Below are 115,343 nucleotides of genomic sequence, written 5' to 3'. Positions count from 1 at the left end.
CATTCACCGCAAGAGGCGGGGCGCTACGGCACCACCAACGGTGCGGCGATGCGCATTACGCCGGTGGGGATCGCGGCGAATGTTGCCGATCCGCAGCGTTTCATTGCAGCGGTGGTGCAGGCCTGCCAGGTCACCCACAACACCACGCTGGGGATTTCCAGTGCGGCGGCGGTGGCGGCGGTGGTGTCCGCCGGGATCAACGGCATGGACCTGGGCGAAGCGTTGAACCTCGGTCAGCACATCGCCCAGCAAGCCGAAACCCATGGCCACTGGGTCGCCGGTGGGCGCATTGCGTCGCGCATCAGTTGGGCGCGGACTATCAGCGTCGACAGCGACAAGGCATTACTGGCCGACTTGATGTACGACGTGATCGGCACGTCGGTGGCTTCGCAGGAGTCGGTGGTGGTGTCGTTTGCCCTGGCCCAGCAAGTGGCCATCGGTGAAATGAATGCCTTCGAGGCGCTCTGCATGGCGGCGAGCCTGGGTGGCGATACTGACACCATCGCAGCAATCCTGGGCGCGATGCTCGGGGCTTGCCTGGGTCTTGAGAGTTGGCCGGTGGAGATGATCGACCAGGTCAAGGTGGTCAATGGCCTGGCGCTTGAGCCGTTGGTGCAGGGGCTTTTGGCTTTGCGTTGACCTGACTGACGCCATCGCGGGCAAGCCCGCTCCAGCGTGTACCTTCAGGCTCGCAGTGACCCTGTGGGAGCGGGCTTGCCCGCGATGGGCGCACCGCCGAATCAATGTGATAACCCGCAATGGAGCGCATCAACAAGGCCAGGACGGCCGCAATGTTGTGCCTATTTCCCTCATTGCCCACAACCACAAAAATGGCAACAGGAGCATTTTTCATGAGTTCATCAAACGCCGGGCAAAGTGCCGGGCAACTGGAAACCCGCGGCATCGAGCCGGTGCCGGAATCCGAGTGCAACGGCCATCCGCTGCAACTGTTCTGGGTCTGGTTCGCCGCCAACATTTCCATCCTCGGCCTGCCCCTGGGCGCGACCCTCGTGGCCTTTCGCGGGCTGGCGATCTGGCAGGCAGTCATCGTCGCAATCCTCGGCGCCGCCGGTTCCTTCGCGGTGGTCGGGATCATCTCCATTGCCGGTCGTCGTGGCCGTGCGCCGAGCCTGACCCTGTCACGGGCGATCTTCGGCGTACGTGGCAATATCGGTCCGACCCTGGTGTCGCTGATGTCGCGTCTGGGCTGGGAAACCGTCAACACCACCACCGCGGCATTCGTGCTGCTGTCGCTGTGTTCGATCCTGTTCGGCTCGCCGGTGGAAGCGAAAAGCGCACCGCTGCTGACCCTGCTGTTCATCGCGATTTTCGTACTGTTGACGTTGTCGGTGTCCGGCCTGGGGCACGCCACATTGCTGGTGATCCAGAAATGGGCAACCTACGTGTTCGGTGCGCTGAACATTCTGGTCGGCGGGTTCCTCTGCGCCACCATCGACTGGAGCGCGGTATTCAACGCCACGCCTGCACCGATGAGCGCGATGATCATCGGCATCGGTACCATGGCGGCCGGCACCGGGATTGGTTGGGCCAACGCCGGCGCGGACATGTCGCGCTATCAGCACCGCAGCGTCAAGGCCGTGCGCCTGGTGGCGTCGGCGGCTTTCGGTGCGGGGATTCCGCTGGTGCTGCTGATCACCCTCGGGGGGCTGCTGTCGGTGGGCAACAACGACCTGGCCCAGGCCACTGACCCGATCATCGCGATCCGCGACATGTTGCCGACGTGGATGGCCGTGCCGTACCTGATCACCGCCTTCGGGGGCCTGCTGCTGTCGAACAACCTGTCGGTGTACTCCGCCGGTTTGACCACGCTGACACTCGGTCTCAAGGTCAAGCGCGTCTACGCGGTGGTGGTCGACATCGTCGCGATTTTTGCCGGTTCGATCTATTTCATGCTGATCGCCGACAGTTTCTACGGCCCGTTCATCACCTTCATTTCCCTGCTGGCCGTGCCGATCACGGCGTGGGTCGGGATCTTCGTGGTCGACTTGATTCACCGTCACTACTACAGCCCCAACGATCTGTTGGACGTCAGCCAGAGCAGCGCCTATTGGTATCGCGGCGGCGTGGAGTGGCGTGCCTTCGGTGCATGGGCCATCGCCATTGTGTTGGGTTTCAGCTTCACCACCATCGGCACCACGGCAGAGAACGTCTGGTTCAAGGGCTTCCTCTCTGACTCGTGGCTGGGCCATAACGGCCTCGGCTGGATCGTGACTTTTGTGGTAGCCGGCGGGATCTACTTTGTACTCGGTGGGGCGAAGGACCGTCGCGCTGGGTTGACCGAGAATGCTCATGCCTAAGATGTTGCACACCGGCCAGGTCATCATCGACCTGGTCATGGCCGTGGATAAACTGCCGCAAGCCGGGGGCGATGTGCTGGCGCAATCCGCCAGTTTCGAAGCCGGCGGCGGCTTCAATGTGATGGCCGCCGCGCAGCGCAACGGGTTGCCGGTGGTCTATCTCGGCCGCCACGGCAGCGGGCGTTTTGGTGATCTGGCCCGCGACGCGATGAACAAGCAAGGTATTCACATCGGCATCGCAGAACCTGCCGAGCGTGATACCGGTTTGTGCGTTGCAATCACCGATGCCTCAGCTGAGCGTAGCTTCGTCTCCTACATCGGCGCCGAGGGTGAATCAAGCGCAGAGGATCTGGTCAGCGTCCCGGCCGAGGCGGGCGACTATGTCTACGTCAGCGGCTATAGCCTGCTGCACGTGGGCAAGGCGCAACCGTTGGTGGACTGGGTACTGGCGCTGCCGGCAGGCGTCAACGTGGTGTTCGATCCGGGCCCTCTGGTGGATTCACCGGATGCGCCGGTGATGCAGGCGCTGCTGCCGCGCATCGACGTGTGGACCAGCAACAGCGTCGAGGCGTTGAAGTTCACCGGCGCGACGGACATCGCTCAGGCATTGGATCGACTGGTCGGCTACCTGCCGCGCGATGTGCTGATGGTGGTGCGTGACGGGCCGCAAGGTTGCTGGATCAGCCAGGGTTCAGAGCGCAGTCACGTGCCGGGATTCAAGGTTGAGGCTGTGGACAGTAACGGGGCCGGTGATGCCCATGCGGGCGTATTCGTCGCGGGGCTGGCGCAGGGCCTGTCGGCGTTTGACGCGGCGCGTCGGGCCAATGCGGCAGCGGCGCTGGCGGTGACTCGCTGGGGCCCGGCGACTTCGCCGGGGACTGCCGAGGTGGATGCGTTGATGGGTAAGACTTTCGGCGACTGATCCGCCGCTATCGCTAGCAAGTTAGCTCCTACAGTGGTTCTGTGTACCACACAAATTCCTTGTGGGAGCGAACCTGCTCGCGATAGGTCTATCAGCTTCAACACAAATCCCGGACTCATGCCCGGGAATGTCTGTCGCCCTCAGGCATCCAGCTTGCGTGCCGCCTCAACCCCGGCGGCGCTGAGCTTGATGGGCAGCTTCAACGAGTGCTCGCCGGCTTCATTGCACTGCACGTTGCCGTGCTGTATCAAACCGCGCTCCTGCAATGTGGCGAGGGTGCTGGCCACGACTTTCTCCCCCCGGTAATTGTCCAGCACCTCCTTACCCAATCCATTCGGGTGGGCGTGCAGCAGGCGGGTCAGGACTTCTTTTTCCAGGTTTTTATCGACGTTCATGGTTACCTCTTCATGGTGATGAACTTCATGATGATGGATAGGTACTGCGGCGAATTACTGGCTGGCACCACCTTCTGAGCCCGAACCACCGGTCGTGGTTTTCGAGCCCATGCCTGGGCCGGCGTTGTCCGGCGTCTTGGTGTCTGGCACGTTCAGGCCGCCCTGGCGGCCCATGTCGTTTCCTTGAGTTCGCGGGTCGGTGCCGGTGGACGGCGGCAGGCTATTGTCGACGCCCGTGCCGTTGGTGTTCATGCCGGGCGCGCTCTGGATGGCGGGGGACTTGGGGGCTTCGACCGGATTGGTCGGGCCAGTGCCGGACGCGGTGGTCGCAGCGATGGCAAGCGGGGAAAGCAGGGCAGCAAAGGCGAGGGTGGTCAACCGGGTCGAGATCATGGTGGTGTCTCCATTGATTTAGAGTCCTTACCTGATGTTGGTCCGCCCCTGTTTTGAATTGGTGCCTGATCTACGACGAACGGTCTAGACCTGTTGCAACGCTCTGGTCGTGCTAACCCGGCGCCAGATCAACCGGCCCACGGTGATCAGCCAGTTGAGCAGCGCGATTGCCATTACGGTGAGCAGCAGCGTCGTCATACCCTGTTCGACGATGATTTTCCCGGCGAGCAATGGAAAGCCAAACACGCCGATAAAGTACGACAAACTGAACAGCAGCAAGGATTGCGCGGTGGTACCGGTCGGCGCTTCATTGGCGGCCTGACCGTTGATCACGGAGTAAGTCAGGCCGTAGCCGATCCCGAGCATTACCGCCGCGATCACATAGCTGATGCCATCCTTGACCTCGAAGCCGAACATCAGGATCGAACCCAGCATCAAACCCGACAACACGCAGGACGCGCGCAATGGATCGCGCTTGACCACGAAACCGGCGATCAACAGGCGACTGCTGATCGCCGCGCTCATGAAACCCAGGAAGAACAGCGAATAATCAAGCGAGCGCGCCGCTGCGTAACTGGTCTGGAAACTCGACAGACCACCGAAAACGCATCCGCCGAGGCCGACCATGACGATCGGAAACAGCGCTTTGGACGACAGCACCTGGACGGTTGCACGCCATGAAATCCGCGACACGGCAGTCGATTGCCGCGAAGCATTTTTCAGCTGTCGATCAAGGCGCCAGAACAGCAGCACACCCACCAGGCTGGCCAGCGCGGCGAGATAAAACGCTGCCGTCAGCGGATAGCCGAGGGCGCTTGCAGCACGGCCGAGCAAGGGACCGCTGCCGATCCCGGTCATCATGCTGCCCGACAGCAGCGCGAAGTATTTGGTCCGTTGCGCGGGCGTCACCAGGCTCGCAACGATGATCGGCCCGAGCGTGTAGAAAACACCCCAACCTAACCCCAGCAACAGCCCGAAAAACAGCAGCCAAGGGCCGATATTCGGCGTCATGGCGAAGCCCAGGCTGGCCGCCACCAGCAAAATGCCGAACAGCGCCACCGAACGCGCGGCACCGAGCAAATCGGACAAGTGGCCGGACACAATCACGGCTGCAAAAGTGCTGAGCATCGCCGCCGAAATCACGCTGCCAGCATCGTGTTCATTGCCCCCGCGTGAGCCGATCAGCAGCGACAGCAAAAACGTCGAGCCGTAGGACAACGACAACAAATAACTGGCGAGACAAAACAGGCCAAACAGTTTGCTGGACACTGGAGGTGTTGCAGAGGACATGACGCGGTTCCTTGACCCGATAGACACGCAATGCCTCTATCTATCATGCAAGGCGTGTGAGTTAGGTCTGATCTTCGTGATGCCAGGGTTAGTGTTGAGCGGAGTAAAGGCTTGGTCACTTCTGCCTTTGAAGGGCTTTTGTGGCAAGGGAGCTTGCTCCCGCTGGACTGCGAAGCCGTCCCAATAGATATCGAACGCGCGGCGACTTAGTATGGCGTTTTCAACCTCTGACAAGGCATGTCCATGACGATCGAAATCCGCCCGGCAACCCCCAGTGATGCCCCGCAAATTCTCGCGTTCATCACGGAACTGGCCGACTACGAACGTGCCCGCCATGAAGTCATCGCCAGCGTCACCGACATCGAGCGCAGCCTGTTCAGCGAAGGCGCCACCGCCCATGGCCTGATCTGCCTGCGCGAGGGTTTGCCGATCGGCTTCGCGGTGTTCTTTTTCAGTTACTCGACATGGCTGGGCAGCAACTGTCTGTACCTCGAAGATCTGTACATCACTCCGGAACAACGCGGCGGCGGTGCCGGTAAAACCTTGCTGCGGCACCTGGCGAAAATCGCCTGCGCCAATGATTGCGGGCGGTTTGAGTGGAGCGTGCTGGAGTGGAACACACCGGCCATCGATTTTTATAAATCCCTGGGCGCGCAACCGCAGGAAGAGTGGGTTCGCTATCGCATGGACGGCAAGATACTTCGCGAGTTCGCAGACGGAAATTGAACCGTGACAGTTCACTGTAAACCCATACTGTAGGAGCTGGCTTGCCAGCGATGGCTGACTCGAAAGCACCGTAGCGCTTTAGGGCTGGCTCCTACCGTTGCTTTATCAATATCGCAGAAATCGACCTCTGCGATTTTTTTTGCCTGAAATAGCCAAATCCCATTATATGGGAGTGATATTTATATATTGAGATTTTGTTGCGCGAAGGTTTATAGTCCAGCTCACTCACTGCCAAAAAACAAAACAGGTGAAGCGATGCTGGCGCAATTGATCGCGCTCGATTGGGGGACAACCTCATTACGTGCTTACAAACTTGCCGAAGGTGGCCGGGTTCTCGAACAGCGTTCGCTGTCGTCGGGGATCATGCAGTTGCCCAAGGCGCCACGAATCATCAACGGTCGTGAATGCACCGACGGTTTTGAGCTGGCTTTCGACGAGGCCTGCGCAGACTGGCTCGATGCTCAGCCCGATTTGCCGGTGATCGCCTGCGGCATGGTCGGCAGCGCCCAGGGCTGGCGCGAAGCGGCCTACCGCGATACGCCGGCCAACGTTGCCAATCTCGGAACCTCCCTGCAAACCGTGCGCAGTCTGCGTGGCGTCGATGTGCATATCGTGCCGGGTGTGATTCAACGTTCGCACCTGCCGAACGTGATGCGCGGCGAAGAGACCCAAGTCCTCGGTGTTTTGCAAACCCTCGCGGGCGAGGCGGGCGCTGACCTGTTGATCGGGCTGCCGGGCAGCCATTCGAAATGGGTGGAAGTGAGCGATGGCTGCATCGTGCATTTCGATACCTTCATGACCGGCGAAGTCTTCGCCGTGCTCAGCGAACACAGCATTCTGGGGCGCACCCAGCAGCGCGGCGGTTCGTTCGATGGCGATGCGTTTGATCGCGGTGTCCAGGTCGCGCTGTCGGCGGACGGTGACATCGGCGTGCTGTCGACCCTGTTCAGCGCCCGCAGCCTCGGATTGACCGGCGAACTGAGCGCTGCCGCGCAACCGGATTACCTGTCCGGCCTGCTGATCGGCCATGAGCTGTCGGCACTGGCGAAGGTTCAGCGTCGTCGGCGCAACAGCGTTCATCTGCCGTCGATCATCCTCATCGGCAATTCCCAACTCTGCACCCGATACAGCCGTGCCCTCGATGCTTGCGGCTTTACCAAGGTGTCTCTGGCCGAGCAGGCCACTGAACGCGGGTTGTGGCAACTGGCGCTGGCTGCCGGCCTGATCCGGCCCCACCCCATCCGTTAAACCTGACTGGAGTCCTGACATGCTCAAACAAGCACTGGCGCAAAACGGTCTGATCGCGATCCTGCGCGGCTTGCATCCGCAAGAAGCGGCGGCCATCGGGGAAGTCCTGTACGCCGCCGGTTTTCGCGTTATCGAAGTCCCGCTCAACTCCCCCGTGCCGTACGAAAGCATTCGCATCCTGCGCGATACCTTGCCCGCCGATTGCCTGATCGGCGCGGGCACGGTGCTGAGCCCGGCACAGGTCGAACAGGTGAAAGCGGCGGGCGGCCAGGTGATCGTCATGCCCCACAGCGACCCGAAAGTCCTGCGCGCAGCGAAAGCAGCCGGGTTGTTCCTGTCACCGGGCGTGGCTACACCGACCGAAGCGTTCGCGGCACTGGCTGAAGGCGCCGATGTGCTGAAGATGTTCCCGGCCGAGCAGATGGGGCCGGCAGTCGTCAAAGCCTGGCTCGCGGTGCTGCCGGCGGGAACCGTTCTGGTACCTGTCGGCGGGATCACCCCGGACAACATGCAGGCGTTTATCGACGCCGGCGTCAAAGGTTTCGGCCTCGGTTCGGGCCTGTTCAAACCGGGCATGACAGCCGAGCAAGTGGCGGCCAATGCCAAGGCCTACGTCGCTGCCTGGAAGGCCCTTCGCTAAGACTTTTTTGGCGCTGCGAGCGCTGCATCCAATAAGAGAGACAAACAGATGAAAATCACCAAACTGACCACTTTCATCGTTCCGCCACGCTGGTGCTTCCTCAAGGTTGAAACCGACGAAGGCGTAACCGGTTGGGGCGAGCCCGTCGTCGAAGGCCGCGCCCACACCGTGGCTGCTGCCGTAGAAGAATTGTCCGACTACCTGATCGGCAAGGACCCGCGCAACATCGAAGACATCTGGACCGTGCTCTATCGCGGCGGCTTCTACCGTGGCGGTGCGATCCACATGAGCGCCTTGGCCGGTATCGACCAGGCCTTGTGGGACATCAAGGGCAAGGCGCTGGGCGTGTCGGTCAGCGACCTGCTCGGTGGTCAGGTGCGGGACAAGATTCGTGTCTATTCGTGGATCGGCGGCGACCGTCCGGCGGACACCGCGCGGGCGGCGAAAGAAGCCGTCAGCCGTGGTTTCACAGCCGTAAAAATGAACGGCACCGAAGAGCTGCAGTTCCTCGATACCTTCGACAAGGTCGACCTGGCCCTGGCCAACGTTGCCGCCGTGCGTGACGCGGTCGGCCCGAATGTCGGCATTGGTGTCGACTTCCATGGCCGGGTGCACAAGCCGATGGCCAAGGTGCTGATGAAGGAACTCGACCCGTACAAACTGATGTTCATCGAAGAGCCGGTGCTCAGCGAAAACTATGAAGCGCTGAAAGAACTGGCACCGCTGACCAGCACGCCGATTGCCCTCGGTGAGCGCCTGTTTTCGCGCTGGGATTTCAAGCGCGTGCTCAGCGAAGGCTACGTCGACATCATCCAGCCGGATGCGTCCCACGCGGGTGGCATCACCGAAACCCGCAAGATCGCCAACATGGCCGAAGCCTACGACGTGGCGCTGGCGCTGCATTGCCCGCTGGGTCCGATTGCCCTGGCGGCGTGCCTGCAACTGGACGCGGTTTGCTACAACGCGTTCATTCAGGAGCAGAGCCTGGGCATCCATTACAACGAGAGCAACGACCTGCTCGACTACGTCAAAGATCCAAGGGTGTTCGACTACGACAAAGGCTTCGTGAAGATCCCGAACGGCCCGGGCCTGGGCATCGAGATCAACGAGGAATACGTGATCGAACGCGCCGCCGTCGGCCACCGCTGGCGCAACCCGATCTGGCGCCATGCCGATGGCAGCTTTGCCGAGTGGTGAGAGCTTCCTGATCGCAATTCCCCTGTAGGAGCCGGCTTGCTGGCGATAGCGTCACATCATTCAACATTGAGGGTGTCTGACACACCGCTATCGCCAGTAACCCGGCTCCTGCAGGGTTAGCGTCAGTCTTTAGAACGACCTCAATAAACATAAAAAGAGGCACTCCCCATGCAACCGCAAACCCTTACCGGGCAGGCGTCATTGGCGGCGCCCAGCCGCAAGCGTTTTTTCATCATGGTGCTGCTGTTCATCACGGTGGTGATCAACTATCTGGACCGCAGCAACCTGTCGATCGCCGCCCCGGCGCTGACCAGCGACCTGGGTATCGACCCGATCCACGTCGGGCTGATTTTCTCCGCATTCGGCTGGACCTATGCCGCCATGCAAATCCCCGGCGGCTGGCTGGTGGACCGCGTTCCGCCGCGCATCCTCTACACCGCTGCATTGCTGCTGTGGTCGATCGCCACGGTGATGCTCGGGTTCGCCGGCAGCTTCATTGCGCTGTTCGTCCTGCGCATGGCCGTCGGTGCCCTCGAAGCCCCGGCCTATCCGATCAACAGCCGCGTAGTCACCACCTGGTTCCCGGAACGTGAACGCGCCACGGCCATCGGTTTCTACACCTCCGGGCAGTTTGTCGGCCTCGCGTTCCTGACGCCGGTACTGGCCTGGCTGCAGCATGAATTCGGCTGGCACATGGTGTTCGTCGCCACCGGTGCGGTGGGCATTCTCTGGGCGGTGATCTGGTACGCGGTGTACCGCGAACCGCGTGATTTCAAAGGCGCCAACGAAGCTGAAATCGAACTGATCCGCGAAGGCGGCGGGCTGGTGGATATCCAGGTCGAACAAGCCAAGGTCAAGGCCAAATTCAGCTGGACCGACCTCGGTATTGTCCTGAGCAAACGCAAACTCTGGGGCATCTACCTCGGCCAGTTCTGCCTCAACTCGACGTTGTGGTTCTTCCTGACGTGGTTCCCGACCTATCTGGTGAAATACCGCGGCATGGACTTTATCAAGTCCGGCCTGTTGGCATCGCTGCCGTTTCTGGCGGCGTTCGTCGGCGTGCTGTGTTCCGGCTTCTTCTCGGACTTCCTGATCCGTCGCGGTTACTCGGTAGGGTTCGCCCGCAAGTTACCGATCATCAGCGGCTTGCTGATTTCCACCTCGATCATCGGTGCCAACTTCGTCGAGTCCACGCCGCTGGTGATTGCCTTCCTGGCGTTGGCCTTCTTCGGCAATGGCCTGGCGTCGATCACCTGGTCGCTGGTGTCGACGCTGGCTCCGGCGCGATTGCTGGGATTGACCGGTGGGGTGTTCAATTTCATCGGCAACCTGTCGGCCATCGCCACGCCGATCGTCATTGGTTTCCTCGCCAGCGGTGATTCCTTTGCCCCGGCGATCACCTATATCTCGGTTCTGGCGTTGATCGGTGCACTTTCCTACATCTTGCTGGTGGGCAAGGTCGAGCGTATCAAGTTGTAGTCGTGGCATCCGGGCGACCATAATGCCGCCCGCTCACTCGCTCAACGGTAAAGGCTGGATATGCAGGAAGACGCCCCAAAAATCGCCAAGGACGCCGCACCGACCGGCACTCAGACACTGCTTCGCGGTTTGGGTGTGGTCCAGGCTGTGGCCAGCGGTGCCCGCGATCTCAAGGAAATCGCCCGGCTGATCGGCACCACGCGCAGCACCACCCATCGTCTGGCCAGTTGCCTGGTGGACGAGCGTTATCTGCGAGTGGTGCCGCAAGTGGGTTACCTGTTGGGGCCGAAGCTGATCGAACTGGGATTCCAGGCGCGTGAAGAGGTGCCATTGGTGACCCTCGCCGGGCCGTATCTGGATGAGTTGTCGGCATTGACCGGCGACACCATTCATCTGGCGATACGTGAAGGCGACGAGGTGCTGTACCTGCACAAGAATCCGGGGCGCAATGGCCCGGAGATGCGTTCGCGGGTCGGCCATCGCATGCCTTTGGCGCGCACCGGGATCGGCAAGGCGCTGATGCTCGATGACACACCGCAAGAGTGGCAGCGGCTGTACGAAGTCAGCCTGCCGGCGGGTGGGAAAAATCAGTTCTGGCCGCAGCACCCGGAGCAGTCCTGGGAGCAATTTCAGCAGCGCATGATTGAGTACGTCGCCGGCGGTTATGCCTTCGACCTGGAAGACAACGAACCGTCGATCCGCTGCGTGGCGGCGCCGATCCGCGACGCCAGCAAACGCATCGTCGCCGCTATCAGCATCGCCAGCACCGTGCCCTATATGCCGCTGGAAAAAATGGCCGAGCTGATTCCCCTGATCAAAGGGGTCACAGCCCGGCTGTCGGCGGAGCTTGGCCTCAAGGTTTAAACCTTGAGGGTCGCCATGTCGATGACGAAGCGGTACTTCACGTCACCGGCGATCATGCGCGTGTAAGCCTCGTTGATCTGGCGGATGTCGAGCATCTCGATGTCGCAGGTGATGTTGTGTTCGGCACAGAAATCCAGCACTTCCTGGGTTTCGGCGATGCCGCCAATCAAGGAGCCGGCCAGTACGCGGCGGCTCATCACCAGTTTGCCAGCGTGTACCGGTGGCTCTACCGGCTCGATCAGCCCCACCAGAATGTGCACGCCGTCGAAGCGCAGCGTATCGAGGTAGGGATTGAGGTCGTGCTGCACCGGAATGGTGTCGAGCAGGAAGTCGAAATGGCCCGCGGCTGCCTTCATCTGTTCGGCATCAGTGGAGACGATGACGTGGTCCGCACCCTGACGGCGAGCCTCTTCAGCCTTGCTTGCCGATCGGGTGAACAGCGTCACTTCAGCGCCCATCGCCTTGGCGAACTTGATGCCCATATGGCCCAGGCCACCCATGCCGAGAATCCCGACTTTGTCACCGGCCTTCACGCCGTAGTGCTTGAGCGGCGAGTAGGTGGTGATGCCGGCGCACAGGATCGGCGCGGCACTGGCCGGATCGAGTTTCTCGGGGATGCGCACCACGAAGTGCTCGCTGACCACGATGCTGTCGGAGTAACCGCCCATGGTGTTGCTGCCATCCACGCGGTCCGGAGTGGCGTAAGTCATGGTCGGGCCTTCGAGGCAGTATTGCTCGAGGTTGGCCTGGCAGGCTTCGCAGCTACGGCAGGAATCGACCATGCAGCCAACGCCAACCAAATCGCCGACTTTGTGCTGGGTGACATTCGCACCCACGGCGGTAACTTTTCCGACGATTTCGTGGCCAGGCATCAGCGGATAAACGGCAATGCCCCATTCGTTGCGTGCCTGATGGATGTCAGAGTGGCAGACGCCGCAGTAGAGAATCTCGATGGCCACGTCGTCGGCCCGTGGGCTGCGGCGTTCGAATTTCACTGGGGCGAGGGGGGTGGTGGCCGATTGGGCGGCATATCCGATGGCGGTGTACATGGTGAACCTCGCAAAAGCTTTGACAGGTGAGGTGGCGCATTCTGGGCGCCGAAACCTGTGTCGCAAATGACGATTCCTCCGGGTGTCATGCCTAATCCTCCGGCATGCGGGGGGCAGCCGTCGTATTGGCTAGCGGATCTGCGATGATGCTTTCATCCCTTTTTCCGTGACTTTTTTTGCGAAGAACTTCGATGCTGTTAACCCGTCATCTTGATGCCAACGCCGCGCTGGTTTCGTTGATCGAACCTTTGTCGACCCGCGACGGCTTCGTCCCGACTGCACTCCCGGGCGTACAGGTTTTGCGTGCCACCTGTGACGTGGCCCGTGGACCGCAGATTTATGAGCCGAGCCTGGTGATCATCGCCCAAGGCAGCAAACTGGCGTATCTCGGGCCTCGTACCCTGGAATATGGCGCCGGGCACTATTTGATTCAGGCACTGCCAGTGCCGTTCGAGTGTGAAACCTTTGCCGCACCGAACGGGCCGATGTTGGGCGTTTCCGTCGCCATCGACCGGGTGATGCTGGGCGAGTTGGTGATGGCGATGGGGTTAGTGCCGGGGCGGCATATTCCGGCGCAAACACCTGAGTCCATGACCTCGGCTGTGCTCGATGATGCCATGCGGGGTTGTGTTGAGCGGCTACTGCGTTGCCTGCACGATCCGCTGGAATGCCAGATCATGGGACAAGCGCGGTTACGCGAATTGTTGTTCGTCGCCTTGCGCGGTCCTCAAGCCGATGTGTTGCGGGCACTGGTGGAGCAGCAGGGGCAATTCGCACGGATCGCGGCATCGCTCAGTCATTTGCATGCGCATTACACCGAACCCTTGAATGTCGAGACTTTGGCCAGTTGCGCGAATATGAGTGCGTCGACGTTTCATGAGCATTTCAAGCGCAGTACGTTGCTGTCACCGGTGCAGTATTTGAAACGTTTGCGGTTGCTTCGGGCACAGCAGTTGCTTGTGAGCGAGGGGTTGGGTGTGGCGCAAGTGGCGCACAGGGTGGGGTATCAGAGCACGTCGCAGTTCAGTCGCGAGTACAAACGCTACTTCGAGCGCAGCCCCGGAGAAGAACGCGCCGCTTGATCCCGAAACGAAGCCCTGTGGCAGGGGTTTAAATGCAGGCAACAAAAAGGCCCCCATCCGGGAGCCTTGATGTTCAGCGGTTCGGCTTACATGTTCGGGTAAGTCGGGCCGCCAGCGCCTTCCGGCGTCACCCAGGTGATGTTCTGTGCAGGATCCTTGATATCGCAGGTCTTGCAGTGAACGCAGTTCTGGGCGTTGATCTGGAAGCGCTTTTCGCCGTCTTCCTTGGTGATCACTTCGTACACGCCAGCCGGGCAATAACGCTGGGCAGGTTCATCGTACAGCGGCAGGTTCTTGCTGATCGGGATGCTCGGATCGGTCAGCTTAAGGTGGCACGGCTGCTCTTCTTCATGGTTGGTACCGGAGATGAACACCGAGCTCAGTTTGTCGAAGCTGATCTTGCCGTCCGGTTTCGGGTAGTCGATCTTCTTGCAGTCGGCGGCCAGCTTCAGGCAAGCGTAATCCGGCTTGGTGTCGTGCAGGGTGAACGGCAGTTTGCCGCCGAAGATGTTCTGGTCGAGCCAGTTGAAACCACCACCCACGATCGCGCCGAACTTGTGGATCGCCGGGCCGAAGTTGCGGCTGGCGAACAGTTCTTCGTGCAGCCAGCTGTTCTTGAACGCGTCGACGTAGCTGGTCAGCTCTTCGCTGCCGTCCTTGTCAGCGAACAGCGCGTCCGCCACGGATTCCGCCGCGAGCATGCCGGACTTCATTGCCGTGTGGCTGCCTTTGATCTTGGCGAAGTTCAGGGTACCGAGGTCGCAACCGATCAGCGCGCCGCCCTTGAAGACCATTTTCGGCAGCGAGTTCAGGCCGCCCTTGCAGATGGCACGTGCGCCGTAGCTGATGCGCTTGCCGCCTTCCAGATACTGCTTGAGCACCGGGTGATGCTTGAGGCGCTGAAACTCGTCGAACGGCGACAGGTAGGTGTTGCTGTAGGAAAGGTCAACGATCAGGCCCACTACGACCTGGTTGTTTTCCAGGTGATAGAGGAACGAGCCACCGGTGTTCTCGGTGCCCATGATGTCCATCGGCCAACCGGCGGTGTGGACTACCAGGCCTGGCTGGTGCTTGGCCGGGTCGACTTCCCAGATTTCTTTCAGACCGATGCCGTAGTGCTGGGCATCGGCGTCGGTGTCCAGGTTGAAGCGCTTGATCAGTTGCTTGCCGATGTGGCCACGGCAGCCTTCGGCGAACAGCGTGTATTTGCCACGCAGTTCCATGCCCGGGGTGTACAGGCCTTCTTTCGGATTGCCTTCGCGGTCAACGCCCAGATCACCGGTGATGATCCCGCGAACGATGCCGTTTTCGTCGAACAGCGCTTCCTGGGCGGCGAAGCCCGGGTAGATTTCTACGCCCAGGTTCTCGGCCTGCTGGGCCAGCCAGCGGCACAGGTTACCCAGGGAAATGATGTAGTTGCCTTCGTTGTGCATGGTCTTGGGCACAAAGAAGTCAGGAATCTTCTGCGCGCTTTCGGCGTTCTTGAGCACGAAGATGTCATCGCGGGTGACGGGCGTGTTCAGCGGCGCGCCGAGTTCCTTCCAGTCCGGGAACAGTTCGTTCAGGGCGCGTGGTTCAAACACGGCACCGGACAAGATGTGAGCACCGACTTCGGAGCCTTTTTCGACCACGCAGACGCTGATTTCCTTACCGGCTTCAGCAGCCTTCTGCTTCAAGCGGCAGGCGGCGGAAAGACCAGCGGGGCCGGCACCGACGATGACCACGTCGAATTCCATGTATTCGCGTTCCACAGGCTATCTCCTACTCAAGGCTCAACAGTTTTTTTCTAATTTTGGAGGTTAGGTGTCGCATCCTTGAATCCCGGCGCAAGGTCGGGAGAGGACAATCGAGTGACCACCTTTCTCTTTGGGTGGCGCATTATATCTACACCACTCTCAGGGTCCAATACAAACGTTTGTTTGAATTGGCTCAAAGCCAGAGAAATCAAAGTCACGCGGCTTATGAACGGCTATTTTGCCGTATTGACCGGAATAGGTGTTCCGGTCAAGATACGGGCGGTTTTGCGCTCGCCGTAGGCTGACTGTTGGTTTCAAGAGCACCTCTAAAGACAGGGCAATGGCAGAAGCAAGTGATGCGCCACGACGATTTGGCGCGCAGTTTACACGCCGCGATATTGAATGACTCGTCAGTCACTCCTGACGAACGGTCATCAACATCGTGAGCGAAGCTCACTTGACACGTTTGCCGGCGTTTTTGGAGGTGCCCTTGCGCCCGATGAGCATCAACCGCCAGGTTCGCCTAGGCGACTTTCTTTTCACCGGAGAGTAACGAGGAATCCATGAAGGTTCTTGTAGCTGTCAAACGCGTTGTGGATTACAACGTCAAGGTCCGCGTCAAGGCGGACAATTCCGGCGTCGATCTTGCCAACGTCAAGATGTCGATGAACCCGTTCTGCGAGATCGCAGTGGAAGAAGCCGTACGCCTGAAAGAGAAAGGTGTTGCGACTGAAATCGTCGTCGTCTCCATCGGCCCGACCACCGCTCAAGAGCAACTGCGCACCGCGCTGGCTCTGGGTGCCGATCGCGCCATCCTCGTCGAATCCGCCGAAGATCTGACTTCCCTGGCTGTTGCCAAACTGTTGAAAGCTGTTGTCGACAAGGAACAGCCACAGCTGGTGATCCTTGGCAAACAAGCCATCGACAGCGACAACAACCAGACTGGCCAGATGCTCGCTGCATTGAGCGGCTACGGTCAGGGCACGTTCGCTTCGAAAGTCGAAATCAGCGGCGACAGCGTTGCTGTCACCCGCGAAATCGACGGCGGCGCGCAGACGGTTTCCCTGAAACTGCCGGCCATCGTCACCACCGACCTGCGTTTGAACGAGCCACGCTACGCGTCTCTGCCAAACATCATGAAAGCCAAGAAGAAGCCTCTCGAAGTGCTGACTCCGGACGCTTTGGGCGTTTCCACCGCCTCCACCAACAAGACCGTAAAAGTCGAAGCGCCTGCTGCACGCAGCGCGGGTATCAAGGTCAAGTCGGTGGCTGAACTGGTCGAGAAACTGAAAAACGAAGCGAAGGTAATCTAAATGACTATCTTGGTTATTGCTGAACACGACAACAAAGTGCTGGCTCCGGCCACGCTGAACACCGTGGCTGCTGCTGCCAAAATCGGCGGTGACATCCACGTTCTGGTTGCAGGCCAGGGCGCTGGCGCCGTGGCTGAAGCCGCTGCGAAAGTGGCTGGCGTGGCTAAAGTGCTGGTAGCCGACAACGCTGCCTACGCTCACCAGCTGCCGGAAAACGTTGCTCCTCTGGTCGCTGAACTGGGCAAGGGCTACAGCCACATCCTGGCTGCCGCTACTTCCAACGGCAAAAACATCCTGCCGCGCGTTGCCGCTGCACTGGACGTTGACCAGATCTCCGAGATCATCTCGGTAGAAAGCGCCGACACTTTCAAGCGTCCGATCTACGCCGGTAACGCCATTGCTACCGTTCAGTCGAACGCTGCCGTGAAAGTGATCACCGTGCGTGCCACCGGTTTTGACCCGGTAGCTGCAGAAGGTGGTTCGGCTGCTGTTGAAGCCGTTGCTGCTGCCCACGACGCTGGCATCTCCAGCTTCGTCGGCGAAGAACTGGCCAAGTCCGATCGTCCGGAACTGACCGCTGCCAAGATCGTCGTTTCCGGCGGCCGCGGCATGCAGAACGGCGACAACTTCAAACACCTGTACGCCCTGGCTGACAAGCTGGGCGCTGCCGTCGGTGCTTCCCGCGCCGCGGTCGACGCAGGTTTTGTTCCGAACGACATGCAGGTCGGTCAGACCGGCAAGATCGTTGCTCCACAGCTGTACATCGCCGTCGGTATCTCCGGCGCGATCCAGCACCTGGCCGGCATGAAAGACTCCAAAGTGATCGTTGCGATCAACAAGGACGAAGAAGCGCCGATCTTCCAGGTGGCCGATTACGGCCTGGTGGCGGACCTGTTCGAAGCCATCCCTGAGCTGGAGAAGCTGGTCTAATCCGGCTGCTTCACTTATAAAGAGCCCGACCTTTTGGTCGGGCTTTTTTTTGCTTGTCTGTAGGAGCCGGCAAGCCGGCTCCTACAGGTGGAAATATCGGGGTTTGAGTGGGGTGTATCGGCATGGATTTGCGTGTTGTGTGGAGTTTGCTGGGGTTGACGCTGTTACCGGGGCTTTGCGCCGCCGCAGGCAAGTGCGAGCGCCTTGTCGTGACCGGCAGCCCCGACGCGCCGCCATATCTGTGGCAAGACCCGCAAAATCCCAAGCACCTGATCGGTGCCAGTGCCGATTTGTTGCAGCAAGTGGCAGGGCAGTTGGGAATCAAGGTCGAACTGCTTTACGCCGGCAAACGCGCTCAGGCTCTGGACGAAGTGCGCAGCGGACGCATGGACATGCTGGCCGACGCGCCCTTGACGGTCAGTGAGCTCGAGTCCCTGGATTACATTCATCCACCGTTGCTGGAAAACGATTATCTGGTCTGGACCCGTAAAGACTCGCCACTGGTTTACAACGATGTGCAGGATCTGCAGGGTCACCCCGGCGCATTGTCGGAAAAGTCTCAATTAACCTCGGCATTCGGCACCTATGCCGAACAGAACTTGACCCTCACCCGTACACCCAATCTGACCCAGGCCTTTCAGAAATTGCTCTTGGGCGAGGTGGAATTTGTCCTCGCCGGACGCTACTCCGGCATGGCGATGGCGCAGACACTGGGCATGGCCAACGACTTGATAGCCCGTGTGCAACCGTTCGACAGGCCGGGGTTGTTTCTGGCGGTTTCCCATAACTCGGCATGCAACGATCCCTGGTTGCGCGGACAGCTGGCCAAAAAGATGACAGAATTGCCCGCGTCCGGACTGACGGAGGCTGTGCTGCAACGCAATATCGAGCGTTGGAATGCGCAACAGAAAGAACCTGTCAGTGCCCCAAAACAGTAGGGATTTTTAGTGAGTATTCGACCTCTTTTCGCTGCCCTGGCCGTTCTGGCTCTGGCGGGTTGTGCAGCCGATCCGGCGCCGAATGAACAAATGCGCCTGACCGAACAGGCACTCGAACAAGCCAAGGCTGTTGGCGCCACTGCCGATGAAGTGCCGGAAATGAAACTGGCCGAAGACAAGTTCAAGCGGGCCAAGGGCAGCATGGCCGACCAGTCTTACAAGAATGCGCGGATGCGGGCCGAGCAGGCCGAGCTGGACGCGCGTCTGGCTGAAGCCCGGGTCCTGACCCTCAAGAGCGAGGAACAGTTGAACGTTCTCAACACCCGCATCGCCCGTCTGCGCAAGCAGTTGGGAGATGCCCAATGAATCTCGGGTCCAAAGTGCTCGGTGGTTTGATCCTGGCCGGTTGCGCCAGCCTCTATGGTTGCGCCGGCCAACACAGCGAGGCGGCGTTGCAGCAGGCAAGTGCCGACTTCCAGAAGGTCAAGGAAGATTCCAATGTGCTGCGTATCGCGCCCAAGGATGTGATTCGTGCCGGTGAGTCCCTCGCTCGGGCCGACCGCTTGTCCACTTACTGGGGCAGTGGTTCGGACGTGTTGCAGTACGCCTATCTGAGCCAGCGCTACAGCGAGATCGCTCGGGAGCACACCAATCAGGTGCTCAACGAAGAGCGCGCAGCCAAGCTCGAACTCGAGCGTCAGCGCCTGCAACTGGCCTTGCGCGAATCCAAGCTGCTCAGCGTGCAGCAACAGGGCAAATGGCTCGAAGAGCAGATCGTGGCGTTGGCGACGACGCAGACTGATCGCGGCTTGGTGATGACCTTGGGCGATGTGCTGTTCGATACCGGTGAAGCGGAGTTGAAAAGCTCGGCCAACCGCGTGGTATTGAAGATCGTGCAGTTCCTGCAGCTCAACCCCAAGCGCGTGGTGCGAATCGAAGGCTACGCCGACAGCACCGGCGGCAAGCAGGAAAACCTCAAACTGTCCCGTGACCGTGCGCAATCGGTGGCGGACGTACTGATGGACCTGGGCATCGAAGACAAACGTATTCAGGTCGAAGGTTATGGCGACGAATACCCGGTGGACGCCAACGCTTCCGAGCGTGGACGTGCGCAGAACCGCCGCGTGGAAATCGTATTCTCCGACGAAAAAGGCCAGCTCGGCGCAGCCCGTTAAGGGCGCTTTCCGCTGAAACTCTGCACTCTTACAAAACCCGGCCTGCCAGACAGCGCCGGGTTTTTTTGTGCCTGCCGAATACCCAGCAAAAACAGTACAGTTTTTGCTGACACTGCACTGTACTGTCGACTATTGTGACAACTGTCCCAGTACACTTCCAAACTGTTCCGGTATTGTTTCACACAAGAATAAAACGCCCGTGAAATCGAGTGCTGCGTCATGACCAATCTCTTGCTTTATCAACGTATTGCTCAGCAACTGGCCGAAGACATCCGTCGTGGTGTCTATCAACCGGGCGAGCGCGTGCCTTCGGTGCGCAAGATGAGTTCGCAGCTCAATGTCAGCCATGCCACGGTTCTGCAGGCGTATGCCAACCTGGAAGATCAGGGCCTGATCCGCGCCCGGCCGCAGTCCGGTTATTACGTGCACCAGACGCCGGCCCTGACAGCGCCGACGCCGGACATCGCCAGGGTCGAGCGTCCGGGCCTGGTCACCCGCAGCAGCATCATCCAGCAGGTGCTGGTCGAGTCGCGCCGCGAAGGTGTGTTCCCGTTAGGGGCTGCCGTGCCAAGTGTCGACTATTTGCCGGTGCGGGCGCTGCATCAGCAATTGGCCAAAGTCACCCGTTTCCATAGTCCCCGTGCGTTCAGCTACATGTTCAGCCCCGGTTTCGAACCGCTGCGCCGGCAAGTGGCGATCCGCATGCGCGATGCCGGTGTCGTGGTCGATCCTTCGGAAGTGGTCATCACCCACGGCTGTGTCGACGCCTTGCAGATGTCGCTGCGGGTGCTGACCCGGCCTGGCGATCTGATCGCCGCCGAGTCGCCGACTTACTACGGTTTGCTGCAACTGGCCGATTTGCTGGGCCTCAAAGTCATCGAAATCCCTAGTGACCCGTCCACCGGCATGAGCCTCGAAGCGCTGCAACTGGCGGCCAACCAATGGTCGATCAAGGCACTGGTGCTGACCACTCGCTTGAGTAATCCGTTGGGCGGCACCATGCCCGAAGAGCGGCAAAAGCAGTTGCTTCGCCTGGCATCGGACTTCGACATTCAGATCGTCGAGGATGATATTTACGGCGAGTTGATGTTCGAGCAGGGGCGCACCAAATCACTCAAGGCCTATGACCGGCTGGATCGGGTTATCTACTGTTCGAGTTTCTCCAAGACCCTGTCACCGGGGGTTCGCATTGGCTGGATGATCGCTGGCAAGTTCCAGCAGGAAATTCAGCGGCTACAGACCTTCAGTACCCATTCAGCCTGCAGCGTCACGCAGATGGGCATTGCCGCCTATCTGGAAAACGGCGGTTACGACCGGCACCTGCGCTACATCCGTCAGGAGTATCGCAAGAACCTCAGTGCCTTCCAGCTCGCGGTGCAACAGTACTTCCCCGAAGGCACGCAGATGACGCGGCCGACGGGCGGTTTCATTTTGTGGGTGAGTCTGCCAGGGCGGGTCAACACCCAGGAATTGCATGTGCGGGCGCTGCAGCAAGGCATCAGTATCGCGCCGGGGCTGATTTTCAGTAACACCGAGCAATTCAATCACTGTATCCGGCTCAACTGCGGTATCCCGTGGAACCGCGAAGCAGAGCGCGCGTTGATGACGCTGGGCATGCTCGCGACCCAGCTCTGCCAGGAGATGGCCGGGGGCCTGTAACGGGGATATGGCGTGACTGAGCGGGCTTGTCTTGTTGGTTGCAACAAGCGAGCATAGGCGTCTCTGCCGTTTGCGCCGTTGGGTCCATGAAACCGAATTTTCCTGCTGCCTGGCTTTTGGTCTGCCTGTTGATCAGCGCTCAGCCGGGATTTGTGATGGCCGCCTCCGCTCAGGAGAAACCCGCGGCAAGCACGCCTTCGAAAAAAAAACCAGCCACCCAACAAACGGTGCCGGCTAAAAAGAAACCTGCTGCGGTTAAAAAGCGTCCGCCCATCGCCTCCAAATCGAAACCGGCCAGTGAAGTGGCGAAAACCCAATTGCCTTCCACCCACCTGGATTTGAGCTTGCCCAAGGACATGGTTGAAGAACTTGATCCGGTCGGCACTGTGCCATTGCCCAAGCGCGAACCTGTGTTGCCGCAAATGTTCGGTGACAAAAGCAGTCAGTTTCAACTCAACGGTCGCTTGATCAGTAACGAAATGCAGCTACAGCTACGCAATGAAGAGCGCCACGAAGTCGAAGGTGCGGCGCTGGAGTTTGAGTTCAAGCGATAAGTCGACGCCATTCGCAACCCCTTCGGCAGACGCCTTGTCGGAGACTGGGCAGTCACGCCGCCGTTCAGGTAAAAACCCATGGCCGGGTAATTTAAAACAACTGTTTTAGCGGTTACTCTGTGCCCCGTCCTTTAATACATTGCTCGTCGTGAGGTGCTTGTCGTCATGAAATGCCGTGAGGGCTGTGGCGCTTGTTGCATTGCCCCTTCCATCAGTTCGCCGATTCCCGGAATGCCCCAGGGCAAAGCTGCCGGTGAACGCTGCCTGCAATTGTCTGCCGATAATCTGTGCAATATTTTCGGCCAACCGGAGCGTCCAGCCGTGTGTTCGGCATTCGAGGCGGATGTTGAGGTGTGTGGCAGCAGCAGTGAAGAAGCCATCAGGCTGATTGGCTGGTGGGAGCAAATGACGGCGGCGTAATGTGTCAACGAACGGAACTTCAACAATAAGGAATAACATGATGGGTTCGCTGCATCGTATCGCTGTGTTGTGTGGTTTGACGGCTGTATTGGCCACTTCGGTTGCACAGGCCGAAGACTGGAAAGTCGCCAAGAACGAAGACGGCATCAAGGTCTCCCTGAGTGAAGTGGCGGGTTCGGACTACAAGGCCTATCAGGGTGTGACCCTGATGAAAACCACCATGGCCAAGCTGCGCGCGCTGCAGGAAGACGTATCCGGTGCCTGCGCCTGGATCCACGAGTGCAAGAGCCAGAAGTTGCTCAAGCACGAAGGTGACCAGAGCTGGACATACACTCAATTCAATACGCCATGGCCGGTCACCCCGCGTGACTCGGTGTTGCACATCACCACCGTTGAAGGTGCCGACGGCAGCCTGACCCGCAAGCTTGAAGGCGTGCCCACGTACATTCCCGAAGAAAAGGGGTTTGTGCGGGTGACCAAGATTGAAGGCTTCTGGAAGTTCGTGCCCAAGGGCGATCAGATTGAAGTGACTTATCAGGTTCACACCGAGCCGGGTGGCAGTATTCCTTCGATGGTTGCCAACAAGTTTGTGGTAGATGCGCCGTTCAATACGCTGAAAAATCTGAAGACTCGCGCCGAGAAGTGATGATGTTGCTGGTACTGCGCCCTGACTTGCTCGGGGCGTTTTGTTTGCAGCCTACCCGGCGTACCTGGTGTGTACGTCCCCGACGTCCAGACGTGTTTCTTTTGTTTCCAAATATGCTTTGCACATAATTTTCACAATGCCTCCAAGACAATTCGCCCGCGTTTGCTTCGACGACAGTAATCAATGGCAATGCCGCCGTTGATCGTGCAACATTTGCGCACCGCGCAAGCCCCGGGGCCGGGTATTGGCCAATAGAGGGCAAGGCGCCGCTGTATTTGAAACTTCAACTTCCAATGGGTCCTACAACGACATGGCAATTCCGGACGCCCTGAGTCAGCAGCGAGCTTCGAGTCGCCTGCTGCAACCGACCGTCAAATCGCATCTGGCCTACACGCTGCTGTGTGCCTTGGTGATGATGGTGATGTTTTCCGCGCTGCGCCTTGCGCTGCTGGTCTACAACCGCGAAATGATCCTCGATACACCGGCCTCGACCTTTTTCGAAGCGTTTGCCAACGGCCTGCGTTTCGACCTGCGTCTGGTGGTCTACCTCAGCATCCCGTTGATCCTGGCACTGTTCAGCGCCCGGGCCATGGCCGCGCGCGGGTTCTTTCGCTTCTGGCTGACCATTGCGTCCAGCATCGCGTTGTTCCTGGGCTTGATGGAGATGGACTTCTACCGTGAATTCCACCAGCGCCTCAACGGACTGGTGTTCCAGTATGTGAAAGAAGATCCGAAAACCGTGATGAGCATGCTCTGGTACGGTTTTCCGGTGGTCCGCTACCTGCTGGCCTGGGCCGTTGGTACCTGGCTCCTGAGCCTGGCGTTCAAGGGCGCAGACCGAGCGACCCGTCCTCGTGGTCCGTTCAGCGGCGGCAGCATCAGTACCCGCCAGGTTGCACCGTGGTACGCACGCATCATGGTCTTTGTGGTCTGCCTGCTGATTTGTGTGGTCGCCGCTCGTGGCACCTTGCGCCAGGGCCCGCCAATGCGTTGGGGTGATGTCTACACCACCGATTCCAACTTCGCCAACCAACTGGGCCTGAACGGCACGCTTTCTCTGGTCGCCGCGGCGAAGAGCCGGATGTCCGAAGATCGCGACAACATCTGGAAAGCCACGTTGCCGCAACCGATGGCGCAGCAGACCGTGCGCGACATGCTGGTGATGAAGGACGACAAACTGGTGGATGGCGAAACCGCCGCAGTACGTCGTGACTACACGCCGCCTGCCGACAAGACCCTGCCGATCAAGAACGTCGTCGTGATCCTGATGGAAAGCATGGCCGGTCACTCGGTCGGTGCGTTGGGCGCCTCGGGAAATATCACGCCATACCTCGACAAGCTGTCGAAGGAAGGCCTGCTGTTCGACCGTTTCTTCTCTAACGGTACCCACACCCACCAGGGCATGTTCGCCACCATGGCGTGCTTCCCGAACCTGCCGGGCTTCGAGTACCTGATGCAGACCCCGGAAGGCAGCCACAAATTGTCCGGCCTGCCCCAGTTGCTCAGCGCCCGTGACTACGACGACGTTTACGTCTACAACGGTGACTTCGCCTGGGACAATCAGTCGGGTTTCTTCAGCAACCAGGGCATGACCAACTTCATCGGGCGTAACGACTTCGTTAACCCGGTGTTCTCCGATCCGACGTGGGGCGTGTCCGACCAGGACATGTTCGACCGTGGTCTGGTTGAACTGAAGGCCCGTGACGGCAAGGACAAGAAACCGTTCTATGCCTTGCTGCAAACCCTGTCCAACCACACCCCTTACGCCTTGCCGACGCCATTGCCGGTCGAGCGCGTGACCGATCGTGGCAGTCTGAACGAGCACTTGACGGCCATGCGTTACTCGGACTGGGCGTTGGGGCAGTTCTTCGAGAAAGCCCGCAAGGAGCCGTACTTCAAGGAGACCCTGTTTGTGGTGGTCGGCGACCACGGTTTCGGCAACGAGCGGCAGATCACCGAAATGGACCTGGGTCGTTTCAACGTGCCGATGCTGCTGATCGCACCAGGCATCCAGGAAAAATTCGGCACACTGAACCACACCGTGGGTACGCAGATCGACATCGTACCGACCATCATGGGGCGTCTCGGTGGTGAAGTGCGTCATCAGTGCTGGGGGCGTGACCTGCTCAACCTGCCTGAAGGCGATACCGGTTTTGGTGTGATCAAGCCATCGGGCAGCGAACAGACCACGGCCATCGTCACGGCAGACCAGATTCTGGTTCTGCCACGGGACAAGGACATGGCGCCGAAAATGTACCAGTACGAACTGGGTGCCAAGCCGCACGCCGAGGTTGTACCGGATGCACCGCGCACCGCCGAATTGAAAACCAAGCTTGAAGCGTTCCTGCAAACAGCGACCAAGAGCTTGATCGATAACACTGCCGGTGTTGTCGACGGCACGCCGGACTAAACGGTGACGCAATAAAAAAGAGGCCCTTGAACAGGGCCTCTTTTTTTTGCTTTTTAAACCGTCATATTTTGCCGAGTAACAACAGAATCAGTATCACCACCAACACCACGCCAATGATACCGGACGGGCCATAACCCCAACTTCTGGAGTGCGGGAAGACCGGCAGACCACCGATCAGTAACAAAATCAGAATGACGAGAAGAATTGTGCCCATGTCTATTTCCTTGCTGTAAGAGTTCAGGAATGACGTTGCCGTTATCAGTCAGCGGGAATGTCATTAATTCGAGCTGCTTAAAACTTCCGACCCTCGCGCTCGAAAAATAATTCCAAGTTTTTTTGCTGTTTTTCGAACCAAAGCCCATTCCAGTTCTTGTTGTATTAGTTGGTTCAGCCGTTCCGCCGGTTTGCTCGGGCCATTCAGCAATCTGATGGAGCGTGGGTCGGGCAATATCCTTCGCTACACTCGACGCATCTTCCCCGGAACAACAAGGCTGTTTGCTATGCAAAATCGCATGATGATCACTGGCGCAGGCTCTGGCCTGGGTCGCGAAATCGCGCTGCGCTGGGCGCGTGAGGGCTGGCAACTGGCCTTGTCGGACGTCAGTGAGCCCGGCCTGCAGGAAACCCTCAAATTGGTGCGCGAAGCGGGCGGCGACGGTTTTATCCAGCGTTGTGATGTCCGCGATTACAGCCAGCTGACCGCGTTCGCCCAGGCTTGCGAAGTGAAGCTCGGTGGCATCGATGTCATCGTCAATAACGCCGGCGTGGCGTCGGGTGGGTTCTTCAGTGAATTGTCCCTGGAAGACTGGGACTGGCAGATCGCGATTAACCTGATGGGCGTGGTCAAGGGCTGCAAGGCCTTCCTGCCGCTGCTGGAAAAGAGCAAAGGCAAGATCATCAACATCGCATCGATGGCAGCGTTGATGCAGGGCCCGGCCATGAGTAACTACAACGTGGCCAAGGCTGGCGTGGTGGCTTTGTCCGAAAGCCTGCTGATCGAACTGGCTCAACAGGAAGTCGGCGTGCATGTGGTATGCCCGTCTTTCTTCCAGACCAACTTGCTGGACTCTTTCCGTGGCCCGACCCCGGCGATGAAAGCCCAGGTCGGCAAGTTGCTGGAAAGTTCGCCGATCAGCGCCGCTGACATCGCCGACTACATCTATCAGCAGGTCGCTGCCGGCGAGTTCATGATTTTGCCCCACGAGCAGGGCCGCATGGCGTGGGCACTGAAACAGAAGAACCCGCAATTGCTCTACAACGAAATGACGATCATGGCTGACAAGATGCGCGCCAAGGCCAAACAAAACGCAAGCTGAACTTGCCCGCGCGCGACGGCATCGTTAGGGTGGCCGCCATCGGCCACTCTTACGAGACGTTCGCATGCTCAACTACCTGTGGTTCTTCCTGGCCGCGCTGTTCGAAATCGCCGGTTGCTTCGCGTTCTGGATGTGGTTGCGCCAGGGTAAAAGCGCCTGGTGGATTGTGCCGGCGCTGCTTAGCCTGACCTTGTTCGCACTGTTGCTGACCCGCATCGAGTCGACTTATGCCGGTCGCGCCTATGCCGCCTATGGTGGCATTTACATCATTGCTTCGATTGGCTGGCTGGCGGTGGTCGAACGGATTCGTCCGCTGGGCTCGGACTGGATCGGCGTGGCGTTGTGCGTGATCGGCGCCAGCATCATCTTGTTCGGCCCACGCTTTTCCGCCTCCTGAAAACGGGCGGTACTTTCTACAAGCTTTGTCAGACGTTTCCGTCAGCACCTTGGTCGCAGGCTGTAAGTTCAGTCTGGATTACCGTTGCTGCCTTGAAGGCCCGACCTGCGCCGGGCATCTTCTGGGTTCGGTAATCCTCAAAGGACCAAGGCCATGCTTGTACTCAGTCGCGTTGTGGGCGAAAAGATTTCCATCGGTGACGACATTTCCATCCGCGTTGTCGCCGTCAATGGCAACAACGTGCGTTTCGGCATCGATGCGCCGAAGACCGTCAGTGTGCATCGTTCGGAGATTTACGATCGCATCAAGCGCAAGCTGCCCCGACCGAAAGAATCAGTCGAATAGATGCTTGGGCACGTCGTGCTTGAGCATCAGCTGGCACTGTTCGCTTTCCGGGTCGAAGACGATCAATGCCTGGCCCTTGGTCAATGCCTGGCGCACCCTAAGAACACGGGTTTCCAGCGGCGTGTCGTCGCCATTGTCGGTGCCGTCGCGGGTCACGAAATCCTCGATCAGGCGGGTGAGGGTGTCGACTTCAAGTTGGTCGTGGGGGATGAGCATAGGCACCTCGGGTGAACAATGTGGCGATGCTACGGCGAATGGGTGAGTGCGGCTAGATCTGACGCCTCGGTTGACGCCAGATCAGTCAACAAAAATGCAGTGATCAACTATCCGACCGCTGCCCTACGAGGCTGTCCACCGATGGCACCCGCGTATCGCTTTCCATCTGGGTATCGTGCTCGATCTGGTGGCTGAACCGGTCCAGTGATCCCGTGGCAGGTTGGGCGTCGCTGGCGAAGACCGGCGGGCTGAGGATGTAGGCGCCGAGCAGGCGGCTCAGGGCTGCAAGGCTGTCGATGTGGGTACGTTCGTAGCCATGGGTCGCGTCGCAGCCGAAAGCGAGCAGGGCGGTGCGGATGTCATGGCCGGCGGTGACCGCCGAGTGCGCATCGCTGAAGTAGTAGCGGAACAGATCGCGGCGCACGGGCAAGTCGTTATCGCTGGCCAGGCGCAGCAAATGTCGCGACAGGTGGTAGTCGTAAGGTCCGCCCGAGTCCTGCATCGCGATGCTCACTGCGTGTTCGCTGGAGTGCTGGCCCGGGGCGACTGGCGCGATGTCGATGCCGACGAATTCGCTGACGTCCCACGGCAATGCCGCCGCGGCGCCGCTGCCGGTTTCCTCGGTGATGGTGAACAGGGGATGACAGTCGATCAGCAGCTCCTCCCCACTGTCGACGATTGCTTTCAGCGCCGCCAGCAGTGCCGCGACCCCGGCCTTGTCGTCGAGGTGACGGGCACTGATGTGACCGCTTTCGGTGAATTCCGGCAGCGGGTCGAAGGCGACGAAATCGCCGACGCTGATGCCCAGCGAATCGCAATCGGCGCGCGTCGCGCAGTAGGCATCCAGACGCAGTTCGATGTGGTCCCAACTGATCGGCATTTCATCCACGGCCGTGTTGAAGGCATGCCCGGACGCCATCAACGGCAACACGCTGCCACGGATCACACCATTGTCGGTGAACAGGCTCACCCGGCTGCCCTCGGCAAAGCGGCTGGACCAGCAACCTACCGGGGCCAGGGTCAGGCGACCGTTATCCTTGATGGCCCGCACGGCTGCACCGATGGTGTCCAAGTGGGCGGAAACGGCGCGGTCGGGGCTGTTCTTCTTGCCCTTGAGGGTGGCGCGGATGGTGCCGCGACGGGTCATTTCAAAGGGAATGCCCAGCTCTTCCAGGCGTTCGGCGACGTAGCGCACGATGGTGTCGGTGAACCCGGTAGGGCTGGGAATGGCGAGCATTTCCAGCAGGACTTTTTGCAGATAAGCGAGGTCGGGTTCCGGGTATTGAATAGTCATGGAAACTCCTGATGAGTGAAGAGCATCGATGGTTTCGATGAGTGAGAACGTTGTCGTCGTTGAGCGGCCATCGCGAGCAGGCTCGCTCCTGCATTGGAACGCGTCACCCTGTAGGAGCGGGCTTGCCGATCAGGCTCTACATCAATAGGAAGCTGCTGGCTGGCTATGCGGAAACAACAAATCCACAAAACGCTCAGCCGTCGGTTGCGGCTCGTGGTTGGCCAGCCCGGCGCGTTCATTGGCTTCGATAAACACATACTCCGGCTGATCGGCGGCAGTCACCATCAGATCGAGGCCCACCATCGGGATATCCAGCGCGCGGGCGGCTCGAACGGCAGCGTCCACCAGGGTCGGGTGCAGGATCGCGGTGACGTCCTCGAGAACGCCGCCGGTATGCAGATTCGCCGTACGCCGCACGAACAGATGCTCGCCCGCCGGCAGGATGCTGTTGTAGTCGTAACCGGCCGCGAGCAAGGTGCGCTGGGTTTCATGGTCCAGGGGGATTTTGCTTTCGCCGTCGGTGGCCGCCTGGCGACGCCGGCTCTGGGCTTCGATCAGCGCGCCGACCGAATGCTGACCATCACCCACCACTTCCGCCGGCCTGCGAATGGCCGCCGCCACCACTTCAAAGCCGATCACCAGAATGCGCAGATCGAGGCCTTCATGGAAGCTTTCCAGCAACACACGACTGTCGAACTGGCGGGCTGACTCGATGGCCTGCTGGACCTCTTCGATGCTCTGCAAATCCACCGCCACGCCCTGGCCTTGTTCACCGTCCAGCGGTTTGACCACCACACGTTGGTATTCGTCGAGGAACGCCAGGTTGTCATCGGCATTTGCGGCCAGTTGTTGCGCAGGCAAGTTCAAGCCGGCGGCCTTGAGCACTTTGTGGGTCAGGCTTTTGTCCTGGCACAGGCTCATGCTGATGGCACTGGTCAGGTCGCTGAGCGATTCACGGCAGCGAACACGTCGCCCGCCGTGACTGAGGGTGAACATGCCGGCCTCGGCGTCATCGACATGCACATCGATGCCGCGTCGATGCGCTTCTTCGACGATGATCCGCGCGTATGGATTGAACTCGGCTTCGGGGCCCGGACCGAGAAACAACGGCTGATTGATGCCGTTCTTGCGCTTGATGGCGAATGTCGACAGGTTGCGAAAGCCAAGCTTGGCGTAAAGGTTTTTCGCCTGGCGATTGTCGTGCAACACCGACAAGTCGAGGTAACTCAGCCCGCGGCTCATGAAATGTTCGATCAAATGCCGCACCAGCACTTCACCGACGCCAGGCCGCGAACAATGCGGGTCGACCGCCAGGCACCAGAGGCTGCTGCCGTTCTCCGGATCGTTGAATGCCTTGTGATGATTGAGGCCCATGACGCTGCCGATGACCGCGCCGCTGTCCTCGCCTTCGGCCAGCCAGTACACCGGGCCGCCGAGGTGTCGCGGGGTCAGCAAAGTAGCGTCGATCGGCAGCATGCCGCGTGCCTGGTACAACTGATTGATCGCACTCCAGTCCGCGTCGCTCTGGGCGCGGCGAATGCGAAAGCCGCGAAACACCCGAGTGGCCTGGCGGTAGTCGCTGAACCACAGGCGCAAGGTGTCGGAGGGGTCGAGAAACAACTGGGTCGGTTCCAGCCCCAGCACTTGCTGGGGGGCGGCGACGTACAGCGCAATATCGCGTTCGCCGGGTTGCTCGTTGAGCAGCTCCTTGGCGAGGCTGGCCGGATCGGCAAAGGTATGGCCGATCAGCAGGCGGCCCCAGCCGCAATGCAGGGCAATCGGCTCGCCGCCCAGTGCGCTGCCGTCTTCGGCCAGACGCGCCTGCAAGCGTTCGTAGGAGGGCGCCTGACCGCGTAACAAGCGTTGGCTGAACGCCGTGGCGTGAGGTTTCATCGATCAGATTCCTTGTTCACTGAGCCACAGGTTCAGGGCCGCCAGTTGCCACAGCTTGGAGCCGCGCAGCGGGGTCAGTTGCCCTTGCGGGTCAGTCAGCAGCCGGTCGAGCATGGCCGGGTTGAACAGGCCGCGATCCTGGCTAGGGTCGAGCAACAACTCGCGCACCCAGTTCAGCGTGTCACCCTGCAAATGCTTGAGACCCGGCACCGGGAAGTAGCCTTTCTTGCGGTCGATCACTTCACTCGGGATCACCCGTCGCGCGGCTTCCTTGAGCACCTGTTTGCCACCGTCCGGCAGTTTGAATTTACCCGGCACTCGGGCCGACAACTCCACCAGGCGATAGTCGAGAAACGGTGTGCGTGCTTCCAGGCCCCAGGCCATGGTCATGTTGTCGACGCGTTTGACCGGGTCGTCCACCAGCATCACCGTACTGTCCAGGCGCAGGGCTTTGTCTACCGCTGCATCGGCACCCGGTTGTGCGAAATGGGTTTTGACGAAGTCACCGGCGGCGTCATTGTCGGTCAGCCACTTCGGCTGCACGGTGGCGGCGTAGTCGTCGTAGCTGCGGTCGAAAAACGCTTCGCGATAGGCCGCATACGGATCGCTGGCGCCGTCCACCTGCGGGTACCAGTGGTAACCGGCAAACAGTTCGTCGGCGCCCTGGCCGCTTTGCACCACTTTGCAATGCTTGGCCACCTCCCGGGACAGCAGATAGAAGGCGATGCAATCGTGGCTGACCATCGGCTCGCTCATCGCGCGGAACGCGGCGGGCAGTTGCTCGATGATCTCTTTTTCATCGATGCGCAGTTGATGGTGTTGGGTGCCGTAGTGTTTGGCGATCAGGTCCGAATACTGGAACTCGTCGCCACGCTCGCCACCGGCATCCTGGAAGCCGATGGAAAACGTCGACAGGTGTTCAACACCGACTTCACGCAACAAGCCCACCAGCATGCTCGAATCGACACCGCCGGAAAGCAGCACGCCAACATCGACCGCTGCCCGTTGGCGAATCGCTACGGCCTCGCGGGTGCTGTCGAGCACACGGTCGCACCAGTCTTCGAGTGTCAGATTCATCTCATCGGCGCGTGGGCCGTAGGGCAGGGTCCACCAGGTTTTTTGCTCGGTACGGCCATCCGCTTCGATGCGCATCCAGGTCGCGGGCGGCAGTTTTTCGATGCCGGCCAGCAAGGTGCGTGGCGCCGGGACCACGGCATGAAAGTTCAGATAATGATTGAGCGCCACCGGGTCGAGGATCGGGTTGATGTCGCCACCCTTGAGCAGCGCCGGCAACGCCGAGGCAAAGCGCAGGCGCTGGCCGGTGCGCGACAGGTACAGCGGTTTTACACCGAGACGGTCGCGGGCAATGAACAGGCGTTGCGCATCACGCTCCCAAATGGCGAAGGCGAACATGCCGTTGAGTTTCGGCAGCAGCGCTTCACCCCAGGCGTGGAAGCCTTTGAGCAGCACTTCGGTGTCGCCACCGGAATAGAAGGCATAACCGAGCGCTTCCAGCTCGGCACGCAATTCGGGGTAGTTGTAGATGGCGCCGTTGAAGGCCAGGGACAAGCCCAGTTGGTTGTCGATCATCGGCTGCGCCGAGCCGTCCGACAGGTCCATGATTTTCAGGCGTCTGTGGCCCAGGGCAATCGGCCCCTGGCTGTGAAAACCCCAGGCATCGGGGCCGCGTGGTGCCAGGTGATGGGTAATTCGTTCAACCGCCGCGAGGTCTGCAGGTTGATGATCAAAACGTAACTCGCCAGCTAATCCGCACATAAATTCCTTACCGGTTTTTCCGTTGGGGAGGGGCAATCGATACCGCGCCAAAACGGCGGGTACTCAGAAACTGACCCGGCTCAATCCCCGGAGTTTTAGACCGATAAGTTATAAAGAGCGCTAGCCCTCCCGGTTGGGCGACGGTCACCCAACCTGTAGGCGTCGGCTTGCTGGCGATGGCGTCCATGGATTTGGCGCTGGGTTTGAGGCCCTGTCGCCAGCAAGCCGGCTCCTGCAAGGGGCGCGTCAGGCGTGGGTGCGGCGGATCAGGTTGCGCAGTGCAAACCGGTTCGGGTGACAGGCTTCGGCCACGCTTCTGGGCAGGGGCAAGGGTTCATCATCCAGCCAGGCGGCCAACAGTTCTCCGGACAGCGGTGCGGTGATCAAGCCGCGTGAGCCATGACCACTGTTGACGTACAAACCGTCGAGCCACGGGCATTCGATATCCGGCACCTGCCGGGCGTCCTTGCTCAGGGCGGCGTAAGCCTGGGTAAATGCCTGGCTGTCAGCCAGCGGTCCGACGATTGGCAGGTAGTCGGGGCTGGTGCAGCGAAATGCGGCGCGCCCCTGGAGGCTTTCAGGGGCCAGTTCGGCGATGCGTAATCGGCTGACCAGATCCTCGGAAATCTCTTCGAGCATGGCCAGGTTGCCCAGGTGTTCAGCGGTGGTCGGGGTCAGGTCATCGCTCTTGAAGTCGAAACTCGCGCCCAGTGTGTGCTCGCCCAGACGCGCCGGGGCGACATAGCCCTCGGCGCAGACCACCGTGCTTAACGCCTGACTTTGCGGGGTTTGCATCAGGCGGGTGATTTGCCCGCGAATGCGTTTGAGCGGCAGCCCGGCGCTTTGCGCAAAGCGCTGGATCTCGGCGGCACCGGCCAGCACCACCACCGCAGCGCTGCCGAGCAAGCGTTCGCCGTCCCAGGCTTGCCACTGGCCATCGACCTTGCGCAATTGCACGGCATCGTGATGCGTCAGTAATTGAATGTCGGGGTGCGCGGCCTGCCATTGGCACAACGCCGGAGGATGCACCCAGCCACCTTCGGGATAGTACAAACCACCGTGCGTCAGGCCGATCCCCGCCAGCGCTTGGGCCTGGGGCTGCTCGACCAGGTGCAGCAGGTCCGCAGGAAACGCCTCGGCCAGTTGCGCCTGACGCTCGCCTTCCTTGGCGTTGAACGCCAGTTGCAGCACGCCGCAATCGTCCCAATCAGTGCCGCGTTGCAGGTGTTCGAGTTGGCGTCGGGTGTAACCGAAACCGCTGACGATCATTTGCGACAGCGCGGTGCCGTGAGCGGATAACTTGAGGTAAAGCACGCCTTGCGGATTACCGGAGGCTTCCTGGGCAATGTTGGCGTGGCGCTCGAGCACGGTCACCTGCCAGCCCCGCGCCGCGAGGCTGGCCGCGCTGGCACAACCGGCCAGTCCGGCGCCGATCACCAGTGCGCGGCGTTCACCGGCCAGCGGTGCAGGTCGGGCGAACCAGGGTTTGGCTGGCAAAGGCGCGGGAACCTCCTGCGGCCAACCCAGAAACTCACCGCGCAGGATCTCCCATTTATGGCCGATGCCCGGCGTGCGTTTCATCTTGAAACCGGCGGCGTTGAGTAGTCGCCGGACCCAACCGGTGCTGGTGAACGTGCTGATGGTCGAGCCTGGGGCGGCCAGTCGCGCCAGTTCGACGAACAGTTCGGCGGTCCACATGTCAGGATTTTTCGCCGGGGCAAACCCGTCGAGAAACCAGGCGTCGATTTGTGCGTCCAGTTGCGGCAGTTGCTCCAGCGCATCACCGATCAGCAAGGTCAGGGTTACCCGACCGTTGGCCAGCGTCAGCCGCTGAAAGCCTTGATGGATGGCCACGTATTGCGCCAGCAATTGATCGGCCAACACGTTGAGTTCGGGCCACAGCGCCAGGGCGCGTTGCAGGTCGGCGGGGCTCAACGGGTACTTTTCGACACTGACAAAATGCAGCCGCGCACCGGCCGGCGCGTGTTGCTCGAACACCTGCCACGCACACAGAAAATTCAGCCCGGTACCAAACCCTGTCTCGCCGATAACCAGCCGGCCACCTTGCGGCAACGCGGCAAACCGTTCAGCCAGGCGGTTCTGCTCGATGAACACGTAGCGGGTTTCGTCCAGCCCCGACTTATCGGAGAAATACACATCGTCGAACAGGCGCGAATAGGGACGACCCTGGTCGTCCCAGTCGAGCTGGGCGTGGGGCAATTCAGGTTTCATGGCGGGCTCGGTCACGGCAAGGTGGCCATTCTAGCTGATCGCGGGGCCGTGCTTGATCCGCTTTTGTGGCGAGGGAGCTTGCGCCTGCAAAAATTGGATTTCTTCCACGTGACACCGGTCAATCCGCTAGTCTTGCTCACATCTGGAAGGGAGCCATCCATGTTCGAATCCGCTGAAATCGATCACGCCATCGACAAAGAAACCTACGACGCCGAAGTACCCGCGCTGCGCGAAGCTTTGCTGGAAGCGCAATTTGAGCTGCAGCAGCAGCACCGGTTTCCGGTGATCATCCTGATCAACGGCATCGAAGGCGCCGGCAAGGGCGAGACGGTGAAATTGCTCAACGAGTGGATGGACCCACGCTTGATCGAGGTCCGCACGTTCGATCAGCAAACCGATGAAGAGCTGGCGCGGCCGCCGGCCTGGCGTTACTGGCGGATGCTGCCGGCCAAGGGGCGCATGGGCGTTTTCTTCGGTAATTGGTACAGCCAGATGCTGCAGGGCAGGGTGCATGGCGAATTCAAGGACCCGCGTCTCGATCAAGCCATCAACGGTGCCGAGCGCCTGGAAAAGATGCTGTGCGATGAAGGCGCGCTGATCGTCAAATTCTGGTTCCACCTTTCCAAGAAACAGATGAAGGCGCGCCTCAAGGCGTTGGCTGACGATCCATTGCACAGCTGGCGCATCAGCCCGCTGGACTGGCAGCAATCGCAGACCTACGACCGCTTCGTGAAGTTCGGCGAGCGGGTTTTGCGTCGCACCAGTCGTGACTATGCGCCGTGGCACGTCATCGCCGGGATGGACGCGCGGTATCGCAGCCTGGTGGTGGGCAAGATTTTGCTCGACAGCCTGAACGGTGCGTTGAAGCGGCCGAAGATCCATCCGGAAAAAGTCAGCGCCGCACCGGTGTTCCCCAGCGTCGATCATGTCAACCTGCTCGACAGCCTGGACCTGAGCCTGCACCTGGAAAAAGACGATTACGAGGAACAGTTGGTGACCGAGCAGGCACGGCTTTCCGGGTTGATGCGTGACAAACGCATGCGCCGTCACGCGCTGGTGGCGGTGTTCGAAGGCAATGACGCCGCGGGCAAGGGCGGGGCGATTCGGCGAGTGGCGGCGGCGCTTGACCCACGGCAATACAACATCGTGCCGATTGCCGCGCCCACTGAAGAAGAGCGCGCGCAGCCGTACCTGTGGCGCTTCTGGCGACACCTGCCGGCGCGGGGCAAGTTCACCGTGTTCGACCGCTCCTGGTATGGCCGGGTGCTGGTGGAGCGTATCGAGGGCTTTTGCAGCCCCGCGGACTGGTTGCGCGCCTACAGTGAAATCAATGACTTCGAAGAGCAGATCGCCGATGCCGGGGTGGTCGTGGTCAAGTTCTGGCTGGCCATCGACAAACAGACGCAACTGGAACGCTTCCAGGAGCGCGAAAACATCCCCTTCAAGCGCTTCAAGATCACCGAGGATGACTGGCGCAATCGGGACAAGTGGGACGACTATCGCGCCGCTGTCGGCGACATGGTCGACCGCACCAGCACTGAAATCTCGCCGTGGACATTGATTGAAGCCAACGACAAGCGCTGGGCGCGGGTCAAGGTCTTGCGCACCATCAATCAGGCACTGGAAGACGCCTTCGAGAAGTCCGACAAGCGCGCCAGCAAGGAAAACAAAAGCAAGAAGTGAGGCGATGTTTGCGCATACGCGGGGTGAATGATTGTCGCGGTCGGTAATTGGGTGGGCTTATGCTCGGTCCATTCTCAACCGACAACAACAATGAGGTATGCCATGCGTGAAGTGGTGATCGTCGACAGCGTGCGGACCGGCCTGGCCAAATCCTTTCGCGGCAAGTTCAACCAGACCCGTCCGGATGACATGGCCGCGCATTGCGTCAACGCCTTGCTGGCGCGCACCGGTATCGACCCGGCCAGCGTCGAGGACTGCATCGTCGGCGCCGGCTCCAATGAAGGCGCCCAGGGCTACAACATCGGTCGCAACGTCGCGGTGCTGTCGCGTTTGGGCATCGGCACCGCCGGCATGACCCTCAACCGCTTCTGCTCGTCTGGCCTGCAGGCGATAGCCATCGCCGCCAACCAGATCGCTTCGGGTTGCAGCGACATCATTGTCGCCGGTGGTGTCGAGTCGATCAGCCTGACCATGAAAAGCGTCAACACCGATCACCTGATCAACCCGCTGCTCAAGGAGCAGGTGCCGGGTATTTATTTCCCGATGGGCCAGACCGCCGAAATCGTCGCTCGCCGCTACAGCGTCAGTCGCGAAGAACAGGATCTGTACGCCCTGCAAAGTCAGCAACGCACCGCCCAGGCGCAGGCTGCCGGGCTGTTCGACGATGAAATCGTGCCGATGGCGGTGAAGTACCGCGTTGAGGACAAGGCCACCGGTCAGGTTCAGATCCTCGACGCAATCGTTGATCGCGATGACTGCAACCGCCCGGACACCACGCTGCAAAGCCTGGCCGGATTGAATCCGGTGTTCGCCGAGGATGGTTCGGTCACGGCGGGCAACTCGTCGCAGTTGTCGGACGGTGCTTCGATGACCTTGGTGATGAGCCTGGAAAAAGCCCTGGCGCTGGGCTTGAAGCCGAAAGCGTTTTTCCGTGGATTCACCGTGGCAGGTTGCGAACCGGATGAAATGGGCATCGGCCCGGTGTTCTCGGTGCCGAAACTGCTCAAGGCCAAGGGGTTGCAGATTGGCGATATCGATCTGTGGGAACTCAACGAAGCGTTCGCCTCGCAGTGCCTGTACGCGCGTAATCGGCTGGAGATCGATAACGACAAGTACAACGTCAACGGCGGCTCGATCTCCATCGGCCACCCGTTCGGCATGACCGGTTCGCGTCAGGTCGGGCACATTGTTCGCGAGTTGCAGCGGCGTAATCTGCGCTACGGCATCGTGACGATGTGTGTGGGTGGCGGGATGGGCGCTAGCGGATTGTTTGAGGCGGTGCGGTAAACGCGTCGGATTTTGTTGGTGACTGTTATATAGCTATCGCTAGCAGGCTAGCTGCCCACACTGGATCTGTGTCGCCTATCAGACCCCTGTGGGAGCTAGCTGCCTGCTAGCGATAAAGGCGACTCGGTTTATCTATTTGCCGCCATATTCTGCATCCGCTCAATGTAAGCCTGAACCTCCCGCGCAGCCGCCTCGGCACTCTCAAACGGCCCCTCCAGGGTGTTTTCCCGGGTGCTGAAAAACAACTCTCCATTGACCCGACACAACCGGTCGCTGCGAAAGTGCAGGGCGGGGGCGTTGTCCTGGGCACGCATGCCGTACATGGCGAACTCCTGATGGATTCCTGGTGTGGATCCAATCAGCTTATGCAAGAACCACTTGCGGCGCCTGGCGATCCGATCGACGGCAGATCGCCAATTTAGCGTTGCGACCTGCACAGTTTCATTCGCGGCCAGGCCCTAACTGTCCCTGTGTAGCGCGGGCCAGTGCGCCTAGAATGCGGTGACTTGTCATTGGGTTTCGGGGTTTGCATGCACATTTCATCGGGTCGCTGGGTTTACGGTTTGTTTCTGGCCCTGCTGACCGCGCTGCTGTGGGGAATCCTGCCCATCAAACTCAAGCAGGTCTTGCTGGTGATGGACCCGGTCACGGTCACCTGGTTTCGCCTGATGGTGTCCGGCAGCTGTCTGTTCTTTTATCTGGCCGCGACCCGACGTCTGCCGAGCCGTAAAGTGCTCGGCCCGCGGGGCGGCTGGCTGGTAGCGATGGCGGTGCTGGGGCTGGTGGGCAATTACGTGCTGTACCTGATGGGGCTCAACCTGCTCAGCCCCGGAACTGCGCAACTGGTGGTGCAGATGGGGCCGATCATGCTGCTGATCGCCAGCCTGTTTGTATTCAAGGAGCGTTTCAGCGTGGGGCAGGGCATTGGCCTGCTGGTGCTGCTGATCGGATTCGCGCTGTTTTTCAATCAGCGACTGATCGAGTTATTGACGTCGTTGAGCGATTACACCGCCGGTGTGTTGCTGGTGTTGTTGGCGTCCACGGTCTGGACCTTCTATGCCTTGGGGCAGAAGCAACTGCTGACGGTGTGGAATTCGTTGCAGGTGATGATGGTGATCTATCTGTTCTGCGGGCTGTTGCTGACGCCGTGGGTGCATCCGCTTGAGGCGCTGGAGTTGAGCCCGTTGCAAGGCTGGTTATTGCTGGCGTGTTGCATGAACACCCTGATCGCCTACGGCGCGTTTGCTGAAGCGCTGGCCCATTGGGAAGCTTCGCGAGTCAGTGCGACGCTGGCGATCACGCCATTGGTGACCTTTGGCGCTGTCGCCATCGCCGCCTGGATGTGGCCGGACTATGTGCATGCCGAGACCATCAATGGCCTGGGGTATGGCGGCGCGGTGCTGGTGGTACTGGGTTCGGCACTGGTCGCGTTGGGGCCTTCGCTGATCGCCGGGCTCAGGGCGCGCAAGATGCGGATGGCGGCTAACTAGACCGCGTCATCGTTCATCGCAGGCAAGCCACGCTCCCACAAGGACTGTGTCGGTCACAAATATTGCAATCGACACAAAACCTGTGGGAGCGTGGCTTGCCCGCGATGACGGACTATCCGGCGCTAGAGATCTCAGCCCTTGGCCCCAGCCTCCAGCATATTCTCCGGCCGCACCCATTCATCAAACTCTTCATCAGTCAGATACCCCAACTGAAGAGCAGCCTCACGCAAGGTCAGTCCCTCGGCGTAGGCCTTCTTGGCAATCTCCGCCGATTTGTCATAGCCGATGTGCGGGTTCAGCGCCGTCACCAGCATCAAGCCTTGCTCCAGGTGCTCAGCCATTTTCCCGGCATCCGGTTCCAGGCCGGCAATGCAATGCTGCTGGAAGTTGCTGCAGCCATCGCCCAGCAGGCGAATCGATTGCAGCAGGTTGTGGATGATCACCGGTTTGAACACGTTCAGTTGCAGGTGACCCTGACTCGCGGCGAAACCGATGGCGACGTCGTTGCCCAACACCTGACAGGCGAGCATCGACAGCGCTTCGCACTGGGTCGGGTTGACCTTGCCGGGCATGATCGAACTGCCGGGTTCGTTGGCCGGCAGTTTCACTTCGGCGAAACCGGCACGTGGCCCGGAGCCCAGCAAACGCAAGTCGTTGGCGATTTTCATCAGCGTCACGGCGAGGGTTTTCAGGGCGCCGGACAGCGTCGTCAGCGGCTCGTGCCCGGCCAATGCCGCGAACTTGTTCGGCGCGGTAATGAACGGCAGGCCGGAAAGCGCGGCCAGTTCGGCGGCGATGGCTTCACCGAAACCGTGGGGTGAATTCAGCCCGGTGCCGACCGCGGTACCGCCCTGGGCGAGTTCACACACCGCCGGCAGGGCGCTGCGAATGGCCCGCTCGGCGTAATCGAGTTGCGCTATGAAGGCTGATATTTCCTGGCCGAAAGTGATCGGCGTGGCGTCCATCATGTGCGTGCGGCCGGTTTTCACCAGTTTCATGTGACGCGCCGACAACTCGGCCAGACCGCCCGACAGTTCGCTGATCGCCGGCAGCAAATGGTGCTGCACGGCCTGCACGGTGGCGATGTGCATGGCGGTGGGGAAGCAATCGTTGGAACTCTGGGAGCGGTTGACGTGATCGTTGGGGTGCACCGGCGACTTGCCGCCACGCGGGTTGCCGGCCAGTTCGTTGGCACGGCCGGCAATCACTTCGTTGACGTTCATGTTGCTCTGGGTACCGCTGCCGGTTTGCCAGACCACCAGCGGGAATTGATCGTCGTGCTGACCGTCGAGCACTTCATCCGCCGCTTGTTCGATCAGCCGGGCGATGTCGGCGGGCAGGTCGCCGTTGCGGTCGTTGACCCGGGCCGCCGCTTTCTTGATCAGCGCCAGGCCGTGAAGCACGGCCAGCGGCATGTGTTCGTTGCCAATGGCAAAGTTGACCAGCGAGCGTTGCGTCTGAGCGCCCCAGTAAGCTTCGTCCGGGACTTCAACCTGGCCCAGGCTGTCTGTTTCAATACGGCTCATCGGTCACACTCCTGTAGGTCTGATTGCGCAGTTTAGGCCGTGATCACCGGCCGGGGTTCCATCTGTCTCGATTCTGCCCATTGAAGCCCTCTAAATCACGCGCCACAAGGCTTGGGGTTGAGCGACACACTTTTTTAGGCGCAGAATGGTCGTCCTTGGGGTTTTACCTCGCCTGCTAGAAAAGGAAACTCGATGACTCGTCTTCGTGCCATCTGTACCGCGGTTGCATTGGTTTGTGCCAGCGGCCAGGTTTTTGCCGATACCGCCAGCCACAACGCCAGTGCCGAGGCTTTCCTGACTCTGGCGCATGCTGACAAATTGGGCACTCCGGTGTACATGCAGGTCCAGCAGATGTTCGCCCAGCGCTTCCAGCAAACCAAAGCCCCGGAATCGAAAAAAGCCGTACTCGAAACCTATCAGGCCAAGGCTAACGCCGCCCTGGACCAGGCCATTGGCTGGAACAAGCTGAAACCGGACATGGTCAAGCTCTACACCACCAACTTCACGGAATCCGAGCTCAAGGACCTGGTGGCGTTCTACAAGTCGCCACTGGGCAAGAAAGTCCTGGAAAAAATGCCGCAGCTGACCCAGCAATCGGCACAGATGACCCAGGCCAAGCTGGAAAGCGCGGTGCCTGTGGTCAACAAACTGCTGGCTGACATGACGGCCGAGCTGGAGCCGAAAGGCGCCGCCGAGCCAGCCAAGAAAAAGCCTTAAACGGAGTTCGGTATGACCATGCAACAACGCATCGAATCGACGCTGGGCCTGCTTCAGCCTCAGCATCTGCAGGTGCTTGATGAAAGCCATATGCACAGTCGCGGGTTGCAGACCCACTTCAAGGCTGTGGTGGTCAGTCAGCAGTTCGAAGGCCTGAACCGGGTCAAGCGCCACCAGAAAGTCTACGGCACGCTCGGCGAGCTGATGGGCGAGTTCCATGCGTTGGCGCTGCATACCTACACGCCTGAAGAATGGGCACAGATCGACGCGGCTCCGGCTTCGCCGACCTGCGCCGGTGGTAGCAAACACTAAAGATCACCCCCTGTAGGAGCCGGATTGCTGGCGATGGAGTGACAGTCGACTGCATCGTAGCTGGCTCACCATCGCCAGCAAGCCGGCTCCTACAGGGATGGCTTTTTTGGTAGAATGCCCAACGCGCCGCTCACCCGGCGCGTTTTTTTTCGCATCCGGTTCACCCCTTACGAGGGTAGCCACCTGGAGATTTACCCATGACACAACAGATTGTCGTGGCGGCACTGTATAAGTTCGTCACCCTGGAAGATTACGTTGACCTGCGCGAGCCACTGCTCAAGGCGATGGTCGACAACGGCATCAAAGGCACCTTGCTGATCGCCGAAGAAGGCATCAACGGGACCGTGTCCGGTAGCCGCGAAGGCATCGACGGGTTGATGGCCTGGCTCAAGAACGATCCGCGCATGGACGACATCGACCACAAAGAGTCGTACTGCGACGAACAGCCGTTCTACCGCACCAAAGTCAAACTCAAGAAAGAAATCGTCACCCTCGGCGTCGAAGGCGTGGACCCGAACAAAAAGGTCGGCACCTACGTTGATCCGCAGGACTGGAACGCGCTGATCAGCGATCCGGAAGTGCTGCTCATCGATACTCGTAACGATTACGAAGTCTCGATCGGCACCTTCGAAGGTGCGATCGACCCGAAAACCACCAGTTTTCGTGAATTCCCCGACTACATCAAAGCCAACTTCGACCCGGCCGTGCACAAGAAGGTCGCGATGTTCTGCACCGGCGGCATTCGCTGCGAAAAGGCATCGAGCTACATGCTCAGCGAAGGCTACGGTGAGGTCTATCACCTCAAGGGCGGCATTCTGAAGTACCTCGAAGAGGTGCCGCAGGAAGAAACCAAGTGGCAGGGCGACTGCTTTGTGTTCGATAACCGCGTGACCGTTCGCCACGACTTGAGCGAAGGCGATTACGATCAATGTCACGCCTGCCGCACGCCGGTCAGCGTCGAGGGTCGCGCTTCGGAGCACTACGTGGCCGGCATCAGTTGCCCGCATTGCTGGGACAAACTGAGCGAGAAAACCCGCCGCAGCGCCATCGATCGGCAAAAGCAGATCGAACTGGCCAAGGCCCGCAACATGCCTCACCCGATCGGCTACAACTACAAGCAAGCATCATCTACCGAGGCCTGAACCATGACTGCGCGCCTGCTCTATGTGATGGACCCGATGTGTTCCTGGTGCTGGGGCTTTGCTCCGGTTGCAAACGCATTGGTAGAGCAGGCGGCGGCCGCCGGAGTAGACGTGCATCTGGTGGTGGGCGGTTTGCGCACCGGCAGTGGCGCCGCGCTCGAACCGACCACCCGGCGCTACATTCTCGAGCACTGGCAGGCGGTCACCGAGGCTACCGGCCAGCCGTTCAAGCGCGAAGGCGCATTGCCTGACGGTTTTGTCTACGACACCGAACCTGCCTGCCGAGCACTGGTGACGGCACGTAACCTGGCGCCGGATTGTGCGTGGAAACTGCTCGGGCTGATTCAGCACGCCTTTTACGCTGAAGGTCGCGATGTCACCCGGGCCAGTGTTCTGGTGGAGCTGGCAGAGCAGGCCGGTCTGCCGCGAATTGAATTTGCCGCCGCGTTCGACCGTGCCGATACGCACGCTGCAACATCGGCCGACTTCACCTGGGTCCAGGACCTGGGCATCGCCGGTTTCCCTACGCTGCTGGCTGAGCGAAACGGCCAATTGGCGTTGTTGACCAATGGCTATCAGCCTTTGCGCGAATTATCCCCGTTGCTCGGCCGCTGGCTGGAGCGCGCTGCCTGTGCATGATCTGCCCGACGAAGCCGTACCCGCTAAACGTGTCGACCGCTTGAGCTGGGCGGAAATCCGTCGCCTGGCCCTCCATCACAAGAAATCCCTCTGGATCGCCAACGGCGTGGCCGTACTGGCGACGCTGTGCAGCGTACCGATCCCGTTGCTGTTGCCGTTGCTGGTGGACGAAGTGTTGCTGGGGCACGGCGATGCTGCGCTGAAAATCATGAACCTCGCGCTGCCTGACGTTTGGCAAAAAGCCGCGGGTTACATCGGCCTGATGCTGGTGGTGACCCTGGCCCTGCGTTGTGCCGCATTGCTGTTCAACGTACTTCAGGCGCGATTGTTCGCCGCGCTGGCCAAAGACATCGTCTACCGCATTCGCATCCGCCTGATCGAACGCCTCAAACGCATCTCGCTGGGCGAGTACGAGAGCCTGGGCAGCGGCACGGTGACCACGCATTTGGTCACTGACCTCGACACGCTGGACAAATTTGTCGGCGAAACCCTCAGCCGTTTCCTCGTCGCCATGCTGACCCTGGTCGGCACCGCCGGGATTCTGATGTGGATGCACTGGCAACTGGCGCTGTTGATTCTGCTGTTCAATCCGCTGGTGATCTACGCCACGGTGCAGTTGGGCAAGCGGGTCAAGCACCTGAAGAAACTCGAGAACGACAGCACCTCGCGCTTCACCCAGGCACTGACCGAAACCCTGGACGCGATCCAGGAGGTGCGCGCCGGCAACCGCCAGGGTTTTTTCCTCGGTCGTTTGGGGCTGCGGGCCAGGGAAGTTCGCGATTACGCGGTTAACTCACAATGGAAAACCGACGCCTCGAACCGTGCCAGCGGTTTGCTGTTCCAGTTTGGCATCGATATCTTCCGTGCTGCCGCCATGCTCACCGTGCTGTTCTCCGACCTGTCCATCGGCCAGATGCTCGCGGTGTTCAGCTACTTGTGGTTCATGATCGGTCCGGTCGAACAACTGCTGAACCTGCAATACGCCTTCTACGCCGCCGGTGGTGCGCTGTCGCGGATCAACGAGTTGCTGTCGCGCGCCGACGAGCCGCAATACCCCAAGGGCGTGGACCCGTTCACCGGGCGCGATACCGTGGGTATCGAGGTGCAAGGCTTGAGCTTCGGTTACGGCGACGAACTGGTGTTGAGCCAGATGAACATGTCCATTGCCCCCGGTGAAAAGGTTGCGATTGTCGGTGCCAGTGGTGGCGGCAAGAGCACGCTGGTGCAGTTACTGCTGGGCTTGTACACACCGTTGGCCGGGACCATCCGCTTCGGCGGCTCGACCCAGCAGGAGATTGGCCTGGAAACGGTGCGGGAAAATGTCGCCGTGGTCCTGCAGCATCCGGCGCTGTTCAATGACACCGTACGCGCCAACCTGACCATGGGCCGCGAACGCAGCGACGAGGCTTGCTGGCAGGCACTGGAAATCGCCCAATTGCACGCCACCATCCGCGATTTGCCCAATGGCCTGGACAGCATCGTCGGGCGCTCCGGCGTGCGTTTGTCCGGCGGGCAGCGCCAGCGTCTGGCGATTGCGCGAATGGTATTGGCAGAACCGAAAGTGGTGATTCTCGACGAAGCCACCTCGGCGCTGGACGCCGCCACCGAATACAACTTGCATCAGGCACTGGCACGGTTCCTGAGCAACCGCACCACGCTGATCATTGCCCATCGACTTTCGGCAGTGAAACAGGCCGACCGTGTATTGGTGTTCGATGGCGGGCAGATTGCCGAAGATGGCGATCACCAACAGTTGATCGCCGACGGCGGCTTATACGCCAAGCTGTATGGCCATCTACAACAAATGTAATTTTTGAGGCCGAGTGAATGAACGCTGTTTGAAACTTGTCTGAAGCCCGAAAACAAGAACATCGTCACCGGTCCAACGGCTGTCCAGCCCCTCTCGGGCGAGGCTCGCCGCTTGCCGGGAGCGTAATCGCCACCTAGTCTAGCTGGAGCGATTTCGTCCGGATGACGATCAAGCAGTGCTAATGCAAGGGACCTCATGAATCAAACGCGGACTCTCGGAACGCCACGGTTGTTGGGCATCGTCTGGCCATTTATTGCCGTTGTGCTGTTTCAAGCTTTGTTGGGTGGCGTTAGCCTTTATATGCTGTCGGCGGTTCGCGGCTATGTGGCCGGCGAAAGCCTCTGGTCCAAGGGCCAGAAAGATGCGATCTATTACCTCAATCTCTATGCCGACAGCGGCGATGAAGGGATATTTCGCAAGTACCAGCACGCCATCTCCGTACCTGAGGGCGGGCATGAGTTGCGCGTGGCACTGGATCAGCAACCGCCTGATATAGAAGCGGCACGGCTGGCGATTCTCAAGGGCGGTAACCACCCGGACGACGTCAACAGCCTGATCTGGCTGTACCTTAATTTCCGCCATTTCAGTTACCTGGAAAAAGCCATCGATCTGTGGACGGTCGGTGACGCCTATCTGGTCAAGCTCGACGACGTTGCGCGGGACATGCACCAGCAGATCACCGCCAACCCGGCTTCCGAGGCGGATATCCGGCGCTGGAAAGAGCAGATTTTCGCGATCAATGATGAGGTGACGCCAGCGGCGAAAGCCTTCAGTGATGCACTGGGGGAAGGCTCGCGGGTCATTCTTCGTCTGTTGCTGCTGACCAACCTCGCCACCGCCCTTGGCTTGATCGCGCTGGCGTTGATGCGCACCCACAAGCTGCTCAAGCAGCGCCATGCTTTCGCCGACGCCTTGCAGTTGGAAAAAGATCGCGCGCAGATCACCCTGCAATCGATCGGCGATGGAGTGATTACCACGGATGTCGCTGGCGCCATTGCCTACATGAATCCAGCGGCGGAGGCGTTGACTCACTGGAAGGCCGAGCAGGCAGCGGGGCTGCCGCTCGCGGCATTGTTCAATCTGCTGGATGAAAACGCCCAGGCCGATGGGTTTACCTTGATCGAACGCATTCTGAGCGGGCAGCTCAGCGGTGGCAGCGAGCATTCCAAACTGATTCAACGCCTGGATGGCAGCACCGTTTCGGTGACATTGGTGGGAGCACCGATCAGCAACGCCGGCAAGGTCAGCGGCACGGTGCTGGTGTTGCACGACATGACCCAGGAGCGGCAATACATCGCCAATCTGTCGTGGCAGGCTACCCATGACGCCTTGACCGGCCTGGCCAATCGCCGCGAATTCGAGTATCGCCTGGAACAGGCGCTGCACAACCTGACGCGGCAGCCGGGGCGGCATGCCTTGATGTTTCTCGACCTGGACCAGTTCAAGCTGGTCAACGATACCTGCGGTCATGCCGCGGGCGACGAGTTGCTGCGACACATCTGCGCGCTGCTGCAATCCGGTTTGCGCGAAGGCGATACCCTGGCCCGGCTGGGCGGTGACGAGTTCGGCATCCTCCTGGAAAACTGCGGGCCCGAGGCCGCGGAGAAAATCGCCGAGTCGCTGCGCCAGACCGTGCAGAACCTGCACTTTGTCTGGAAGGGCCGGCCATTCGTGACCACCGTGAGTCTCGGCCTGGTGCATGTTTCACAAGCGCCGACCACCCTTGAAGCCTCGCTTCGCGCTGCCGACATGGCGTGCTACATGGCCAAGGAGAAGGGGCGCAACCGGGTTCAGGTCTATCACCCCGACGATTCGGAGCTGTCCCTGCGCTTTGGCGAAATGGCCTGGGTGCAGCGCTTGCACATGGCGCTGGAAGAGGACCGCTTCTGTCTGTACGCGCAGGAAATCGCGCCGCTGGGGATCGACGCGGAGGGCGGGCATATCGAAATTCTGCTGCGCCTGCATGATGAAGCCGGGCGGATGATCCTGCCTGACAGTTTCATTCCGGCTGCCGAGCGTTATGGCCTGATGAGTACCATCGATCGCTGGGTCGTGAAGAACGTGTTCAAGATCATTGCCCAATGCCGCGCCGAGCGCCCTGGCGAGCCACTGGCCATGTGTGCGATCAATCTGTCAGGCACCACCATCGGTGACGAGGCATTTCTCGACTTCCTGCGTGAACAGTTCGTAACGTATTCAATTCCGGCTGAAATGATTTGTTTTGAAATCACAGAAACCAGCGCGATTGCCAATCTGGGCAGCGCAATTAGATTCATTAATGAACTCAAAGGCTTAGGTTGCCTGTTTTCGCTGGACGACTTTTGCGCCGGGATGTCCTCATTCGCGTACCTGAAACATTTGCCTGTAGACTTCCTGAAGATCGACGGGAGTTTCGTAAAGGATATGCTGGACGACCCGATTAACCGCGCCATGGTCGAAGTGATCAACCATATCGGCCATGTCATGGGTAAGCGCACGATTGCCGAGTTTGTCGAAACAACTCAGATCGAGCAGGCATTGCTGGAAATCGGGGTGGATTACGCTCAAGGATATGTTATTGAACGTCCGCAACCGTTTACCTGCGATAGCCTCCAAAGTCGTCCTGCCAGGCCCCAGCCGTTGTTGTTCAAGGCGCCTGGCACATTCCGTTGAAAACTCTCGATGATCTAACAATCACAATCAAAAGGAGCTCGACAGTGATCGACACATTCAACAGAACCGGACCGCTCATGGAAGCTGCAAGTTATCCTGCCTGGGCCCAGCGCCTGATCCAGGATTGCAGCGAGAGCAAGCGCCGGGTTGTGGAACACGAACTGTATCAGCGCATGCGAGATAACAAACTCAGTGCAAAAACCATGCGTCAGTACCTGATAGGTGGCTGGCCGGTGGTTGAACAGTTCGCGTTGTACATGGCACAAAACCTGACCAAGACCCGTTTCGCCCGCCACCCTGGCGAGGACATGGCGCGTCGCTGGCTGATGCGCAATATTCGAGTCGAATTGAACCATGCCGACTACTGGCTGAACTGGAGCCGTGCACACGGCGTCAGCCTCGAAGATCTGCAGGCACAACAGGTTGCCCCTGAACTTCACGCCCTGAGCCATTGGTGCTGGCACACCAGTTCGGCGGATTCGCTGATCGTCGCCATTGCCGCCACCAACTACGCCATTGAAGGCGCGACGGGCGAGTGGTCGGCGGTGGTCTGTTCCAATGGCGTGTACGCCGCCTCGTTCCCCGAGGAAGAGCGCAAGCGTGCGATGAAGTGGCTGAAGATGCATGCCCAGTACGACGATGCCCATCCTTGGGAAGCGCTGGAAATCATCTGCACCCTGGCGGGCACCAACCCGAGCAAAGCCCTGCAAGTGGAGCTGCGTCAGGCGGTGTGCAAGAGCTATGACTACATGTACCTGTTCCTTGAGCGGTGCATGCAGCTGGAGCATTCAGAGAAGGCGCCGGTAGTTCGGGAACGATTGGAGTTGGCTGAAAGCTGATTCCGAAATACGCAATAAAAACTGTGGGAGCGTGTTTGCTCGCAATCAGGCCGTGTCAGTCAGCAATCATGTTGAATGACACACCGCTATCGCGAGCAGGCTCGCTCCCACATTGATTTGGGTCGTGGCTGAAAATCAGCCGGCCATCGTCAACCGGTTACGCCCCTCGCGCTTGGCGACATACAGCGCATTATCGGCCCGTCGCACCAGGCTCTCGGCGGACTCGCCGGGCAGCAGGGTCGAGCAACCGAGGCTGATCGTCAGCTCGATCGAGCGTCCATCGGCGATGTATTCCTCGGCCTGCGCGGCAAATCGCAGGCGTTCACCCACCAGGGCAGCGGCTTCGCGACTGGTGTTCGACAGCAGAATCAAAAACTCCTCGCCGCCGAAACGAAACACCATGTCGACATTGCGCAGCTGATTTTTGATCGAGGCAGCAACCGCCTTGAGCACGTCATCGCCGGCGCTGTGGCCATGGGTATCGTTGATCCGCTTGAAGTGGTCGATGTCCAGCATCAGCAACGACAACGGTTGCAGATGACGCCGTGACAGCTCGATTTCCCGTTGCAGCGTCTGATCCATCGCGATGCGGTTGCCGGTGTCGGTCAATGGGTCGCGCAAGGCACTTTGGGTGGCGGCGCGGTACAGCAGGGTATTGCGCATCGGGTACAGCAGCGTCGCCAGCAGCGACTCAAGGTTGCCCTGTTCCTGCTCGCTGAAACGCTGGTTGCGGCGAAACACCAACTCACCCAAATGTTCACCCTCGTGGCTGAGGCTGTAGCTGATCGAGTGGTGACCCCGTTGGCCGAATTCCAGTCGCAGGTCGCTGCTCTTGTGCTCGTAACTCAAGGCATCCAGCGGAACCAGGCGCTGAACCTCGCGGAAGAACAAACCGAGAATGCGTTGCGGCTCAAGACTGGTTTGCAGCTGCATGCTCATTTGCTGGCGCAGTTTCGCAAGGCTGACCGGCCTTTCCAGAGAGGGTTGCTGCTGACCAAAGCCCAGGCGTTGCAATTTGGCGCTATCGAAGTCAATTGCGTTGGTCTGGGAAGGTGATTTCATATGGCGTGCGCCCTTGAGCAGTAAGGCTGTCTTACAAGCTGGGTGAGAGCGGCTTTGGGCTGCGCGTCAGTACTGATCCGTCAGTCCCGTAGGACATTTCGTACAAGTTTAATCTGCTTTGTAGAAGTTGAGCATGCTCAAATGCCGCGACGGGAAGTCGACGCGGCACAAAAGCGACGTACGGCATTACTGCGCGTTGAAAGCCTGGCCGTTGATGCCCTTGCTGTCCGGGCCCATCAAGTACAGATACACCGGCATGATCTCTTCCGGGGTCGGATTGTTGAGCGGGTTTTCTCCCGGGTAAGCCTGGGCGCGCATGCTTGTGCGGGTGGCGCCCGGGTTGATGCTGTTGGAGCGCACAGGCGCTACGGTGTCGACTTCGTCAGCCAGGGTTTGCATCAGGCCTTCGGTGGCAAACTTGGAAACGCCATAAGCGCCCCAGTACGCGCGGCCCTTGCGGCCGACGCTGCTGGAGGTGAACACCACCGAGGCGTCCTGGGACAACTTGAGCAGCGGCAACAGCGTGCTGGTGAGCATGAACATGGCGTTGACGTTGACTTGCATGACACGCATGAAGTTTTCGCCCGACAGCTGTTCGATCGGCGTGCGCGGACCAATGATCGAGGCGTTGTGCAGCAAGCCGTCCAGGTGACCGAATTCAGTTTCAATCATCGCGGCCAGCTCATCGTATTGATGGGGCAGGGCGGTCTCCAGATTGAACGGAATCACCGCCGGTTGCGGATGGCCCGCGGCTTCGATTTCGTCGTAGACCTGAGTGAGGTTGGCTTCGGTCTTGCCCAGCAACAGCACGGTCGCGCCGTGGGCTGCATAGGTTTTAGCGGCGGCAGCGCCGATGCCACGACCAGCGCCGGTGACCAGAATGACCCGATCCTTGAGCAAGTCGGGGCGGGCGGAATAATCAAACATAAAAACCTCTACACAATTATGCGGGCACCGAACTGTGGCGAGGGAGCTTGCTCCCGCTCGGCTGCGAAGCAGTCGTAAAACCATTCAATGCGGTGTGCCCGAGATACGGTGGTGGTAGATAGAGGGGCGCTTCGCACCCCGGCGGGAGCAAGCTCCCTCGCCACAAAATCCGGTTCGGCTCAGCAGCTGCACAGGGCGCTATCGAGCACCTTGCGCAGCTCCAGTGGATGATCAACCACCACATCCGCACCCCAATGCCGCGGATTGTCATCCGGGTGGATGTAGCCGAAGGTCACGGCCGCAGTCTTGGTGCCGGCATCACGCCCCGACTCGATATCGCGCAAGTCATCGCCCACGAACAGCACGCTGGCCGGATCCAGGTCGAGCATCTTGCAGGCAAGGATCAACGGTTCCGGGTCCGGTTTGCTGTTCTTCACGTGGTCCGGGCAGATCAGCAGGGCCGAGCGTTCGGCCAGCCCCAGTTGCTGCATGATCGGTTCGGCGAAGCGCAGCGGTTTGTTGGTGACCACGCCCCAGATCAGGTTGGCCTTTTCGATGTCCGCCAGCAGTTCGCCCATGCCGTCGAACAGTTTGCTGTGGACCGCGCAGCCGACGAGGTAGCGCTCCAGAAACTCCAGGCGCAGTTCCTCGAAGCCCGGCGATTCCGGGTCCATGGAGAAGGTCACTGCGACCATCGCCTTGGCGCCGCCGGAGATCTCGTCGCGGATGTGTTTATCGTTGATCGGTGGCAAGCCACGGTCGGCACGCATCGCCTGGCAGATCGCAATGAAGTCCGGCGCGGTGTCGAGCAGGGTGCCGTCCATGTCGAAAAGAACTGCTCTGATACGCATCGGCTTACTCCTCGCGCAGGGTCTGGATCATGTAATTGACGTCCACGTCGGCCGCCAGTTTGTAATGCTTGGTCAGCGGGTTGTACGTCAGGCCGATGATGTCCTTGACGGTCAGCCCGGCCATGCGGCTCCAGGCGCCCAGTTCGGAAGGGCGGATGAATTTCTTGAAGTCGTGGGTGCCGCGCGGCAGCAGCTTCATGATGTATTCGGCACCGACGATGGCGAACAGGTAAGCCTTCGGGTTGCGGTTGATGGTGGAGAAGAACACCTGGCCGCCCGGCTTGACCATGCGGAAGCAGGCGCGGATCACCGAGGACGGGTCCGGCACGTGCTCGAGCATCTCAAGGCACGTGACCACATCGAACTGTTCCGGCATTTCTTCGGCCAGGGCTTCGGCGGTGATCTGCCGGTATTCGACGCTCACGCCGGATTCCAGTTGATGCAGCTGCGCGACCGCCAACGGCGCTTCGCCCATGTCGATGCCCATCACGGTCGCGCCGCGCTGAGCCATGGCTTCGCTGAGGATGCCGCCGCCGCAACCGACGTCGAGGACTTTCTTGCCGGCCAGGCTGACGCGTTCGTCAATCCAGTTGACCCGCAGCGGGTTGATGTCGTGCAGGGGTTTGAATTCGCTTTCACGGTCCCACCAGCGATGGGCCAGGGCTTCGAATTTGGCGATTTCGGCGTAGTCGACGTTGCTCATGGTTTAAGTCCTCTAAAACTTGAAAAATCCTGTTGCCCCGGGGTTGAGTCCGGGGTGCTTACGATTCGGTACGGCCGCTGATGCGCTGGCCCCAGGCCTTGGCGGTGGCGACCAGTTGCTGTTCATCCAGGTGCGTCAGGCGACGGTCGTCGAGCAGTTGCTTGCCGGCGACCCAAACATGTTTCACGCAGTCCCGGCCGGAGGCATATATAAGCTGCGAAACCGGGTCGTAGATCGGTTGCTGGGCCAGGCCGGAGAGATCGAAGGCAACGATGTCGGCGGCTTTGCCGACTTCCAGCGAGCCGGTTTCGGTTTCGATCCCCAAGGCGCGGGCGCCGTTCAACGTGGCCATGCGCAGTGCGCGATGGGCGTCCAGTGCGGTGGCCGAGCCGGCGACGGCTTTGGCCAGCAGCGCGGCGGTGCGGGTTTCGCCCAGCAGGTCCAGGTCATTATTGCTGGCGGCGCCGTCGGTGCCCACGGCAACGTTGACCCCGGCCTGCCACAAGCGCTCCACCGGGCAGAAGCCGCTGGCCAGTTTCAGGTTCGACTCCGGGCAATGAATCACATGGGTGTTGCTTTCTACCAGCAGCGCCAGGTCTTCTTCGCTGATCTGGGTCATGTGAACGGCCTGGAAACGCGGTCCCAGCAAACCCAGCCGAGCGAGGCGGGCCAGGGGCCGTTCGCCGCGCTGTTCGACCGCTTGCTGCACTTCGAAGGCGGTTTCATGCACGTGCATGTGGATCGACGCGTCCAGCTCTTCGGCGATCACGCGGATTTTTTCCAGGTTTTCATCGCCCACGGTGTAGGGTGCATGGGGGCCGAAGGTGATCTTGATGCGTTCGTGATGCTTGAGATCACCAAACAACTCGATGCCCTGACGAATGGCTTCGTCCGCGCTGCTGGCGCCGGGGATCGGGAAATCGAGGATCGGGATCGCAATTTGGGCGCGAATGCCACTGTTGTGCACGCGCTCGCTGGCAACCTTCGGGAAGAAGTACATGTCTGAGAAACAGGTGATGCCACCTTTGAGCTGCTCAGCGATAGCCAGGTCAGTGCCATCACGCACGAACGCTTCATCGACCCATTTCGCTTCGGCGGGCCAGATGTGGTTTTCCAGCCAGGTCATCAATGGCAGATCATCGGCCAACCCGCGGAACAAGGTCATGGCCGCATGCCCGTGGGCATTGATAAGGCCCGGACTGAGCAGCATGTCCGGCAAGTCGCGGACTTCGCTGGCGTCAAGCTTCAGTGCGGCAGTCCGTGGCCCGATAAAAACGATGCGTCCGTCGCGGATGCCCAGGGCATGATCCTTGAGGACAACGCCGGCAGGTTCGACGGGTACCAGCCAGGTCGGCAGTAATAGCAGGTCGAGCGCAGCGGCAGTGTTCGGCATCGAGGGTCCAGTGCTTTTGTAAAGGATGGCGAAGTATACCCGAGCGTCTTCGCGGGGGGATCGCTATAATCGGCGGCTTTTGTTCATGAGTGCGGGGTGTGGGATGCGCGATCGACTGTTGGCTGCGGAGAAGGTGAAGGCCATCGATTGGCGTGATGACGCCCTCTATCTGCTGGATCAGCGAGTTTTGCCGTTCGAGGAAACCTGGATCCCTTACACCAGCGCCGCCGGCGTGGCCGAAGCCATTCGTTCGATGGTGGTGCGCGGTGCGCCGGCCATCGGCATCAGCGCCGCCTATGGCATCGTGTTGGCAGCCCGCACCCGGATTGCCGAAGGTGGCGACTGGTATGCGGCACTCGAAGAGGATTTCGCGCTGCTGTCCGATGCACGTCCCACGGCGGTCAACCTGTTCTGGGCACTGGGCCGCATGCACGACCGGCTCGATCGCCTGAAAGACAATGTCGACCCGTTGGTGGCGCTGGAGGCCGAAGCCGTCGCCATTCATGAAAGTGACCGCGAAGCCAACCTGACCATGGCGCAACTGGGCGTGGACCTGATCCGCAAGCATCAGGGCAATGCCCAGACGATCCTGACCCACTGCAACACCGGCGCGCTGGCGACCGGTGGTTTCGGCACGGCGCTGGGGGTGATTCGCGGTGCGTTCATCGAAGGCATGGTCGAGCGCGTGTATGCCAACGAAACCCGTCCCTGGCTGCAAGGTTCGCGGTTGACCGCGTGGGAACTGGCCAACGAGGGCATTCCCGTGACCCTCAACGCAGACTCTGCTGCCGCCCACATCATGAAGACCAAAGGCATCACCTGGGTCATCGTCGGCGCTGACCGGATCACCGCCAATGGCGACGTGGCGAACAAGATCGGCACCTATCAACTGGCGGTCAACGCCATGCACCACGGCGTGCGTTTCATGGTGGTGGCGCCGAGTTCGACGATTGACATGCACTTGGCCAGTGGCGACGACATTCCGATTGAGGAACGTGACGGCCGCGAGTTGCTGGAAATGGGCGGCGAGCGGGTCGGGGCGGATGTCGATGCCTTCAACCCGGTATTCGACGTGACCCCGGCGGACCTGATCGATGTGATCGTCACCGAAAAAGGCATCGTCGAACGCCCCGATACCGCGAAAATGGCCCAGCTGATGTGCCGCAAGCGCCTGCATTAAAGGATTGTTGTGCCTGAAAGGTCGCCATCGCTGGCAAGCCAGCTCCCACGGGGTTTGCGCCCGCCAATAATCGTGTGGGAGCTGGCTTGCCAGCGATGGGGCCTTAAAAGTCAATAAACAACCGCAAGCCAGGCCTCAAATCTGCATACAAAGAAGCTCTAAGCCTCTCTCGTCCCCTTCAAGCCTGTCACCGGTCAACTAACTATGCTCCATGCGCATCAGGGGGATAGGTGCGTGGCGGCTCTTGTGATAACATCCGGCGGTTTCCAAGGTTGCCCCGCGGGGCGATCTTTACTGCGCAGATCCATGGCATAACTCGTTGATTTGTCGTAAGTCGGTGCATGGCACTCAGCCTGCAGCGGCGAGCTTCGTTGGTCCCATATGGATGTGACGAAGTTTCACCAGAAAAAGGAATCAGGCTTCTCATGGGCGAACTGGCCAAAGAAATCCTCCCGGTCAATATCGAAGACGAGCTGAAGCAGTCCTACCTCGACTACGCGATGAGCGTAATTGTCGGGCGGGCACTGCCGGATGCGCGCGATGGCTTGAAGCCCGTGCACCGGCGTGTGCTGTTCGCGATGAGCGAGCTGGGCAACGACTTCAACAAGCCGTACAAGAAATCTGCCCGTGTTGTCGGTGACGTGATCGGTAAGTATCACCCGCACGGTGATACCGCGGTGTACGACACCATCGTTCGGATGGCGCAGCCATTCTCCCTGCGCTACCTGCTGGTAGACGGTCAGGGCAACTTCGGTTCGGTGGACGGCGACAACGCCGCGGCCATGCGATACACCGAAGTGCGCATGACCAAGCTGGCGCACGAACTGCTGGCTGACCTGCACAAAGAAACCGTGGACTGGGTGCCGAACTACGACGGCACCGAAATGATCCCGGCGGTCATGCCGACCCGTATTCCCAACCTGTTGGTCAACGGCTCCAGCGGTATCGCCGTGGGCATGGCGACCAACATCCCGCCGCACAACCTCGGTGAAGTCATCGACGGTTGCCTGGCACTCATCGACAACCCTGAGCTGACCGTCGACGAGTTGATGCAATACATCCCGGGTCCGGACTTCCCGACCGCTGCGATCATCAACGGTCGTGCCGGCATCATCGAAGCCTACCGCACCGGTCGCGGCCGCATTTACATGCGCGCCCGCTCGATGATCGAAGACATCGACAAGGTCGGTGGCCGTCAGCAGATCGTCATCACCGAACTTCCTTACCAGTTGAACAAGGCGCGTCTGATCGAGAAGATCGCCGAGCTGGTTAAAGAGAAGAAGCTTGAAGGCATCACCGAACTGCGCGACGAGTCCGACAAGGACGGTATGCGCGTCGTGATCGAGCTGCGTCGCGGCGAAGTGCCTGAGGTGATCCTCAACAACCTCTACGCCCAGACCCAGTTGCAAGCGGTGTTCGGTATCAACATCGTTGCGTTGATCGACGGTCGCCCACGGATCCTGAACCTCAAGGATCTGCTGGAAGCCTTCGTTCGTCACCGTCGCGAAGTGGTCACCCGTCGTACCGTGTTCGAACTGCGCAAGGCGCGTGAGCGTGGTCATATCCTTGAAGGTCAAGCGGTCGCCCTGTCGAACATCGACCCGGTCATCGCCCTGATCAAGGCCTCGCCAACCCCGTCGGAAGCCAAGGAAGCGCTGGTCAGCACCCCTTGGGAATCCTCCGCTGTGGTGGCGATGGTCGAGCGTGCCGGCGCCGATTCGTGCCGTCCGGAAAACCTCGATCCGCAATACGGCCTGCGCGACGGCAAGTACTTCCTGTCGCCAGAGCAGGCGCAAGCCATTCTGGAACTGCGTCTGCACCGCCTGACCGGTCTGGAACACGAAAAGCTGCTGGCCGAGTATCAAGAGATCCTCAACCAGATCGGCGAGCTGATCCGCATCCTCAACAGCGCCACGCGCTTGATGGAAGTGATCCGCGAAGAGCTGGAAGTGATCCGCGCCGAATACGGCGACGTGCGTCGCACCGAGATCCTCGATGCCCGTCTCGACCTGACCCTGGGTGACATGATCCCGGAAGAAGAGCGCGTCGTGACCATTTCCCACGGTGGCTACGCCAAGACCCAGCCTCTGGCTGCGTACCAGGCCCAGCGTCGTGGCGGTAAAGGCAAATCGGCGACCGGCGTCAAGGATGAGGACTACATCGCTCACCTGCTGGTTGCCAACAGCCACACCACGCTGCTGCTGTTCTCCAGCAAGGGCAAGGTGTACTGGCTGAAAACCTACGAAATCCCGGAAGCGTCCCGCGCTGCCCGTGGTCGTCCGCTGGTCAACCTGCTGCCGCTGGATGACGGTGAATACATCACCACCATGCTGCCGGTCGAGGAATACACCGAAGGTCACTTCATCTTCATGGCCACCGCCAACGGCACCGTGAAGAAGACCCCGCTGGAATCCTTCAGCCGTCAGCGCAGCGTCGGTTTGATCGCGCTGGAGCTGGACGAAGGCGACGTATTGATCAGCGCGGCCATCACCGATGGCGAGCGCGAAGTCATGCTGTTCTCCGACGGCGGCAAGGTGACTCGCTTCAAGGAATCCGACGTTCGCGCCATGGGCCGTACCGCTCGCGGTGTGCGCGGCATGCGTCTGCCGGAAGGCCAGAAGCTGATTTCCATGCTGATTCCGGAAGAAGGCAGCCAGATCCTCACCGCTTCGGCGCGTGGCTACGGCAAGCGCACGGCGATCACCGAGTTCCCTGAGTACAAGCGTGGCGGTCAGGGCGTTATCGCCATGGTCAGCAACGAACGTAACGGCCGTCTGGTCGGTGCCGTGCAGGTGCTCGACGGCGAGGAGATCATGCTGATTTCCGACCAGGGCACCCTGGTTCGTACCCGTGTCGACGAAGTCTCCAGCCTGGGTCGTAATACCCAGGGCGTGACCCTGATCAAACTGGCCAATGACGAAACACTGGTCGGCCTGGAACGGGTTCAGGAGCCTTCGGAAGTCGAGGGAGAAGAGCTCGAAGGTGAAGAGGGAGCAGTGTTCGAGGGTGACGTCGTCATTGATGATGTTGCCGAAGACCAGCAGCTCGACGCCGCCGCTGACGAAGAACCACAGGAATAAGCGGGTAAACAGGGGGCGGATGAAAATTCGCCCCCTTGTTGTTTGTCCGTACTGAAATATCGACACCTCTGGAGATCCCACAAATCCCTGTGTCAGCAGGGGACCGGTGTCGGCTGTTAATGTGATTTATTGCGTGATACCACCAGATCAGAGCGAGATTGGATGTGAGCAAGAGAGCCTATAACTTCTGTGCCGGTCCTGCGGCGCTTCCCGAAGCTGTCCTGCAGCGCGCCCAGGGTGAACTTCTCGACTGGCACGGCAAGGGCCTGTCGGTCATGGAAATGAGCCATCGCAGCGATGAGTTCGTGTCCATTGCCACCAAGGCAGAGCAGGATCTGCGTGATCTGCTCAATATCCCGTCGAACTATAAAGTGCTGTTTCTGCAAGGCGGCGCCAGCCAGCAATTTGCCCAGATTCCGCTGAACCTGCTGCCGGAAAACGGCTCTGCCGACTATATCGACACCGGTATCTGGTCGCAGAAAGCCATCGAAGAAGCTTCGCGTTACGGCCACGTCAACGTTGCCGCGACCGCCAAGCCTTACGACTATTTCGCCATTCCCGGCCAGAACGAATGGAAGCTGTCGAAAGACGCGGCCTACGTTCACTACGCGCCGAACGAAACCATCGGCGGCCTGGAATTCCAGTGGATTCCTGAAACCGGTGATGTGCCGCTGGTGGCCGACATGTCCTCGGACATCCTGTCGCGCCCGGTGGATGTTTCCCGTTTCGGCATGATCTACGCCGGCGCGCAGAAAAACATCGGCCCGAGCGGCATCGTGGTCAACATCGTGCGCGAAGACCTGCTGGGTCACGCCCGTTCGCTGTGCCCGACCATGCTCAACTACAAGGTCGCCGCCGATAACGGCTCGATGTACAACACGCCGCCGACCCTGGCCTGGTACCTGTCCGGCCTGGTGTTCGAGTGGCTCAAGGAGCAGGGCGGTGTCGAAGCCATCGGCAAGCTCAATGAAGTGAAGCAGCGCACGCTGTACGACTTCATCGACGCCAGCGGCCTGTACAGCAACCCGATCAACAAGTCGGACCGCTCGTGGATGAACGTGCCGTTCCGTCTGGCTGACGATCGCCTGGACAAGCCGTTCCTGGCCGGTGCCGACGAACGTGGCCTGCTGAACCTCAAGGGTCACCGTTCCGTGGGCGGCATGCGCGCCTCCATCTATAACGCCGTCGATATCGTTGCGGTCAACGCACTGGTTTCGTACATGGCAGAGTTCGAGAAGGAACACGGCTAATGTCTGAGCAAGAACTCAAGGCACTGCGCGTTCGCATTGATGCGCTGGACACCAAAGTCCTGGAGCTGATCAGTGAGCGTGCGCGTTGCGCCCAGGAAGTCGCGCGAGTAAAGATGGCCTCGCTGGCCGAAGGCGAAGTGCCGGTGTTCTATCGTCCTGAGCGCGAAGCTCAGGTGCTCAAGCGTGTGATGGAACGTAACCAGGGGCCGCTGGGCAACGAAGAGATGGCGCGGCTGTTCCGCGAAATCATGTCTTCGTGCCTGGCGCTGGAGCAGCCGCTGAAAGTGGCTTACCTCGGCCCTGAGGGCACCTTCACCCAGGCGGCGGCCATGAAGCACTTCGGTCACGCCGTGATCAGCAAGCCGATGGCGGCGATCGACGAAGTGTTCCGTGAAGTGGCGGCCGGTGCGGTGAATTTTGGCGTGGTCCCGGTGGAGAACTCCACCGAAGGCGCGGTCAACCACACCCTCGACAGCTTCCTCGAACACGACATGGTGATCTGTGGCGAAGTCGAGCTGCGCATCCACCATCACCTGTTGGTCGGTGAAAACACCAAGACCGACAGCATCAGCCGCATCTATTCCCACGCCCAGTCCCTGGCCCAGTGCCGCAAGTGGCTGGACGCCCATTACCCGAATGTCGAGCGCGTGGCGGTGTCCAGCAACGCCGAAGCGGCCAAGCGGGTCAAGGGTGAGTGGAACTCGGCGGCGATTGCCGGCGACATGGCGGCCAGCCTGTACGGGCTGACCCGCCTGGCCGAGAAGATCGAGGACCGTCCGGACAACTCCACGCGCTTCCTCATGATCGGTAATCAGGAAGTGCCGCCGACCGGCGACGACAAAACCTCGATCATCGTTTCCATGAGCAACAAGCCGGGCGCGCTGCACGAATTGCTGGTGCCGTTCCACGATAACGGCATCGATCTGACGCGCATCGAAACCCGTCCTTCGCGCAGCGGTAAATGGACCTACGTGTTCTTCATCGACTTCGTTGGCCACCATCGCGATCCATTGATCAAAGGTGTGCTGGAAAAGATCAGTCAGGAAGCAGTAGCACTCAAAGTGCTGGGTTCCTACCCGAAAGCAGTTCTCTAAGGGGCGGTAGCAAATGAGTGGTAATTTCCTCGCTCTGGCACAGCCGGGCGTGCAACAACTTTCGCCTTACGTTCCGGGCAAGCCCGTGGACGAACTGGCGCGTGAGCTGGATCTCGATCCGGCCAGCATCGTCAAACTGGCGAGCAACGAAAACCCGCTGGGTGCCAGCCCCAAGGCGCTGGCAGCCATCCGCGACGCACTGGCCGAGCTGACCCGTTATCCGGACGGCAACGGTTTCGCGCTCAAATCCCTGTTGGCCGGGCAATGCCGCGTCGAGCTGAACCAGGTCACGCTGGGCAACGGTTCCAACGACATTCTCGAGCTGGTGGCGCGCGCCTACCTGGCGCCGGGCCTCAACGCCGTGTTCAGCGAACACGCGTTCGCGGTTTACCCGATTGCGACCCAGGCGGTCGGCGCCCAGGCCAAGGTCGTTCCGGCCAGGGAATGGGGGCATGACCTGCCGGCCATGCTCGCTGCCATCGACGCCAATACCCGCGTGGTGTTCATCGCCAACCCGAACAACCCGACCGGGACCTGGTTCGATACCGAGGCGCTGGACGAATTCCTGCAGGATGTTCCCGAGCACGTACTGGTCGTGCTGGACGAGGCCTACATCGAGTACGCCGAAGGCAGCGACCTGCCGGATGGTCTGGATTTCCTCGCGGCTTATCCGAACCTGCTGGTCTCGCGTACGTTCTCCAAGGCCTACGGCCTGGCGTCGTTGCGCGTCGGTTATGGCTTGTCCACCGCGGTAGTGGCCGATGTGCTGAACCGTGTACGCCAGCCATTCAACGTCAACAGCCTGGCCCTGGCCGCTGCTTGCGCGGCGTTGAAAGACGAAGAGTACCTGGCAGAAAGCCGTCGCCTGAACGAGGCGGGCATGCAGCAACTGGAAGCGGGTTTCCGCGAACTGGGGCTGGGCTGGATTCCGTCCAAAGGCAACTTTATCTGCGTCGATCTCGGTCAGGTCGCGGCTCCGGTGTTCCAGGGCTTGCTGCGTGAAGGCGTGATCGTGCGTCCGGTGGCCAACTACGGCATGCCGAACCACCTGCGCGTGACCATCGGTCTGCCGGCAGAGAACAGCCGCTTCCTTGAGGCGCTGACCAAGGTTCTGGCTCGTGGTTGATGTCACTGCTCTGCAATCTGCTGAACCTATGATCGGGCGCCTGGTGGTGGTCGGTCTGGGATTGATCGGCGGTTCGTTTGCCAAGGGTTTGCGCGAAAGTGGCTTGTGTCGCGAAGTGGTCGGGGTCGATCTCGACCCGCAGTCGCGCAAGCTGGCGGTTGAATTGGGTGTGGTGGATCGCTGCGAAGAAGACCTGGCGGTTGCTTGCCAGGGCGCCGACGTGATCCAGCTGGCTGTGCCGATCCTCGCCATGGAGAAAATGCTCGGCCGTTTGGCGGGCATGGATCTGGGGCAGGCGGTTCTGACCGATGTCGGCAGCGCCAAGGGCAATGTCGTGCGTGCGGCTACTGAAGCGTTTGGTGGTATGCCGCCGCGTTTCGTGCCGGGGCACCCGATTGCCGGTTCCGAGCAGAGCGGGGTGGAAGCCTCCAACTCTGAGCTGTTCCGTCGCCATAAGGTGATCCTGACGCCGCTGGAACAGACCGATCCGCAAGCCCTGGCCGTGGTCGATCGCCTGTGGCGCGAACTGGGCGCCGATGTCGAGCACATGCAGGTCGAGCGTCACGACGAAGTGTTGGCGGCCACCAGCCACCTTCCGCACCTGTTGGCGTTCGGTTTGGTCGATTCGTTGGCCAAGCGCAATGAAAATCTTGAGATCTTCCGTTACGCTGCGGGCGGTTTCCGCGATTTCACAAGAATCGCCGGAAGCGACCCGGTCATGTGGCACGACATCTTCCTCGCCAACCGCGAAGCTGTCCTGCGCACACTCGATACATTTCGCAGCGACCTCGACGCCTTGCGCGACGCGGTCGATGCAGGGGATGGGCACCAATTATTGGGCGTTTTCACTCGCGCCCGGGTTGCCCGCGAGCATTTCAGTAAAATCCTGGCCCGTCGGGCCTATGTGGACGCTATGAATTCCAACGATCTGATTTTCCTGGCTCAACCTGGTGGCCGCCTGTCCGGTCGGATTCGCGTACCAGGTGACAAATCGATTTCCCACCGTTCGATCATGCTCGGCTCCCTGGCCGAAGGTGTCACCGAAGTCGAAGGCTTCCTCGAGGGCGAAGACGCCCTGGCGACCTTGCAGGCGTTCCGTGACATGGGCGTGGTCATTGAAGGCCCGCACCATGGTCGCGTGACCATTCATGGTGTCGGCCTGCATGGCCTGAAACCTGCGCCGGGCCCGATCTATCTGGGCAACTCCGGTACTTCGATGCGCCTACTTTCCGGCCTGCTGGCCGCGCAGGACTTCGACAGCACCCTGACCGGTGACGCTTCGCTGTCCAAGCGCCCGATGAATCGCGTGGCCAACCCACTGCGTGAAATGGGCGCCGTGATCGAAACCGCCGCCGAAGGCCGTCCGCCGATGGTCATCCGCGGTGGCAACAAGCTCAAAGGCCTGACTTACACCATGCCGATGGCCAGTGCCCAGGTTAAATCCTGCCTGCTGCTGGCGGGTCTTTATGCCGAAGGCAAGACCACCGTTACCGAGCCGGCACCGACCCGCGACCACACCGAGCGCATGTTGCGCGGCTTCGGTTACCCGGTTTCCGTCAATGGCGCGACCGCCTCCGTCGAGTCCGGCGGCAAGCTGGCGGCGACCCACATTGAAGTGCCGGGCGATATCTCGTCGTCGGCGTTCTTCCTGGTGGCCGCTTCGATCGCTGAAGGTTCGGAGCTGGTGCTCGAGCACGTCGGCATCAACCCGACCCGTACCGGTGTCATCGACATCCTGCGTCTGATGAGCGCCGACATCACCCTGGAAAACCAGCGTGAAGTGGGCGGCGAGCCAGTCGCTGACCTGCGCGTACGTGCGGCTAAACTCAAAGGTATCGAGATTCCGCAAGCGCTGGTGCCATTGGCAATCGACGAATTCCCGGTGCTGTTCGTGGCGGCGGCCTGCGCTGAAGGGCGCACCGTGCTGACCGGCGCCGAAGAGCTGCGGGTCAAGGAGTCGGACCGTATCCAGGTCATGGCCGATGGTCTGCTCGCCCTGGGCGTCAAGTGCGAACCCACTCCGGACGGCATCATTATCGACGGCGGCCAGATTGGCGGCGGCGAAGTGCACGGTCACGGCGACCACCGGATCGCCATGGCATTCAGCGTAGCTTCGCTGCGTGCGACCGCGCCGATCCGCATCCATGATTGCGCCAACGTCGCGACGTCGTTCCCGAACTTCCTGGCGTTGTGCGCACAGGTCGGCATCCGCGTTGCCCAAGAGGCTCAGTCGTGATCAGCATTGCACCGGTCATCACCATCGATGGGCCTAGTGGCTCCGGCAAAGGCACGGTAGCCGGGATTCTGGCCAAGCGTCTGGGCTGGAACCTGCTGGATTCCGGTGCGCTTTATCGGCTGCTGGCATTTGCCGCGCATAACCACGGCGTTGATCTGACCAACGAAGAGCTGCTGAAAAAACTTGCCGCTCATCTGGATGTTCAGTTCATCGCGGCGACCGAGGGGCAGCTGCAGCGCATCATTCTGGAAGGCGACGAAGTCAGTGATGTGATCCGTACGGAAAGCGTCGGCTCGGGTGCCTCCCAAGTGGCTGCATTGCCCGCCGTACGCGAGGCGCTGCTGCAGCGCCAGCGAGCATTCCAGGAAGCGCCGGGCCTGGTGGCCGACGGTCGTGACATGGGCACGGTGGTTTTTCCGGACGCGCCGCTGAAGATTTTCCTGACCGCCAGTGCCGAGGAGCGTGCGCGCCGTCGATACTTGCAGTTGAAGGGCAAAGTCGATGGTGTTAGTCTGTCGAGTCTGCTAGATGAGATACGTGCACGCGATGAGCGTGACACCCAGCGAGCGGTAGCCCCGCTCAAGCCGGCGGCTGACGCCATACAGCTGGATTCCACGGAATTATCCATCGATCAGGTGCTGCAACGCATCATGAGCGAGATCGCCATTCGCGATATCGCCGGGTGACCAAGAAGGCCGCAGGGGACCAGTCATAGTTCTGCGACGCTTCTTTTAAATGAAACTAACCCACACCGTCTGGGGTGTGGAGATGGGCGTATTCTTCGCCCTCATCTACAGGAATTAAAATGAGCGAAAGCTTTGCGGAACTCTTTGAAGAAAGCCTAAAAACCCTGAACCTTCAGGCAGGCTCCATCATCACCGGTGTTATCGTTGATATCGATTACCAAGCTCGCTGGGTAACCGTTCACGCTGGCCTGAAGTCTGAAGCACTCATCCCGCTTGAGCAGTTCTACAACGACGCTGGCGATCTGACTATCAATGTCGGTGACGAAGTTCACGTTGCTCTGGACTCGGTTGAAGACGGCTTTGGTGAAACCAAGCTGTCCCGTGAAAAAGCCAAGCGCGCTGAATGCTGGATTGTTCTGGAAGCAGCCTTCGCAGCCGAAGAAGTGGTCAAGGGCGTTATCAACGGTAAGGTTAAAGGCGGCTTCACTGTCGACGTTAACGGCATCCGTGCGTTCCTGCCAGGTTCTCTGGTTGACGTCCGTCCAGTGCGCGACACCACGCACCTGGAAGGCAAAGAGCTGGAATTCAAGGTCATCAAGCTGGACCAGAAGCGCAACAACGTTGTCGTTTCCCGTCGTAGCGTCCTGGAAGCCGAGAACTCCGCCGAGCGCGAAGCTCTGCTGGAATCCCTGCAGGAAGGCCAACAAGTCAAAGGTATCGTCAAGAACCTCACCGATTACGGCGCATTCGTCGATCTGGGTGGCGTCGATGGCCTGCTGCACATTACCGACATGGCTTGGAAGCGTATCAAGCATCCTTCCGAAATCGTCAACGTTGGCGACGAGATCGATGTCAAGGTTCTGAAGTACGATCGTGAGCGCAATCGTGTTTCCCTGGGCCTGAAGCAACTGGGCGAAGATCCATGGGTTGCTATCAAAGCCCGTTACCCAGAAAGCACTCGCGTTACCGCTCGTGTAACCAACCTGACCGACTACGGCTGCTTCGCTGAGCTGGAAGAAGGCGTTGAAGGTCTGGTACACGTTTCCGAAATGGACTGGACCAACAAGAACATCCACCCTTCGAAAGTCGTACAAGTCGGCGACGAAGTGGAAGTTATGGTTCTGGACATCGACGAAGAGCGTCGTCGTATCTCCCTGGGCATCAAGCAGTGCAAATCTAACCCATGGGAAGATTTCTCTGGCCAGTTCAACAAGGGCGATAAAATCTCCGGCACCATCAAGTCGATCACCGATTTCGGTATCTTCATTGGTCTGGACGGCGGCATCGACGGCCTGGTTCACCTGTCCGACATCTCCTGGAACGAAGTGGGCGAAGAAGCCGTACGCCGTTTCAAGAAGGGCGACGAGCTGGACACCGTTATCCTGTCGGTTGACCCAGAGCGTGAGCGCATCTCCCTGGGCATCAAGCAACTGGAAAGCGATCCGTTCTCCGAGTACGTTCAAGAGAACGACAAAGGCGCAATCGTTAAGGGCATCGTGAAAGAAGTTGACGCTAAAGGCGCCATCATCACTCTGGCCGACGATATCGAAGCGACTCTGAAAGCCTCCGAAATCAGCCGTGACCGCGTTGAAGACGCGCGCAACGTTCTGAAAGAAGGCGAAGAAGTAGAAGCCAAGATCATCAGCGTTGATCGCAAGAGCCGCGTAATCCAGCTCTCGATCAAGTCGAAAGACGTTGAAGACGAGAAAGAAGCCATCCAGAGCCTGCGCGACAAGCCAGTAGCTGGTGACGCTCCAGTAGCCACCACCCTGGGTGACCTGCTGCGTGCTGCACAAGCGGAAAAACAGAACTAAGTTCTGACTTTCTGTAAAAAAGGGCGACTTCGGTCGCCCTTTTTTTTGCCTGGAATTTGTTGTTTCAGTGACCTGCAATAGGTGCGTAGCAACAGCGTGAAACAAATCCCTCTTTCGAGATGTCTCTTTCCTTAACAGGATCAATCGTTTATTTGCAGCTAGTCTTATTCAGAAGCGAACGACGCTCGGCAGGGTGCCTGGCATAAGGAAGTGAATGAACAAGCTCATTGTCGCAATAGCATTACTGACACTGGCGGGTTGCACCACAACTGCCAAGACCCATGCGGTACGTGGAGTCAGCGGTATAGAGGTTGATTGCTCCGGGCTGGGCTCGGGCTGGGAGAAGTGTCACAAGCGCGCAGCGAAGGAGTGCAAGGGGGCTGGCTATAAAGTCGTCACCAGGTCGGATGATGCAAAGGAAGAGGACGAGTTCCCGTTCGGCTTCAATCCCGCGGGCTACCTGACACGAACCATGCTGGTGATTTGCAGGTGAGGCGGCGATTGGTGGTGGAACCGACATTGTGTGATGCGTGAAAAGATGTCAAAACCCGGGCTGTTCAAAATCGTGCGGGCATGCTAAAACCTCTGGAGCGATTTTCCTAGCTGCTTGAAAAAGAAGGGAAAAATATGACGAAGTCGGAGTTGATCGAACGAATTGTCACCCATCAAGGGCTGCTCTCATCAAAAGATGTGGAGCTGGCCATCAAGACCATGCTTGAGCAAATGTCCCAATGTCTGGCCACCGGCGATCGCATCGAGATCCGTGGTTTTGGCAGCTTCTCCCTGCACTACCGCGCACCGCGCGTAGGCCGCAATCCAAAAACAGGTCAGTCCGTCAGCCTTGACGGTAAATTCGTTCCGCATTTTAAGCCAGGCAAAGAACTGCGCGATCGTGTGAACGAGGAAGAGGAAGAAGGCCTTTGACACCCTCTGTGATTCAAGGAGCTGCTGATGCGTAACCTCAAGCGAATAGTGCTCGCGGTATTCATCCTGCTGCTGGTGCTGGTGATCCTGGCGTTCGTGCTTGAGAATCAGCAGTCGGTTTCTTTGCTCTTTCTGGGGCTGGCCGGTCCGCAAATGCCCGTATCCTTGTTGATGGTGCTGGCGCTGTTGGTGGGGATGTTGATTGGTCCTTTACTGGGGTGGTTCGTGGGGCGATCGTCCAGAGTTGCACGCAAGCGTCTTGTTTGATAGTGACGCTGCCACCGAGAGTTGCACTGTACTTTGTTCACAGCTTGTCTATATCCATTAGTAAAACCGTCATTAAGCTGTAAAATGCTGCGCTTCTCCGATAGTGGCATATTCCTATATCGGTAAGACTGTCTCTGTCAGAAGCTTCAACTGGTTAGATGGTTTTCGCATTCATGGATCAGGCAGTGCGCGGTAGGCGGCCCTGTCAGCAACGCAAGGGTATGGTTTCGCGTGAAAATTCTAGTAACCGGTGGCGCCGGGTTTATTGGGTCGGCGGTCATCCGTCATATCATTTCCAAGACAGACGACACCGTCATTAACGTCGATAAGTTGACCTATGCCGGCAACCTTGAGTCGCTGTCTCAGGTCAGCCAGAGTTCGCGTTATGTTTTCGAGCATGTCGACATTTGTGATCGCGATCAAATCGATCGCATCCTGCGTGAACATCAACCGGATGCGATCATGCATCTGGCTGCAGAGTCACATGTTGATCGGTCGATTTCCGGGCCATCCGAGTTCATCCAGACCAATATCATCGGGACTTACACCCTGCTGGAGGCTGCCCGCCATTATTGGGCAACGCTGGATGATGCGCGCAAATCCGCCTTCCGCTTCCATCATATTTCCACTGATGAAGTTTACGGTGACCTCGAAGGTCCGGAAGACCTCTTCACCGAAACCACACCGTATCAGCCGAGTTCACCGTATTCCGCCAGCAAGGCCAGTTCCGATCACCTGGTTCGCGCCTGGAGTCGTACCTATGGCCTGCCGACCCTTGTCACTAACTGCTCAAACAACTATGGTCCTTATCACTTTCCCGAGAAATTGATCCCGTTGATCATTCTCAATGCGCTGGAAGGCAAGCCACTGCCGGTCTACGGTAAAGGCAATCAGGTTCGTGACTGGCTCTACGTTGAAGACCACGCTCGTGCTTTGTACAAGGTAGTGACCGAAGGTGTTATCGGCGAGACATACAACATTGGCGGCCATAACGAAAAGCAAAACATTGAAGTGGTACACACCCTTTGCGCGCTGCTGGATGAACTACGTCCGGACTCCGCTCATCGTCCGCATGCCAGTCTGATCACCTACGTTCAGGACCGTCCGGGCCACGACCAGCGTTACGCAATTGATGCCAACAAAATCCAGAGGGAGCTGGGTTGGGTGCCGGAAGAAACGTTTGAGACGGGTATTCGTAAAACCGTCGAGTGGTACCTCGAAAATTCCGAGTGGGTTGCTCATGTAAAAAGCGGTGCCTACCAGCAGTGGATCGACCAGAACTACGCAGGTCGTTCGGGCAAGGCATGAGAATCCTCCTGCTGGGGAAGAATGGTCAGTTGGGGTGGGAGCTGCAGCGTTCCCTGTCTCCGCTGGGCGAATTGATTGCTGTGGACCGGCATGTCAGCGATGGTTTATGTGTCGATTTGACGGATCTGGAGGTTTTGCGCGCCACGATCAAGCGAATCAAACCCGACTTCATCGTCAATGCTGCCGCTTACACGGCAGTTGATAATGCCGAGACCGAGACTAAGTTGGCTGACTGTGTGAATGGGCAGGCCTGTCAGGTCATGGCCGAAGAGGCCTTGGCACTAGGGGGGTGGCTGATCCACTATTCGACAGATTATGTCTTCAATGGTCAAGGTTCGACGCCTTGGCGGGAGGCCGATGTCGTTGGCCCCTTGAATCACTATGGTGTCAGCAAGTTAGCCGGCGAGCAGGCAATTATCGCGTCTGGCTGCAAACACTTGCTGTTCCGTACCAGTTGGGGATATGGCACTCGTGGCAAGAATTTCGCCAAGACCATGTTACGCCTGGCTAGAAAGCACGAAACCTTGCGCGTTGTTTCAGATCAGGTTGGCGCGCCCACCGGGGCCGACCTGATAGCTGATGTGACATCGTTGGCCATTCGGCAAGTGCAGCTACGCCCTGAGCTTGCGGGGTTGTACCACTTGGCTGCGAGTGGCGAAGTGTCCTGGCACGACTATGCCCGTTATGTTATCGATTTCGCCCAGGCCAATGGTGAGCAGCTCGCCGTAAAGACGATCCAACCGGTTGAAACGATTGCATACCCAACACCCGCGCGTCGGCCTCTGAACTCGCGTTTGAATACGCAGAAGCTGCGTGACAATTTTTCTTTACACTTGCCGGATTGGCAAAGTGGTGTAACTCGAATGCTTAGGGAAGTTCTGAATAAATGAGCACAGTCAATCGTAAAGGCATCATCCTTGCTGGCGGTTCGGGCACGCGTCTGCACCCGTTAACCCTCGGTGTGTCCAAGCAAATGCTGCCGATCTACGACAAACCGATGATTTTTTATCCGCTGTCGGTGCTGATGCTTGCGGGTATACGCGAAATTTTGATCATCTCAACACCCGAAGATCTTCCGAATTTCCGCAAGCTGCTGGGAGACGGCAGTCTTTACGGTATCAATCTGTCCTATGCTGAGCAGCCTAGCCCTGACGGCTTAGCACAAGCCTTCATTATTGGGGAAGAGTTCATTGGTGAAGACCCTTGCTGCCTGATCCTAGGTGACAACATTTTCTATGGGCAGATTACGGAGCATCTGCGGTCTGCAGGCAGGCAAGATCACGGTGCGACCATCTTTGGTTACCACGTTTCTGATCCTGAGCGTTTTGGTGTCGTGGAATTCGACAAGGGTGGTCAGGTGCTGAGCATCGAAGAGAAGCCTCAGGTTCCCAAGTCAAATTACGCAGTGACTGGTTTGTACTTCTACGATAACCAGGTAGTCGAAATAGCCAAAAGCATCAAGCCCTCTGCGCGTGGCGAGTTGGAAATCACCGATATAAACCGTGTTTATCTGGAACAGAAGTCCCTGAAAGTAGAAATGCTCGGGCGCGGTTTCGCTTGGTTGGATACCGGTACTCATGATTCGCTGCTTGAGGCAAGTCATTTCGTGCATACCATTGAGAAGCGCCAAGGTCTGAAGGTCGCATGTCTGGAAGAGATTGCTTACAACAGTGGATGGATCTCGGCAGATCAATTGAAGGCTCAAGCTGCGCGCCTTGGTAAGACTGGATATGGCCAATATCTCGAGAAACTACTAGATGTGCATGGACGTTGAGATTTGATCGTTGTCGGGGGTTGATGTTATTTTGATGGCATGCACGTGATTGTTTTCAAATGATTTTTTATCACTGGTCGGCGCATCAGTTATTTATTCCCGGTACTACCTGTAGAATGTCGGCAGAATTATCTGATCCCGGCCAGCATTGCATCTCGAACTCGCTTGCTTCTCTTTTCGTTACCATTGAAGGTGCTTTGTACTGGTTGACTCCATAAAAAATGGAGGTAGTACGGAATATCCGATAGGTGGTAAGGCAGACAATCCGAGAGGCGCACAAGGGTAATCCAATGGGTTTGGATCGAAGTTGAGCTGTCACTCTAGCGGTCGCTTTGAGCAAGATTTTGCATCGATTGCGATGCAGGAATGACTGGAAACATAACTGAGCCCACTTTCTGGACACTTGCCGGAAAGGGGATTAAGGATTTAGAGCATGGAACTGATTCCCGTAATTTTGTCTGGCGGAGTGGGCAGCCGGTTGTGGCCCGTTTCTCGTGAAGCCCATCCAAAGCCGTTCATGGATCTGCCAGATGGCCAGAATCTAATCCAGAAAACTTTCCTCCGCGCCTCGTGCCTGGAAGGGGTTGTGGAAGTTTTGACGGTGACCAACCGCGAGCTCCTGTTCAAGACCGAAGACGAGTACGGAGCAGTCAACACATCAAAGCATCCTCAGGGTTTTATCCTGGAGCCTTTCGGTCGCAATACAGCTGCGGCGGTTGCTGCTGCGGCGCTTCAACTGGAGGCCACACATGGCCCCGACGCGCAGATGCTTGTGCTGGCCGCAGATCATCTGATCAAAGACGAAAAAGCGTTTGGTTCGGCAGTAGCCAGTGCAATGGCATTGGCAGCCGAGGGCTGGTTGGTCACCTTCGGCATTCAACCGATTTATCCTGAAACGGGATTCGGTTACATCGAAGCGCAGAAAGAAACCCCGCTGAAGGGGGGATTGAAGGTCACGCGCTTTGTCGAAAAGCCGAACCTTGAAACCGCTCAAGGTTATGTCAGTGCAGGTAACTATTACTGGAACTCAGGAATGTTCTGTTTCCGTGTCGGCTCTGTTCTCGAGGAACTTCGCCAGCATGCTCCAGACGTAGTCGAAGCGGTCAGTAAGACCATTGAGAAATCGCGTCTCACATCGTCGACTAAATACCGCTGCCTGGCTCTTGATCCTGAATCGTTCGCTGAAGTACCGGACATTTCCATCGATTACGCCTTGATGGAACGTTCGTCCAAAGTAGCAACTATTCCTTGTGATATAGGTTGGAGTGACATCGGATCCTGGAACGCTGTCAGTGAGCTTACCGAGCCTGATGAGAATGGCAATCGCTTTGAAGGTGAGGTGCTTTCGCACAACTCTCGCAACAACTATGTCAACAGTGATAATCGCCTGACTGCATTGGTTGGTGTTGAAGATCTGCTGGTCATCGACACCCCTGATGCTGTGATGATTGCTCACAAAGACCACGCTCAAGATGTAAAACATATCGTTAATCAGCTTAAGGCATGCAGTCACACCGTTCATTTGCTCCACCGTACTGTGCACCGCCCATGGGGCACGTATACAACGCTGGAAAATGGCGAGCGCTTCAAGATCAAGCGTATTGTGGTGAAACCTAAGGCCTCTCTCTCATTGCAAATGCATCACCACAGAAGCGAGCATTGGATCGTCGTCAGCGGCATGGCCGTGGTTATCAACGACAAGCAGGAATTGATGTTGAATACCAACGAGTCCACCTTTATTCGCGCCGGTCACCAACACCGCCTGATGAACCCGGGAGTCATAGACCTAGTGTTAATTGAGGTGCAAAGTGGAGACTATCTCGGCGAGGACGATATCGTTCGCTTTGATGATAATTATGGCCGCGCCGATAAGTAACCGCCTGTCTCTGTTGCAAGCCGGATCGGTGAGTTTCATCGGTCAGGCTTTTTTGCATTTGACCAGGTCATGATGTATTTCCATTTCTGATGAAAGCACAGCCGCCTGCGGCAACGCTTCCACATACCTCAGCAAGAGAGCGGTATGACTGCCCCGATCAAAACCCATTGTTTCAAAGCCTATGACATTCGTGGCCAAGTGCCCTCAGATCTCAGTGAGGATGTGGCTTACCGGATTGGTCGGACCATGGTTGTCGAATTGCAGGCCAAAAACATCGTACTGGGGCGGGACATGCGGCTCGAAAGCCCGATGCTGGCAGATGCGATGACACGGGGCTTGCTTGAAGGCGGTGCCAACGTCATCGATATCGGGCTGTGTGGTACCGAGGAAGTCTACTTTGCCACCAGTGCGTTCAAGGCGGACGGCGGAGTGATGATCACTGCTAGCCACAATCCTAAAGGTTACAACGGGATGAAGCTAGTGAAGTCCGAGTCCCGTCCAATCAGTGGTGACACTGGGCTCAACGCCATACGCGACCGCGTGGAAAGTGGTGATTTAGGTGTATTAGCGGATATTCCAGGTCAAGTCCGTTTTGAGCTGGAAAAAACAGCCTACATCGAACATCTTCTCAGCTACATCAATCTGGCAGACCTAAAACCGCTGAAAATATTGGCCGACCCGGGTAATGGCGCCGCGGGGCCGGTATTGCAGCAATTGATCAAAAAGCTGCCTTTCGAATGGGTGGTCATCAATGCCGAACCCGATGGCAACTTTCCCAATGGTGTACCTAATCCGCTTTTGCCAGAAAATCGTGCGCTGACTAGAAATGCGCTGCTGGAGCACGGCTGTGACCTGGCGATTGCCTGGGATGGTGACTTTGATCGCTGCTTCTTTTTCGATCAGGATGGTCGTTTCATTGAGGGCTATTACGTGGTTGGCCTGCTGGCGGAAATGCTGCTCAAGAAAAGCCCCGGCTCCAGAATCATCCACGACCCGCGGCTGACCTGGAACACGATCGATCAGGTTCGATTGGCGGGCGGTGTTTCAGTACAATGCAAAACCGGCCACGCATTTATCAAGGAGCGCATGCGTCTGGAGAATGCGATTTACGGTGGTGAGATGAGCGCTCACCATTACTTCCGGGATTTTGCTTACTGTGACAGCGGTATGATTCCGTGGCTGTTGGTGACCGCATTAATGTCTGAATCGAGTAAGAATTTGGCTCAGCTTGTCGATGAGCGAATTGTCGCCTATCCATGCAGCGGTGAAATCAACTATCGGGTGAACGATGTGGCTGCCGCGCTAGACGAGGTACTGAAGCATTATTTACCTCAAGGTCCTCGGCTGGATAAAACTGATGGCGTCAGTTTGGAATTTTCGGAATGGCGATTCAACCTCCGCGGCTCTAACACAGAGCCTCTGTTGAGATTGAACGTAGAAAGTAAGGGCGACCCAGAACTGGTGGCGTCGAAAGTTAAGGAAATTGAGGGACTGCTGAACAGTAGATATATGGAATGACAAGATCGGTCTCGCTTCCACAAGGAAGTTGAGAGCAGCGAAAAGCTGGCTCTCAGATAGAGACTTACTGTTCGATTGATTAATTTAAATTGGTGAAAAAATGAGCGACAAGAAAGTAGCGTTGATTACGGGCATTACTGGTCAAGATGGTGCATACCTTGCTGAGTTCCTGCTCAAGAAAGGTTATTCGGTACACGGCATCAAGCGCCGTGCTTCCCTGTTCAATACTCACCGTATTGACCACCTCTACCACGACCCGCATAAGAAAGGCTATGATCTGAACCTGCATTACGGCGATCTGACCGATTCGAGCAGCTTGATTCGCATCGTGCAGGAAGTACAACCAGACGAGGTGTACAACCTCGGGGCGCAGAGCCACGTTGCCGTTTCCTTCGAATCGCCAGAATATACTGCTGACACTGATGCCATGGGTACACTGCGCATCCTTGAAGCAATCCGCATCGCTGGCCTTGAGAAGAAGACCAAGTTCTACCAGGCATCGACTTCAGAGCTATATGGCCTGGTGCAGGAAATCCCTCAAAAAGAAACCACGCCTTTTTACCCGCGCTCTCCATATGCCGTCGCCAAGATGTACGCTTATTGGATCACTGTGAATTATCGTGAGTCCTATGGCATGTATGCCTGCAACGGTATTCTTTTCAACCACGAATCTCCAATCCGTGGTGAAACCTTCGTAACTCGCAAGATCACGCGCGCATTGGCACGTATCAAGGTCGGACTGCAAGATTGCCTGTACCTCGGTAACATGGACGCCCTACGTGACTGGGGTCATGCCCGTGATTACGTGGAGATGCAATGGCTTATGCTGCAACAAGAAACTCCGGAAGACTTCGTGATTGCGACCGGCGAACAGCATTCCGTCCGGGAGTTTGTTGAAGTTGCAGCGAATGAAGCCGGTATCAAGATTCGTTGGGAAGGCAGCGGCGTAGACGAGAAAGGTTACGACGTCGAAACCAACCAATGCATCGTTGCCGTCGACCCTCGTTATTTCCGACCTGCCGAAGTTGAGACACTGTTGGGTGACCCAAGCAAAGCCAAGGCCAAACTGGGCTGGGAGCCAACTACCTCTTTCAATGAGCTTGTAGAAGAAATGATGCGTGAAGATCTGCGTGAAGCCAAGCGTGACAAGTTGGTCGCTGAACACGGCTTTAAATACTTCCAAGGTCAGGAATAAAGGGGGCTGGGATGATTCCTGTATATCAGCCCTTTTTGGGCGGTCGCGAAAAGGAATACGTAAACCAGTGTCTTGATTCGACCTGGATTTCTTCCCGTGGAGAGTTTATCTCCCGCTTTGAGAGCGAGTTTGCCCGTTACATTGGCGCAGAACACGCGACCACAGTGAGCAATGGCACCGTAGCGCTTCACCTGGCAATGGAAGCATTGGGGCTTGGGCCTGGCGATGAGGTGATTGTTCCGACGCTGACCTATGTCGCGTCGGTCAACACCATCATGCAGACTGGGGCGAAAGTCGTGTACGCTGAATCTTTAGCGGATACCTGGAACGTCGACGTTGCTGACATTCGCAGTCGTGTCACGCCGAAAACCAAAGCTGTCATGGTCGTGCACTTGTACGGCTTGAGCTGTGACATGGACGAAGTCGTCGCGCTTTGCAAAGAGCACAATCTGCTGCTGATCGAAGACTGCGCAGAAGCTTTTGGCTCTCTGTACAAAGATCAGCATGTCGGCACCTTTGGTGATGTCGCAACTTTCAGTTTCTTTGGCAACAAAACCATTACTACCGGTGAGGGTGGGATGGTGGTTTGCAAGAACAAAGACATTCACGATCGAGCCTGCCACCTGAAAAGCCAGGGCGTGTCCAAGACTCGTGAATACTGGCATGACGAGTTGGCGTACAACTACCGAATGACCAACATCTGCGCCGCCATTGGCCTCGCTCAGTTGGAACGTGCTGACGAGATCATCGCGCTCAAGCGGCAGGTCGCGGACTGGTACCGTGAAGCACTCGAAGGGCTTCCATTGCAGATGCACGCAGAGCAGCCAGGAACCCGTCACTCCTACTGGATGTGCTCGGTGGTGCTGGATGACGCTAGCCAGCGTCAGGCTTTGCGTGATCATTTGAAGAGCAACGGTATCGAAACGCGACCGCTATTTGCTCCCGCTAACACCATGCCGCATTGCAAGACGGATGAAACCTTTCCGGTCGCACAGGACCTTAGCTTGCGAGGGATGAATCTTCCGAGCTATCCGACGCTGACTCGTGAGCAGGTGCAGCAAGTAGTAGAAGAAATTCGATCTTACTTTGCCAGCTGATGTTGCTTTGGAATTGGGGCTGGAGACAGCCTCAATTTTCATAAAATTCAAAGAGGGCAAATAATGTCCAGACTTTCGAATTTAATTATTCAGGGGAAGTAATGTTTTCGTATTTTTCTCGCGTGTGGGCAGCTCGATACTTTTGGGTGCATCTTGCTCTAGCTGATTTGCGGTCCCGCTGGCGCAGATCGTTCATGGGGGTGACGTGGTCGATTATTCAGCCCCTGGGAATGACGTTGCTCCTTACGCTGGTATTCAGCCGACTGTTCAATACTGATGTCCTGACCTATGCTCCCTATGTTCTCTCCGGCATTATTGTATGGGAGTTCATTTCCGCTAATACAATTGGCGGTTCGTTGTCTTTCGTTCAAGCAGATGCCTACATTAAGCAATGTAATCATCCCTTAGCTATTTATACCCTGCGAACTGTGCTTGGTAGTTCGATTGTACTCATGCTCGCCAGCGTTTCCCTCTTTGTGTGGGTTGCGATCATGATGCCGCAGAATTTCGGATGGAGTTGGCTAGCGACTTTAACAATATTTCCTGTCGTCGCGTTGATAGCATGGCCTGTGTCTACACTTCTATCCTATATCAGTACTCGCTTTCGCGATGTGCCCCATGCACTTGGACTCGTGATGCAGTCTTTATGGTTCGTATCCCCTGTCTACTTTGAAGCGAAAATGTTTCAAAACGGCGGGCTCCACGCTCTGGTTGACTACAACCCGATTTACCACATTCTTCAGTTGTTGAGGGCGCCGCTGCTCCAAGGTGAATGGCCAACCCTTGCAAATTACACGTTTAGCTTGGGTACCGCCCTGTTCTTTGCCCTGATCGCGATGTATGTGGGCTACAAAGCTGAGCGGAAGGTGATCTTTTACCTATGAGAACAAATAAAATCAACCAGATTAATGTTAAGAACGTCAATCTCCATTACGCCTCCGCGGCTTATAAAGAGCGTTCATTAAAATCGTTGATGGCTAACGTTTTTTCGAAAAAACAGGCTACCCAGCAAGTAGCCGACATCCACGCACTAAAAAACATCAATGTTAAAATTGTCAGCGGCGAGCGAGTAGGCCTCCTAGGGCACAATGGTGCCGGGAAAAGTACTTTCCTGAAAACTGTTGCCGGTCTATATCCTATCTCCAGTGGAGAGTTGATGGTTGAAGGTCAAGTCCGCTCTTTGTTTGACTTGAGCTTGGGCTTTGAGCCAGATGCGACTGGTCGGGAGAATATCCTCTATCGCGGGTTGCTCCTTGGTCTGTCTCCGAAGTTTATGCGAGATAAGATCGACGAGATTGTAGCCTTCGCTGATCTCGGCGAGTTTATCGATTACCCGATTAAAACCTACTCTGCAGGGATGCAAGTACGACTGGCTTTTGCGATATCAACTACCGTAGGTGGTGATATTTTGCTGTTGGATGAAGTCATCGGTGCGGGTGATGCGAATTTTATGGCGAAGGCCAAGGTGCGCATTACTAGCCTGATCGAGAAAGCAGAAATTCTCGTGTTGGCATCCCACGATTTTGGAGCCCTGCAATCTATTTGTACCCGTGGATTGGTGTTTCACCATGGCGAACTTCTGTACGACGGTGAAATATCAAGCGCGATAGCTGAATATAAAAAAATAAATGGACTTACTGATGCGAACTAAACCGTTTCGTGTTATGTGGTTGTTGAATCATGGTGCTGCGCGAAAGTTCGAGCTCCAGATGCTCAGATCCTTGGGAGTTTCAGAGTTCTTTCTTCCGAAGTCATTTCCACAGGAAATCGGATTTCGATCGGCGAGCATCGACTGGACCGAGGATGCCAATCTTACGATCCCGGCCGAAGATTTAGCCATTTTGAACGAGCAGAATTGGTTTGTCTCACCCTCGAAAGAGGCTTGGGATATTGCCAATAAGTACTTCAATGTTTGTTTCTTTATTTGTCATTCCAAAGGCTTCATGAATGAGGTTTCTCGCTCATTCAGCGGTGCCGCGATTTGGCATGCTTATGGTTTGGATAAGACGCTGAGTTATACCGAAGTAGTCAAGGTGCTGACGTTGGGCACTCAATCCGTCAAAAAGCTGGGGCGACGCCTGTGGCTAGGGATTGCATATGAACACCTTGCAGACTCCGAAGCCGTCTATCTGCAAAAAAGAAAATCATTTTTACCTTTAGGGCTGAGCAACTGCACTATTAATGATGTATGGAACGGTAGCCAGAAACATATTTTTTTCGTGTGCCCGGATATTGGTTTTAGTAGTTATTACAAAAAAGTTTATGAAAATTTTGTTTCGGATATGCAGAGTTTTCCATACAAAATTGGTGGGTCCCAACCGATAGAAGTGGATGACCCAAATGTATTGGGCTTTGTCACTAACGAAGAACATGAAAACAATATGAGAGAGTCACGGGTGATGTTTTATCACTCCAGTGAGCCAAATCATATTCACTATCATCCGTTCGAAGCTATTCGCGTCGGCATGCCCTTGATTTTCATGGGAGGGGGCATTCTCGATCGCATGGGCGGTTTGACGCTTCCTGGCCGATGTGAAACCGTCAAAGAAGCAAGGGATAAGATTCGTCGTATCCTGAAGGACGATTGGAAGTTTATTGAGCAAGTACGCAGCAGTCAGGCGGTTTTACTTGAGCCCATGCGTGCTCAAAACTGCGAAGCCGCTTGGCAAAGCAGTTTCAAAGAGATAATGGAAGAGTTGGAAGTAAGCCGGTTGGAGCAAAGTGAAAGACCGGCCAAACGGAAAAAGATAGCAGTAGTAGTGCCGGTTGAGTACCGCGGAGGGAGTCTTCGTGGTGCCAGACTTCTGGCCGAAGCGTTGCATGCAGGAAGCCGTCAGTGGGGTGAGGATGTTGACGTAGTCCTCCTGCATCTAAAGTCTTCCATCGATCCTTCGGAAGACTCATCCGAAAAAGATGAAAGAATTCAACTGCGATCTTTCCAGTGGAAAATACTCGATGCGCAAACTGCACGCAGAGCAATGCGTTATGCAGGTCACGAAGGGTGGGAACCAGATTCTGTAAGATATGTCGTTCCGGATGACGGTATAAAGCAACTCTTGGACTGTGATGCCTGGATTGTGGTGTCTGATCGAGTCGCAGCGCCATTGGTGCCTCTGCGTCCATGTATCTTCATGGTTTACGATTACCTGCAACGCTATGAAAACGTACTTTCTCGCACGGGTGATGAGAACTTTATTAGCGCGGTCAGAAGAGCGCAAAAGGTTCTGGTTACCACTGAGTTTACAAAACAGGATGCGATTCAGTATGCCGGCGTGGAGCTGGGTCGAATAGCGAAAGTACCCATGCTTGCTCCAGAGTTCTCTAAAATTGAAGCTGAAGAGTTAGTAGTACCAGACCAGCCTTATTTTTTGTGGACTACGAACACAGGTGCACATAAAAATCATGAAAGCGCTATAAAGGCCTTGAAGTTTTACTATGAAACCTTGGCGGGGCAGTTGGAATGCCATGTGACAGGCGTAAATACGGGCAGCTTACTGGAAAGTAAACTACCGCACTTGAAAACTCTTTCGTCGCTTGTTGGTTCGAGCTTCAAACTCCAACAAAAAGTCAAGTGGTTGGGTGAGCTGCCTGACTTTGAATATCGCTGTGCTTTGGCAAATGCAAATTTTGTATGGCACGCGGGAAAAATAGACAACGGCTCTTTCAGTGTTGTTGAGGCCGCTGGTCTCGGTGTCCCTGCACTGAGTAGTGATTATCCGGCGATGCGTGAGATGGATTCGCAATTTTCATTGCAACTGTCTTGGATGAATGCTGGCGACTACAAAGACATGGCTCTTAAGTTAAAAGAGATGGAGTTGACTTACTTATCCAAGAAGGCACTGCTTCCATCGCCTGAGCTATTGGCTGAGCAAGGCGTTGAAAAACTGGCAGGAGAATATTGGGGAGTCATACGAGAGTGTCTATAAAGAATTATGGCATTTACCTGGCTTACGCGCCGGGTTTAGACCTTCGTCACGAAGGCTTGGGTCGATACTTGGCTGCTTTTCTGAAAGGCGCAGGTCACCGTGAGGATGTGCGCTTTGTGCTTGTGTGTCCTAGCTGGTCTAAAGAGGGCCTTGAAGACCTTTTCAAAAGCGAAGGAGTTCCAAAGGATCGCTTTGAAGTCGTTAGTCCAGCAAAAAAGCCAATGATTTTGCGGGTTTACGAAGCTTATGTTGCTCGAAAAAAGCGTAAGCGTGGACCTGGTCTCATCAAGAAATTATCCAATGGTTTCTTGAAGGTGCAAACGGCCGTTGCTGACTATGTCATGCATCGGTTAGTCACCACCAATAACTACTCAGGGCTGCTACTCCTTTTATTTGAAGGAATACTGCTTGCCTGTGTAATCGGATTGCTCAGCCCGATTATTGTAGTGGGATTGTTTATTCAGCTCCTGATTAGAATGAAGTTTATTGCAAGAAGGCTGATGAGACCCCTAAGACGGTACTCGTCTCGTGCCCAAGTGGCAGTGAGCGAACCTAAAGATAACGCTTTTATCTTCCGTCTTTACAAGGTGATGGAGCGGATCGAGTCTGAACGCATGCTTCAGTTGATTGATAATCTGGTGGATGTGAAAGCATGGTATAGCCCAACTGCTTTCTGGCCCGCGTTCAATAAAATCAATCGTCCAAGGCTCATGTGTGTGCCGGATGTGGTGCTATCAGATTTTCCAGTTGGTTTTTCAAATGTGGGAGGTGAGCGCTTCTTTCAGACCTATGAGGATGTTCGTAAATCGATCCAGACCGGTCAGCATTACGTTACCTACAGTAATGCAATCAAATGGGAAACATTGGTTGACCAATATTCGATACGCGCTTCTGATGTGTCGGTGATTCACCATGCTCCGAACAAGTTAAACCAGTGGGTGACAACACGAGGCTTTGCGGACCTGGAGGCGACTTCACTCCACTATGCGCAAACGCTTCTCGCCAGTGCAATGCGTAAATCCTCGAATAAAAACTATACGGTCGGATTCGCAAATACGTCATTCAAGTTTTTGTTTTATGCAAGCCAATTCAGGCCTAATAAAAACTTGCTTATGTTGATGCGAGCGTATGAGTTTCTTCTGAGAAAAAAATATATCAGCCATAAATTGATTTTGACCGGTGATCCCGAGCGTTATCCGGCGGTAAAGAAATTTATTGAAGAACATAATCTGGAAAATGACGTCCTGTGTTTACACGGATTGTCGGTGCAGGAGCTGGCTGCTTGCTACAAGTTGGCTGATCTTGCGGTAAATCCCAGCCTGAGCGAGGGTGGTTGCCCATTTACCTTTACGGAGGCTCTGTCCGTAGACACTCCTGTGGTAATGGCGCGAATCCCGGTTACCGAGGAAATCCTCAATCAGCCAGAGCTCCAGGACACGACATATTTTGACCCGTATGATTGGGAGGACATGGCTCACCGGATTGAGTGGGCTCTGTCTCATCGTGAAGAACTGCTTGTGCAACAGAAAGAAATTTATCAATGCCTGATCCAGCGTACCTGGACGGATGTTGTAAATGAGCATATTGCCGTACTTGAGTCTATTTCTGTTGGTGGGGATCAACCCTCTGGGGCTCATCTATGACTCCGATCACAGGCATGCTTATTCTAGGGTTTGGTGGCCACGCTCGCAGCGTAGCGGATGTCGCGCTTGCCTCCGGAATAACGCAGTTGTGCTTCCTCGATAGCAACGCCAGGCCGGGAGAGTCGTTTTCTTCCTTTCCTGTGAAGTCCTCCTTGGACTTTGAATTGCCTGATGATTGGGCAGTCTTTCCTGCGGCTGGAGACAACAGCAAGCGACTGGAGCAGTGCGATTGGGTCATTCAGCAGGGATGGCATTTGGGGACACTCATTGCTCCGAGCGCCACCGTAGGCGTTGGGGCCCAAATCGACGAAGGAAGTTTCATCGCTCATCATGCACATGTGGGGCCGATGGCCTCGGTGGGGCGTGGTTGCATAATCAATACGGGCTCAATTGTCGAACACGAGTGCGTAGTGGGTAACTACAGCCATGTTTCCGTAGGAGCGGTGGTTGCCGGACGCAGTCGTATTGGTGAACGTTGTTTCCTGGGAGCCGGATCTACGGTGATCGACGGCTTGAAGATAACGGACGATGTCATGTTGGGTGCTGGTGCGTGCGCTCATCGTAATATTGATGTAGCTGGTACGTATGTGGGAGTTCCTGCAAAGCGCTTGGGGGACACCCATTGAAAATCCTGCACTTTTTCAAGACGTACTACCCTGACACTATGGGGGGAGTAGAGCAGGTCATCTTTCAGCTCGCTGAGGGCGGAATACAACACGGTATAGAGTCCGAGGTGCTGTATCTCAGTCCCCGTGGCTCAATGCGAAATGAGAAACTCGCTCACCATGTAACACATCGCTCATATGAAAATATTCAGCTTGCTTCCACCGGTTTCTCGATGGACGCATTCAAAGACTTTTCCGAGTTGGCTGAGCAAGCTGATATTATCCATTACCATTTTCCCTGGCCATTCATGGATATGGTGCACTTCCTGACAAAAGTCAAGAAGCCAACTGTTGTTACATATCACTCGGATATCGTCAAACAGAAGCTGTTACTCAGATTGTATAGTCCGCTTTTGCACGCGTTTCTTCGTAATGTTGATGTCATCGTTGCTTCATCTCCCAATTATGTTAAGAGTAGTGAAGTGCTGAAGCGGTACGAAGATAAAGTTAAAGTTGTTCCTATCGGTATAGATCGGAATACATACCCTGAAGTGAGTAATGTAACAGCGGCGCAGTGGCGTGAAAAACTAGGCGAGCGTTTCTTCCTTTTCGTCGGTGCGTTACGTTACTACAAAGGTCTTGATTTTTTGTTGGATGCCGCGCAGCAGACAAAATTGCCTGTCGTTATCATGGGGAAAGGCCCTATGGAAATCGACCTTAAACGAAAGGCGAAAGAAGCGGGGTTGGATAATGTCTTTTTTGTCGGTGCATTACCTGACAGCGATAAGGCTGCATTGATGAGTTTGTGTTTTGCTTTGGTATTCCCGTCACATCTCAGGTCGGAAGCCTTTGGGATTTCTTTGCTGGAAGGGGCGATGTACGGAAAGCCGCTAATTTCCTGTGAGATTGGAACGGGTACCACTTATATCAATATTGAGGGGGAAACAGGCATTGTGGCAAAGCCGGGCGATAGCGCCTCTCTCGCCGGTGCAATGAGGACACTTTGGGACGATCCGATAGCGTCTGCCCGAATGGGGGGGGATGCTCTGAAACGTTATGAAGCGTATTTCAAGGCTGATGATATGGTTAAGTCTTACAGCGAGATTTATCACTCTTTGGTAGGCAAGAAATGACCATTAGTGAGACCAAAAATTTAATATCACATTCAAAAAAAACCAATGACCCAATAAGGCATATTGGATACAGACCGGACATCGATGGCCTTCGTGCTGTTGCTGTTCTGGCTGTTTTGATTTTTCACGCATTTCCAACCGTGATGCGCGGTGGTTTTGTAGGTGTAGATATTTTCTTTGTTATTTCTGGTTATCTGATCTCAAAAGTTATCCTTACGACGTTGGACCAAGGTACTTTCACGATAGCTGACTTTTACTCTCGTCGCATCCGCCGAATTTTTCCAGCACTTGTGACCGTATTGGTTAGCTGCCTGGTGTTCGGGTGGAATACGATGCTGGCTGATGACTTGGCATTACTGGCAAAGCATATTCTAGGCGGTGCCAGCTTTGTTTCAAATTTTGTTCTGTGGAGCGAGGCGGGGTATTTTGATAAGGCTTCAGAGTTGAAGCCTTTACTACATCTCTGGTCATTAGGAATCGAAGAGCAGTTTTATGTGGTTTGGCCCCTTTTGTTGTGGGCTGGATGGCGCATGCGGCTGCCCTTACTACTAGTTGTAGTCCTTATTGGGTTGGCTTCCTTTGCGCTAAACATTCTGGGAGTTTACGAAAATCCAACCGCGGTTTTTTACTCTCCACTCTCTCGTGGTTGGGAGTTGATCATCGGAGCTTCGTTGGCATGTCTTACATCCGACACCGGTACGAAAGCTATTTCGTGCAATAGGTTCTTCGTAGCTATTAACTTGGTGTTTGGCTCAGAAAAAACGCGCTCAGCGGTTTCAATTCTCGGCTTGCTGTTCATTGTCTATGCAATGTTTCGGATTAAAGACACGCTTCCATTTCCGGGCAAGTGGGCGCTGATTCCGACAGTGGGTGCCTTTCTGCTAATAGCAGCGGGGCCAAGTGCATGGGTTAACAGGGTGCTGCTCAGTAGCCGCTTGATGGTTGCGATAGGATTGATCAGCTTTCCTCTTTATCTCTGGCACTGGCCGTTATTGACGTTTGCTAGAAGTTCCTATCCGGAAGGTTTGTCTTGGGGGGCTCGGTTGGGGATATTGGGTGTGAGTGCTGTACTGGCGATTCTTACCTATCTTTACATTGAAAAGCCGTTTCGTTCAGGATCGCGTAAACGATTCAAGGTTACTGTTTTATGCCTTTCCATGTTCGTGGCGGCCGTCATGGCAGGAGTCATATTTAAATCCGGCGGTTTCGCGTCCCGCTATCCTGAAATTATTCAGCGGGCGACGGAGTACGATCTTGACGGCTATCGCGCAGGGTTGCGTAATCAGGTTTGCTTTATGGAGATGGGGCAGGATGCATTGCAGTACGCCCCAGAGTGCATAGATAAAGGGACTGCGCCATTGTGGGTATTGTGGGGCGATTCAGGTGGAGCCGCTATTTATTCGGGCCTGCGTGGTCTTGCAGATCGCAGCGGTCAATTCCGGATCGCACAATTTACTTCCTCGGCCTGCCCTCCAATGCTTGGTTACGAGGGAGATAATCTGGCATGCAGACGCAATAATCAGTGGACGATCGAAAAAGTTCGGGAGCTGGTGCCTGATACGGTGATCTTAGCCGGGATGTGGGGGGAATATAACAAAGAACTCCTGCCTGCTACGATCAAACAAATACAGAGTGCAGGCGTGCGCAGAGTCATAATCCTGGGACCAGCCCCTGGGTGGAAAGATTCTCCGTCTCGCATAGCCTTCAATTTGTGGAGTAGTGATCCTCTTCACAGGGTTCCGTCGGAGCGGTTGGATTACGCCAAGTATGGGCGAGGCCATGGTGTTGAAGCACGTGATGGGCTTGATAACCGAATAGAGGCTGCGGAGAAAATTCTTCGATCTGTAGCTCAACAGACAGGCGCGACGTATATATCTGTTGCGGAAAAACTGTGCAACGAAAACGGTTGTCTCATGAGAGAGTCTGAATCCAGCGGTGATGCTTTCTATTTAGATATTGTTCATTTCACTTCTCATGGTGCAAATTTTGCAATTAAGGCAATTGCACCTGAGCTGGGTGTAAATGATCGTTAGTTATATAAGTGCCTCAATCACTATATGTAATTGAGGCTGTTAGTAGATGAGATTACGAGGTTGTCTCGTGTTGCCTTTTAAAAGGTTCCAACGCGGCGAGGCTTCGTAAGCCTCCAGCGAAGTCCTTCGCATAGTGCGATGGACTTGAACTGCTGTGGAGCCCCAATTTCATTTCATGAGAGGTGGCCGTACAAGAACCTCGATACTCCATTGATTAGTATCGATGTGAGAAGCCCGTATATAGCGCTCCTGCAATTGCTTGCCGGACTCTGACGGAGCAGCAGTCCAAGGATCGGTGACGTTCAACACCACTGATGGTAAGTTGGCTTCGAGCCCATAGAACTTGGAGATGGCCCTGTCGATCTTGGGTGTCGCCCCGTTTTGTTGACTGAAATCCCACGTTGACAACGTTTTTGGTCGCATGCCAGTGAGCAGATAGATGCTGGGAAAGCGTCCTATCACGGCGACTGAATCACCAGGGATTGTTGCTAAAAACGTAGTGGTATCGATAATTGCCCGGGCCTTATCTTCGGTAGTAAGCAGGCCGGCAAATACTCCGCTCTCAATTCGCTTCGCAGATGCTGAACTTAACGGATTTACACCTTCCCCGTAAATAAAGTTGAAATTGCTCATTAATAAAAGGGCAACGACTACAGAGAGGAGCGCTGGGTGAGAATGACGCTCAACTTCTCCTTTCGGGAATATGGCGAGAATAAACATGCAGACACAGATAAACCCACCAACGGCGAAGTTAACGATGCTGTTTGTGGCGGTTGTCGACGTTACGATGCCGGCGAAAAGCCCTACGAAAAAATACGCAGTCATTGCAAGGTCATTTCGGGCTTTCGTGATCGTTGCGGTTAGGAAGAAGGCTGTCCCTGCGATAGCGAGCAAGAACACGTAATCATGAGATGTAGCATAGAGGAAAGGGCCGGCGAGCAGGTCGGTAACAAGAATCCCCGTTATGGCTGCACTTATGATCCATCCATGGAAAGAATTGCGTGTATCTCTCCCCGCAAAGATACCGACGGCGATTGATGCGAGACACAAGCTTACGAAGATTTTGCTAGCGCCAAGTAAGGCTGCGGCCTTCGACAATTTACCTCCAAGTCCGGTTGAAATTTGAAGTGATGCATTGGTGAACTCGATGATCTGCATCAATCGGCCGACGCCGTACGTTGACAATAAGAGGACTAGTCCAAGGACCTGAAATATCAGGCACCACACAAAATAACGGCGAAGGTTAGGCCTTAGTACTGGTACGACTGCAATGGCAACCAGGAAGCTTGCCAAAACGGCCACGAACGTGGGGTAGGCGAGTACGGACACCATCCACGCCGCCGCTGATGTTATTAACCAGCGGGGTTGATGCGTTTGTGCATAGGTAGCAAACGCTGCAACTGCGCTCAGCATGCTTAGCATGCCCAAGGTGTTGTATGACGGTGAAGGAAGGCTGAAGGGTATGAAGCTCGTTACCGCCATTCCACACAGCACTGCGACCGGAAATGTTTGTCGAGTACGAGCGAAACGGAAAAAGCAAAAACCGGAGATAAGACTGGCTACCAGATATATAAACCTGTTGAACAGAGCTAAACCCTGATCGTTTGGCATCAAAGCAGCAAAGATTTTGACGAGGGGAAAGATCAGTAATTCAGCGGTCTGATGTAACACCAGGGCGTTACTGTCCTGAAAGCCAGTCTTCAGCCACCCATCCAAAAAAGACAAGTAGTAGGACTCGTCTGTGAGATCTACGCCTATCGTCATGCGATAACAAAGCAAAAAGGTTGTGGCGATCGCTAGTAATACCATTCCTGCGCGCAGCACAACATCGGAGCGGCAGCCAACGTTATTCGAAGTGGATATGGACATCTTTGAAATCTCTTGTGGGCGCGCGAAAGGTCGCTATGGTACCAGACACCGCTTCGCTCTCTGTAGCCGGTTCCACTTGATTACAGTGTGATTGATAAGGTGAAAGAGGCGGATACGGTGATATGGGATAGAGGGAGGCATGGCTAGGAAATAGCCGTACTGCCAAAGTGTTTCCAGCAGTACGGCCTGTGCAGGTAAAGATCAGGGTAAAGTGAACGATACGCTGGTCATGGCCGCAGTGGTTATGGCCAGAAAAGAGGCAGCGAGTAAAGTATATGCAGCGAGGATTGGCAGCCAGTACTTTTTTAGGAGGTTTGAAAAGTGTGACCACTCGAATTGGGTTGCGATGGCACCAAACAAAACCAGGTAAAGAGGCATGAAGAATCGGGTTTCGACCGCTCCCGGTAGAATCGCCAATATTGGAATGAGCAGGGGGGCGAGATAAGCAACTTCAATCCATCGAGGCTTTAGTCTCGTGCAAAAAATCAAGGCGCCAAAAAAGAATAGGCTGTAGCAGAGGAACGCGACCATACCCTTATTGATTGATGGCTTATTGATGTAAACCATCCCATCACGAACATCAATGCCGTTAATGAAGTGTCTTCCATAAATACCAAGAAACTGAATGGGGTACTTCGCAACCAGCGAAATGTATCCGCCAATAGTGGGGTCGCCTGTGAATAGCGATTGATCAAGCGAGCGTAGCGCGATTCCGACTGGGTCTCTATAGTAAAGGCTAGGTGCTGGAGTGTCTCCACCGTTGTAGGTTTCGTAGCGCTGTATAGTTACACCCCAGTACAGTTGAGTCGCCATTAATGATTTGCCATTGACGGTGGCGAACACTAAGGGGGTCGCGACATCATGGATACGTTTATTAATGGCGATTTGCGGTGCTGCGACAGCGAGTGCCCCTAAAATAAACGCAGCCAAGCCAAGTCCGCGAGCGCTCCAGGATTTACTGCGTAGGAAAACAAATGGAATGAGGAAAAGTAATGCAATGAAGGCGAAGAGGTAGATCGTTCGAATATTGTATGCCGCGCTAGCGGCCGCTCCGGAAAAGAACAAAAAAGCTAACCAGTGTTTGCGTTTTGCACTGTCTGCGAGCGTAATAGCTATTATTAGAGCTATCGCCGCGGGCATGTCTGACAACGGGTAAAGGAATAATCCAGGGAAAAGAGCAATTGCAAACAGCGCGAAAAAAATTCGCCGAATTGCAGTAAGGCGACCACCGAAACATTGGAGGAAAAAGTTTGCCACCGGACCGGTTAATAGATAGGCATAGATGGCAGAGCTGCTGAACCTGAAAATGATACGGTTTGTGTCGTTAATAGCATCGCCTAAAGTATGTATTGGAAAGAGCAGATAGGCGTAAACGTAACCTCTAACAATATCTGGAAAACTTTGAATGGACGCAGGCGTGCTTAACTTCCAATAGGTTGCGGCGTCAAAAGGGTAGTCGACAATACCAAAAATAAGGTGAATGACGAACAAGACCAAAAACACTGCATAGAAAGAGCAGAGTTGGGCTTTACTCTCTAGTAACGAATAGAAAGAAGGTTTTCTCTCTGTTTTCGAAAAGTGTTCCATTAGTTTTCCAATATTAATTTTTTAGGTATCACTATTGCCTGGAGATAAATCATCTATTGTTGATTTATTTTTCCATCGAGCCACCAATCGACCTGAAATCCTTCGAAATCATCTTTATCGAGTTCGGGGGGCACAACCAGGTTAACCCCATTAAATTCTACAACCTTAACGTTTTCGTAAGGGGTCACGGTTCTATCAAAGAAAGCGGCACCATTTGTAACCCCATCCTTGCCGAAACCTACTCTCCATACTGAGTCATATGAAGGCAATGGGGACGGTGATTTCATGAGTACACGTAAAAAGGTTTTCTCTCGTCCTATAACGGTTGCGGCATAGGAGGGTAGAGTAGGCTCGCTGCCAACTTTTGGACTTACCGGATTGACCACTTTGATAATGTAGTTGACTTGTTTTGTCTGACCTTCGTCCAGAGTTCGCAATGCCACGCCTAAGTTTCGTTGGTAAAGTGTAATGATGGTTTGAGAATGATTGAATGCGAACGCTACAAATATAATTTTTGTACATAAGGCCCATAACACAGTCGTTACAACAGCGGTGCGAACTGTTTGCGGGCGGATAATAGTAGCGACGATGAAAATCAGACAAACCAAAAATAAGGGTTGCCAGACTTGCTGCACCATTATTGAGCGGCTTCCAGGACCCCATGTTGGGTTTCCGGCCTCAACGAAAATAGTAGGAGTGCCAATAGAAATGAGTAACACCAGTACCCAACCTATAGGAGGGAATAAAGCTTGTTGACGTGAGGCCAGGGTTGATCCATAGACAGTTATTGCGGAAAAGATACCGGCAACTGTGTACCAGTATGCTCGTTGTCCTGATGGGAATTCGGCGTTGGCTAGACCGAGGAACTGTCCAACCGACGGTGGGTAAATAAACGCTTTGATACTGATAATTGCATTTGACATCAACTCGGCCAAGCCGATTTTAAATCCACTATTTGAGCCGGCAAAGTAGATCCAGATAGCAGTGTAAATTGCAAAGGCAGAAAAAAATAAAGCAGAGTCGAGTGTTGTATATTTTAGTCTGTTTTTTATCGGTCCTGGAGTTCTGAAAAAAGCAATGAAAACTACAGCAATTATTGCTCCGCTTTGTATCGTGTATGTCGATAGTGCGATCAGATAACATGCGATAGCGATTGCAAGAGTTGATCTTTTAACTCGTTGATTATCAATAAATTTAGTATAAAAATATATTGACAGTAGTGTGAAGGCTAATGCTATAACCATCACTCTGTCGACATGGTCATGGCGTGCAGGGAAATTCCATAACAGAACAACTAGTCCTGTCATTAAAGAGAAAAGGCGATGTTTTTTGTGCCCAAGGCGATCTAGAGTTACAAAGGTTATGCAGGCTACGATAGGTGAGACTATCTGAGCTATTGCATGTAAGCCCCAGTCCGAGAGCTTGATAATAGGTGAGGCCAGTATCCACCAGAGTGCGGCCATAGGATTTCGATGATCAAGCGCCCAAAATTCTTGGAATGTTTGTACCGGATTCCCGCTTTTTAACAAGTATATCCAGTTACGATCTTCGCCTATTGGCCAGATCTCAAATCCAACCCTGGTATCGAGTATTTGCAGCAAACCGAACATTGCCAGATAAATTAGCCACACAGCTAAGATCAGGGCGAGCGGATGTTTTGATTTTATTGGCAGTAGATGAACCGCATTTAATATGTTGTTGCCCAATTTGCTCATCCTTTTTTCTTGCAATCCAGATCGCAGCCAAGATTGTGAACTGGCGCGTGGCTTATGATGCGTGTTACTCGGTATTGTTGTTAAATACTATTGCTGATCGGATTTTTTAATTTCAACCCACTTTAATCGTGCAGAAAAGCCATAGTATTTTTTGTCAATATCTGATGTGAATTTTAATTCGTTAGTGCCGGTAACGAATTGGTCTGGCGTGGCTGTTGCTTCAAATTCACCATTGTGTTGCCAGCGAATTGGCACCTCTTTCCCATTTAGAAGCAGTCTCATGCCGTTCTTTATGTCCACGCTTACAATGTAGTCGAAGTTTCCAGTTAACGTATATTTCAGTTGTTTTGGAGAGAACCGGAAATAAAGATACGCGTTTTCGCTTGTTTTCCAGGCAGCAGTTTCATGGTAAAAGCTGTTGACCCTCCATTCCCCCTCACGCCAGCCAGATCCTATTGTAGGGATTTCTAGGCTCCACCACTTCCCAAAGTTCCAGTGGTAGAAGTCTTTATTTTGGTCATCGGTGAAGCTTAAAAATCTTGCAGACGACACAGAGCGATTAACGAAACTCAGAGCGGCTCCTTTAAATGACGAAGTTTGCAGAGGCAATTGTTGTTTGTTGATGTCGGGGTTTATGTCGATGACTATCAAGTCTGCTTTGCGTACCTTAACGCTTTCTTTTTGGACTTGTGTCGGCATGTCTGGGCCTGATACAGGGGCTGGATAATGAAAGGTCCATTCCTGCGGACCTTCTTCACAGTAGCCTTTTCTAGCTAGACTGTCCGTTTTTTGCCATTCGTGACTGGGCAAATGACAGACTTCAACTGCGTCTATGGTGTGTCCATAAATATATGTTAATGCGCCGCGAAGATTTAAATCAGGAAGCATCCATGTATGGCCGATTTGATTGCTATGATCAAGTATCAGCAGTGTTTTGCCTTCTGCATTTCCATCAAATTTCTCGGATACTTCATGTAATATGGAGACTTGAGCGTTAGATATTTTGACGTAGTGGTTGAATTGATATAGCTGAAAAGATAGGCCGAAGACTGTCAAGGCCGTAGCTGCTGCAACAGTGAAGGCTTTTGACACTTGGTAAGCTGCTATCAATAAGCCTACAGAAAACAATGCAGCTCCAAGTGAGGAGAACAGAAAGGTTCGCTGGCTAATATATTGGTGAGGGACCGACAGGAGGAACGGCGCATATCCCGAAATTATTAAAGCTATGCCAATACAAAGAAGGCGCCTCGCTTTTTTTAAGTGGTTACTTTTTTTATCATCGCGCGAGTGGCTCTGGTCCGTTCCTGAGACCAATAGAGTGGTTGTTAATAGTAAGATTACGGTTGCTAGGGCGTACCAGTAATTTGTAAATTCTGAAGCGGTTATTCTTATTGCATCGAACCAGCCGCCTAAAACACTTCTCAATAGTCCAACACTAAACAATTTTGGAAAAGAGTTTACGATGGTCTGAAAAATGCTGCTTTGACCGATGATGTCACCTTGATAGGTGGATATGAGTCGAGCCGTCATGACTGCATATACGATATAAATTAACGACCCTGTCCACCATATTAGATGGTGCCGATAATGTTGCTTCAGGTTTTTTACACTATAGGCACTCCCTCCTTTGGTCCAGATGATAAGCAGAGGTAAAATCGAAAGGAGCAATGATGCTTCATACATTGCGCACGCAGCAGTAAAAGTTACTGCTGAGACAATGCTTCCTGATATTGATATGATTTTATTTTTTGATTCGATCGAATATATAAATATGGTTGTGGCAAGTGTTGCTAGTGCCAGTGACCAGTTGATGTGCATAGAGCGGAATGACAGCTGCATAGTGTCTGCTGGGTAGACAAGAAACAATGCGCTGGCCGCGATTCCCCATTTAAGTGAGTTGGTGATTTTGGTCATTATAAGGCTTATGCACCAGCCCTTTATCAATAACGATACAATCAGCAGGATGTGCCAATATTTAAAGCTTTGTGGGTCAAGAAAATAAGCTATTGCTTGAGGAAAGATAGTAAGCGGTCGCAGGGCGTGCGCTGACATTGGACTGGTTAAGTCAGTGAGAAAGAAAACACCATGCTCGGTAAATGACCCTAATACCAACCATTCCTCTATGACTCCTGTCATAGCAAATCCGAATGGAATCCATATCGCAGTTACAATAATTAGCGTTGGCAGGATGTGGCCTGCTAGACGTTTAATTACTTCAGGCTTGATAGGGGCGACCGTGAGAAAGCTACCATCCAATTTGGCTTTATTTTGGGACTGAGAGCCGATATTTGTCTGTGGTTTGTGCGAGGCCTTCAGTACCGTTTTGCTCAGAATATAAGTAACTGGTAGAAGTGCTACGATGATAAATAGTGGGGCTATTTCCTTCGGCAAGCCGAGAGACTCCACGAGTACGTGAAGTAGTGCGGCACCAATAAGATATTGAAATAGATAAACGCTTGGGTATATTAGTAATCCCCTCCAGGTTTTTTTTACTTTGAAAACTATTTGTGAATTGAATAGGTATGAAAATAATATGCCAGAGATGTAGGCTGCGATGTAAGATATTTGATAGCTTATGAATAAGTTTAATATCAAATATATTCCGTATGTCAGGGCGGTATTTAAACCGCCTCCGACCAGAAACAAAAACCATTTGTTCAATCGTTCGCTTTTTAGTACTGGCACTTTATTCGAGGCTCGAAGTAATTTTTGTGAACTCTGAATAGTCTCGAATGTAATCCGCGGCATCATAGTAGTCGGAAGTGAACACAAGCAGAACGGCATCTTCAGAGTACTTGTACTGAATGCCCCAAATCATCGGAGGCAGATAGATGCCTTTGTTAGGTGCGTCAAGTAGTACTTCTGCGCGATTTTCACCATCATCGACCACGACAGCACAACTGCCTTTCACGCAGATAAGGAATTGATGGCAGTTATGGTGAGCATGCTCACCACGGGTTTTCTGGCTTGGTACGTTGAATACCAGAAAGTAGCGTTTTGGCGTAAAAGGGATTTCTTTTTCAAACTCACCAACCGATAAGTCACCCCGCATGTCGGCAATGTACTTGAAGTTGTGGAGGGTCACGTCACCCACGCCGACTCTTGTGATCTGTTCTTCGGACTGTGGGTTCTCAAGGTGTTTCGCATTGTCGGTTGTGGCGCTGCTCTCAGTGTTTTCCACGTACCCGGTAATGCGTGCGGGCGAGCCAGTCACGATGGCATAAGGAGGCACTGATTTGGTGACGACTGCACCTGCACCCACCATCGCTCCAGTACCAATGGTTACGCCGGGCAGGATAACTGCGCCGCCACCGATGGAAGCCTTGTCCTGTATCGTCGTTGGTAGAAACTCTTGCGGATAAACCTTGGAGCGGGGGAATTTGTCATTGGTAAAGGTGACGTTGGGGCCAATGAACACATCATTGCCGATCCGCAAGCCATCCCAGACATAGACGCCGGACTTGATTGTGGTTCTGTCACCGATGATGACATCGTTTTCAATCAGGCAATGGGAGCAGATGTTCACATCCGCACCGATCACAGCGTCAGGAAAAACGACAACGTACTGCCATACGCGGGAGTTCTGGCCAATGTTGGTGCTTTTGACATCTGCGCTTGGATGGATGGTCGGGTTAGACATGACTGGTTTGCTCCCTGTTGTTCAATTGCATGCTTACGACAGCCAACGGACGCTGCTTGGTATTTTCATAGGCTCGCCACGCATAGGTACCTACCAGGCCGAGGCCCAGCAGATTCAGCGTGCCAAGGAGCAATACCACGACCATGGTGGCGGCGTAGCCTGGGACTGGAATAGTGCCATGGATGCGGGCAATGATGACCAGCAGGCCTATGGCTGCGGAAATCAATGAGCCGATGGCGCCCATTTTTATCAAAAGGCGAATCGGGTAATCGGTAAACGCGAAGACGCTGTCCATCATGTATTCCAGCTTCTTCTTGAATGTCCAGGCGGACTTGCCTTCCTGGCGAACCTGACGATCGTAGTCCACGAACTTTCTTCTGAAACCGAGCCAGAAAATCAGTGCAATCAAAGAGGACCTTGATTCTTCAAGTTTCAGAAGCTGTTCTTTGAATGCGTTATTGCAACCGAAAATATCAACGCCACCTTTTGGCATGTCGTGGACGACCAGCTTCCGGTAAAGACCCCAGAACATCGAGGAGGCCAGTCGGCTGAAAAGGGGATCTTGGCGGGCATTGCGGGTACCGATGGCTACGTCACATTCATCGTTCGACAAGGCCTGGAAAAAGCTAATTAGCAACTCCGGCGGTTCCTGCAGATCGGCCGCCATCACACCAAAGTATTCTCCGGTGGCTGCCATCAGGCCGGTACGAATCGCCGGGAATGAGCCGAAGTTTCTCGAGTGAGCGATCAGTTGCGCAGCGAACGGCAGATTTGGCAGTTCTTTTTGAATCAACGCAAATGATGCATCTGGGCTGCCGTCGACGACAAACACCGCTTCCACTTTGTTGCTCAGACTTTCATTGATTTCGGTGATTGCCTGAAGCAAGCGCGGTATGGATTCAGCGTTTTTGTATACCGGGATGACGATGGAGTAGGTCATGCAATCCATCCATTAACAGCTTTGATTACCGCGCTGACTTCAGTGTCGTCCATTTCTGGATAGCATGGCAGTGTCAGAATTTCCTTTGCCAGGCGTTCGGTGTTTATCAGGTGCACGTCGGCGTGGGCGTTCTGGAACACTGGTTGTTTGTAGTCGGGAATCGGGTAGTGCACTTCCGACGCAATTTGCAGGCCACGCAGATGCTGCTGCAGTGAATCGCGTTTAGGGCTCTTGATGACATATAGGTGTGCAACCCACGCATCGCTACCGCCTTGAGGATGAGTGATGTCTAGTTGCTTTATTTCGTTGCGATAGCGTTCGGCGATCTGATTACGTCGAGCGTTGCCCTCATCCAGACGCGGCAAGAACTCGGAGAGGATGGCGGCTTGCATTTCGTCCAGGCGGCTGTTTCTGGCACCGCCCAACTCTACGCAATATTTGGAAGACCAGCCGTATTGGCGCAGTTGAGCAACTTGCTGCGCGATCTCGGCAGAGTTGGTGACGACTGCACCACCGTCGCCAAGGGCACCGAGGTTTTTAGTCGGGTAGAAACTGAAGCTCGAAGCGTCCCCGAATGTGCCTACACGTTTGCCATGCATGCTGGCGCCGTGAGCTTGTGCACAGTCTTCCAGGAGTGGAATGCCGTTGTCCGCACAGAACGTTGCAATCTCCTGAATTTCCGGGATGGCCAAGCCATAAAGGTGAGTGACAACGACGACTTTGGCGCCCGCTTCAACGGCACGCTTCACTTCCGCGAGTGTGACGACTTGGGTATCGAACTCGACATCCATGAAGGTGGGGACTGCGCCGATGGCCAGGACCGAGGTGGTGGTATACATGCCAGCGTTAGCGACTGTCGCGACGATGTCACCTTTTTCGACGCCCAATGCCTTTAGTACCAACTCGATTGCATCGGTGCCATTGGCTACGGTTACGCAGTGGCTAGCGCCGAGATATTCTGCGAACGAGGCTTCAAAGCGTTTGACCTCTGGCCCTAAGACGACCCACCCGCTGGAAACTACGCGCTGAATGGATGCATCGATTTGATCGCGGTATTTTGCAATTTTCGCGCTGAGATTATTGATTTGCTGCATCGATATGCTCCCTTCGAGGCGTAGCCTGCTGAATTTAGGTATTTTGAATGACTTACTGACGCCTCCCATCTCTTGGAGGCGGCTCCAGCTCTATTCATAGAGCGTTTAGTCAAAATTGGGGGGATTCTATCTCTCCCGCGTGTTTGCTCCAACCTGCGTAATGGCAAATTGTGTTGGGAGGCAGAGTTTTGTGATTTCAGCTGGCAGCTAGCCCCTGCCCCCTAAGCGCAGCGCTAGGCGCTCGGCGCAAATTCAGGGCTCAAAATGACGCCTATTCGTGATAGATTATTTCATTGCTATCTATTTTTTGAATCGGTTCGAAATGTCGAAAAAAATACTTGTGACCGGCGCGACCGGGTTTCTAGGGGGTGCCTTTGTAAAGCGTTTCTGCACTTTACCGGAAACATTGGTTTTAGCTCCTCTAAGAAATCTGAATAGCAAGTTACCCGATTCAGTAGAAAAAACTCATATATCAAACATTGATCAATCCACCGAATGGACTCAGTCCCTAACGGGTGTGAGCGTGGTTGTACATTCGGCGGCCCGAGTACATGTCATGCATGAGGATCCAGTGCAGTCGCTGGAGAAGTTTCGTGCAATTAATGTTGAAGGCACGCTTAATCTTGCACGCCAGGCAATACAGGCGGGCGTTAAGAGATTTATCTTCATCAGTTCGATCAAGGTCAATGGAGAAGCGACTCTACCAGGAAGTGCGTTCTCGGCAGATGACCTTCCGCAGCCATCGGACCCTTACGGTATTTCCAAATTCGAAGCAGAGCAACAACTCATCCAGCTTGCCAGTACGGGAGCGATTGAAGTTGTCATCATCCGTCCAGTTCTTATTTATGGTGCTGGTGTGGGCGCGAATTTTCAGCAAATGATGCGCTGGCTGGTAAAGGGCTTCCCGCTGCCGTTCGGGGCGGTGGATAATCTTCGAAGTCTTGTTTCACTGGACAATGTCGTGGATCTAGTCACAACGTGCATTGATCATCCCCAGGCTGCGAACCAAGTATTTTTGGTGAGCGATGACGAAGACGTTTCAACGACCGAGTTAATGCAGCGCCTGATTACCTTTTTGGGTGTCAAAACCTGGCTTGTTCCCATCCCCGTTGGGGTGCTGGTTTCCCTCGCCGGCTTGTTGGGTCGACGCGCAACCGCACAGCGGCTTCTCGGCTCCTTGCAGGTCGATATCAAGAAAACAAAATTGGTACTGGGCTGGCGTCCCTCTGTCAGTCTGGAGGAAGGATTGAAATCGACGGCGCAGCATTTTCTAGAGGCTCGCAAATAATGAGTTATGCGTGGTTTATTCCGGTGGCCGCAGGTCTCTCTTTTTTGCTGACTGCAGCATTACGCAAGTACGCAATCTCTCGAAGCCTGATGGACATTCCGAACGCACGCAGTTCCCATGCGATCGCGACACCACGGGGCGGTGGTATCGCCATTGTCGTGGCTTTTGTCGCGTCGTTGGTTTTTCTGTACAGCGCAGGACTGATTTCCCCATCGACCTTTTTCGCAGTGGCTGGGGCGGGTATTTTTATAGCGCTGATTGGCTTTATGGACGACCACGGACACATCGCCGCACGTTGGCGTTTAATCAGCCATTTCGCTGCAGCGGCCTGGCTGCTGGTCTGGATAAGTGGATTGCCTGCCGTAGAGCTGTTCGGCACTCATGTTGATTTGGGTTGGGCCGGTCATGTGTTGGCCGCTTTTTATCTGGTGTGGCTGCTCAATCTCTACAACTTCATGGACGGCATCGATGGCATTGCCAGCGTGGAAGCCATTTGTACTTGTCTGGGTGCTTGTCTGCTTTACTGGTTGGCGGGCCTCGATACGCTGATTTGGGGACCCTTCCTGCTCGCAGTTTCCGTTGCCGGTTTCCTTTGCTGGAATTTCCCACCGGCAAAGATTTTCATGGGCGACGCCGGAAGCGGCTTTCTTGGCATTGCTTTGGGCGGGCTTTCTCTGCAGGCAGCGTGGGAAAGTGCGCCGATGCTGTGGGCCTGGTTGATTTTACTTGGAGTATTCATTGTCGACGCGACGTTCACGTTGTTCCGCCGTTTGATGAGGGGGGACAAAGTTTATGAAGCCCATCGCAGTCATGCTTACCAATTCGCCTCGCGTCGTTTCGGCAGGCATTTACCCGTCACTCTGGCAGTGGGCGTGATTAATCTTTTCTGGTTGCTGCCGATAGCGATGTGCGTGACTCGTTTTGATCTGCACGGGGCATTCGGCGTCATTTTGGCTTACGTGCCATTGATCGCACTGGCTATTAAGTTTCGAGCTGGAGATCTGGACGATCCTGCAGTTAAGAACTAAGCAACTACTACTATGTCATTAGGTTTAGAGTGAACGCGCAGTGCCTATGAGATTTCACCACGGTGAAAAGGGTGCTGATAGGAGGGACTGAGGTGTTTGAAGGGTTTATGGATAAAATCAGAGCGTATCTGGTAGGGCTCCCTCGGCGCCGAAAAAGGCTGATACAGGTCGCGACGGACATCGCATTGGTCTGGATAGCCCTGTGGTTGGCGTTTATCGTCCGTCTCGGCATCGACGATATGTACAACCCTCTGAAGGCCCATTTTTGGCTCTTCGTTTGTGCCCCTGTTATCGCGATTCCTTTGTTCGTACGTTTCGGTATGTACCGAGCCGTCATGCGCTATTTCGGCAATGACGCGCTCATTGCGATTATCAAAGCCGTAAGCCTTTCGTCGCTTATTCTGGCTGTTGTTGTCTACTGGTACAGCAACCACGAAGCCGTAGTACCTCGCTCCATCGTCTTCAACTACTGGTGGCTCAGCCTCGTCATCATTGGCGGCCTACGCCTCTGCATGCGGCATTATTTTATGGGTGACTGGTTTGCCGGTGCCCAGCACGTCCCGTTCACCAACCGCGATGATGGCCTCACCAAAGTCGCCATCTACGGTGCGGGTGTGGCCGGTAACCAGCTTGTTGCCGCGCTGCGCATGGGCCGGGTCATGCGCCCTGTAGCGTTTATCGATGATGATCCGAGCATCGCGGATCGGGTGATTGCGGGGTTGCAGGTTTATAAACCCAAGCACATTCAACAGATGATCGATGAGTCGGGCGCCAAGGAAATTCTTCTGGCGCTGCCTTCATCGACCCGGGCGCGGCGCCGGGAAATTCTGACGTTTCTCGAGCGTTTCCCGTTGCACATTCGAAGTGTTCCCAACTTCACCGACCTCGCCAGTGGCCGGGTGAAGGTTGAAGACATTCAGGAAGTCGATATCGCTGACCTGCTTGGGCGCGATTCGGTGCCGGCGCAGCCGGATTTGCTGGAGCGGTGTATCAAGGGCAAGACAGTGATGGTGACCGGTGCCGGGGGGTCGATCGGTGCAGAGCTTTGCCGTCAGATCTTCAGCCTTGGACCGACCACGCTGTTGCTGTTTGATCACAGCGAATTCAACCTGTACAGCATTCTGTCGGAGCTGGAGCAGCGCGGGGCTCGGGAGTCGGTTCCCGTTCAGTTATTGCCGATCCTCGGTTCGATTCGGCATCAGCACAAACTGCTGGATGTGATGAAAACCTGGGGGGTGGACACGGTCTATCACGCGGCGGCCTATAAGCATGTGCCGATGGTCGAGCACAACATTGCGGAAGGCGTGCTGAACAACGTCATCGGTACGCTCAACACTGCCCAGGCCGCGTTGCAGTCGGGTGTTTCCAATTTTGTCTTGATCTCCACGGACAAGGCGGTTCGCCCGACGAATGTCATGGGTAGCACCAAGCGCCTGGCCGAATTGACGCTCCAGGCCTTGAGTCGCGAGATCGCGCCGGTGCTGTTCGGTGACACGGCGAATGTGTCCCGGGTCAACAAGACGCGCTTCACGATGGTTCGGTTTGGCAATGTGTTGGGGTCGTCCGGTTCGGTGATTCCGTTGTTCCACAGCCAGATCAAATCGGGCGGGCCGTTGACGGTGACGCACCCGAAGATCACCCGCTATTTCATGACCATTCCCGAAGCCGCGCAGTTGGTGATTCAGGCCGGCTCGATGGGGCAGGGCGGTGATGTGTTTGTGCTCGACATGGGCGAACCGGTGAAAATCGTAGAGCTGGCGGAGAAGATGATTCATCTGTCCGGTTTGAGTGTTCGTTCGGAGAAAAACCTGCAGGGCGACATCTCGATCGAGTTCACCGGTTTGCGGCCGGGCGAGAAGCTGTATGAGGAGTTGCTGATTGGCGACAACGTGTCGGCGACGCAGCACCCGATGATCATGAGCGCCAACGAGGATCATCTGCCCTGGGATGTGCTCAAGGGCCGTTTGACGGAGCTGTTGATTGCCGTTGAACAGGATGATTATTCCCGCGTTCGCCAGTTATTGCGCGACACGGTCAGCGGCTACACACCCGATGGCGAAATTGTTGACTGGATCTACCAGCAACGCCGCCTCGAACCCTGATTGTTTCACATCCTGTAACGGACACATTTTTGACAGGCTCCAGCCATCGCCTAAGTTTGGGAGGCAGCTTCGGAAAAGCTGCTTTCTCAATCGATGTCATGGAGCTTCATTTATGCGTACCGGCTATTTCACTTCTCTGGTTTTTGCCCTCCTTACCAGCGCCTCTGTTGCCGTCATTGCTGCGCCGGCCGTCACGCCGTCAGTGAATGACGCGCCGTTGGCGCAAGAGGTTTCCGCCACGGCGCAGTCCGGCAAGCTCGACCTCAATGTCGCCGATGCGCCAACCTTGCAACGCGAATTGGCCGGTGTGGGAGAAGCCAAGGCCAAGGCGATTGTTGCGTATCGGGAAACCAATGGACCTTTTGCGTCCATTGACGAGCTGCTCGAGGTGAAGGGAATTGGCAAAGCCATTCTGGATAAAAATCGCGAGAAGCTAGAGGTGAACTAAGCTTGTAAGTCAGCGTCAGGGGCCGGTCATTGATCGGCCTTTTTGCTTTCTGGCCACCGCTACGAGGTTTTGCCTTTTGTCGGCTCTATTTAAATTATGGCTATCATACGCCGCTTAAATTATGCCTATAATTATTTCGATTTCCGTCGAAGCGTCCTGAGCCTCAGGCGCTTGGCTTTCCCTTCAAGCATTTCCCTGGAGCATAGTCATGACTTCTACTCAGTCCCAAGGCACGGCCCTCGTCACGGGTGCATCTTCCGGTATCGGCGCGGTGTATGCGCAGCGTCTGGCGGCGCGTGGTTTTGATCTGTTGCTGGTCGCTCGCGATCAGCAGCGGCTGGAGGAAGCGGCGAGCACGTTGCGGGATGAGTACGGTGTTCAGGTCGAAGTGTTGAAAGCGGACCTGACGCAGAAAGACGACGTGCTCAAGCTTGAGCAGCGCCTGCGCAGCGATTCCAGCATCAGCCTGCTGCTGAACAATGCGGGTGTCGCGGCGGATGGCTTGTTGGCCAATGCCGATAACGATCTGCTGGAGAGACTGATTCAACTGAACGTCACGGCGGTCACCCGTTTGGCCTCGGCGGCAGCAGCCAGTTTTGCCAAGGCTGGCCGCGGCACGATTATCAATATTGCGTCGGTGGTGGCGTTGTTCCCCGAGCGTTTCAATGCCACTTACAGCGCCAGCAAGGCTTATGTGTTGAGCCTGACTCAATCCTTGAACGCCGAGCTCGATGGCACCGGGGTCAAGGTTCAGGCTGTGCTGCCGGGCGTGACGCGTACCGAAATCTGGGAGCGCTCCGGAATCGACGCTACGCAGATTCCGGCGGAGATGGTCATGGAAGCGGGTGAAATGGTCGACGCGTCGTTGGCGGGCCTGGATCAAGGTGAGCTGGTGACCATTCCGTCACTGCCAAATGCTGCCGACTGGGATGCTTTTGTCGCGGCACGTCTGGTCATGGCACCGAACCTTTCCAAAAGCCAGGCCGCTGCGCGTTACAAATGAGCGCCATCAATCGGCATGAGGTAGTTGCGGTATGAGTGATCGTCGAGTGGTTGTAACGGGGATGGGGCTGGTGTCTCCGCTGGGTAGCGGGGTCGAAGCGGTCTGGGCGCGCCTGTTGGCCGGGCGTTCCGGGTTGCGCAACCTGCCGGACGCGGTGGTCGCCGATTTGCCGGCCAAGGTCGGGGGGGCGGTGCCGACGGTGGCGGACGATGCCGAAGCGGGGTTCGACCCGGACCGGGCAACGCCGCCCAAAGAACAGAAGAAGATGGACCGTTTCATTTTGTTCGCCATGGAAGCGGCGCGTCAGGCGTTGGAACAGGCCGGTTGGCAGGCGCAGACTGCCGACGCCCAGGAACGTACGGCGACCATTATCGGCTCGGGTGTGGGTGGCTTCGGTGCGATTGCCGATGCCGTGCGCACAACAGACAGCCGTGGCCCACGGCGTTTGTCGCCGTTCACCATTCCGTCGTTCCTGGTCAACCTGGCAGCGGGGCATGTGTCGATTCAGCACGGTTTCAAAGGACCGTTGGGTGCGCCGGTGACGGCGTGTGCCGCCGGGGTGCAGGCGATCGGCGATGCGGCGCGATTGATTCGTTCCGGTGAGGCGGACATCGCGGTGTGTGGTGGTACCGAAGCGGCGATCGACCGGGTCAGTCTTGCCGGTTTTGCAGCGGCGCGTGCGTTGTCCAGTGGCTACAACGACACCCCGGAGCGCGCCTCGCGGCCGTTCGACAGTGGGCGCGATGGCTTCGTCATGGGGGAAGGCTCGGGCTTGCTGGTCATCGAGTCACTGGAACACGCCTTGGCCCGAGGCGCCCAACCGCTGGCGGAGCTGGTCGGCTACGGCACCAGTGCGGATGCGTATCACCTGACCGCAGGCCCGGAGGATGGCAGTGGTGCGCGTCGCGCGATGTCGCTGGCGTTGGCTCAGGCCGGTATTTCGCCGGGGCAGGTTCAGCATCTGAATGCTCATGCAACCTCAACGCCCGTTGGAGACTTGGGCGAGTTGGCGGCGATCAAGTCGTTATTCGGTGCAGATAACAAGATTGCGGTGACATCGACCAAATCGGCGACCGGGCATTTGCTCGGTGCTGCGGGCGGTATTGAAGCGATCTTCACCCTTTTGGCAATCAGAGATCAGGTCGTACCGGCGACCCTGAATTTCGATAATCCGGACCCTGCCGCCGAAGGCGTGGACATTGTTCACGGTAAAGCCAGGCCGATGAACATCGAGTACGCATTGTCCAACGGCTTTGGCTTTGGCGGGGTGAATGCCAGCGTCTTGTTCAAACGCTGGAAGGACTAGTCTCGGTCTGGTTCAAGTGGGTGCGCGTGACGTCGAGAATCTGCTGGGCCAGCTCGCGGTTCTCGACACTGCGCGAAAGCAGCAAAGCCCCCACCAGTGTCGACATGATGACGATGCTGCGTTCTACCGTGTTTTCACCCGCAAGCGTGTCCTGGATTTGTTGAAGGCGCGCATTCAGCACCACATCGGAAGTGGGACTCGGCTGCCCGCGCATGCCGAGTTCCGACGACATGGTCGGCAGCGGGCACCCTTCATGGGGCGAAGTCTGGTGCCATTCGGACAAATAAGTATTGATGAATACTTCCAGCGGGCGATCCGAAGCGAATATCTGGGCACATAACCCATCCACCTGTTTGCCTGCTTCTTGCAGCGCCTTTTCCACCAGTTCGTCCTTGGACTTGAAGTGCGAATAAAAGCCACCGTGAGTCAAGCCCAGCGCCTTCATCAAGGGTTGCAGACCGGTCGCGCCGATACCGTCACGGCGAAAGCGTTCCGAAGCTTCCTTGATGATGCGTTGGTGGGTCTGGGCTTTATGGTCCTGCGAGTAACGCATCTGATATCTCCCCATCAATGCACCCCCATAGTAACCAATGAAAATTGGATGGTGACTGTACTTCTACTGCTAAAAAGCATGCAGATGCATCGAATCTGATCCAAACGTGTTGTGGTGCTTGCACGAGCATTGATGACTCGGGCGCTGAGAAATTTATCGCTTGGAGAATTCGTTGCGCGAAGGCTGGAGTCAGCTCGAGCGCCGTTTACAACGGCCTGCGCGGATGCACATCGCCAGGGCCGACAGGGAGAAGTGAAAAAACAATGTCCTGTCATTCGAGATGAATGACAGGACATTTTTGTCAGCGGTCCTGCGCTTCCTTGGCGTCCGCTTCCGCGTTGCGTTCGGCGACGCGTTTGCGCTGTTCATCGGTCAGCTCAACCTTGTTGGCGGTGTCGCGCAGCATCATCAAACCGCCAACGATAGAGCCGATGGCTATCACCAGAATTAACCAGGCATACCAGGGCATGGGACTCTCCTTGAAGGCAGGTCACATGGCGAAGGTTTCGCCATGTGCTCGTGCATATCATTTTGAGCGATGTGATTTCCCAAGAGTTCCATCGCAATGACTCCATTCTATGCCTGATATGCCAGGATCACCCGTGCTGCATCACAGACCGGTCAACATCGCATCCGCCGGTGCGTCCGCGCGCAGTTGCGCCGTGAGCATGAAGTACACGAAACCCACCGCCATGAAGGCGAGGAAGATCAGCCCGATCAGCGTGTTGAACCAGGCCATGGCCACCAGGCACACCACCGCCAGCAGCAGTGCAATGAACGGCACAAATGGGTAGCACGGCGCGCGGAACGTGCGCTCCAGGTTCGGTTCGGTTTTGCGCAGTTTGAACAGGCTGAGCATGCTCATGATGTACATCACGATGGCGCCGAACACGGCCATGGTGATCATCGCCGCCGTCAGCGTCATGCCGCCCAGGTTGATCAGGCCATCGCTGTAGATCGCCGCGATGCCGATCACGCCGCCGGCAATGATCGCCCGGTGCGGTGTCTGGAAGCGTGACAACTTGGCCAGCGACGCCGGCAAGTAACCCGCGCGAGCGAGGGCGAAGAACTGCCGCGAGTAGCCGAGGATGATTCCATGGAAGCTTGCGACCAGGCCGAACAGGCCGATCCACACCAGCATGTGCAGCCAGCCGGAGTTTTCACCGACCACGGTCTTCATCGCCTGTGGCAGAGGGTCGTTGATGTTCGACAGGGTGCGCCAGTCGCCGACGCCGCCGGCAAAGAACATCACGCCCATGGCCAGCAACACCAGGGTCAGGATGCCGCTGATATAGGCCTTTGGAATGGTGCGTTTCGGGTCCTTGGCTTCTTCGGCGGCCATGGCCGCGCCTTCGATGGCGAGGAAGAACCAGATCGCAAACGGGATCGCCGCAAACATCCCGGCAATCGCCGGTGCGCCGAACACATCGGACCCGGCCCAGCCGTTGAGGGCAAAGTTACTGAAGCTGAAGGCCGGCGCAACCACGCCCATGAACACCAGCAACTCCGCCACGGCGAGTACGCAGACCACCAGCTCAAACGTCGCTGCCAGCTTCACGCCAAGAATGTTCAGCCCCATGAATACGATGTAGGCGCCGACCGCCGCGTGCTTTGGATCGAGGGCTGGGAACTGCACATTGAGGTAGGCGCCAATGGCCAACGCGATGGCCGGCGGGGCGAAGACGAATTCGATCAGTGTCGCCAGCCCGGCGATCAAGCCACCTTTCTCGCCAAAGGCCCGACGACTGTAGGCAAACGGCCCGCCCGCGTGGGGAATGGCGGTGGTCAGCTCGGTGAAACTGAAGATGAAACAGGTGTACATGGTGGCGACCATGAACGAGGTCACCAGAAAGCCCAGCGTTCCGGCCACACCCCAGCCATAACTCCAGCCGAAATATTCCCCGGAAATCACCAGCCCGACCGCAATGCCCCACAGGTGCAACGTGCCCAGCGTGGGTTTGAGTTGTGTGTTCATGCGTTTGCTCCCTGAACGGATTGGAAAGCTCGGGGGAGGGCGTGTGCAGTGGGCGTGCCAGTGTTGTGATGGCAGTCGTAAAGCGTAAAAAGGTGTCGTTTCGGGGATGTTCGCTGCGGGATGTGAGATTTTTGTGCGTCAGTAAAGGGCATTGCTGTCTGTTGTGCCGTCATCGCGGGCAAGCCCGCTCCCACAGGTTTTTGCTGTGCAGGGACGAACGCGTTCCTTTGTGGGAGCGGGCTTGCCCGCGAAGAGGCTTGTCCTGACACCCCTGTAACCCCCGCATAAACCCACTCTTTACGCATTCTTTATGCCCCACCCGCACCCTCGGTCTCGTTCCTTTACAGCCTCCCTCCCGACAATGACTCCACACGCGGCAATACGCCGTAACACGGAGAATTTCCATGAGCGTTCTGGACGGGGTGTCACTGCTGTTGGCAGTGGGGCTGTTCATTTATCTGTTGGTTGCGCTGTTGCGCGCGGACCGGAACTAGGAGCGGCTATGCACAGTTATGACTATTGGCTGATCCTCGCGTTTTTCGCGTTGGTGTTGGTCCCGGCGCCGTTTCTCGGGCGCTTCTACTACAAGGTCATGGAAGGCCAGCGCACCTGGTTGACGCCGGTTCTCGGCCCGGTGGAGCGCGGCTGCTATCGCCTGGCGGGTGTCGATCCGCAGGCGGAGCAGAGCTGGCAGAAGTACGCGCTGGCCTTGCTCGCGCTCAACCTCGCGGGCTTTTTGCTGTTGTTCGCGATTTTGCTGTTCCAGGATCACTTGCCGCTCAACCCGCAAAATCTGCCGGGTCTGGAGTGGACGCAGGCGTTTAACACTGCCGTCAGCTTCATGACCAACACCAACTGGCAGTCCTACAGCGGTGAAGCATCGCTGAGCTACCTGAGCCAGATGCTCGGCCTCACCGTGCAGAATTTCGTCAGCGCCGCCACCGGGCTCGCGGTGCTGGTTGCGCTGTGCCGCGGTATCGGTCGCAAGTCCAGCCAGTCCTTGGGTAACTTCTGGATCGACATGACCCGCGCCACCCTCTACGGCCTGCTGCCTCTGTGCCTGTTGCTGGCGTTGTACCTGGTGTGGCAAGGCGTGCCGCAAACTTTCGCGCAATATGTGAATGCGGTGACGATGCAGGGTGTTGATCAAGTGATCCCGCTCGGCCCGGCTGCCAGCCAGATTGCGATCAAACAACTGGGGACCAACGGGGGTGGCTTCTTCGGCGTCAACTCGGCGCATCCGTTCGAAAACCCGACGGCGTGGAGCAACCTGTTCGAGGTGGCCTCGATCATCCTGATCCCTGCCGCGTTGGTGTTCACGTTCGGTCATTACGTGAAGGATCTGCGTCAGAGCCGCGCAATCATCGCCTGCATGCTGGCGCTGTTCCTGATCGGCGGCGCGACATCCATGTGGGCTGAATATCAGCCGAATCCGATCCTGAACAACGCCGCCGTCGAACAGACCGCGCCGCTGGAAGGCAAGGAAGCGCGTTTCGGCACCACCGCCACCGTGCTGTGGTCGGTGACCACCACCGCGGCATCGAACGGTTCGGTCAACGGCATGCACGACAGCCTTAACCCGCTGAGCGGGATGGTCGCGCTGGTCAACATGATGGTCGGCGAAGTGATCTTCGGTGGTGTCGGCGCCGGGCTCTACGGCATGTTGCTCAACGTGCTGATCGCGGTGTTCCTCGCCGGCCTGATGATCGGGCGCACCCCGGAATACCTCGGCAAGAAACTGCAAGCCAGGGAAGTGCAGTTGTTGGTGGTGACCTTGATGGTCATGCCGATTGGCGTACTGGTGCTGGGCGCGATTGCCGCCAGCCTGCCCGGGCCTGTGGCCTCGGTAACCAATCCCGGCGCCCACGGTTTCAGCCAGTTGCTCTACGCCTACACCTCGGCCGGTGCCAACAACGGTTCGGCGTTCGGTGGCTTCGGCGCCAACACCCCGTTCCACAACCTGATGCTGGGCCTGGGCATGCTGATCGGCCGTTTCGGCTACATCCTCCCGGTACTGGCATTGGCCGGCAGCCTGGCGATGAAGAAACCCGCACCAATCAGCCAGAACAGTTTCCCGACCCATGGCCCGCTGTTCGTGACCCTGCTGACCGTGACCATTTTGCTGGTGGGCGGCCTGACCTTCCTGCCGACCCTGGCGTTGGGCCCTATCGCTGAACATTTGAGCATGGGCTTCTGAGGACTATTTGATGAATATGCCCGCAACCAAACCGGTCGCCGCCAAGGCGCCGGAGCAACCGAAAACCGCGATCTCGGCCCTCTGGCGCCCGGCGCTGGTACAAGCCTTCGTCAAGCTCGACCCACGGCAACTGCAGCGTGCGCCGGTGATGCTGGTGGTCGAACTGACCGCGATCCTGACCACCGTGCTGTGCTTCATTCCCGACGCGGCGGTGCCGACCTTCGTCGCTGCGCAAATCGCCGTGTGGCTGTGGTTCACCGTGCTGTTCGCCAACTTTGCCGAGGCCCTGGCCGAAGGTCGCGGCAAGGCCCGCGCCGATAGCCTCAAGGCCGGCAGTGAAGGCTTGAGCGCCCGGCGCAAAACCAGCAACGGCAGCTTTCAAGTGGTGCCCGCCGCCAGCCTGCGCCAGGGCGATGTGGTGCGTGTCGAAGCGGGGGAGATGATTCCCGGTGACGGCGAAGTGATTGAAGGCATCGCGGCCGTCAACGAGGCGGCGATTACCGGTGAATCGGCGCCGGTGATTCGTGAGTCCGGCGGCGACCGCTCGGCCGTCACCGGTAACACGCGACTGGTGTCCGATTGGCTGCTGGTGAAGATCACCGCCAACCCTGGCGAATCGACCCTAGACCGCATGATCGCTCTGGTCGAAGGCGCCAAACGCCAGAAAACCCCGAACGAAGTGGCGCTCGACATCCTGTTGATCGGCCTGACCCTGATCTTCCTGATAGTCGTGGTCACCCTGCAACCGTTCGCCCACTTCGCCAATGGCAGCCTGCCGCTGGTGTTCCTGGTGGCGCTGTTGGTCACGCTGATCCCGACCACCATCGGCGGTCTGTTGTCGGCCATCGGGATTGCCGGCATGGATCGTCTGGTGCGCCTCAACGTGATCGCCAAGTCGGGACGTGCGGTGGAAGCGGCGGGTGACGTGCACGTGCTGCTGCTGGACAAGACCGGCACCATCACCTTCGGTAACCGTCGTTGCACTGCAGTGGTTGCGGCCCCGGGCGTGAGTAGCCAGGAGCTGGCCGAAGGTGCGTTGTTCGCGTCGCTGGCCGATGACACCGCTGAGGGCAAATCTATCGTCGAGTACCTGCGTGGTACTCAACCACAACCGGAACCGGCCGCCGAGTTGTTGACCGCCGTGCCGTTCAGTGCCGAGACGCGTTTGTCCGGTGTCGATTATCAGGGGCGCGTCTACCGCAAAGGCGCGGTGGATTCGCTGCTGACCTTTGTTGGTATGAAACGCGCTGATCTGGCCCCGGCCCTGTCGCGGGAAATCGACAAGATCGCGCAAAGTGGCGGTACCCCGTTGCTGGTCTGCGCCGACGGTAAATTGCTCGGCGCGATCCACCTCAAGGACGTGGTCAAACCCGGCATCCGCGAACGTTTCGCCGAGTTGCGCAAACTGGGGATTCGCACCGTCATGGTCACCGGCGACAACCCGCTGACCGCCGCCGCCATTGCCGCCGAGGCGGGCGTGGACGACGTGCTGGCCGAAGCCACCCCGGAGAAAAAACTGGCGCGCATCCGTCACGAACAGAACGACGGTCGCCTGGTCGCCATGTGCGGCGACGGTGCCAACGACGCCCCGGCCCTGGCCCAGGCGGACGTCGGCATGGCGATGAACGACGGCACGCAAGCGGCCCGCGAAGCGGCAAACATGGTCGACCTCGACAGCGATCCGACCAAGCTGCTGGACGTGGTGCAAATCGGCAAGGAGTTGCTGGTGACCCGCGGCGCGCTGACCACGTTCTCGATCGCCAACGACGTGGCCAAATACTTCGCGATTTTGCCGGCGCTGTTTGCGGCGATCTACCCGCAACTGGGCGTGCTGAACGTCATGCACTTGAGCAGTCCGCAGAGCGCGATTCTGTCGGCCATCGTGTTTAACGCGCTGATCATTGTGGTGCTGATTCCATTGGCGCTGCGCGGTGTGCGGGTGCACGCAGCCAGTGCGGCGGCGTTGCTGCGGCGCAATTTGCTGATCTATGGGCTGGGCGGGATTTTGGTGCCGTTCGTGGGCATCAAGGCGATCGACATGCTGTTGACGGCGTTGCATCTGGTTTAGCGGGTAGCGGGTGGCTGGAGAGGGGCTTTTTGTGGCGAGGGAGCTTGCTCCCGCTGGGCTGCGAAGCAGCCCCAACCCAGACACCGCATTTGTTCAGGCGCATCACATTTACCAGGTTTACGACGGCTGCGCAGTCGAGCGGGAGCAAGCTCCCTCGCCACAGGTGATGTGTGTTTTTAGAGAATTCGAGGATTTTGAAATGTCCACAATGATACGCCCGGCCCTGAGCCTGCTGGTCCTGATGACCCTGATCACCGGCGTCGCTTATCCGCTGGTGGTGACCGGCGTGGCCCAGGTCGCCTTCCCGGACCAGGCCAACGGCAGCCTGCTACGCGATGCCGACGGCAAGGTCCGCGGCTCGTCACTGATCGCCCAGGATTTCGTCGGCGACGCCTGGTTTCATCCACGGCCATCGGCGGGTGCCTTTGCCACGGTGTCGAGCGGTGCCAGCAACCTGTCGCCGAGCAACCCGGCGCTGGCGACTCGGGTGATCGACGACGCCAACAAGCTGCTGGTGCCTGGCCAGGGGGCGGTGCCGTTGGCCATGCTCACCACCTCCGGCAGCGGTCTCGATCCGCACTTGCCACCGGCCGCGATTACCTATCAACTGGCGCGTGTTGCGGCGGCCAGGAATGTGCCCGTGGCAACCCTGCAGAACCTGCTCGACGCTCATATCGAGCAGCCGCTGGTGGGGCCACCGGTGGTGAATGTGCTTGAGTTGAATCGGGCACTGGAAAACCTGTAGATCGGCGGTGATCCCATTCGCGAGCAGGCTCGCTCCCACATGGGCATGCGTCCCCCGGTGGGAGCGAGCCTGCTCGCGAAGACGGCAGAACAGCCACTACATGAACATCTGAAAAAAAGAGATTCCCAGACATGAGCAACTCCGGCCGCGCCGACGCGCTGTTAGCAGACCTGCCCCGCAATGGCCGTGGCCGGCTCAAGGTATTCCTCGGCGCCGCGCCCGGTGTGGGTAAAACCTACGCCATGCTGCAAGCGGCCCACATCCAGCTGCGCCAGGGTGTGAAAGTCATTGCCGGCGTGGTCGAAACCCACGGCCGGGCGGAAACCGAAGCGTTGCTGGGCGGCCTGCCACAGCAACCCTTGGTGCGCTCGGAATACCGTGGCGTGATGCTCGAAGAAATGGACCTCGATGGGTTGCTGGCCGCCAAACCGAAGCTGGTGCTGGTGGATGAGTTGGCCCATACCAACGCGCCCGGCAGCCGCCATGAAAAACGCTGGCAAGACATTCAGGAACTGCTTGCCGCCGGCATCGACGTGTTCACCACCGTCAACGTCCAGCACCTGGAAAGCCTCAACGATCAGGTGCGCGGCATCACCGGTGTGCAGGTCCGCGAAACCCTTCCGGACTGGGTGCTGCAAGAAGCCTTCGAGCTTATGCTGATCGACTTGCCGCCACGGGAACTGCTTGAGCGTCTGCGCGATGGCAAGGTCTACGTGCCGGAGCAGGCGAGGGCGGCCATCGACGCGTTTTTCACCCAGACCAACCTCACAGCCCTGCGCGAACTGGCGATGCAAACCGCCGCCGCACAGGTCGATAACGACCTGACCCTGGGCTATCGCCAGATGGGCCAGGCGGCGCCGACGGTGCGCGGTCGCTTGTTGGTCGGTGTCGATGGCGATGCCCAGGCCGAACGGCTGGTGCGCCATGCCAGCCGTGTTGCCCAGCGTCGGCATCTGCCGTGGAGCCTGGTGCATGTGGACAACGGCAGCGTGCGGGACGAGCAATCGCGCCTGCGCCTGCAAAGTGCCCAGCAACTGGCTGAACGCCTGGGCGGCGAAGTGGTATTGCTGCGGGCCGGCGAGGTGGCGAAAACCCTGATCCAGCACGCCGCCGAACGTCGAGCCAGCCTGGTGTTGGTCGGCCAGTCGCGGCCACGTTGGCGCCGACGCGTGTTCGGCGGCGGGTTGGCGGCGCGCTTGTTGCGCAATGCCCGCGGGCTGGAAATCAACGTCCTCGACAGCGATCACGAACAACATCAGCCACGCCAGCGTTCGATGCAGGCGCTGGTGTGGTTCGACTATGCCCTGGCCGTGGTCGCGACGCTGTTGGCCACTGCCTTGGCCTGGGCGGTGGCGAGCGTTTTGCCGCTGCCGAATATCTCCCTGGTGTTCCTCGCCGCGGTGCTGCTGGTGGCGGTGCGCAGCAGTCTCGGCCCGGCGCTGGTCTGTGCGGCGCTGTCGTTTCTGACCTACGACTTTCTGTTCATCCCCCCGAATTTTTCCTTCAGCATCCAGCGCGAAGAAGACGTGCTGACCCTGCTGTTTTTCCTGTTGATGGCCGCGCTCACCGGCAACCTTGCAGCGCGGCAACGGCGACAGCTGCAGGCGCTGCGCGACACCCAGGAAGAAACCACTGAGCTGCTCGACCTGTCGCGCAAACTGACCGCCGCCACCGACCGTCAGGCCGTGGTCAGCGCGGCCGCCCAGCACCTCAATGGCTGGAGTGATTTGCAGCTGTGCCTGCTCAATCGTGACGGTCAAAGTGGCTGGAAAGTCGAAACCGGAGGCCCGCTGGAATTCACCGAAGCCGAGCGCGCCGCCGCCGATTGGGCCTGGCAACACGACCAACCCGCTGGCGCCGGCACCGGCACATTGCCGTTCGGGCGCTGGTGGTGGTGGCCGTTGTCGGTAGAGGATGGCCCGCTGGCGTTGCTGGGGGTGTGTGCGAAAGAAGGCCGGACCCTGAGTGGCCAGCGCCGCCGTTTGTTGACGGCGCTGAGCCAGCCGCTGGCGCAGGCGCTGGCGCGCGCACAACTGGCGGATGATCTGGAAGCGGCGCGGCTGCACGGTGAAACCGAGCAATTGCGCAGTGCCTTGCTGGCGTCGGTGTCCCACGATTTGCGTACGCCGCTGACCTCCATGCGTGGCAGCATCGACAGTCTGCTGGCGCTCGGCGAAGCGATCCCGCTGGAGGATCGCCGGGAATTGCTCGAAGGCACCCGCGATGAAGCCGAACGTCTCGACCGCTACATCCAGAATCTACTGGACATGACCCGACTCGGGCACGGCGCCCTGAAGCTGGCGCGGGACTGGGTGTCGCCGGCTGACATCGTCGGCAGTTCGCTGAGTCGCTTGCGCGCGGTACTGGCACCGTTGCAAGTCAGCACTGATGTTCCGGCGCAGTTGCCGCTGCTTTACGTCCATGCCGCGCTGATCGAGCAGGCGCTGATCAACGTGCTGGAGAACGCCGCACGCTTTTCACCGGCCCACGGTCGTTTGCAACTGCGCGCCGGGGTGGACGACAAGGAGCTGTTTTTCTCGGTCAGCGACGAAGGGCCGGGGATTCCGGAAGCGGAACGGGCAAAAATTTTCGACATGTTCTACACCGCAGCGCGCGGCGACCGTGGCGGGCAGGGCACCGGGCTGGGTTTGGCGATCTGTCAGGGCATGGTGGGCGCCCATGGCGGGCGGATCAGCGTGGCCGATGGCATCGAAGGGCGCGGCACCTGCATCACCTTGCACTTGCCGTTGCAGGAGCAGCCAGCCTTTGAAAGTTAACAGCCGAAAGTGAAGCCTGATCGTGCTTGCGTTACTCTCTTGCCACTTCTTTGTGTTGATGTGAACCCATGAGCCAGACCGCGACCATTCTGGTCATCGACGACGAACCGCAAATCCGCAAATTCCTGCGCATCAGCCTCGCTTCCCAAGGCTATAAAGTGCTGGAGGCCGGCACCGGTGCCGAAGGGTTGGCGCAGGCCGCGCTGAACAAGCCGGACCTGCTGGTGCTCGACCTCGGTTTACCGGACATGGACGGCCAGCAGGTTTTACGCGAGTTTCGCGAATGGTCGACGGCGCCCGTGCTGGTGCTGTCGGTGCGTGCCAGCGAGGGGCAAAAAGTCGAAGCGCTGGATGGCGGCGCCAATGACTACGTGACCAAGCCCTTCGGCATTCAAGAGTTCCTGGCGCGGATACGTGCGCTGTTGCGTCAGGCACCGGCGGGCGAAGCCCAACAAGCGGCGCTGACCTTCGGCCCGCTGACGGTGGATCTGGCGTATCGCCGCGTGCTGCTCGAAGGCATCGAAGTGGCGCTGACCCGCAAGGAATATGCCGTGCTGGCGCAACTGGCGCGCCATCCCGGGCGGGTCATAACCCAGCAGCAGTTGCTCAAGGACATCTGGGGGCCGACCCATACCGACGACAGTCATTACTTGCGGATCGTGGTTGGGCATTTGCGGCAGAAGCTGGCGGATGATCCGACCGCGCCTCGGTTTATCGTGACCGAGGCGGGTGTTGGGTATCGGTTGTTGAGTGAGGGCAGCCTCTGATCTTGTGTTGTCTGAATAGGCCCCATCGCTGGCAAGCCAGCTCCCACAGTGTTTTGTGGTGACCACACATCCGGATTTCACGTACATCCTGTGGGAGCTGGCTTGCCAGCGATGAGGCCTTCTCGTGCACTCGAGAACTCAAGAGTCCCGCTCACTCTCCCACAGTGTTTTGTGGTGACCACACATCCGGATTTCACGCACATCCTGTGGGAGCTGGCTTGCCAGCGATGAGGCCCTCTCGTGCACTCGACACATCCGGATTTCACGCACATCCTGTGGGAGCTGGCTTGCCAGCGATGAGGCCCTCGCGTGCACCCGAGAACTCAAGAGTCCCGCTCACTCTCCCACAGTGTTTTGTGGTGACCACACATCCAGATTTCACGCACATCCTGTGGGCGCTGGCTTGCCAGCGATGAGGCCCTCTCGTGCACTCGAGAACTCAGGAATCGCGCTCACTCTCCCACAGTGTTTTGTGGTGACCACACATCCGGATTTCACGCACATCCTGTGGGAGCTGGCTTGCCAGCGATGAGGCCCTCTCGTGCACTCGAGAACTCAAGAGTCCCGCTCACTCTCCCACAGTGTTTTGT

The 115,343-nt window shown here is 57.1% G+C and carries 98 protein-coding genes (1 of these 98 running past the window's edge); 70 read left to right on the top strand and 28 right to left on the bottom strand.

Annotation, left to right across the window (positions count from 1 at the left end; translation table 11 throughout):
- From M5G20_RS22815 to M5G20_RS22805, 3 genes are all read left to right on the top strand, one after another.
- Positions 1 to 639 carry the 3' portion of an ADP-ribosylglycohydrolase family protein gene (locus M5G20_RS22815; protein ID WP_273921001.1) on the top strand. Its footprint begins 360 nt before the window's first position, so only the last 639 of its 999 coding nucleotides appear in the window; its start codon lies off the left edge, out of view; its stop codon occupies positions 637 to 639.
- Between the two features lie 212 nt (positions 640 to 851).
- Entirely contained in the window at positions 852 to 2,318 is a 1,467-nt protein-coding gene (locus M5G20_RS22810; protein WP_273921000.1) for a purine-cytosine permease family protein, read from the top strand.
- Positions 2,311 to 3,240, top strand: a complete 930-nt coding sequence (locus M5G20_RS22805) for a PfkB family carbohydrate kinase (protein WP_273920999.1) — start codon at positions 2,311 to 2,313, stop codon at positions 3,238 to 3,240. Before M5G20_RS22810 ends, M5G20_RS22805 begins: the two co-directional genes overlap by 8 nt.
- A 140-nt stretch (positions 3,241 to 3,380) precedes the next feature.
- On the opposite strand, the gene M5G20_RS22800 is transcribed toward M5G20_RS22805, so the two are convergent.
- From M5G20_RS22800 to M5G20_RS22790, 3 genes are all read right to left on the bottom strand, one after another.
- Complete coding sequence (locus tag M5G20_RS22800; protein ID WP_273920998.1) at positions 3,381 to 3,635, bottom strand: hypothetical protein; 255 nt, start codon at positions 3,633 to 3,635, stop codon at positions 3,381 to 3,383.
- Between the two features lie 54 nt (positions 3,636 to 3,689).
- Entirely contained in the window at positions 3,690 to 4,028 is a 339-nt protein-coding gene (locus tag M5G20_RS22795; RefSeq protein ID WP_273920997.1) for a hypothetical protein, read from the bottom strand.
- A gap of 84 nt (positions 4,029 to 4,112) precedes the next feature.
- Positions 4,113 to 5,318: an MFS transporter gene (locus M5G20_RS22790; protein WP_273920996.1), complete on the bottom strand. Its 1,206-nt coding sequence runs from the start codon at positions 5,316 to 5,318 to the stop codon at positions 4,113 to 4,115.
- Between the two features lie 243 nt (positions 5,319 to 5,561).
- Between M5G20_RS22790 and M5G20_RS22785 the strand changes: the two genes are divergently transcribed.
- From M5G20_RS22785 to M5G20_RS22760, 6 genes are all read left to right on the top strand, one after another.
- Positions 5,562 to 6,044, top strand: coding sequence for a GNAT family N-acetyltransferase (locus tag M5G20_RS22785; RefSeq protein ID WP_273920994.1), 483 nt, complete (start codon positions 5,562 to 5,564; stop codon positions 6,042 to 6,044).
- Between the two features lie 255 nt (positions 6,045 to 6,299).
- The gene (locus M5G20_RS22780; protein WP_273920993.1) at positions 6,300 to 7,292 is read left to right on the top strand and encodes a 2-dehydro-3-deoxygalactonokinase; all 993 of its coding nucleotides are present in this window, start codon (positions 6,300 to 6,302) and stop codon (positions 7,290 to 7,292) included.
- A 19-nt stretch (positions 7,293 to 7,311) separates the two neighbouring features.
- Positions 7,312 to 7,932: a 2-dehydro-3-deoxy-6-phosphogalactonate aldolase gene (locus tag M5G20_RS22775; protein ID WP_273920992.1), complete on the top strand. Its 621-nt coding sequence runs from the start codon at positions 7,312 to 7,314 to the stop codon at positions 7,930 to 7,932.
- A 48-nt stretch (positions 7,933 to 7,980) separates the two neighbouring features.
- Complete coding sequence (gene dgoD / locus M5G20_RS22770; protein ID WP_046815968.1) at positions 7,981 to 9,129, top strand: galactonate dehydratase; 1,149 nt, start codon at positions 7,981 to 7,983, stop codon at positions 9,127 to 9,129.
- A gap of 168 nt (positions 9,130 to 9,297) precedes the next feature.
- Positions 9,298 to 10,608 carry an MFS transporter gene (locus tag M5G20_RS22765; RefSeq protein ID WP_273920990.1) on the top strand — a complete coding sequence of 437 codons (1,311 nt, stop codon included), beginning with the start codon at positions 9,298 to 9,300 and terminating at the stop codon, positions 10,606 to 10,608.
- A gap of 60 nt (positions 10,609 to 10,668) precedes the next feature.
- Positions 10,669 to 11,472 (top strand): IclR family transcriptional regulator, encoded by an 804-nt coding sequence (locus M5G20_RS22760; RefSeq protein ID WP_273920989.1) that lies wholly within the window; start codon positions 10,669 to 10,671, stop codon positions 11,470 to 11,472.
- Here M5G20_RS22760 and M5G20_RS22755 read toward each other — a convergent pair.
- Positions 11,469 to 12,521, bottom strand: a complete 1,053-nt coding sequence (locus M5G20_RS22755) for an NAD(P)-dependent alcohol dehydrogenase (RefSeq protein ID WP_273920988.1) — start codon at positions 12,519 to 12,521, stop codon at positions 11,469 to 11,471. The two genes, M5G20_RS22760 and M5G20_RS22755, sit on opposite strands and share 4 nt — an antisense overlap.
- A 191-nt stretch (positions 12,522 to 12,712) precedes the next feature.
- On the opposite strand from M5G20_RS22755, the gene M5G20_RS22750 reads away from it, so the two are divergent.
- On the top strand, positions 12,713 to 13,603 hold the full coding sequence (locus tag M5G20_RS22750; RefSeq protein WP_273920987.1) for an AraC family transcriptional regulator: 891 nt from the start codon (positions 12,713 to 12,715) through the stop codon (positions 13,601 to 13,603).
- An 86-nt stretch (positions 13,604 to 13,689) separates the two neighbouring features.
- Here the strand turns inward: M5G20_RS22750 and M5G20_RS22745 are convergent, their stop codons facing one another.
- Positions 13,690 to 15,354 carry an electron transfer flavoprotein-ubiquinone oxidoreductase gene (locus tag M5G20_RS22745; RefSeq protein WP_150732365.1) on the bottom strand — a complete coding sequence of 555 codons (1,665 nt, stop codon included), beginning with the start codon at positions 15,352 to 15,354 and terminating at the stop codon, positions 13,690 to 13,692.
- A gap of 548 nt (positions 15,355 to 15,902) precedes the next feature.
- Here M5G20_RS22745 and M5G20_RS22740 point away from each other — a divergent pair.
- From M5G20_RS22740 to M5G20_RS22695, 10 genes are all read left to right on the top strand, one after another.
- Entirely contained in the window at positions 15,903 to 16,652 is a 750-nt protein-coding gene (locus M5G20_RS22740) for an electron transfer flavoprotein subunit beta/FixA family protein (RefSeq protein WP_075947384.1), read from the top strand.
- The gene (locus M5G20_RS22735; RefSeq protein WP_056727194.1) at positions 16,653 to 17,582 is read left to right on the top strand and encodes an electron transfer flavoprotein subunit alpha/FixB family protein; all 930 of its coding nucleotides are present in this window, start codon (positions 16,653 to 16,655) and stop codon (positions 17,580 to 17,582) included. It begins immediately after the preceding gene.
- 122 nt (positions 17,583 to 17,704) lie between these two features.
- Positions 17,705 to 18,520 (top strand): substrate-binding periplasmic protein, encoded by an 816-nt coding sequence (locus tag M5G20_RS22730; RefSeq protein ID WP_273920986.1) that lies wholly within the window; start codon positions 17,705 to 17,707, stop codon positions 18,518 to 18,520.
- A gap of 9 nt (positions 18,521 to 18,529) precedes the next feature.
- Positions 18,530 to 18,886, top strand: coding sequence for a DUF4398 domain-containing protein (locus M5G20_RS22725; protein WP_075947381.1), 357 nt, complete (start codon positions 18,530 to 18,532; stop codon positions 18,884 to 18,886).
- Entirely contained in the window at positions 18,883 to 19,695 is an 813-nt protein-coding gene (locus M5G20_RS22720; RefSeq protein ID WP_273920985.1) for an OmpA family protein, read from the top strand. The genes M5G20_RS22725 and M5G20_RS22720 overlap by 4 nt, the downstream gene beginning before the upstream one ends.
- A 219-nt stretch (positions 19,696 to 19,914) precedes the next feature.
- Positions 19,915 to 21,354: an aminotransferase-like domain-containing protein gene (locus M5G20_RS22715; protein ID WP_075947379.1), complete on the top strand. Its 1,440-nt coding sequence runs from the start codon at positions 19,915 to 19,917 to the stop codon at positions 21,352 to 21,354.
- Between the two features lie 86 nt (positions 21,355 to 21,440).
- Positions 21,441 to 21,908 carry a translation initiation factor 2 gene (locus M5G20_RS22710; RefSeq protein WP_273920984.1) on the top strand — a complete coding sequence of 156 codons (468 nt, stop codon included), beginning with the start codon at positions 21,441 to 21,443 and terminating at the stop codon, positions 21,906 to 21,908.
- Positions 21,909 to 22,073: 165 nt separating this feature from the next.
- Positions 22,074 to 22,328 carry a YkgJ family cysteine cluster protein gene (locus M5G20_RS22705; RefSeq protein WP_273920983.1) on the top strand — a complete coding sequence of 85 codons (255 nt, stop codon included), beginning with the start codon at positions 22,074 to 22,076 and terminating at the stop codon, positions 22,326 to 22,328.
- Between the two features lie 40 nt (positions 22,329 to 22,368).
- A complete protein-coding gene (locus tag M5G20_RS22700; protein WP_273920982.1) occupies positions 22,369 to 22,974 on the top strand; it encodes an START domain-containing protein in 606 nt (201 codons plus the stop codon).
- 310 nt (positions 22,975 to 23,284) lie between these two features.
- Positions 23,285 to 25,384 carry an LTA synthase family protein gene (locus M5G20_RS22695; RefSeq protein ID WP_273920981.1) on the top strand — a complete coding sequence of 700 codons (2,100 nt, stop codon included), beginning with the start codon at positions 23,285 to 23,287 and terminating at the stop codon, positions 25,382 to 25,384.
- Positions 25,385 to 25,445: 61 nt separating this feature from the next.
- Here M5G20_RS22695 and M5G20_RS22690 read toward each other — a convergent pair whose 3' ends face one another.
- Positions 25,446 to 25,604: a DUF3309 family protein gene (locus tag M5G20_RS22690; RefSeq protein ID WP_173668865.1), complete on the bottom strand. Its 159-nt coding sequence runs from the start codon at positions 25,602 to 25,604 to the stop codon at positions 25,446 to 25,448.
- Between the two features lie 280 nt (positions 25,605 to 25,884).
- On the opposite strand from M5G20_RS22690, the gene M5G20_RS22685 reads away from it, so the two are divergent.
- The 3 genes from M5G20_RS22685 (at position 25,885) to csrA (ending at position 27,442) form a co-directional block, all read left to right on the top strand.
- On the top strand, positions 25,885 to 26,700 hold the full coding sequence (locus M5G20_RS22685; protein WP_273920979.1) for an SDR family oxidoreductase: 816 nt from the start codon (positions 25,885 to 25,887) through the stop codon (positions 26,698 to 26,700).
- Between the two features lie 64 nt (positions 26,701 to 26,764).
- Positions 26,765 to 27,097 (top strand): YnfA family protein, encoded by a 333-nt coding sequence (locus tag M5G20_RS22680; protein WP_075947372.1) that lies wholly within the window; start codon positions 26,765 to 26,767, stop codon positions 27,095 to 27,097.
- Between the two features lie 153 nt (positions 27,098 to 27,250).
- Entirely contained in the window at positions 27,251 to 27,442 is a 192-nt protein-coding gene (gene csrA / locus M5G20_RS22675; RefSeq protein WP_273920977.1) for a carbon storage regulator CsrA, read from the top strand.
- Here csrA and M5G20_RS22670 read toward each other — a convergent pair.
- The 5 genes from M5G20_RS22670 to mnmC form a co-directional block, all read right to left on the bottom strand.
- Positions 27,431 to 27,658 carry a YheU family protein gene (locus M5G20_RS22670; RefSeq protein ID WP_003199186.1) on the bottom strand — a complete coding sequence of 76 codons (228 nt, stop codon included), beginning with the start codon at positions 27,656 to 27,658 and terminating at the stop codon, positions 27,431 to 27,433. The two genes, csrA and M5G20_RS22670, sit on opposite strands and share 12 nt — an antisense overlap.
- A 103-nt stretch (positions 27,659 to 27,761) precedes the next feature.
- Complete coding sequence (locus tag M5G20_RS22665) at positions 27,762 to 28,952, bottom strand: osmoprotectant NAGGN system M42 family peptidase (RefSeq protein WP_273920976.1); 1,191 nt, start codon at positions 28,950 to 28,952, stop codon at positions 27,762 to 27,764.
- Positions 28,953 to 29,093: 141 nt separating this feature from the next.
- On the bottom strand, positions 29,094 to 30,845 hold the full coding sequence (gene ngg / locus M5G20_RS22660; RefSeq protein WP_273920975.1) for an N-acetylglutaminylglutamine synthetase: 1,752 nt from the start codon (positions 30,843 to 30,845) through the stop codon (positions 29,094 to 29,096).
- A 3-nt stretch (positions 30,846 to 30,848) separates the two neighbouring features.
- Positions 30,849 to 32,621 (bottom strand): N-acetylglutaminylglutamine amidotransferase, encoded by a 1,773-nt coding sequence (locus M5G20_RS22655; protein ID WP_273920974.1) that lies wholly within the window; start codon positions 32,619 to 32,621, stop codon positions 30,849 to 30,851.
- Positions 32,622 to 32,867: 246 nt separating this feature from the next.
- Entirely contained in the window at positions 32,868 to 34,853 is a 1,986-nt protein-coding gene (gene mnmC, locus M5G20_RS22650) for a bifunctional tRNA (5-methylaminomethyl-2-thiouridine)(34)-methyltransferase MnmD/FAD-dependent 5-carboxymethylaminomethyl-2-thiouridine(34) oxidoreductase MnmC (protein ID WP_273920973.1), read from the bottom strand.
- A gap of 159 nt (positions 34,854 to 35,012) precedes the next feature.
- Between mnmC and pap the strand changes: the two genes are divergently transcribed.
- A complete protein-coding gene (gene pap / locus M5G20_RS22645; protein ID WP_273920972.1) occupies positions 35,013 to 36,536 on the top strand; it encodes a polyphosphate:AMP phosphotransferase in 1,524 nt (507 codons plus the stop codon).
- Positions 36,537 to 36,638: 102 nt separating this feature from the next.
- Positions 36,639 to 37,823: a thiolase family protein gene (locus M5G20_RS22640; protein ID WP_273920971.1), complete on the top strand. Its 1,185-nt coding sequence runs from the start codon at positions 36,639 to 36,641 to the stop codon at positions 37,821 to 37,823.
- A gap of 128 nt (positions 37,824 to 37,951) precedes the next feature.
- Here M5G20_RS22640 and M5G20_RS22635 read toward each other — a convergent pair whose 3' ends face one another.
- Complete coding sequence (locus M5G20_RS22635) at positions 37,952 to 38,146, bottom strand: DUF6316 family protein (protein ID WP_273920970.1); 195 nt, start codon at positions 38,144 to 38,146, stop codon at positions 37,952 to 37,954.
- 207 nt (positions 38,147 to 38,353) lie between these two features.
- On the opposite strand from M5G20_RS22635, the gene M5G20_RS22630 reads away from it, so the two are divergent.
- Positions 38,354 to 39,313, top strand: a complete 960-nt coding sequence (locus M5G20_RS22630; protein ID WP_273920969.1) for a DMT family transporter — start codon at positions 38,354 to 38,356, stop codon at positions 39,311 to 39,313.
- 131 nt (positions 39,314 to 39,444) lie between these two features.
- Here M5G20_RS22630 and M5G20_RS22625 read toward each other — a convergent pair whose 3' ends face one another.
- Positions 39,445 to 40,839 (bottom strand): class II fumarate hydratase, encoded by a 1,395-nt coding sequence (locus M5G20_RS22625; RefSeq protein WP_150732383.1) that lies wholly within the window; start codon positions 40,837 to 40,839, stop codon positions 39,445 to 39,447.
- Positions 40,840 to 41,031: 192 nt separating this feature from the next.
- On the opposite strand from M5G20_RS22625, the gene M5G20_RS22620 reads away from it, so the two are divergent.
- The 7 genes from M5G20_RS22620 (at position 41,032) to M5G20_RS22590 (ending at position 48,950) form a co-directional block, all read left to right on the top strand.
- Entirely contained in the window at positions 41,032 to 41,556 is a 525-nt protein-coding gene (locus M5G20_RS22620; protein WP_075947361.1) for a DUF2059 domain-containing protein, read from the top strand.
- A 12-nt stretch (positions 41,557 to 41,568) separates the two neighbouring features.
- The gene (locus tag M5G20_RS22615; protein WP_008151216.1) at positions 41,569 to 41,868 is read left to right on the top strand and encodes a BolA family protein; all 300 of its coding nucleotides are present in this window, start codon (positions 41,569 to 41,571) and stop codon (positions 41,866 to 41,868) included.
- A 197-nt stretch (positions 41,869 to 42,065) separates the two neighbouring features.
- Complete coding sequence (trhO, locus tag M5G20_RS22610; RefSeq protein WP_273920968.1) at positions 42,066 to 43,010, top strand: oxygen-dependent tRNA uridine(34) hydroxylase TrhO; 945 nt, start codon at positions 42,066 to 42,068, stop codon at positions 43,008 to 43,010.
- A gap of 36 nt (positions 43,011 to 43,046) precedes the next feature.
- On the top strand, positions 43,047 to 43,649 hold the full coding sequence (locus M5G20_RS22605; protein ID WP_191635185.1) for a DsbA family protein: 603 nt from the start codon (positions 43,047 to 43,049) through the stop codon (positions 43,647 to 43,649).
- Complete coding sequence (locus tag M5G20_RS22600; RefSeq protein ID WP_150732387.1) at positions 43,642 to 45,459, top strand: ABC transporter ATP-binding protein; 1,818 nt, start codon at positions 43,642 to 43,644, stop codon at positions 45,457 to 45,459. The genes M5G20_RS22605 and M5G20_RS22600 overlap by 8 nt, the downstream gene beginning before the upstream one ends.
- A gap of 195 nt (positions 45,460 to 45,654) precedes the next feature.
- A complete protein-coding gene (locus M5G20_RS22595; RefSeq protein ID WP_273920967.1) occupies positions 45,655 to 48,111 on the top strand; it encodes an EAL domain-containing protein in 2,457 nt (818 codons plus the stop codon).
- Positions 48,112 to 48,188: 77 nt separating this feature from the next.
- A complete protein-coding gene (locus M5G20_RS22590) occupies positions 48,189 to 48,950 on the top strand; it encodes a TenA family transcriptional regulator (protein WP_443218319.1) in 762 nt (253 codons plus the stop codon).
- 135 nt (positions 48,951 to 49,085) lie between these two features.
- Here M5G20_RS22590 and M5G20_RS22585 read toward each other — a convergent pair whose 3' ends face one another.
- The 5 genes from M5G20_RS22585 to M5G20_RS22565 all read right to left on the bottom strand — a co-directional run bounded on the left by M5G20_RS22585 (position 49,086) and on the right by M5G20_RS22565 (position 53,886).
- Positions 49,086 to 50,012: a GGDEF domain-containing protein gene (locus tag M5G20_RS22585; RefSeq protein ID WP_273920965.1), complete on the bottom strand. Its 927-nt coding sequence runs from the start codon at positions 50,010 to 50,012 to the stop codon at positions 49,086 to 49,088.
- Between the two features lie 186 nt (positions 50,013 to 50,198).
- Complete coding sequence (locus tag M5G20_RS22580; protein WP_273920963.1) at positions 50,199 to 50,939, bottom strand: YciK family oxidoreductase; 741 nt, start codon at positions 50,937 to 50,939, stop codon at positions 50,199 to 50,201.
- Between the two features lie 179 nt (positions 50,940 to 51,118).
- On the bottom strand, positions 51,119 to 51,790 hold the full coding sequence (gene mupP / locus M5G20_RS22575; RefSeq protein ID WP_217873267.1) for an N-acetylmuramic acid 6-phosphate phosphatase MupP: 672 nt from the start codon (positions 51,788 to 51,790) through the stop codon (positions 51,119 to 51,121).
- A gap of 4 nt (positions 51,791 to 51,794) precedes the next feature.
- Positions 51,795 to 52,493 carry a bifunctional 2-polyprenyl-6-hydroxyphenol methylase/3-demethylubiquinol 3-O-methyltransferase UbiG gene (ubiG, locus tag M5G20_RS22570; RefSeq protein ID WP_075947352.1) on the bottom strand — a complete coding sequence of 233 codons (699 nt, stop codon included), beginning with the start codon at positions 52,491 to 52,493 and terminating at the stop codon, positions 51,795 to 51,797.
- A 58-nt stretch (positions 52,494 to 52,551) separates the two neighbouring features.
- On the bottom strand, positions 52,552 to 53,886 hold the full coding sequence (locus M5G20_RS22565) for a TRZ/ATZ family hydrolase (protein WP_273920961.1): 1,335 nt from the start codon (positions 53,884 to 53,886) through the stop codon (positions 52,552 to 52,554).
- Between the two features lie 103 nt (positions 53,887 to 53,989).
- Here M5G20_RS22565 and mtnA point away from each other — a divergent pair, with 103 nt between their 5' ends.
- From mtnA to M5G20_RS22440, 25 genes are all read left to right on the top strand, one after another.
- A complete protein-coding gene (gene mtnA, locus M5G20_RS22560; RefSeq protein WP_273920960.1) occupies positions 53,990 to 55,066 on the top strand; it encodes an S-methyl-5-thioribose-1-phosphate isomerase in 1,077 nt (358 codons plus the stop codon).
- Between the two features lie 425 nt (positions 55,067 to 55,491).
- Entirely contained in the window at positions 55,492 to 58,146 is a 2,655-nt protein-coding gene (gyrA, locus tag M5G20_RS22555; RefSeq protein WP_273920959.1) for a DNA gyrase subunit A, read from the top strand.
- Between the two features lie 164 nt (positions 58,147 to 58,310).
- Entirely contained in the window at positions 58,311 to 59,396 is a 1,086-nt protein-coding gene (gene serC, locus M5G20_RS22550) for a 3-phosphoserine/phosphohydroxythreonine transaminase (protein WP_273920958.1), read from the top strand.
- Positions 59,396 to 60,490, top strand: a complete 1,095-nt coding sequence (gene pheA / locus M5G20_RS22545; RefSeq protein ID WP_060540878.1) for a prephenate dehydratase — start codon at positions 59,396 to 59,398, stop codon at positions 60,488 to 60,490. The genes serC and pheA overlap by 1 nt, the downstream gene beginning before the upstream one ends.
- A gap of 13 nt (positions 60,491 to 60,503) precedes the next feature.
- Positions 60,504 to 61,616 (top strand): histidinol-phosphate transaminase, encoded by a 1,113-nt coding sequence (hisC, locus tag M5G20_RS22540; protein WP_273920956.1) that lies wholly within the window; start codon positions 60,504 to 60,506, stop codon positions 61,614 to 61,616.
- Between the two features lie 28 nt (positions 61,617 to 61,644).
- A complete protein-coding gene (locus M5G20_RS22535) occupies positions 61,645 to 63,852 on the top strand; it encodes a bifunctional prephenate dehydrogenase/3-phosphoshikimate 1-carboxyvinyltransferase (RefSeq protein ID WP_273921368.1) in 2,208 nt (735 codons plus the stop codon).
- A complete protein-coding gene (gene cmk / locus M5G20_RS22530; protein ID WP_150732400.1) occupies positions 63,849 to 64,538 on the top strand; it encodes a (d)CMP kinase in 690 nt (229 codons plus the stop codon). The genes M5G20_RS22535 and cmk overlap by 4 nt, the downstream gene beginning before the upstream one ends.
- 119 nt (positions 64,539 to 64,657) lie before the next feature.
- The gene (gene rpsA / locus M5G20_RS22525) at positions 64,658 to 66,352 is read left to right on the top strand and encodes a 30S ribosomal protein S1 (RefSeq protein ID WP_008065216.1); all 1,695 of its coding nucleotides are present in this window, start codon (positions 64,658 to 64,660) and stop codon (positions 66,350 to 66,352) included.
- A 214-nt stretch (positions 66,353 to 66,566) separates the two neighbouring features.
- Entirely contained in the window at positions 66,567 to 66,845 is a 279-nt protein-coding gene (locus M5G20_RS22520; protein WP_212625331.1) for a hypothetical protein, read from the top strand.
- Positions 66,846 to 66,979: 134 nt separating this feature from the next.
- Positions 66,980 to 67,276 carry an integration host factor subunit beta gene (gene ihfB / locus M5G20_RS22515; protein ID WP_007899751.1) on the top strand — a complete coding sequence of 99 codons (297 nt, stop codon included), beginning with the start codon at positions 66,980 to 66,982 and terminating at the stop codon, positions 67,274 to 67,276.
- 27 nt (positions 67,277 to 67,303) lie between these two features.
- Positions 67,304 to 67,543, top strand: coding sequence for a LapA family protein (locus M5G20_RS22510; RefSeq protein ID WP_273920955.1), 240 nt, complete (start codon positions 67,304 to 67,306; stop codon positions 67,541 to 67,543).
- Positions 67,544 to 67,774: 231 nt separating this feature from the next.
- Entirely contained in the window at positions 67,775 to 68,851 is a 1,077-nt protein-coding gene (gene rfbB / locus M5G20_RS22505; protein ID WP_273920954.1) for a dTDP-glucose 4,6-dehydratase, read from the top strand.
- The gene (gene rfbD / locus M5G20_RS22500) at positions 68,848 to 69,741 is read left to right on the top strand and encodes a dTDP-4-dehydrorhamnose reductase (protein ID WP_273920953.1); all 894 of its coding nucleotides are present in this window, start codon (positions 68,848 to 68,850) and stop codon (positions 69,739 to 69,741) included. The genes rfbB and rfbD overlap by 4 nt, the downstream gene beginning before the upstream one ends.
- The gene (gene rfbA / locus M5G20_RS22495; RefSeq protein ID WP_273920952.1) at positions 69,738 to 70,625 is read left to right on the top strand and encodes a glucose-1-phosphate thymidylyltransferase RfbA; all 888 of its coding nucleotides are present in this window, start codon (positions 69,738 to 69,740) and stop codon (positions 70,623 to 70,625) included. The genes rfbD and rfbA overlap by 4 nt, the downstream gene beginning before the upstream one ends.
- 433 nt (positions 70,626 to 71,058) lie before the next feature.
- Complete coding sequence (locus tag M5G20_RS22490; protein WP_273920951.1) at positions 71,059 to 72,501, top strand: mannose-1-phosphate guanylyltransferase/mannose-6-phosphate isomerase; 1,443 nt, start codon at positions 71,059 to 71,061, stop codon at positions 72,499 to 72,501.
- A gap of 144 nt (positions 72,502 to 72,645) precedes the next feature.
- A complete protein-coding gene (locus M5G20_RS22485; protein WP_273920950.1) occupies positions 72,646 to 74,019 on the top strand; it encodes a phosphomannomutase in 1,374 nt (457 codons plus the stop codon).
- A 100-nt stretch (positions 74,020 to 74,119) separates the two neighbouring features.
- Positions 74,120 to 75,214, top strand: coding sequence for a GDP-mannose 4,6-dehydratase (gene gmd / locus M5G20_RS22480; RefSeq protein ID WP_273920949.1), 1,095 nt, complete (start codon positions 74,120 to 74,122; stop codon positions 75,212 to 75,214).
- Positions 75,215 to 75,225: 11 nt separating this feature from the next.
- Positions 75,226 to 76,311, top strand: coding sequence for a DegT/DnrJ/EryC1/StrS family aminotransferase (locus M5G20_RS22475; protein ID WP_273920948.1), 1,086 nt, complete (start codon positions 75,226 to 75,228; stop codon positions 76,309 to 76,311).
- A 101-nt stretch (positions 76,312 to 76,412) separates the two neighbouring features.
- A complete protein-coding gene (locus M5G20_RS22470) occupies positions 76,413 to 77,195 on the top strand; it encodes an ABC transporter permease (protein ID WP_273920947.1) in 783 nt (260 codons plus the stop codon).
- Positions 77,192 to 77,962 carry an ABC transporter ATP-binding protein gene (locus M5G20_RS22465; RefSeq protein WP_273920946.1) on the top strand — a complete coding sequence of 257 codons (771 nt, stop codon included), beginning with the start codon at positions 77,192 to 77,194 and terminating at the stop codon, positions 77,960 to 77,962. The genes M5G20_RS22470 and M5G20_RS22465 overlap by 4 nt, the downstream gene beginning before the upstream one ends.
- Positions 77,952 to 80,237 (top strand): glycosyltransferase, encoded by a 2,286-nt coding sequence (locus tag M5G20_RS22460; RefSeq protein WP_273920945.1) that lies wholly within the window; start codon positions 77,952 to 77,954, stop codon positions 80,235 to 80,237. Before M5G20_RS22465 ends, M5G20_RS22460 begins: the two co-directional genes overlap by 11 nt.
- Positions 80,228 to 81,880 (top strand): glycosyltransferase, encoded by a 1,653-nt coding sequence (locus M5G20_RS22455; RefSeq protein WP_273920944.1) that lies wholly within the window; start codon positions 80,228 to 80,230, stop codon positions 81,878 to 81,880. The genes M5G20_RS22460 and M5G20_RS22455 overlap by 10 nt, the downstream gene beginning before the upstream one ends.
- Positions 81,877 to 82,506, top strand: coding sequence for an acetyltransferase (locus tag M5G20_RS22450; protein WP_273920942.1), 630 nt, complete (start codon positions 81,877 to 81,879; stop codon positions 82,504 to 82,506). Before M5G20_RS22455 ends, M5G20_RS22450 begins: the two co-directional genes overlap by 4 nt.
- On the top strand, positions 82,503 to 83,618 hold the full coding sequence (locus M5G20_RS22445) for a glycosyltransferase family 4 protein (protein WP_273920941.1): 1,116 nt from the start codon (positions 82,503 to 82,505) through the stop codon (positions 83,616 to 83,618). The genes M5G20_RS22450 and M5G20_RS22445 overlap by 4 nt, the downstream gene beginning before the upstream one ends.
- The gene (locus M5G20_RS22440) at positions 83,615 to 85,651 is read left to right on the top strand and encodes an acyltransferase family protein (RefSeq protein ID WP_273920940.1); all 2,037 of its coding nucleotides are present in this window, start codon (positions 83,615 to 83,617) and stop codon (positions 85,649 to 85,651) included. Before M5G20_RS22445 ends, M5G20_RS22440 begins: the two co-directional genes overlap by 4 nt.
- A gap of 168 nt (positions 85,652 to 85,819) precedes the next feature.
- On the opposite strand, the gene M5G20_RS22435 is transcribed toward M5G20_RS22440, so the two are convergent.
- The 7 genes from M5G20_RS22435 to M5G20_RS22405 form a co-directional block, all read right to left on the bottom strand.
- Positions 85,820 to 87,520, bottom strand: a complete 1,701-nt coding sequence (locus tag M5G20_RS22435; RefSeq protein ID WP_273920939.1) for a hypothetical protein — start codon at positions 87,518 to 87,520, stop codon at positions 85,820 to 85,822.
- 201 nt (positions 87,521 to 87,721) lie between these two features.
- Complete coding sequence (locus M5G20_RS22430) at positions 87,722 to 89,107, bottom strand: hypothetical protein (protein ID WP_273920938.1); 1,386 nt, start codon at positions 89,105 to 89,107, stop codon at positions 87,722 to 87,724.
- 53 nt (positions 89,108 to 89,160) lie between these two features.
- Positions 89,161 to 90,822: a hypothetical protein gene (locus M5G20_RS22425; RefSeq protein ID WP_273920937.1), complete on the bottom strand. Its 1,662-nt coding sequence runs from the start codon at positions 90,820 to 90,822 to the stop codon at positions 89,161 to 89,163.
- 87 nt (positions 90,823 to 90,909) lie between these two features.
- Positions 90,910 to 93,570, bottom strand: coding sequence for a GtrA family protein (locus M5G20_RS22420; RefSeq protein WP_273920936.1), 2,661 nt, complete (start codon positions 93,568 to 93,570; stop codon positions 90,910 to 90,912).
- The gene (locus M5G20_RS22415) at positions 93,509 to 94,462 is read right to left on the bottom strand and encodes a WxcM-like domain-containing protein (protein ID WP_273920935.1); all 954 of its coding nucleotides are present in this window, start codon (positions 94,460 to 94,462) and stop codon (positions 93,509 to 93,511) included. The genes M5G20_RS22420 and M5G20_RS22415 overlap by 62 nt, the downstream gene beginning before the upstream one ends.
- A complete protein-coding gene (locus tag M5G20_RS22410) occupies positions 94,455 to 95,402 on the bottom strand; it encodes a glycosyltransferase family 2 protein (RefSeq protein ID WP_273920934.1) in 948 nt (315 codons plus the stop codon). Before M5G20_RS22410 ends, M5G20_RS22415 begins: the two co-directional genes overlap by 8 nt.
- Positions 95,399 to 96,496: a DegT/DnrJ/EryC1/StrS family aminotransferase gene (locus tag M5G20_RS22405; protein ID WP_273920933.1), complete on the bottom strand. Its 1,098-nt coding sequence runs from the start codon at positions 96,494 to 96,496 to the stop codon at positions 95,399 to 95,401. Before M5G20_RS22405 ends, M5G20_RS22410 begins: the two co-directional genes overlap by 4 nt.
- A 277-nt stretch (positions 96,497 to 96,773) precedes the next feature.
- Here M5G20_RS22405 and M5G20_RS22400 point away from each other — a divergent pair, with 277 nt between their 5' ends.
- The 6 genes from M5G20_RS22400 (at position 96,774) to fabF (ending at position 103,671) form a co-directional block, all read left to right on the top strand.
- The gene (locus tag M5G20_RS22400; RefSeq protein WP_273920932.1) at positions 96,774 to 97,784 is read left to right on the top strand and encodes a UDP-glucose 4-epimerase family protein; all 1,011 of its coding nucleotides are present in this window, start codon (positions 96,774 to 96,776) and stop codon (positions 97,782 to 97,784) included.
- Positions 97,784 to 98,812 (top strand): MraY family glycosyltransferase, encoded by a 1,029-nt coding sequence (locus M5G20_RS22395; RefSeq protein WP_273920931.1) that lies wholly within the window; start codon positions 97,784 to 97,786, stop codon positions 98,810 to 98,812. Before M5G20_RS22400 ends, M5G20_RS22395 begins: the two co-directional genes overlap by 1 nt.
- A 107-nt stretch (positions 98,813 to 98,919) precedes the next feature.
- Entirely contained in the window at positions 98,920 to 100,914 is a 1,995-nt protein-coding gene (locus tag M5G20_RS22390; RefSeq protein ID WP_273920930.1) for a polysaccharide biosynthesis protein, read from the top strand.
- A gap of 112 nt (positions 100,915 to 101,026) precedes the next feature.
- Positions 101,027 to 101,362 carry a ComEA family DNA-binding protein gene (locus M5G20_RS22385; protein WP_273920929.1) on the top strand — a complete coding sequence of 112 codons (336 nt, stop codon included), beginning with the start codon at positions 101,027 to 101,029 and terminating at the stop codon, positions 101,360 to 101,362.
- A 208-nt stretch (positions 101,363 to 101,570) separates the two neighbouring features.
- The gene (locus M5G20_RS22380) at positions 101,571 to 102,365 is read left to right on the top strand and encodes an SDR family NAD(P)-dependent oxidoreductase (RefSeq protein WP_273920928.1); all 795 of its coding nucleotides are present in this window, start codon (positions 101,571 to 101,573) and stop codon (positions 102,363 to 102,365) included.
- 31 nt (positions 102,366 to 102,396) lie between these two features.
- On the top strand, positions 102,397 to 103,671 hold the full coding sequence (gene fabF, locus M5G20_RS22375) for a beta-ketoacyl-ACP synthase II (RefSeq protein ID WP_273920927.1): 1,275 nt from the start codon (positions 102,397 to 102,399) through the stop codon (positions 103,669 to 103,671).
- Here fabF and M5G20_RS22370 read toward each other — a convergent pair.
- The 3 genes from M5G20_RS22370 to eat all read right to left on the bottom strand — a co-directional run bounded on the left by M5G20_RS22370 (position 103,652) and on the right by eat (position 106,199).
- Entirely contained in the window at positions 103,652 to 104,224 is a 573-nt protein-coding gene (locus M5G20_RS22370) for a TetR/AcrR family transcriptional regulator (protein ID WP_273920926.1), read from the bottom strand. The two genes, fabF and M5G20_RS22370, sit on opposite strands and share 20 nt — an antisense overlap.
- 301 nt (positions 104,225 to 104,525) lie before the next feature.
- Positions 104,526 to 104,693 carry a DUF2897 family protein gene (locus M5G20_RS22365; RefSeq protein WP_150732426.1) on the bottom strand — a complete coding sequence of 56 codons (168 nt, stop codon included), beginning with the start codon at positions 104,691 to 104,693 and terminating at the stop codon, positions 104,526 to 104,528.
- A 141-nt stretch (positions 104,694 to 104,834) separates the two neighbouring features.
- Positions 104,835 to 106,199: an ethanolamine permease gene (gene eat, locus M5G20_RS22360; RefSeq protein ID WP_273920925.1), complete on the bottom strand. Its 1,365-nt coding sequence runs from the start codon at positions 106,197 to 106,199 to the stop codon at positions 104,835 to 104,837.
- Positions 106,200 to 106,603: 404 nt separating this feature from the next.
- Between eat and kdpF the strand changes: the two genes are divergently transcribed.
- The 6 genes from kdpF (at position 106,604) to M5G20_RS22330 (ending at position 114,753) form a co-directional block, all read left to right on the top strand.
- Complete coding sequence (gene kdpF, locus M5G20_RS22355) at positions 106,604 to 106,693, top strand: K(+)-transporting ATPase subunit F (protein ID WP_007899818.1); 90 nt, start codon at positions 106,604 to 106,606, stop codon at positions 106,691 to 106,693.
- Between the two features lie 8 nt (positions 106,694 to 106,701).
- Complete coding sequence (gene kdpA, locus M5G20_RS22350) at positions 106,702 to 108,396, top strand: potassium-transporting ATPase subunit KdpA (RefSeq protein ID WP_273920924.1); 1,695 nt, start codon at positions 106,702 to 106,704, stop codon at positions 108,394 to 108,396.
- A 10-nt stretch (positions 108,397 to 108,406) separates the two neighbouring features.
- A complete protein-coding gene (gene kdpB, locus M5G20_RS22345) occupies positions 108,407 to 110,464 on the top strand; it encodes a potassium-transporting ATPase subunit KdpB (RefSeq protein ID WP_273920922.1) in 2,058 nt (685 codons plus the stop codon).
- A 199-nt stretch (positions 110,465 to 110,663) separates the two neighbouring features.
- Positions 110,664 to 111,209, top strand: coding sequence for a potassium-transporting ATPase subunit KdpC (gene kdpC, locus M5G20_RS22340; protein WP_150732430.1), 546 nt, complete (start codon positions 110,664 to 110,666; stop codon positions 111,207 to 111,209).
- 131 nt (positions 111,210 to 111,340) lie between these two features.
- The gene (locus tag M5G20_RS22335) at positions 111,341 to 113,986 is read left to right on the top strand and encodes a sensor histidine kinase (RefSeq protein ID WP_273920920.1); all 2,646 of its coding nucleotides are present in this window, start codon (positions 111,341 to 111,343) and stop codon (positions 113,984 to 113,986) included.
- A 68-nt stretch (positions 113,987 to 114,054) separates the two neighbouring features.
- Positions 114,055 to 114,753: a response regulator gene (locus M5G20_RS22330; RefSeq protein ID WP_273920919.1), complete on the top strand. Its 699-nt coding sequence runs from the start codon at positions 114,055 to 114,057 to the stop codon at positions 114,751 to 114,753.
- The last annotated feature ends 590 nt before the right edge of the window (positions 114,754 to 115,343 follow it).

It is taken from the genome of Pseudomonas sp. TNT2022 ID1044, assembly GCF_028656895.1.
GTDB lineage: Bacteria > Pseudomonadota > Gammaproteobacteria > Pseudomonadales > Pseudomonadaceae > Aquipseudomonas > Aquipseudomonas reinekei.
This window is presented reverse-complemented; position numbering and strand designations above follow the sequence as displayed.

Coding starts and splice junctions, on each gene's coding strand:
- M5G20_RS22640 (WP_273920971.1), top strand. CDS start 36,639: ATGCGTGAAGTGGTGATCGTCGACAGCGTGCGGACCGGCCTGGCCAAA.
- mtnA (WP_273920960.1), top strand. CDS start 53,990: ATGCGCGATCGACTGTTGGCTGCGGAGAAGGTGAAGGCCATCGATTGG.
- M5G20_RS22440 (WP_273920940.1), top strand. CDS start 83,615: ATGACCATTAGTGAGACCAAAAATTTAATATCACATTCAAAAAAAACC.
- M5G20_RS22785 (WP_273920994.1), top strand. CDS start 5,562: ATGACGATCGAAATCCGCCCGGCAACCCCCAGTGATGCCCCGCAAATT.
- M5G20_RS22810 (WP_273921000.1), top strand. CDS start 852: ATGAGTTCATCAAACGCCGGGCAAAGTGCCGGGCAACTGGAAACCCGC.
- mupP (WP_217873267.1), bottom strand. CDS start 51,790: ATGCGTATCAGAGCAGTTCTTTTCGACATGGACGGCACCCTGCTCGAC.
- M5G20_RS22755 (WP_273920988.1), bottom strand. CDS start 12,521: ATGTACACCGCCATCGGATATGCCGCCCAATCGGCCACCACCCCCCTC.
- kdpF (WP_007899818.1), top strand. CDS start 106,604: ATGAGCGTTCTGGACGGGGTGTCACTGCTGTTGGCAGTGGGGCTGTTC.
- M5G20_RS22800 (WP_273920998.1), bottom strand. CDS start 3,635: ATGAACGTCGATAAAAACCTGGAAAAAGAAGTCCTGACCCGCCTGCTG.
- M5G20_RS22795 (WP_273920997.1), bottom strand. CDS start 4,028: ATGATCTCGACCCGGTTGACCACCCTCGCCTTTGCTGCCCTGCTTTCC.
- M5G20_RS22435 (WP_273920939.1), bottom strand. CDS start 87,520: ATGTCCATATCCACTTCGAATAACGTTGGCTGCCGCTCCGATGTTGTG.
- M5G20_RS22665 (WP_273920976.1), bottom strand. CDS start 28,952: ATGACTATTCAATACCCGGAACCCGACCTCGCTTATCTGCAAAAAGTC.
- M5G20_RS22430 (WP_273920938.1), bottom strand. CDS start 89,107: ATGGAACACTTTTCGAAAACAGAGAGAAAACCTTCTTTCTATTCGTTA.
- M5G20_RS22715 (WP_075947379.1), top strand. CDS start 19,915: ATGACCAATCTCTTGCTTTATCAACGTATTGCTCAGCAACTGGCCGAA.
- M5G20_RS22595 (WP_273920967.1), top strand. CDS start 45,655: ATGAATCAAACGCGGACTCTCGGAACGCCACGGTTGTTGGGCATCGTC.
- M5G20_RS22765 (WP_273920990.1), top strand. CDS start 9,298: ATGCAACCGCAAACCCTTACCGGGCAGGCGTCATTGGCGGCGCCCAGC.
- M5G20_RS22365 (WP_150732426.1), bottom strand. CDS start 104,693: ATGCCCTGGTATGCCTGGTTAATTCTGGTGATAGCCATCGGCTCTATC.
- M5G20_RS22700 (WP_273920982.1), top strand. CDS start 22,369: ATGGGTTCGCTGCATCGTATCGCTGTGTTGTGTGGTTTGACGGCTGTA.
- M5G20_RS22670 (WP_003199186.1), bottom strand. CDS start 27,658: ATGCTCATCCCCCACGACCAACTTGAAGTCGACACCCTCACCCGCCTG.
- M5G20_RS22760 (WP_273920989.1), top strand. CDS start 10,669: ATGCAGGAAGACGCCCCAAAAATCGCCAAGGACGCCGCACCGACCGGC.
- mnmC (WP_273920973.1), bottom strand. CDS start 34,853: ATGAAACCTGAATTGCCCCACGCCCAGCTCGACTGGGACGACCAGGGT.
- M5G20_RS22420 (WP_273920936.1), bottom strand. CDS start 93,570: ATGCCGCGGATTACATTCGAGACTATTCAGAGTTCACAAAAATTACTT.
- ihfB (WP_007899751.1), top strand. CDS start 66,980: ATGACGAAGTCGGAGTTGATCGAACGAATTGTCACCCATCAAGGGCTG.
- M5G20_RS22780 (WP_273920993.1), top strand. CDS start 6,300: ATGCTGGCGCAATTGATCGCGCTCGATTGGGGGACAACCTCATTACGT.
- M5G20_RS22655 (WP_273920974.1), bottom strand. CDS start 32,621: ATGTGCGGATTAGCTGGCGAGTTACGTTTTGATCATCAACCTGCAGAC.
- M5G20_RS22405 (WP_273920933.1), bottom strand. CDS start 96,496: ATGCAGCAAATCAATAATCTCAGCGCGAAAATTGCAAAATACCGCGAT.
- M5G20_RS22805 (WP_273920999.1), top strand. CDS start 2,311: ATGCCTAAGATGTTGCACACCGGCCAGGTCATCATCGACCTGGTCATG.
- M5G20_RS22335 (WP_273920920.1), top strand. CDS start 111,341: ATGAGCAACTCCGGCCGCGCCGACGCGCTGTTAGCAGACCTGCCCCGC.
- csrA (WP_273920977.1), top strand. CDS start 27,251: ATGCTTGTACTCAGTCGCGTTGTGGGCGAAAAGATTTCCATCGGTGAC.
- M5G20_RS22390 (WP_273920930.1), top strand. CDS start 98,920: ATGGATAAAATCAGAGCGTATCTGGTAGGGCTCCCTCGGCGCCGAAAA.
- M5G20_RS22735 (WP_056727194.1), top strand. CDS start 16,653: ATGACTATCTTGGTTATTGCTGAACACGACAACAAAGTGCTGGCTCCG.
- M5G20_RS22380 (WP_273920928.1), top strand. CDS start 101,571: ATGACTTCTACTCAGTCCCAAGGCACGGCCCTCGTCACGGGTGCATCT.
- dgoD (WP_046815968.1), top strand. CDS start 7,981: ATGAAAATCACCAAACTGACCACTTTCATCGTTCCGCCACGCTGGTGC.
- M5G20_RS22565 (WP_273920961.1), bottom strand. CDS start 53,886: ATGCCGAACACTGCCGCTGCGCTCGACCTGCTATTACTGCCGACCTGG.
- kdpB (WP_273920922.1), top strand. CDS start 108,407: ATGAATATGCCCGCAACCAAACCGGTCGCCGCCAAGGCGCCGGAGCAA.
- M5G20_RS22415 (WP_273920935.1), bottom strand. CDS start 94,462: ATGTCTAACCCGACCATCCATCCAAGCGCAGATGTCAAAAGCACCAAC.
- M5G20_RS22470 (WP_273920947.1), top strand. CDS start 76,413: ATGTTTTCGTATTTTTCTCGCGTGTGGGCAGCTCGATACTTTTGGGTG.
- M5G20_RS22475 (WP_273920948.1), top strand. CDS start 75,226: ATGATTCCTGTATATCAGCCCTTTTTGGGCGGTCGCGAAAAGGAATAC.
- M5G20_RS22535 (WP_273921368.1), top strand. CDS start 61,645: ATGATCGGGCGCCTGGTGGTGGTCGGTCTGGGATTGATCGGCGGTTCG.
- M5G20_RS22370 (WP_273920926.1), bottom strand. CDS start 104,224: ATGCGTTACTCGCAGGACCATAAAGCCCAGACCCACCAACGCATCATC.
- M5G20_RS22695 (WP_273920981.1), top strand. CDS start 23,285: ATGGCAATTCCGGACGCCCTGAGTCAGCAGCGAGCTTCGAGTCGCCTG.
- M5G20_RS22490 (WP_273920951.1), top strand. CDS start 71,059: ATGGAACTGATTCCCGTAATTTTGTCTGGCGGAGTGGGCAGCCGGTTG.
- M5G20_RS22710 (WP_273920984.1), top strand. CDS start 21,441: ATGAAACCGAATTTTCCTGCTGCCTGGCTTTTGGTCTGCCTGTTGATC.
- M5G20_RS22635 (WP_273920970.1), bottom strand. CDS start 38,146: ATGTACGGCATGCGTGCCCAGGACAACGCCCCCGCCCTGCACTTTCGC.
- M5G20_RS22630 (WP_273920969.1), top strand. CDS start 38,354: ATGCACATTTCATCGGGTCGCTGGGTTTACGGTTTGTTTCTGGCCCTG.
- M5G20_RS22615 (WP_008151216.1), top strand. CDS start 41,569: ATGACCATGCAACAACGCATCGAATCGACGCTGGGCCTGCTTCAGCCT.
- fabF (WP_273920927.1), top strand. CDS start 102,397: ATGAGTGATCGTCGAGTGGTTGTAACGGGGATGGGGCTGGTGTCTCCG.
- kdpC (WP_150732430.1), top strand. CDS start 110,664: ATGTCCACAATGATACGCCCGGCCCTGAGCCTGCTGGTCCTGATGACC.
- M5G20_RS22730 (WP_273920986.1), top strand. CDS start 17,705: ATGGATTTGCGTGTTGTGTGGAGTTTGCTGGGGTTGACGCTGTTACCG.
- M5G20_RS22720 (WP_273920985.1), top strand. CDS start 18,883: ATGAATCTCGGGTCCAAAGTGCTCGGTGGTTTGATCCTGGCCGGTTGC.
- M5G20_RS22510 (WP_273920955.1), top strand. CDS start 67,304: ATGCGTAACCTCAAGCGAATAGTGCTCGCGGTATTCATCCTGCTGCTG.
- M5G20_RS22605 (WP_191635185.1), top strand. CDS start 43,047: ATGTGTTCCTGGTGCTGGGGCTTTGCTCCGGTTGCAAACGCATTGGTA.
- M5G20_RS22485 (WP_273920950.1), top strand. CDS start 72,646: ATGACTGCCCCGATCAAAACCCATTGTTTCAAAGCCTATGACATTCGT.
- M5G20_RS22620 (WP_075947361.1), top strand. CDS start 41,032: ATGACTCGTCTTCGTGCCATCTGTACCGCGGTTGCATTGGTTTGTGCC.
- trhO (WP_273920968.1), top strand. CDS start 42,066: ATGACACAACAGATTGTCGTGGCGGCACTGTATAAGTTCGTCACCCTG.
- M5G20_RS22330 (WP_273920919.1), top strand. CDS start 114,055: ATGAGCCAGACCGCGACCATTCTGGTCATCGACGACGAACCGCAAATC.
- pap (WP_273920972.1), top strand. CDS start 35,013: ATGTTCGAATCCGCTGAAATCGATCACGCCATCGACAAAGAAACCTAC.
- M5G20_RS22680 (WP_075947372.1), top strand. CDS start 26,765: ATGCTCAACTACCTGTGGTTCTTCCTGGCCGCGCTGTTCGAAATCGCC.
- M5G20_RS22460 (WP_273920945.1), top strand. CDS start 77,952: ATGCGAACTAAACCGTTTCGTGTTATGTGGTTGTTGAATCATGGTGCT.
- eat (WP_273920925.1), bottom strand. CDS start 106,199: ATGAACACACAACTCAAACCCACGCTGGGCACGTTGCACCTGTGGGGC.
- gmd (WP_273920949.1), top strand. CDS start 74,120: ATGAGCGACAAGAAAGTAGCGTTGATTACGGGCATTACTGGTCAAGAT.
- M5G20_RS22395 (WP_273920931.1), top strand. CDS start 97,784: ATGAGTTATGCGTGGTTTATTCCGGTGGCCGCAGGTCTCTCTTTTTTG.
- M5G20_RS22685 (WP_273920979.1), top strand. CDS start 25,885: ATGCAAAATCGCATGATGATCACTGGCGCAGGCTCTGGCCTGGGTCGC.
- M5G20_RS22705 (WP_273920983.1), top strand. CDS start 22,074: ATGAAATGCCGTGAGGGCTGTGGCGCTTGTTGCATTGCCCCTTCCATC.
- rfbD (WP_273920953.1), top strand. CDS start 68,848: ATGAGAATCCTCCTGCTGGGGAAGAATGGTCAGTTGGGGTGGGAGCTG.
- gyrA (WP_273920959.1), top strand. CDS start 55,492: ATGGGCGAACTGGCCAAAGAAATCCTCCCGGTCAATATCGAAGACGAG.
- M5G20_RS22740 (WP_075947384.1), top strand. CDS start 15,903: ATGAAGGTTCTTGTAGCTGTCAAACGCGTTGTGGATTACAACGTCAAG.
- M5G20_RS22625 (WP_150732383.1), bottom strand. CDS start 40,839: ATGAGCCGTATTGAAACAGACAGCCTGGGCCAGGTTGAAGTCCCGGAC.
- M5G20_RS22790 (WP_273920996.1), bottom strand. CDS start 5,318: ATGTCCTCTGCAACACCTCCAGTGTCCAGCAAACTGTTTGGCCTGTTT.
- M5G20_RS22590 (WP_443218319.1), top strand. CDS start 48,189: ATGGAAGCTGCAAGTTATCCTGCCTGGGCCCAGCGCCTGATCCAGGAT.
- M5G20_RS22465 (WP_273920946.1), top strand. CDS start 77,192: ATGAGAACAAATAAAATCAACCAGATTAATGTTAAGAACGTCAATCTC.
- hisC (WP_273920956.1), top strand. CDS start 60,504: ATGAGTGGTAATTTCCTCGCTCTGGCACAGCCGGGCGTGCAACAACTT.
- kdpA (WP_273920924.1), top strand. CDS start 106,702: ATGCACAGTTATGACTATTGGCTGATCCTCGCGTTTTTCGCGTTGGTG.
- M5G20_RS22580 (WP_273920963.1), bottom strand. CDS start 50,939: ATGTTTGATTATTCCGCCCGCCCCGACTTGCTCAAGGATCGGGTCATT.
- M5G20_RS22450 (WP_273920942.1), top strand. CDS start 81,877: ATGACTCCGATCACAGGCATGCTTATTCTAGGGTTTGGTGGCCACGCT.
- M5G20_RS22410 (WP_273920934.1), bottom strand. CDS start 95,402: ATGACCTACTCCATCGTCATCCCGGTATACAAAAACGCTGAATCCATA.
- M5G20_RS22385 (WP_273920929.1), top strand. CDS start 101,027: ATGCGTACCGGCTATTTCACTTCTCTGGTTTTTGCCCTCCTTACCAGC.
- pheA (WP_060540878.1), top strand. CDS start 59,396: ATGTCTGAGCAAGAACTCAAGGCACTGCGCGTTCGCATTGATGCGCTG.
- M5G20_RS22520 (WP_212625331.1), top strand. CDS start 66,567: ATGAACAAGCTCATTGTCGCAATAGCATTACTGACACTGGCGGGTTGC.
- rpsA (WP_008065216.1), top strand. CDS start 64,658: ATGAGCGAAAGCTTTGCGGAACTCTTTGAAGAAAGCCTAAAAACCCTG.
- ngg (WP_273920975.1), bottom strand. CDS start 30,845: ATGAAACCTCACGCCACGGCGTTCAGCCAACGCTTGTTACGCGGTCAG.
- M5G20_RS22750 (WP_273920987.1), top strand. CDS start 12,713: ATGCTGTTAACCCGTCATCTTGATGCCAACGCCGCGCTGGTTTCGTTG.
- ubiG (WP_075947352.1), bottom strand. CDS start 52,493: ATGAGCAACGTCGACTACGCCGAAATCGCCAAATTCGAAGCCCTGGCC.
- M5G20_RS22425 (WP_273920937.1), bottom strand. CDS start 90,822: ATGAGCAAATTGGGCAACAACATATTAAATGCGGTTCATCTACTGCCA.
- rfbA (WP_273920952.1), top strand. CDS start 69,738: ATGAGCACAGTCAATCGTAAAGGCATCATCCTTGCTGGCGGTTCGGGC.
- M5G20_RS22775 (WP_273920992.1), top strand. CDS start 7,312: ATGCTCAAACAAGCACTGGCGCAAAACGGTCTGATCGCGATCCTGCGC.
- M5G20_RS22585 (WP_273920965.1), bottom strand. CDS start 50,012: ATGAAATCACCTTCCCAGACCAACGCAATTGACTTCGATAGCGCCAAA.